Annotated in this window: 140 protein-coding genes and 1 pseudogene (1 of these 141 only partly in view); 116 read left to right on the top strand and 25 right to left on the bottom strand. The window is 70.5% G+C overall.

Translation table 11 applies throughout. The features are described 5' to 3' along the window. The 12 genes from ACZ5C2_RS05980 to ACZ5C2_RS05925 all read left to right on the top strand — a co-directional run. Positions 1–1281, top strand: partial view of a transketolase gene (locus ACZ5C2_RS05980; protein ID WP_468787045.1) — the 3' portion only. 567 nt of this gene lie to the left of the window's left edge; 1281 of the gene's 1848 nt are visible here — the last part of the coding sequence; its start codon lies off the left edge, out of view; its stop codon occupies positions 1279–1281. Continuing rightward, positions 1278–2240: a non-homologous end-joining DNA ligase gene (gene ligD / locus ACZ5C2_RS05975; protein WP_468787043.1), complete on the top strand. Its 963-nt coding sequence runs from the start codon at positions 1278–1280 to the stop codon at positions 2238–2240. The genes ACZ5C2_RS05980 and ligD overlap by 4 nt, the downstream gene beginning before the upstream one ends. Before the next feature lie 108 nt (positions 2241–2348). Next, entirely contained in the window at positions 2349–2720 is a 372-nt protein-coding gene (locus ACZ5C2_RS05970; protein WP_468787041.1) for a gas vesicle protein GvpO, read from the top strand. Between the two features lie 43 nt (positions 2721–2763). Further along, positions 2764–3198 carry a gas vesicle structural protein GvpA gene (locus ACZ5C2_RS05965; RefSeq protein ID WP_468787039.1) on the top strand — a complete coding sequence of 145 codons (435 nt, stop codon included), beginning with the start codon at positions 2764–2766 and terminating at the stop codon, positions 3196–3198. Then, positions 3195–3968, top strand: coding sequence for a GvpL/GvpF family gas vesicle protein (locus ACZ5C2_RS05960; RefSeq protein ID WP_468787037.1), 774 nt, complete (start codon positions 3195–3197; stop codon positions 3966–3968). The genes ACZ5C2_RS05965 and ACZ5C2_RS05960 overlap by 4 nt, the downstream gene beginning before the upstream one ends. Positions 3969–3972: 4 nt before the next feature. Beyond that, a complete protein-coding gene (locus ACZ5C2_RS05955) occupies positions 3973–4239 on the top strand; it encodes a gas vesicle protein GvpG (RefSeq protein WP_468787035.1) in 267 nt (88 codons plus the stop codon). Next, on the top strand, positions 4236–4832 hold the full coding sequence (locus ACZ5C2_RS05950) for a DNA primase (protein WP_468787033.1): 597 nt from the start codon (positions 4236–4238) through the stop codon (positions 4830–4832). The genes ACZ5C2_RS05955 and ACZ5C2_RS05950 overlap by 4 nt, the downstream gene beginning before the upstream one ends. Further along, positions 4829–6115 (top strand): SRPBCC family protein, encoded by a 1287-nt coding sequence (locus ACZ5C2_RS05945; RefSeq protein ID WP_468787031.1) that lies wholly within the window; start codon positions 4829–4831, stop codon positions 6113–6115. Before ACZ5C2_RS05950 ends, ACZ5C2_RS05945 begins: the two co-directional genes overlap by 4 nt. Next, positions 6112–6453, top strand: a complete 342-nt coding sequence (locus ACZ5C2_RS05940; protein WP_468787029.1) for a gas vesicle protein — start codon at positions 6112–6114, stop codon at positions 6451–6453. Before ACZ5C2_RS05945 ends, ACZ5C2_RS05940 begins: the two co-directional genes overlap by 4 nt. Then, complete coding sequence (locus ACZ5C2_RS05935; RefSeq protein ID WP_468787027.1) at positions 6450–7229, top strand: GvpL/GvpF family gas vesicle protein; 780 nt, start codon at positions 6450–6452, stop codon at positions 7227–7229. Before ACZ5C2_RS05940 ends, ACZ5C2_RS05935 begins: the two co-directional genes overlap by 4 nt. After that, positions 7226–7414, top strand: coding sequence for a gas vesicle protein (locus ACZ5C2_RS05930; protein ID WP_190163863.1), 189 nt, complete (start codon positions 7226–7228; stop codon positions 7412–7414). The genes ACZ5C2_RS05935 and ACZ5C2_RS05930 overlap by 4 nt, the downstream gene beginning before the upstream one ends. After that, positions 7411–7734: a gas vesicle protein K gene (locus tag ACZ5C2_RS05925; protein WP_468787024.1), complete on the top strand. Its 324-nt coding sequence runs from the start codon at positions 7411–7413 to the stop codon at positions 7732–7734. Before ACZ5C2_RS05930 ends, ACZ5C2_RS05925 begins: the two co-directional genes overlap by 4 nt. A gap of 81 nt (positions 7735–7815) precedes the next feature. On the opposite strand, the gene ACZ5C2_RS05920 is transcribed toward ACZ5C2_RS05925, so the two are convergent. After that, complete coding sequence (locus ACZ5C2_RS05920; RefSeq protein WP_073931265.1) at positions 7816–7986, bottom strand: hydrophobic protein; 171 nt, start codon at positions 7984–7986, stop codon at positions 7816–7818. A gap of 43 nt (positions 7987–8029) precedes the next feature. Then, positions 8030–8851: a methyltransferase domain-containing protein gene (locus ACZ5C2_RS05915; RefSeq protein ID WP_468787022.1), complete on the bottom strand. Its 822-nt coding sequence runs from the start codon at positions 8849–8851 to the stop codon at positions 8030–8032. Between the two features lie 145 nt (positions 8852–8996). On the opposite strand from ACZ5C2_RS05915, the gene ACZ5C2_RS05910 reads away from it, so the two are divergent. Then, positions 8997–10616 carry an ABC-F family ATP-binding cassette domain-containing protein gene (locus tag ACZ5C2_RS05910; protein ID WP_468787020.1) on the top strand — a complete coding sequence of 540 codons (1620 nt, stop codon included), beginning with the start codon at positions 8997–8999 and terminating at the stop codon, positions 10614–10616. A 225-nt stretch (positions 10617–10841) separates the two neighbouring features. On the opposite strand, the gene ACZ5C2_RS05905 is transcribed toward ACZ5C2_RS05910, so the two are convergent. After that, entirely contained in the window at positions 10842–11951 is a 1110-nt protein-coding gene (locus ACZ5C2_RS05905) for a baeRF2 domain-containing protein (RefSeq protein WP_468787018.1), read from the bottom strand. A 61-nt stretch (positions 11952–12012) separates the two neighbouring features. Between ACZ5C2_RS05905 and ACZ5C2_RS05900 the strand changes: the two genes are divergently transcribed. Continuing rightward, positions 12013–12297 (top strand): DUF6158 family protein, encoded by a 285-nt coding sequence (locus tag ACZ5C2_RS05900; RefSeq protein ID WP_468787016.1) that lies wholly within the window; start codon positions 12013–12015, stop codon positions 12295–12297. Between the two features lie 111 nt (positions 12298–12408). Here ACZ5C2_RS05900 and ACZ5C2_RS05895 read toward each other — a convergent pair whose 3' ends face one another. The 3 genes from ACZ5C2_RS05895 to ACZ5C2_RS05885 all read right to left on the bottom strand — a co-directional run bounded on the left by ACZ5C2_RS05895 (position 12409) and on the right by ACZ5C2_RS05885 (position 13903). Then, entirely contained in the window at positions 12409–12951 is a 543-nt protein-coding gene (locus tag ACZ5C2_RS05895; protein ID WP_468787014.1) for a type 1 glutamine amidotransferase domain-containing protein, read from the bottom strand. Positions 12952–12959: 8 nt separating this feature from the next. Beyond that, on the bottom strand, positions 12960–13418 hold the full coding sequence (locus tag ACZ5C2_RS05890) for a CBS domain-containing protein (protein WP_468787012.1): 459 nt from the start codon (positions 13416–13418) through the stop codon (positions 12960–12962). A 92-nt stretch (positions 13419–13510) separates the two neighbouring features. Further along, positions 13511–13903 (bottom strand): DUF2795 domain-containing protein, encoded by a 393-nt coding sequence (locus ACZ5C2_RS05885; RefSeq protein WP_468787010.1) that lies wholly within the window; start codon positions 13901–13903, stop codon positions 13511–13513. A 158-nt stretch (positions 13904–14061) separates the two neighbouring features. On the opposite strand from ACZ5C2_RS05885, the gene ACZ5C2_RS05880 reads away from it, so the two are divergent. The 5 genes from ACZ5C2_RS05880 to ACZ5C2_RS05860 all read left to right on the top strand — a co-directional run bounded on the left by ACZ5C2_RS05880 (position 14062) and on the right by ACZ5C2_RS05860 (position 18473). After that, a complete protein-coding gene (locus ACZ5C2_RS05880; RefSeq protein ID WP_468787008.1) occupies positions 14062–14202 on the top strand; it encodes a hypothetical protein in 141 nt (46 codons plus the stop codon). A gap of 146 nt (positions 14203–14348) precedes the next feature. Then, a complete protein-coding gene (locus ACZ5C2_RS05875; RefSeq protein WP_468787006.1) occupies positions 14349–15149 on the top strand; it encodes an RNA polymerase sigma factor SigF in 801 nt (266 codons plus the stop codon). A gap of 136 nt (positions 15150–15285) precedes the next feature. Continuing rightward, the gene (locus ACZ5C2_RS05870) at positions 15286–15981 is read left to right on the top strand and encodes a hypothetical protein (RefSeq protein WP_468787004.1); all 696 of its coding nucleotides are present in this window, start codon (positions 15286–15288) and stop codon (positions 15979–15981) included. 162 nt (positions 15982–16143) lie between these two features. Next, complete coding sequence (locus ACZ5C2_RS05865; protein ID WP_468787002.1) at positions 16144–17391, top strand: aminotransferase class I/II-fold pyridoxal phosphate-dependent enzyme; 1248 nt, start codon at positions 16144–16146, stop codon at positions 17389–17391. Then, on the top strand, positions 17388–18473 hold the full coding sequence (locus ACZ5C2_RS05860; RefSeq protein ID WP_468787000.1) for an MBL fold metallo-hydrolase: 1086 nt from the start codon (positions 17388–17390) through the stop codon (positions 18471–18473). Before ACZ5C2_RS05865 ends, ACZ5C2_RS05860 begins: the two co-directional genes overlap by 4 nt. A 45-nt stretch (positions 18474–18518) precedes the next feature. Here the strand turns inward: ACZ5C2_RS05860 and ACZ5C2_RS05855 are convergent, their stop codons facing one another. Both ACZ5C2_RS05855 and ACZ5C2_RS05850 read right to left on the bottom strand, forming a co-directional pair. Continuing rightward, a complete protein-coding gene (locus ACZ5C2_RS05855; RefSeq protein WP_468787670.1) occupies positions 18519–19142 on the bottom strand; it encodes a DedA family protein in 624 nt (207 codons plus the stop codon). Between the two features lie 47 nt (positions 19143–19189). Then, entirely contained in the window at positions 19190–19963 is a 774-nt protein-coding gene (locus ACZ5C2_RS05850; RefSeq protein ID WP_468786998.1) for an MBL fold metallo-hydrolase, read from the bottom strand. An 84-nt stretch (positions 19964–20047) separates the two neighbouring features. On the opposite strand from ACZ5C2_RS05850, the gene ACZ5C2_RS05845 reads away from it, so the two are divergent. The 8 genes from ACZ5C2_RS05845 (at position 20048) to dnaK (ending at position 29493) form a co-directional block, all read left to right on the top strand. Beyond that, positions 20048–20449, top strand: coding sequence for a hypothetical protein (locus ACZ5C2_RS05845; protein WP_468786996.1), 402 nt, complete (start codon positions 20048–20050; stop codon positions 20447–20449). A gap of 150 nt (positions 20450–20599) precedes the next feature. Continuing rightward, a complete protein-coding gene (locus ACZ5C2_RS05840; protein WP_468787668.1) occupies positions 20600–22621 on the top strand; it encodes a phage holin family protein in 2022 nt (673 codons plus the stop codon). 42 nt (positions 22622–22663) lie between these two features. Continuing rightward, entirely contained in the window at positions 22664–23167 is a 504-nt protein-coding gene (locus ACZ5C2_RS05835) for a hypothetical protein (RefSeq protein WP_468786994.1), read from the top strand. A gap of 140 nt (positions 23168–23307) precedes the next feature. Then, a complete protein-coding gene (locus ACZ5C2_RS05830; protein ID WP_468786992.1) occupies positions 23308–24369 on the top strand; it encodes an ATP-binding protein in 1062 nt (353 codons plus the stop codon). After that, a complete protein-coding gene (locus ACZ5C2_RS05825) occupies positions 24366–26183 on the top strand; it encodes a vWA domain-containing protein (RefSeq protein WP_468786990.1) in 1818 nt (605 codons plus the stop codon). Before ACZ5C2_RS05830 ends, ACZ5C2_RS05825 begins: the two co-directional genes overlap by 4 nt. Positions 26184–26281: 98 nt before the next feature. Beyond that, positions 26282–26710: an OsmC family protein gene (locus ACZ5C2_RS05820; protein WP_468786988.1), complete on the top strand. Its 429-nt coding sequence runs from the start codon at positions 26282–26284 to the stop codon at positions 26708–26710. A gap of 78 nt (positions 26711–26788) precedes the next feature. Then, positions 26789–27532: a glycerophosphodiester phosphodiesterase family protein gene (locus ACZ5C2_RS05815; RefSeq protein ID WP_468786986.1), complete on the top strand. Its 744-nt coding sequence runs from the start codon at positions 26789–26791 to the stop codon at positions 27530–27532. Between the two features lie 86 nt (positions 27533–27618). Beyond that, a complete protein-coding gene (gene dnaK / locus ACZ5C2_RS05810) occupies positions 27619–29493 on the top strand; it encodes a molecular chaperone DnaK (protein ID WP_468786984.1) in 1875 nt (624 codons plus the stop codon). A gap of 19 nt (positions 29494–29512) precedes the next feature. Here the strand turns inward: dnaK and ACZ5C2_RS05805 are convergent, their stop codons facing one another. After that, positions 29513–30376, bottom strand: coding sequence for a helix-turn-helix domain-containing protein (locus ACZ5C2_RS05805; protein WP_468786982.1), 864 nt, complete (start codon positions 30374–30376; stop codon positions 29513–29515). Positions 30377–30610: 234 nt separating this feature from the next. Between ACZ5C2_RS05805 and ACZ5C2_RS05800 the strand changes: the two genes are divergently transcribed. Next, on the top strand, positions 30611–31036 hold the full coding sequence (locus tag ACZ5C2_RS05800; RefSeq protein ID WP_468786980.1) for a hypothetical protein: 426 nt from the start codon (positions 30611–30613) through the stop codon (positions 31034–31036). Here the strand turns inward: ACZ5C2_RS05800 and ACZ5C2_RS05795 are convergent. After that, positions 31018–31842: a helix-turn-helix domain-containing protein gene (locus ACZ5C2_RS05795; RefSeq protein WP_468786978.1), complete on the bottom strand. Its 825-nt coding sequence runs from the start codon at positions 31840–31842 to the stop codon at positions 31018–31020. The genes ACZ5C2_RS05800 and ACZ5C2_RS05795 overlap by 19 nt on opposite strands. 133 nt (positions 31843–31975) lie before the next feature. On the opposite strand from ACZ5C2_RS05795, the gene ACZ5C2_RS05790 reads away from it, so the two are divergent. From ACZ5C2_RS05790 to ACZ5C2_RS05780, 3 genes are read left to right on the top strand one after another with little or no spacing between them, the layout of a single operon-like run. Next, on the top strand, positions 31976–32281 hold the full coding sequence (locus tag ACZ5C2_RS05790) for a 4a-hydroxytetrahydrobiopterin dehydratase (RefSeq protein WP_468786976.1): 306 nt from the start codon (positions 31976–31978) through the stop codon (positions 32279–32281). Positions 32282–32286: 5 nt separating this feature from the next. Next, complete coding sequence (locus ACZ5C2_RS05785; RefSeq protein WP_468786974.1) at positions 32287–33060, top strand: class I SAM-dependent methyltransferase; 774 nt, start codon at positions 32287–32289, stop codon at positions 33058–33060. Positions 33061–33098: 38 nt separating this feature from the next. Next, a complete protein-coding gene (locus ACZ5C2_RS05780) occupies positions 33099–34970 on the top strand; it encodes a rhamnogalacturonan lyase (RefSeq protein ID WP_468786972.1) in 1872 nt (623 codons plus the stop codon). A 30-nt stretch (positions 34971–35000) separates the two neighbouring features. Here ACZ5C2_RS05780 and ACZ5C2_RS05775 read toward each other — a convergent pair whose 3' ends face one another. The 3 genes from ACZ5C2_RS05775 to ACZ5C2_RS05765 form a co-directional block, all read right to left on the bottom strand. Continuing rightward, complete coding sequence (locus ACZ5C2_RS05775) at positions 35001–36404, bottom strand: tyrosine-type recombinase/integrase (RefSeq protein WP_468786970.1); 1404 nt, start codon at positions 36402–36404, stop codon at positions 35001–35003. A gap of 23 nt (positions 36405–36427) precedes the next feature. Beyond that, positions 36428–36880: a hypothetical protein gene (locus tag ACZ5C2_RS05770; protein ID WP_468786968.1), complete on the bottom strand. Its 453-nt coding sequence runs from the start codon at positions 36878–36880 to the stop codon at positions 36428–36430. Between the two features lie 140 nt (positions 36881–37020). Then, complete coding sequence (locus tag ACZ5C2_RS05765; RefSeq protein WP_468786966.1) at positions 37021–37458, bottom strand: hypothetical protein; 438 nt, start codon at positions 37456–37458, stop codon at positions 37021–37023. A 243-nt stretch (positions 37459–37701) separates the two neighbouring features. Here ACZ5C2_RS05765 and ACZ5C2_RS05760 point away from each other — a divergent pair, with 243 nt between their 5' ends. The 19 genes from ACZ5C2_RS05760 to ACZ5C2_RS05670 all read left to right on the top strand — a co-directional run bounded on the left by ACZ5C2_RS05760 (position 37702) and on the right by ACZ5C2_RS05670 (position 45886). After that, on the top strand, positions 37702–37992 hold the full coding sequence (locus ACZ5C2_RS05760; protein ID WP_468786964.1) for a hypothetical protein: 291 nt from the start codon (positions 37702–37704) through the stop codon (positions 37990–37992). Positions 37993–37994: 2 nt separating this feature from the next. Then, on the top strand, positions 37995–38279 hold the full coding sequence (locus tag ACZ5C2_RS05755) for a hypothetical protein (protein WP_468786962.1): 285 nt from the start codon (positions 37995–37997) through the stop codon (positions 38277–38279). An 84-nt stretch (positions 38280–38363) separates the two neighbouring features. After that, positions 38364–38639 carry a hypothetical protein gene (locus ACZ5C2_RS05750; protein ID WP_468786960.1) on the top strand — a complete coding sequence of 92 codons (276 nt, stop codon included), beginning with the start codon at positions 38364–38366 and terminating at the stop codon, positions 38637–38639. Continuing rightward, the gene (locus ACZ5C2_RS05745; protein ID WP_468786958.1) at positions 38636–39361 is read left to right on the top strand and encodes a hypothetical protein; all 726 of its coding nucleotides are present in this window, start codon (positions 38636–38638) and stop codon (positions 39359–39361) included. The genes ACZ5C2_RS05750 and ACZ5C2_RS05745 overlap by 4 nt, the downstream gene beginning before the upstream one ends. Then, on the top strand, positions 39358–39630 hold the full coding sequence (locus ACZ5C2_RS05740) for a hypothetical protein (protein WP_468786956.1): 273 nt from the start codon (positions 39358–39360) through the stop codon (positions 39628–39630). Before ACZ5C2_RS05745 ends, ACZ5C2_RS05740 begins: the two co-directional genes overlap by 4 nt. A 142-nt stretch (positions 39631–39772) precedes the next feature. Beyond that, entirely contained in the window at positions 39773–40201 is a 429-nt protein-coding gene (locus tag ACZ5C2_RS05735; protein WP_468786954.1) for a hypothetical protein, read from the top strand. After that, positions 40201–40377 carry a hypothetical protein gene (locus tag ACZ5C2_RS05730; protein ID WP_468786952.1) on the top strand — a complete coding sequence of 59 codons (177 nt, stop codon included), beginning with the start codon at positions 40201–40203 and terminating at the stop codon, positions 40375–40377. Before ACZ5C2_RS05735 ends, ACZ5C2_RS05730 begins: the two co-directional genes overlap by 1 nt. After that, a complete protein-coding gene (locus ACZ5C2_RS05725) occupies positions 40374–40640 on the top strand; it encodes a phiSA1p31-related protein (RefSeq protein WP_468786950.1) in 267 nt (88 codons plus the stop codon). The genes ACZ5C2_RS05730 and ACZ5C2_RS05725 overlap by 4 nt, the downstream gene beginning before the upstream one ends. After that, the gene (locus tag ACZ5C2_RS05720) at positions 40637–40786 is read left to right on the top strand and encodes a hypothetical protein (protein ID WP_468786948.1); all 150 of its coding nucleotides are present in this window, start codon (positions 40637–40639) and stop codon (positions 40784–40786) included. The genes ACZ5C2_RS05725 and ACZ5C2_RS05720 overlap by 4 nt, the downstream gene beginning before the upstream one ends. After that, complete coding sequence (locus tag ACZ5C2_RS05715) at positions 40779–40949, top strand: hypothetical protein (protein ID WP_468786946.1); 171 nt, start codon at positions 40779–40781, stop codon at positions 40947–40949. Before ACZ5C2_RS05720 ends, ACZ5C2_RS05715 begins: the two co-directional genes overlap by 8 nt. Before the next feature lie 103 nt (positions 40950–41052). Further along, a complete protein-coding gene (locus tag ACZ5C2_RS05710; RefSeq protein WP_468786944.1) occupies positions 41053–41550 on the top strand; it encodes a hypothetical protein in 498 nt (165 codons plus the stop codon). Between the two features lie 110 nt (positions 41551–41660). Beyond that, positions 41661–41966 carry a hypothetical protein gene (locus ACZ5C2_RS05705; RefSeq protein WP_468786942.1) on the top strand — a complete coding sequence of 102 codons (306 nt, stop codon included), beginning with the start codon at positions 41661–41663 and terminating at the stop codon, positions 41964–41966. Between the two features lie 66 nt (positions 41967–42032). Then, positions 42033–42281 carry a hypothetical protein gene (locus ACZ5C2_RS05700; protein ID WP_468786940.1) on the top strand — a complete coding sequence of 83 codons (249 nt, stop codon included), beginning with the start codon at positions 42033–42035 and terminating at the stop codon, positions 42279–42281. Then, a complete protein-coding gene (locus tag ACZ5C2_RS05695) occupies positions 42278–43210 on the top strand; it encodes a YqaJ viral recombinase family nuclease (protein ID WP_468786938.1) in 933 nt (310 codons plus the stop codon). Before ACZ5C2_RS05700 ends, ACZ5C2_RS05695 begins: the two co-directional genes overlap by 4 nt. Beyond that, positions 43207–43989 (top strand): recombinase RecT, encoded by a 783-nt coding sequence (locus tag ACZ5C2_RS05690; RefSeq protein WP_468786936.1) that lies wholly within the window; start codon positions 43207–43209, stop codon positions 43987–43989. Before ACZ5C2_RS05695 ends, ACZ5C2_RS05690 begins: the two co-directional genes overlap by 4 nt. 65 nt (positions 43990–44054) lie before the next feature. Further along, positions 44055–44441 (top strand): hypothetical protein, encoded by a 387-nt coding sequence (locus ACZ5C2_RS05685; protein WP_468786935.1) that lies wholly within the window; start codon positions 44055–44057, stop codon positions 44439–44441. Further along, positions 44441–44716 carry a hypothetical protein gene (locus ACZ5C2_RS05680; protein ID WP_468786933.1) on the top strand — a complete coding sequence of 92 codons (276 nt, stop codon included), beginning with the start codon at positions 44441–44443 and terminating at the stop codon, positions 44714–44716. Before ACZ5C2_RS05685 ends, ACZ5C2_RS05680 begins: the two co-directional genes overlap by 1 nt. 106 nt (positions 44717–44822) lie before the next feature. Then, the gene (locus ACZ5C2_RS05675) at positions 44823–44999 is read left to right on the top strand and encodes a hypothetical protein (RefSeq protein WP_468786931.1); all 177 of its coding nucleotides are present in this window, start codon (positions 44823–44825) and stop codon (positions 44997–44999) included. Further along, positions 44999–45886, top strand: a complete 888-nt coding sequence (locus ACZ5C2_RS05670) for a hypothetical protein (RefSeq protein ID WP_468786929.1) — start codon at positions 44999–45001, stop codon at positions 45884–45886. Before ACZ5C2_RS05675 ends, ACZ5C2_RS05670 begins: the two co-directional genes overlap by 1 nt. Positions 45887–45951: 65 nt before the next feature. On the opposite strand, the gene ACZ5C2_RS05665 is transcribed toward ACZ5C2_RS05670, so the two are convergent. Further along, on the bottom strand, positions 45952–46176 hold the full coding sequence (locus ACZ5C2_RS05665) for a hypothetical protein (protein ID WP_468786927.1): 225 nt from the start codon (positions 46174–46176) through the stop codon (positions 45952–45954). A 212-nt stretch (positions 46177–46388) separates the two neighbouring features. Here ACZ5C2_RS05665 and ACZ5C2_RS05660 point away from each other — a divergent pair, with 212 nt between their 5' ends. From ACZ5C2_RS05660 to ACZ5C2_RS05595, 14 genes are all read left to right on the top strand, one after another. Continuing rightward, entirely contained in the window at positions 46389–47426 is a 1038-nt protein-coding gene (locus ACZ5C2_RS05660; protein WP_468786925.1) for a hypothetical protein, read from the top strand. A gap of 12 nt (positions 47427–47438) precedes the next feature. Then, positions 47439–48794 carry a replicative DNA helicase gene (locus tag ACZ5C2_RS05655; protein ID WP_468786923.1) on the top strand — a complete coding sequence of 452 codons (1356 nt, stop codon included), beginning with the start codon at positions 47439–47441 and terminating at the stop codon, positions 48792–48794. Further along, positions 48791–49078: a hypothetical protein gene (locus ACZ5C2_RS05650; RefSeq protein WP_468786921.1), complete on the top strand. Its 288-nt coding sequence runs from the start codon at positions 48791–48793 to the stop codon at positions 49076–49078. Before ACZ5C2_RS05655 ends, ACZ5C2_RS05650 begins: the two co-directional genes overlap by 4 nt. Then, a complete protein-coding gene (locus ACZ5C2_RS05645; protein ID WP_468786919.1) occupies positions 49078–50808 on the top strand; it encodes a DNA cytosine methyltransferase in 1731 nt (576 codons plus the stop codon). Before ACZ5C2_RS05650 ends, ACZ5C2_RS05645 begins: the two co-directional genes overlap by 1 nt. Beyond that, positions 50805–50996 carry a hypothetical protein gene (locus ACZ5C2_RS05640; protein ID WP_468786917.1) on the top strand — a complete coding sequence of 64 codons (192 nt, stop codon included), beginning with the start codon at positions 50805–50807 and terminating at the stop codon, positions 50994–50996. Before ACZ5C2_RS05645 ends, ACZ5C2_RS05640 begins: the two co-directional genes overlap by 4 nt. Before the next feature lie 103 nt (positions 50997–51099). Next, on the top strand, positions 51100–51474 hold the full coding sequence (locus tag ACZ5C2_RS05635; protein WP_468786915.1) for a hypothetical protein: 375 nt from the start codon (positions 51100–51102) through the stop codon (positions 51472–51474). A 73-nt stretch (positions 51475–51547) separates the two neighbouring features. After that, positions 51548–51940, top strand: coding sequence for a hypothetical protein (locus ACZ5C2_RS05630; RefSeq protein ID WP_468786913.1), 393 nt, complete (start codon positions 51548–51550; stop codon positions 51938–51940). Positions 51941–51992: 52 nt separating this feature from the next. Then, positions 51993–53231 carry a hypothetical protein gene (locus ACZ5C2_RS05625; protein ID WP_468786911.1) on the top strand — a complete coding sequence of 413 codons (1239 nt, stop codon included), beginning with the start codon at positions 51993–51995 and terminating at the stop codon, positions 53229–53231. Beyond that, positions 53228–53404, top strand: a complete 177-nt coding sequence (locus ACZ5C2_RS05620) for a hypothetical protein (protein WP_468786909.1) — start codon at positions 53228–53230, stop codon at positions 53402–53404. The genes ACZ5C2_RS05625 and ACZ5C2_RS05620 overlap by 4 nt, the downstream gene beginning before the upstream one ends. Positions 53405–53702: 298 nt before the next feature. After that, a complete protein-coding gene (locus ACZ5C2_RS05615; RefSeq protein ID WP_468786907.1) occupies positions 53703–54044 on the top strand; it encodes a hypothetical protein in 342 nt (113 codons plus the stop codon). Then, entirely contained in the window at positions 54041–54169 is a 129-nt protein-coding gene (locus tag ACZ5C2_RS05610; protein ID WP_468786905.1) for a hypothetical protein, read from the top strand. Before ACZ5C2_RS05615 ends, ACZ5C2_RS05610 begins: the two co-directional genes overlap by 4 nt. Then, entirely contained in the window at positions 54166–54432 is a 267-nt protein-coding gene (locus ACZ5C2_RS05605) for a hypothetical protein (protein WP_468786903.1), read from the top strand. The genes ACZ5C2_RS05610 and ACZ5C2_RS05605 overlap by 4 nt, the downstream gene beginning before the upstream one ends. Before the next feature lie 30 nt (positions 54433–54462). Beyond that, positions 54463–55071: a hypothetical protein gene (locus ACZ5C2_RS05600; RefSeq protein WP_468786901.1), complete on the top strand. Its 609-nt coding sequence runs from the start codon at positions 54463–54465 to the stop codon at positions 55069–55071. Further along, positions 55068–55301: a hypothetical protein gene (locus tag ACZ5C2_RS05595; protein WP_468786899.1), complete on the top strand. Its 234-nt coding sequence runs from the start codon at positions 55068–55070 to the stop codon at positions 55299–55301. The genes ACZ5C2_RS05600 and ACZ5C2_RS05595 overlap by 4 nt, the downstream gene beginning before the upstream one ends. A 48-nt stretch (positions 55302–55349) precedes the next feature. On the opposite strand, the gene ACZ5C2_RS05590 is transcribed toward ACZ5C2_RS05595, so the two are convergent. From ACZ5C2_RS05590 to ACZ5C2_RS05575, 4 genes are all read right to left on the bottom strand, one after another. Continuing rightward, positions 55350–55622 (bottom strand): hypothetical protein, encoded by a 273-nt coding sequence (locus ACZ5C2_RS05590; RefSeq protein WP_468786897.1) that lies wholly within the window; start codon positions 55620–55622, stop codon positions 55350–55352. A 228-nt stretch (positions 55623–55850) separates the two neighbouring features. Beyond that, complete coding sequence (locus ACZ5C2_RS05585) at positions 55851–56261, bottom strand: NUDIX hydrolase (protein WP_468786895.1); 411 nt, start codon at positions 56259–56261, stop codon at positions 55851–55853. Further along, positions 56258–56842 carry an NUDIX hydrolase gene (locus ACZ5C2_RS05580; protein ID WP_468786893.1) on the bottom strand — a complete coding sequence of 195 codons (585 nt, stop codon included), beginning with the start codon at positions 56840–56842 and terminating at the stop codon, positions 56258–56260. Before ACZ5C2_RS05580 ends, ACZ5C2_RS05585 begins: the two co-directional genes overlap by 4 nt. A gap of 127 nt (positions 56843–56969) precedes the next feature. Next, positions 56970–57311: a hypothetical protein gene (locus ACZ5C2_RS05575; protein WP_468786891.1), complete on the bottom strand. Its 342-nt coding sequence runs from the start codon at positions 57309–57311 to the stop codon at positions 56970–56972. A gap of 209 nt (positions 57312–57520) precedes the next feature. Here ACZ5C2_RS05575 and ACZ5C2_RS05570 point away from each other — a divergent pair, with 209 nt between their 5' ends. The 47 genes from ACZ5C2_RS05570 to ACZ5C2_RS05340 all read left to right on the top strand — a co-directional run bounded on the left by ACZ5C2_RS05570 (position 57521) and on the right by ACZ5C2_RS05340 (position 92701). Then, the gene (locus ACZ5C2_RS05570) at positions 57521–58123 is read left to right on the top strand and encodes a hypothetical protein (protein ID WP_468786889.1); all 603 of its coding nucleotides are present in this window, start codon (positions 57521–57523) and stop codon (positions 58121–58123) included. Next, positions 58123–58338 carry a hypothetical protein gene (locus tag ACZ5C2_RS05565; RefSeq protein ID WP_468786887.1) on the top strand — a complete coding sequence of 72 codons (216 nt, stop codon included), beginning with the start codon at positions 58123–58125 and terminating at the stop codon, positions 58336–58338. The genes ACZ5C2_RS05570 and ACZ5C2_RS05565 overlap by 1 nt, the downstream gene beginning before the upstream one ends. Then, complete coding sequence (locus ACZ5C2_RS05560; RefSeq protein WP_468786885.1) at positions 58335–58559, top strand: hypothetical protein; 225 nt, start codon at positions 58335–58337, stop codon at positions 58557–58559. The genes ACZ5C2_RS05565 and ACZ5C2_RS05560 overlap by 4 nt, the downstream gene beginning before the upstream one ends. Beyond that, a complete protein-coding gene (locus ACZ5C2_RS05555; RefSeq protein ID WP_468786883.1) occupies positions 58556–58678 on the top strand; it encodes a hypothetical protein in 123 nt (40 codons plus the stop codon). Before ACZ5C2_RS05560 ends, ACZ5C2_RS05555 begins: the two co-directional genes overlap by 4 nt. A gap of 97 nt (positions 58679–58775) precedes the next feature. Beyond that, entirely contained in the window at positions 58776–59015 is a 240-nt protein-coding gene (locus ACZ5C2_RS05550) for a hypothetical protein (RefSeq protein ID WP_468786881.1), read from the top strand. Further along, positions 59015–59200 (top strand): hypothetical protein, encoded by a 186-nt coding sequence (locus ACZ5C2_RS05545; RefSeq protein WP_468786879.1) that lies wholly within the window; start codon positions 59015–59017, stop codon positions 59198–59200. The genes ACZ5C2_RS05550 and ACZ5C2_RS05545 overlap by 1 nt, the downstream gene beginning before the upstream one ends. Then, complete coding sequence (locus ACZ5C2_RS05540) at positions 59197–59373, top strand: hypothetical protein (RefSeq protein WP_468786877.1); 177 nt, start codon at positions 59197–59199, stop codon at positions 59371–59373. Before ACZ5C2_RS05545 ends, ACZ5C2_RS05540 begins: the two co-directional genes overlap by 4 nt. 96 nt (positions 59374–59469) lie before the next feature. After that, entirely contained in the window at positions 59470–59640 is a 171-nt protein-coding gene (locus tag ACZ5C2_RS05535; RefSeq protein ID WP_468786875.1) for a hypothetical protein, read from the top strand. Between the two features lie 98 nt (positions 59641–59738). Then, positions 59739–59945, top strand: coding sequence for a hypothetical protein (locus ACZ5C2_RS05530; protein WP_468786873.1), 207 nt, complete (start codon positions 59739–59741; stop codon positions 59943–59945). 23 nt (positions 59946–59968) lie between these two features. Further along, positions 59969–61111 (top strand): hypothetical protein, encoded by a 1143-nt coding sequence (locus ACZ5C2_RS05525; protein WP_468786871.1) that lies wholly within the window; start codon positions 59969–59971, stop codon positions 61109–61111. An 18-nt stretch (positions 61112–61129) separates the two neighbouring features. Beyond that, positions 61130–63244: an FtsK/SpoIIIE domain-containing protein gene (locus tag ACZ5C2_RS05520; RefSeq protein WP_468786869.1), complete on the top strand. Its 2115-nt coding sequence runs from the start codon at positions 61130–61132 to the stop codon at positions 63242–63244. A gap of 209 nt (positions 63245–63453) precedes the next feature. Then, on the top strand, positions 63454–64071 hold the full coding sequence (locus ACZ5C2_RS05515; RefSeq protein ID WP_468786867.1) for a DnaJ-like cysteine-rich domain-containing protein: 618 nt from the start codon (positions 63454–63456) through the stop codon (positions 64069–64071). A 13-nt stretch (positions 64072–64084) separates the two neighbouring features. Beyond that, complete coding sequence (locus ACZ5C2_RS05510; protein WP_468786865.1) at positions 64085–64531, top strand: hypothetical protein; 447 nt, start codon at positions 64085–64087, stop codon at positions 64529–64531. 11 nt (positions 64532–64542) lie between these two features. Further along, on the top strand, positions 64543–64788 hold the full coding sequence (locus ACZ5C2_RS05505; RefSeq protein WP_468786863.1) for a hypothetical protein: 246 nt from the start codon (positions 64543–64545) through the stop codon (positions 64786–64788). A 130-nt stretch (positions 64789–64918) separates the two neighbouring features. Next, positions 64919–65161, top strand: a complete 243-nt coding sequence (locus tag ACZ5C2_RS05500; protein ID WP_468786861.1) for a hypothetical protein — start codon at positions 64919–64921, stop codon at positions 65159–65161. Between the two features lie 152 nt (positions 65162–65313). Beyond that, on the top strand, positions 65314–65691 hold the full coding sequence (locus ACZ5C2_RS05495) for a hypothetical protein (RefSeq protein ID WP_468786859.1): 378 nt from the start codon (positions 65314–65316) through the stop codon (positions 65689–65691). A 145-nt stretch (positions 65692–65836) separates the two neighbouring features. Further along, on the top strand, positions 65837–66199 hold the full coding sequence (locus ACZ5C2_RS05490; protein ID WP_468786857.1) for an HNH endonuclease: 363 nt from the start codon (positions 65837–65839) through the stop codon (positions 66197–66199). A gap of 114 nt (positions 66200–66313) precedes the next feature. Continuing rightward, on the top strand, positions 66314–66769 hold the full coding sequence (locus tag ACZ5C2_RS05485; protein ID WP_468786855.1) for a phage terminase small subunit P27 family: 456 nt from the start codon (positions 66314–66316) through the stop codon (positions 66767–66769). Next, a complete protein-coding gene (locus tag ACZ5C2_RS05480) occupies positions 66738–68474 on the top strand; it encodes a terminase large subunit (RefSeq protein ID WP_468786853.1) in 1737 nt (578 codons plus the stop codon). The genes ACZ5C2_RS05485 and ACZ5C2_RS05480 overlap by 32 nt, the downstream gene beginning before the upstream one ends. Before the next feature lie 46 nt (positions 68475–68520). Further along, positions 68521–68709, top strand: a complete 189-nt coding sequence (locus ACZ5C2_RS05475; protein ID WP_468786851.1) for a hypothetical protein — start codon at positions 68521–68523, stop codon at positions 68707–68709. Position 68710: 1 nt separating this feature from the next. Beyond that, on the top strand, positions 68711–70663 hold the full coding sequence (locus tag ACZ5C2_RS05470) for a phage portal protein (protein ID WP_468786849.1): 1953 nt from the start codon (positions 68711–68713) through the stop codon (positions 70661–70663). Between the two features lie 98 nt (positions 70664–70761). After that, positions 70762–71409, top strand: coding sequence for an HNH endonuclease signature motif containing protein (locus ACZ5C2_RS05465; protein WP_468786847.1), 648 nt, complete (start codon positions 70762–70764; stop codon positions 71407–71409). A gap of 16 nt (positions 71410–71425) precedes the next feature. Further along, positions 71426–72352: an HK97 family phage prohead protease gene (locus ACZ5C2_RS05460; protein ID WP_468786845.1), complete on the top strand. Its 927-nt coding sequence runs from the start codon at positions 71426–71428 to the stop codon at positions 72350–72352. A gap of 7 nt (positions 72353–72359) precedes the next feature. Beyond that, positions 72360–73700 (top strand): phage major capsid protein, encoded by a 1341-nt coding sequence (locus ACZ5C2_RS05455; RefSeq protein WP_468786843.1) that lies wholly within the window; start codon positions 72360–72362, stop codon positions 73698–73700. Between the two features lie 116 nt (positions 73701–73816). Next, a complete protein-coding gene (locus tag ACZ5C2_RS05450) occupies positions 73817–74038 on the top strand; it encodes a hypothetical protein (protein ID WP_468786841.1) in 222 nt (73 codons plus the stop codon). Beyond that, positions 74031–74576, top strand: coding sequence for a mobile element protein (locus tag ACZ5C2_RS05445; protein ID WP_468786839.1), 546 nt, complete (start codon positions 74031–74033; stop codon positions 74574–74576). Before ACZ5C2_RS05450 ends, ACZ5C2_RS05445 begins: the two co-directional genes overlap by 8 nt. After that, positions 74576–74914: a hypothetical protein gene (locus tag ACZ5C2_RS05440; protein ID WP_468786837.1), complete on the top strand. Its 339-nt coding sequence runs from the start codon at positions 74576–74578 to the stop codon at positions 74912–74914. The genes ACZ5C2_RS05445 and ACZ5C2_RS05440 overlap by 1 nt, the downstream gene beginning before the upstream one ends. Before the next feature lie 9 nt (positions 74915–74923). Then, positions 74924–75205: a hypothetical protein gene (locus ACZ5C2_RS05435; protein ID WP_468786835.1), complete on the top strand. Its 282-nt coding sequence runs from the start codon at positions 74924–74926 to the stop codon at positions 75203–75205. Next, on the top strand, positions 75193–75627 hold the full coding sequence (locus ACZ5C2_RS05430; RefSeq protein ID WP_468786833.1) for a hypothetical protein: 435 nt from the start codon (positions 75193–75195) through the stop codon (positions 75625–75627). Before ACZ5C2_RS05435 ends, ACZ5C2_RS05430 begins: the two co-directional genes overlap by 13 nt. A gap of 54 nt (positions 75628–75681) precedes the next feature. Beyond that, entirely contained in the window at positions 75682–76452 is a 771-nt protein-coding gene (locus ACZ5C2_RS05425) for an Ig-like domain-containing protein (protein ID WP_468786831.1), read from the top strand. 70 nt (positions 76453–76522) lie between these two features. After that, positions 76523–76873, top strand: a complete 351-nt coding sequence (locus ACZ5C2_RS05420; RefSeq protein WP_468786830.1) for a hypothetical protein — start codon at positions 76523–76525, stop codon at positions 76871–76873. Continuing rightward, positions 76870–77220, top strand: a complete 351-nt coding sequence (locus tag ACZ5C2_RS05415) for a hypothetical protein (protein WP_468786828.1) — start codon at positions 76870–76872, stop codon at positions 77218–77220. Before ACZ5C2_RS05420 ends, ACZ5C2_RS05415 begins: the two co-directional genes overlap by 4 nt. A gap of 443 nt (positions 77221–77663) precedes the next feature. After that, positions 77664–81101: a phage tail tape measure protein gene (locus ACZ5C2_RS05410; RefSeq protein ID WP_468786826.1), complete on the top strand. Its 3438-nt coding sequence runs from the start codon at positions 77664–77666 to the stop codon at positions 81099–81101. Between the two features lie 14 nt (positions 81102–81115). After that, a complete protein-coding gene (locus ACZ5C2_RS05405; protein WP_468786824.1) occupies positions 81116–81997 on the top strand; it encodes a hypothetical protein in 882 nt (293 codons plus the stop codon). Beyond that, positions 81994–83151 (top strand): phage tail protein, encoded by a 1158-nt coding sequence (locus ACZ5C2_RS05400; protein ID WP_468786822.1) that lies wholly within the window; start codon positions 81994–81996, stop codon positions 83149–83151. Before ACZ5C2_RS05405 ends, ACZ5C2_RS05400 begins: the two co-directional genes overlap by 4 nt. Then, positions 83151–84086 carry a hypothetical protein gene (locus tag ACZ5C2_RS05395; RefSeq protein WP_468786820.1) on the top strand — a complete coding sequence of 312 codons (936 nt, stop codon included), beginning with the start codon at positions 83151–83153 and terminating at the stop codon, positions 84084–84086. The genes ACZ5C2_RS05400 and ACZ5C2_RS05395 overlap by 1 nt, the downstream gene beginning before the upstream one ends. A gap of 10 nt (positions 84087–84096) precedes the next feature. Continuing rightward, on the top strand, positions 84097–84708 hold the full coding sequence (locus ACZ5C2_RS05390; protein WP_468786818.1) for a hypothetical protein: 612 nt from the start codon (positions 84097–84099) through the stop codon (positions 84706–84708). Then, the gene (locus tag ACZ5C2_RS05385; protein ID WP_468786816.1) at positions 84708–86816 is read left to right on the top strand and encodes a right-handed parallel beta-helix repeat-containing protein; all 2109 of its coding nucleotides are present in this window, start codon (positions 84708–84710) and stop codon (positions 86814–86816) included. Before ACZ5C2_RS05390 ends, ACZ5C2_RS05385 begins: the two co-directional genes overlap by 1 nt. A 60-nt stretch (positions 86817–86876) precedes the next feature. Next, entirely contained in the window at positions 86877–87731 is an 855-nt protein-coding gene (locus tag ACZ5C2_RS05380; RefSeq protein ID WP_468786814.1) for a peptidoglycan recognition protein family protein, read from the top strand. Continuing rightward, positions 87728–88282, top strand: a complete 555-nt coding sequence (locus ACZ5C2_RS05375; protein WP_468786812.1) for a 3'-5' exoribonuclease domain-containing protein — start codon at positions 87728–87730, stop codon at positions 88280–88282. The genes ACZ5C2_RS05380 and ACZ5C2_RS05375 overlap by 4 nt, the downstream gene beginning before the upstream one ends. Beyond that, a complete protein-coding gene (locus tag ACZ5C2_RS05370) occupies positions 88279–88650 on the top strand; it encodes a hypothetical protein (RefSeq protein ID WP_468786810.1) in 372 nt (123 codons plus the stop codon). Before ACZ5C2_RS05375 ends, ACZ5C2_RS05370 begins: the two co-directional genes overlap by 4 nt. Then, the gene (locus ACZ5C2_RS05365; protein ID WP_468786808.1) at positions 88651–89091 is read left to right on the top strand and encodes a hypothetical protein; all 441 of its coding nucleotides are present in this window, start codon (positions 88651–88653) and stop codon (positions 89089–89091) included. After that, entirely contained in the window at positions 89088–89450 is a 363-nt protein-coding gene (locus ACZ5C2_RS05360) for a hypothetical protein (RefSeq protein ID WP_468786806.1), read from the top strand. The genes ACZ5C2_RS05365 and ACZ5C2_RS05360 overlap by 4 nt, the downstream gene beginning before the upstream one ends. Before the next feature lie 3 nt (positions 89451–89453). Next, positions 89454–89612 (top strand): hypothetical protein, encoded by a 159-nt coding sequence (locus tag ACZ5C2_RS05355; protein WP_468786804.1) that lies wholly within the window; start codon positions 89454–89456, stop codon positions 89610–89612. Between the two features lie 239 nt (positions 89613–89851). Next, positions 89852–90808 carry a 3'-5' exonuclease gene (locus ACZ5C2_RS05350; protein ID WP_468786802.1) on the top strand — a complete coding sequence of 319 codons (957 nt, stop codon included), beginning with the start codon at positions 89852–89854 and terminating at the stop codon, positions 90806–90808. A gap of 424 nt (positions 90809–91232) precedes the next feature. Further along, positions 91233–91805, top strand: a complete 573-nt coding sequence (locus ACZ5C2_RS05345; protein ID WP_468786800.1) for a recombinase family protein — start codon at positions 91233–91235, stop codon at positions 91803–91805. A 2-nt stretch (positions 91806–91807) separates the two neighbouring features. After that, positions 91808–92701, top strand: coding sequence for a hypothetical protein (locus ACZ5C2_RS05340; RefSeq protein ID WP_468786798.1), 894 nt, complete (start codon positions 91808–91810; stop codon positions 92699–92701). 413 nt (positions 92702–93114) lie between these two features. Here the strand turns inward: ACZ5C2_RS05340 and ACZ5C2_RS05335 are convergent, their stop codons facing one another. Beyond that, positions 93115–93330, bottom strand: a complete 216-nt coding sequence (locus ACZ5C2_RS05335) for a hypothetical protein (RefSeq protein ID WP_468786796.1) — start codon at positions 93328–93330, stop codon at positions 93115–93117. Positions 93331–93389: 59 nt separating this feature from the next. Between ACZ5C2_RS05335 and ACZ5C2_RS05330 the strand changes: the two genes are divergently transcribed. Continuing rightward, positions 93390–93584 carry a hypothetical protein gene (locus ACZ5C2_RS05330; protein ID WP_468786794.1) on the top strand — a complete coding sequence of 65 codons (195 nt, stop codon included), beginning with the start codon at positions 93390–93392 and terminating at the stop codon, positions 93582–93584. Between the two features lie 20 nt (positions 93585–93604). Continuing rightward, the gene (locus ACZ5C2_RS05325) at positions 93605–93748 is read left to right on the top strand and encodes a hypothetical protein (protein ID WP_468786792.1); all 144 of its coding nucleotides are present in this window, start codon (positions 93605–93607) and stop codon (positions 93746–93748) included. Positions 93749–93830: 82 nt separating this feature from the next. Here ACZ5C2_RS05325 and ACZ5C2_RS05320 read toward each other — a convergent pair whose 3' ends face one another. Beyond that, on the bottom strand, positions 93831–94010 hold the full coding sequence (locus ACZ5C2_RS05320) for a hypothetical protein (protein ID WP_468786790.1): 180 nt from the start codon (positions 94008–94010) through the stop codon (positions 93831–93833). A 33-nt stretch (positions 94011–94043) separates the two neighbouring features. Then, entirely contained in the window at positions 94044–94289 is a 246-nt protein-coding gene (locus ACZ5C2_RS05315) for a winged helix-turn-helix domain-containing protein (RefSeq protein ID WP_468786788.1), read from the bottom strand. Positions 94290–95025: 736 nt separating this feature from the next. Between ACZ5C2_RS05315 and ACZ5C2_RS05310 the strand changes: the two genes are divergently transcribed. Together ACZ5C2_RS05310 and ACZ5C2_RS05305 are read left to right on the top strand one after the other, a co-directional pair. Then, positions 95026–95247, top strand: a complete 222-nt coding sequence (locus ACZ5C2_RS05310; RefSeq protein ID WP_468786786.1) for a hypothetical protein — start codon at positions 95026–95028, stop codon at positions 95245–95247. Between the two features lie 191 nt (positions 95248–95438). Beyond that, positions 95439–95546: pseudogene (locus tag ACZ5C2_RS05305) on the top strand (rhamnogalacturonan lyase family protein); the annotation flags it as partial. Position 95547: 1 nt separating this feature from the next. Here the strand turns inward: ACZ5C2_RS05305 and ACZ5C2_RS05300 are convergent. From ACZ5C2_RS05300 to ACZ5C2_RS05285, 4 genes are all read right to left on the bottom strand, one after another. Further along, positions 95548–95916, bottom strand: a complete 369-nt coding sequence (locus ACZ5C2_RS05300; protein WP_468786784.1) for a hypothetical protein — start codon at positions 95914–95916, stop codon at positions 95548–95550. Positions 95917–95963: 47 nt separating this feature from the next. Next, entirely contained in the window at positions 95964–96689 is a 726-nt protein-coding gene (locus ACZ5C2_RS05295; RefSeq protein WP_468786782.1) for a Type 1 glutamine amidotransferase-like domain-containing protein, read from the bottom strand. A 195-nt stretch (positions 96690–96884) separates the two neighbouring features. After that, positions 96885–99530, bottom strand: coding sequence for a cellulose binding domain-containing protein (locus tag ACZ5C2_RS05290; protein ID WP_468786780.1), 2646 nt, complete (start codon positions 99528–99530; stop codon positions 96885–96887). A gap of 142 nt (positions 99531–99672) precedes the next feature. Continuing rightward, entirely contained in the window at positions 99673–102588 is a 2916-nt protein-coding gene (locus ACZ5C2_RS05285) for a glycoside hydrolase family 48 protein (RefSeq protein WP_468786778.1), read from the bottom strand. Between the two features lie 493 nt (positions 102589–103081). On the opposite strand from ACZ5C2_RS05285, the gene ACZ5C2_RS05280 reads away from it, so the two are divergent. Next, positions 103082–104803 carry a glycoside hydrolase family 6 protein gene (locus tag ACZ5C2_RS05280; RefSeq protein ID WP_468786776.1) on the top strand — a complete coding sequence of 574 codons (1722 nt, stop codon included), beginning with the start codon at positions 103082–103084 and terminating at the stop codon, positions 104801–104803. Positions 104804–104962 lie beyond the last annotated feature (159 nt).

Raw genomic sequence — 104962 nt, 5'->3', positions numbered from 1 at the left:
GACCTCGACGCCTACGCCCGCCGCTTCCAGGCCTTCGGTTGGCACACCATCGAGGTCGACGGCCACGACGTGGACGCCGTCGACCGCGCCTACGGCGAGGCGCTCTCCACCAGGGGCCGGCCCACCGCGGTCATCGCCCGCACCCTCAAGGGCAAGGGCGTCGCGTCGGTGCAGGACCGCGAGGGCCTGCACGGCAAGCCGCTGCCGGAGGCCCAGGACGCCGTCGCCGAGCTCGGCGGCCCGCGCGACCTGCGCATCCGGGTGCGACAGCCGGCCACGGACGGAGCACCGCCCGACCGGAAGCACGGACGGCCCGCCCTGCCCCGCTGGGACAAGGGCGAGGAGGTGGCCACCCGCAACGCGTTCGGTGAGGCGCTGGCCGCCCTGGGCGCCGCCCGCGGCGACATCGTCGCCCTCGACGGAGAGGTCGGCGACTCCACCCGCGCGGAGTTCTTCGCCAAGGAGCACCCGGAGCGCTACATCGAGTGCTACATCGCCGAGCAGCAGATGGTCGCGGCGGCGGTGGGCATCGCGGCGCGCGGATGGACGCCGTACGCCTCCACCTTCGCGGCGTTCCTCACCCGCGCCCACGACTTCATCCGCATGGCGTCGGTCAGCGGCTCCGGCATCAACCTCGTCGGCTCGCACGCCGGCGTCGCCATCGGCCAGGACGGCCCCAGCCAGATGGGCCTGGAGGACCTGGCGATGATGCGCGCCGTGCACGGCTCGACCGTGCTGTACCCGTGCGACGCCAACCAGACCGCACGGCTGGTCGCCGGCATGGCCGGCCTCGACGGCATCCGCTACCTGCGCACTTCGCGCGGTGAGAGCCCGGTGATCTACGGACCCGACGAGGAGTTCCCCGTCGGTGGCAGCAAGGTGCTGCGCTCCTCCGGCCGCGACCGGCTCACCCTGGTCGCGGCGGGCGTCACCGTGCCCGAGGCGCTGGCCGCCGCCCAGGCCCTGGAGGGGGAGGGCATCGCCGTACGGGTGATCGACCTGTACTCGGTGAAGCCGGTCGACCGGGACTCCCTGGGCACGGCCGCCGAGGAGACCGGCTGTCTGATGACCGTCGAGGACCACCACCCCGAAGGAGGGCTCGGGGACGCGGTCGCGGAGGCCTTCGGCGACGGGCGCCCCGTACCGCGGCTGGTGCGGCTGGCCGTGCGGAACATGCCGGGCTCGGCCGCCCCGGAGGAGCAGTTGCACGCCGCCGGCATCGACGCCGAGTCGATCGCCGCGGCCGGCCGGCTGCTGGTGGGGGAGGCGATCGTGTCGTGAACGACGGCGAGGCGCGCACCGTGCGGGCCGGCCGCCACTCGGTGGAGATCCACCGGCCCGGCAAGGTGCTCTTCCCCGGCGGCGGGAACGCCCGGGAGTACACCAAGGGCGACCTCGCCGACTACCACCGGGCCGTCGCCCCGTACATGCTGCCGCACCTACGGGGCCGCCCGCTGATGCTGGAACGGCGCCCTGACGGCATCGACGGACCGACGTTCATGCAGAAGAACACCCCGGAAAGCTACCCGGACTGGATCACCCGCGCCGAGGTCCCCAAGGAGGGCGGCACCGTTACGCACACGGTGTGCGACAACACCGCCACCCTCCTCCACCTCGTCGACCAGGCGAGCATCACCCTGCACCGCTGGCTGTCGCGCATCGACCTCCCCCACTCCCGGCTTCGCTCGAGCGGGTGGACCCCCATGGACCGCCCGGACCGGCTGGTCTTCGACCTCGATCCTTCGGGCGACGACTTCGAGGCGGTGCGGGAGGCGGCGCGGCTGCTGAGTGAGCTGCTGGACGAGCTCGACCTGCCCGCCGCGCTGATGACCACCGGGTCCCGGGGTCTGCATGTGATCGTGCCGCTGACCGGCAACCACGACTTCGACGACGTACGCGCCTTCGCCCGCGACGTCGCCGACACCCTCGCCGACGCCCACCCCGACAAGCTCACCACCGCCGCCCGCAAGAAGGACCGCGGCGACCGGCTCTATCTCGACGTGCAGCGCAACGCCTACGCGCAGACCGCGGTCGCCCCCTATACCGTCCGAGCCCTGCCCGGCGCACCCGTCGCCGTGCCCGTCTCCTGGGACGAGCTGGACGATCCGGAGCTGCACGCGCGCCGCTGGACCGTCGCCGACGCCGTCGAACAGGCGCGCACCGACCCGTGGGCCGGCCTGCTGCGCCGGGGGCGCTCCCTGGGGCCGGCGCGCCGCCGCCTCGCTGGGCTGCGGGGCTGAGCATCGCGGGACCCGCGCCGACCGGGTGCGACACCCGGCCGTGGCGATCGGGTGAGCGCGCGGAGGTTTGGCGAACACACTTGCGGCCACACGGAGGGGGAGGTGGCCATGTCGAACACGAAGAACACCGAAGAGTCACAGGGTTCACGGGAACCCCGGAGCTCACAGCAGTCCCGCGAACAGACCAATGACAACAGAACCACCAAACGGCCGAGCCCGATGGAGGTGCTGCGCCAGGCGCGCGGCCAGCTCGCGGAGCTCACCGGTATGGAAGCCGAGTCCGTGTCGTCCTTCGAGCAGACGGAGGAGGGCTGGGCACTGGAGGTCGAGGTCCTCGAGCTCGAGCGGGTGCCCGACACGATGAGCCTGATGGCGAGTTACCAGGTGGAGCTGGACCCGGACGGGCAGCTCACCGGTTACCGGCGGGTCCGCCGCTACGAGCGGGGACGCGCCGACGCGCGCGGGCCCGGCGGCCGATAGGTCGCCCGACGGACACATCCACAGACAAGGAGGAACAGCCAGTATGACAGTAGTACCGGCACAGCAGACCGGCGGTGGGGGCGGCAGCAGCGGCCTCTACGACGTGCTTGAGCTTGTTCTGGACAGGGGGCTCGTCATCGACGCATTCGTGCGCGTGTCCCTGGTCGGCATCGAAATTCTCAAGATCGACGTGCGAGTCGTCGTCGCCAGCGTCGACACCTATCTCCGTTTCGCCGAGGCGTGCAACCGCCTCGACCTCGAGGCCGGGCCCCGCAAGAGCCCGGGTCTGCCCGAGATCGTCGGCGAAGTCACCGAGTCCGGTGCCCGCGGCAAGTCCAAGGGCGCCCTCTCCGGTGCTGCCGAAACCATCTCCGACGCCTTCAAGCAGTCCCGTGAGGACGGCTCCGACCGCGAGACCGAGTCCCGCCCGCGGGCCCGCAAGACCACCGCCGCCCGGCGGAAGGAGGAGCAGGAGTGAGCACCTACGTCTACGGCATCACGGCGGTGTCGCACCCATCACTGCCCGAGGGCATGGGCGGTGTCGGCGAACCGTCGCGCCCGGTGCGCATCCTGCGGGAGGGCGAGCTGGCGGCCGTCGTCAGCGACGCCCCCGAAGGGCTGCGTCCCAAGCGCAGGGAGCTGCTCGCCCACCAGAACGTGCTCAGCGAGATCGGCGCGGCCGGCTGTGTGCTGCCCATGCGGTTCGGCAGCGTCGCCCCGGACGACGACGCCGTCACCGGCGTCCTCGCCGAGCGCGCCGAGCACTACCGGGAGCGGCTGCGCGCGCTGGACGACCGGGTCGAGTACAACGTCAAGGCCAACCACGTCGAGGACGCCGTACTCCACCACGTGATGGCAGGCAACCCGGAGATCCGTGCCCTGGCGGAGGCCAACCGTCAGTCAGGCGGCGGCAGTTACGAGGACAAGATCCGTCTCGGCGAAATGGTCGCCGCGGCGGTCAAGGCCAAGGAGTCCGAGGACGGCACCGCCCTGGAGCACGCGCTGGAAGGGGCTGCCGACGCCGTGAGCGTGGGTCCCGAGTCCACGGGCTGGCTCGCCAACGTCTCCTACCTGGTGAAGCGGGAGACGGCGGAAAACTTCCTGGCCGCGGTGGAGCAGGTCCGCACGGACATGCCCCACCTCGAGGTCCGTCTGAACGGTCCGCTCCCCCCGTACAGCTTCGTCGAGCCCGGACCCGCCGAGCCGGCGGGCACGGCGGCCGGTGGGGCGGACGCTGGAGCGGGGTGACGTCATGGGCCTGATCTCGGAGGTGCTGCTGCTGCCGTTCGCGCCGGTACGCGCCGGCGGCTGGGCCATCCGGCAGGTGGTGCAGGAGGCGGAACGCATCTATTACGACCCTGCGGCGATCCGCGCCGAGCTGGCCCGCCTGGAGGAACTGTTGGAGACCGGAGAGCTCACCGAGGAGGAGTTCGACCGGCAGGAGGACGAACTCCTCGACCGGTTGGAGACCGCGACGCGCACAGGCGCGGGCACAGGCGACGGGACGGCACGACAATGAATCGAATGGGACTGGGCCTCGCGATCGGGGCCGGATATCTCCTCGGACGGACCAAGAAGCTCAAGATGGCGGTCGCCGTCGGCGGCCTGGTGGCGGGCAAGAAGCTGAACCTCAGCCCGCGCATGGTCGGCGAGCTGGTGTCCCAGCAGCTGCGCGACAACCCGCAGTTCAAGGAGCTCGGCGACCAGCTGCGGGGCGATCTGCAGGGTGTCGGCAAGGCAGCCTCCGGCGCGCTGGTCGAGCGGCAGCTCGGCTCGCTCGCCGACCGGCTGCACGGCCGTACCGCCGAGATGCGCGCCCAGCTGAACGGATCCGGTCCGCAGGAGCAGGAGCAGGAGCAGGAGCAGGAGCAGGAGCAGGACGCGGCGGACGAGGGGCCGGACGAGGACCTCGACGAAGCGCCGGAGGAGGACGGCGAGGAGGAGCCGGCCCCCGAGCGGACGGCCAAGAAGGCCGCCGCCAAGAAGACCGCGCCGGCGAAGAAGGCCGCGGCCAAGAAGACGGCTCCCGCGAAGAAGTCAGCCGCGAGGAAGACCGCGGCCGCTTCCCGCGGGACCCGCCCCCGCACGTCGAAGGGAGGCGGTGAGCGATGACCGAGACCCTGGGATCGGCCACCTCCGCCGCGCGTGACGGGGCGAAAGGGGCATCGAAGAACCCCCTCGCCGACGTCACCCACAGCGAGGCCGCCGACCGGCTCAAGGCCGAAGTGCAGGACTACCTCGCGGCCCAGGCCACCCGCATGCTGAGCGGCCTCGGGAACAAGCTCGGGGAGACCACCAACAAGCTCACCGACATCGCCGAGGGCAACAGCCCCGGCTTCGCCAAGCTCGCCGTCGACGGCGGCCGCAAGATCGCCGAGGGCAAGGGTCCGCTGCGCAGCGCCATCGAACTCGGCGCCTCACGGGCGAAGGACAACGTGATGGACAAGCTCAAGGGCCTGGGCGGAGGCAAGGGCAAGCGCAAGCGCTCGTCCGGCAACAAGCCCACCGTCATCATGGAGCACATCGACGTCGGGGTGCCGCTGCGCACGGCCTACGATCAGTGGACCCAGTACCAGGACTTCAGCACCTTCGCCAAGGGCGTCAAGAGTGCCAACAAGGGCGACGACACCACGTCGGACTGGCAGGCGAAGATCTGGTGGTCGAACCGCAGCTGGAAGGCGAAGACCACCGAGCAGGTCCCCGACGACCGCATCGCCTGGTCCTCGGAGGGCGCCAAGGGCACGACGAAGGGTGTCGTCTCCTTCCACCGCCTCGCCGACAACCTCACCCGGGTCCTGCTGGTCATCGAGTACTACCCGTCGGGCTTCTTCGAGAAGACGGGCAACATCTGGCGCGCCCAGGGCCGCCGTGCCCGGCTCGACCTGAAGAACTTCTCCCGGTTCATCACCCTCAAGGGCGAGGCCGAGGACAGCTGGCGGGGCGAGATCCGCGACGGCGAGGTCGTCCGCAGCCACGAGGACGCGCTGGCCGAGGAGGAGGAAGCGGAGTCCAAGGACGCGGACGCCGAGGAATCGGACGCCGAGGAATCGGACGCCGAGGACGCCGAGGACACCGAGGACGCCGAGGACGCGGAATCCCGCGAGCCCGGGGAGGACGAGGCCCCTGCCGACGAGTACGACGAGGACGAGGACGAGGAGGACGGGGAGGACGAGGAGAGCGCGTACGAGGACGAACCCGGCACGGAAGCCGAAGCCGAGGAGGAGTACGAGCCGGAGTCCGCGGACGAGGTGGAACCGGGGGAGGACGAGGCTCCCGCCGACGAGTACGAGGAGGACGAGTACCCGGAGGAGGACGAGGACCAGGACGGCACCGGGGCCGATGAGACCGAGTCCGAGCCCGTGGACGAGCGCGACGAGAGCCGGAGCCGCCGATGACCACCCCCAGCCGGCTCCCCGATCCGTACGGCCAGGGCAGCAGCGCCAATCTCGCCGACATCCTGGAAAGGGTGCTGGACAAGGGCGTCGTGATCGCGGGTGACATCCGCATCAACCTGCTCGACATCGAGCTGCTCACCATCAAGCTGCGCCTGGTCGTCGCCTCCGTCGACAAGGCGAAGGAGATGGGGATCGACTGGTGGGAGTCCGACCCGGCGCTGTCCTCGCGTGCCCGCCGTGACGAGCTGACGAGGGAGAACGCCGAGCTGCGGGAGCGGCTGGCCCGGCTGGAGGAACTGGAACTGGAGCCCCGTCGCGCACAGGAGGAGAGCCCGTGACCGGACTGCGGTACGTCTACGCGGTCTGCCGCCCCTTCGGCACGCCGCTCCAGGCACAGCTGACGGGAGTCGGCGGAGATCCGCCCCGCCTGCTGCCCCACGGCGACCTGGTGGCGGTCGTCAGCCATGTACCCGAGGGAGACTTCGCCGAGGAGCCGCTGCGGGCGCATCTGGAGGACCTCGACTGGCTGACCGGGGTCGCCCGCGCCCATCAGGGCGTGATCGACGCGCTCACCACCGTCACGACCCCGCTGCCGCTGCGGCTCGGCACCGTGTTCCGCGACGACAGCGGCGTACGGACGATGCTGGAGGCACGGGAGGACAGCTTCCGGCGCACCCTCGACCGGCTGGAGGGCCGGGTCGAGTGGGGAGTCAAGGTGTTCATCGAGGCGGACCGGGCGCAGGAGGCGCCCGCCGCGCCGGCACCGAAGCCCGCGTCCGGCCGGGACTACCTGCGGCAGCGCCGCATGCAGACGAAATCGCAGGACGACCTGTGGCAGCAGGCCGAAGCCTTCGCGACCCAGCTGCATCAGACCCTTTCCGGGAGTGCCGAGGACTCCCGGCTGCACGCACCGCAGAACCCCACACTCTCCGGCGCCTCCGGCCGCAATGTGCTCAATGCCGCGTATCTCGTGCCGCGCGCGAGTTCCGAGGAATTCGTGGAGCGGGTGGACCGGACGAAGGACGGGGCTCCCGGAATACGCGTGGAACTCACCGGCCCCTGGGCGGCCTATTCGTTCGCCGGTGAGGAATCGAACGGGAAGGAGGGTTCGTGACCGTCGTCGAACGCCGCGAAATAGCCCTGGTGGACCTGCTCGACCGGCTCCTGGCAGGCGGAGTCGTCATCACGGGCGACATCACCCTGCGCATCGCGGACGTCGACCTGGTCCGTATCGACCTCAACGCGCTCATCAGTTCGGTGAACGCACAGGTCCCGTCCCCCTTCGAGGAGTCGCTGTGACGGCCGCCCCCGACCGCGACCGGCAGGCCGAGCCGCACGGCAGCCGGCGCAAGCGGCTCGATCTGGAGCCGGACACGGTCGAACGCGATCTGATCAAACTGGTGCTCACCGTCGTGGAACTGCTGCGTCAGCTCATGGAACGCCAGGCGCTGCGCCGGTTCGACGAGGGAGATCTGAGCGAAGAGCAGGAGGAGCGGGTCGGGCTGACCCTCATGCTGCTCGAGGACCGCATGGCCGAGCTGCGGGACCGGTACGGGCTGCGGCCCGAGGACCTGAATCTGGACCTCGGGCCGCTCGGGCCGCTGCTTCCCCGGGACTGAGTCACGCCTGGGACCGAGTCACGCCGCGACCAAAAGGAATTCCCCGGGACAGCGTCCCGGGGAATTCCTTTGTCCGTCACCTCACCACCGGTACCAGCGGCCCCTGCCCCCGCCTGCCGATGTGCTGCGCATGAAGAATCCCAGCAGCCACACGATGAGGACCGCCAGGGCAATCCACCAGAGGACCTTTACCGCGAATCCGGCGCCGAAAAGGATCAGCGCCAGAAGCAGAACGAGCAGAATGGGAACCAATGTCATCAACCTCCTGACACTCTGATTGCCCGGAAATCGCTGTTCAGGCTTCCTTGCGGCAGAGAATCTCACCGTGCAGCACGCCGAACCAGCCGTCCTCGCGCGCGCCCCACTCCCGCCACGCCGTGGACACCTCCCGCAACCGCTCGCGGGTGGCGTGGCCCCCCTCGATGGCGCGCCCGGCGTAGGCCGACGCCACCGTGCGGTCCGCCCACAGCCCGCTCCACCACGACCGCTCCCCGGGAGTCGAGAAGGTCCAGGTGCCCGAGGTCGCCGTGACGTCGGTGAACCCCGCGGCCAGAGCCCAGGACTTCAGTCGCCGTCCGGCGTCCGGTTCGCCCCCGTTCGCCCGGGCCACCCGACGGTACAGGTCCAGCCAGTCGTCCAGGCCCGGCGACAGGGGATACCAGGTCATCGCGGCGTAGTCCGCGTCCCGCACGGCGACGAAGCCCCCCGGCCTGGTCACCCGTCGCATTTCGCGCAGCGCCCGGACAGGATCGCCCACGTGCTGAAGCACCTGGTGGGCGTGCACCACACAGAAGGTGTCGTCCGGGAAGTCCAGCGCGTGCGCGTCCCCCGCCGCGAAGCCGACGTTCGTCAGTCCCCGCTCGTCCGCCACCGCCCGGGCCCGCTCCAGGATCCCCGGTTCCCGGTCGAGACCGGTGACGTGTCCGTCGGGAACGAGCGCCGCCAGGTCGGCTGTGATGGTTCCTGGTCCGCACCCGATGTCCAGGATCCGCATGTGCGGCGTCAGGGATCCCAGAAGGTACGCCGCCGAGTTCGCCGCGGTCCGCCACGTGTGTGACCGCAGTACCGACTCGTGGTGCCCATGGGTGTAGACGGCGGTCTCCCGCGCTTCCGGCATGCCGAACCCACCCCTTCCACTCTCGTAGGAGGGCGCTCACGCTACGCGCATCGGCCGCATGATGAGACCTGCGTATCGCATGATGGGCACGGGTTCGTCGTAAACGGTTTGCCACCTGCGCCGACGAGCCCGCACAATCCCCACCATGGGCCACCTGGAAGCAGCGCATCTGGAGTACTACCTCCCCGACGGGAGGGCCCTGCTGGGCGATGTGTCCTTCCGGGTGGGGGAGGGCGCGGTGATGGCCCTGGTGGGCCCCAACGGCGCGGGCAAGACGACCCTGCTCCGGCTCCTCGCCGGTGAGCTGAAGCCGCACGGCGGATCCGTCACCGCCACCGGCGGACTCGGCGTCATGCGCCAGTTCGTCGGCTCCGTACGGGACGAAACGACCGTACGCGACCTGCTCGTCTCCGTCGCCACGCCCAGGATCCGGGAAGCGGCCCGCGCTGTCGACAAGGCCGAGCACGCCATGATGACGGTCGACGACGAGGCCGCCCAGCTGGCCTACGCCCAGGCCCTCGCCGACTGGGCCGAGGCCCGCGGCTACGAGGCGGAGACGCTGTGGGACATGTGCACCACGGCCGCGCTCGGCATCCCGTACGAGAAGGCGCAGTGGCGTCAGGTGCGCACCCTCTCCGGAGGCGAGCAGAAGCGCCTGGTCCTCGAGGCGCTGCTGCGCGGCACCGATCAGGTGCTGCTGCTCGACGAGCCCGACAACTACCTCGACGTACCCGGAAAACGCTGGCTGGAGGAACGGCTCGGGGAGACCCGCAAGACCGTCCTGTTCGTCTCCCACGACCGTGAACTCCTCTCCCGGGCCGCCCAGCGCATCGTCTCCCTCGAGCCGGGCCCCGCCGGCGCCGACACCTGGGTGCACGGCGGTGGCTTCGCCACCTACCACGACGCGCGCCGTGAACGCTTCGCACGCTTCGAGGAGTTGCGCAGGCGCTGGGACGAGAAGCACGCCCAGCTCAGGAAGCTCGTGCTGAACCTGCGCCAGGCCGCCGCCAACAGCCCGGACATGGCCTCCCGCTACCAGGCCGCCCAGACCAGACTGCGCAAGTTCGAGGAGGCCGGCCCTCCGCCCGAGCCGCCGCGCGAACAGAACATCACGATGCGCCTCAAGGGAGGCCGTACGGGAGTGCGCGCGGTCACCTGCGAGCGGCTGGAACTCACCGGCCTGATGAAGCCGTTCGACCTGGAGGTGTTCTACGGCGAGCGGGTCGCCGTGCTCGGCTCCAACGGCTCCGGAAAGTCGCACTTCCTGCGTCTGCTCGCCGGGGAGGAGGTGGCCCACACCGGCGGGTGGCGCCTGGGTGCCCGCGTCGTCCCCGGACACTTCGCGCAGACTCACGCCCACCCCGAACTCCAGGGCCGCACGCTCCTGGACATCCTGTGGAAGGAACACGCCCAGGACCGGGGAGCCGCCATGTCCCGGCTGCGCCGTTACGAGCTGACCGGCCAGGCCGAGCAGACCTTCGAGCGGCTCTCCGGCGGCCAGCAGGCCCGATTCCAGATCCTTCTGCTGGAGCTCCAGGGTGTGACGGCCCTGCTGCTCGACGAGCCGACGGACAACCTCGACCTGGAGTCCGCCGAGGCGCTGCAGGAGGGCCTGGAGGCGTTCGAGGGCACGGTCCTCGCGGTCACCCACGACCGCTGGTTCGCCCGATCCTTCGACCGCTACCTGGTCTTCGGCAGCGACGGCCGCGTCCGCGAAACCCCGGCCCCGGTCTGGGACGAACGCCGGGTGGACCGAGTCCGCTGAGGCCTCCGCGGACGAGCCCTCGATGGGCGCGGGGAACTGCGCGAACGGGGGTCCGGGGGCAGAGCCCCCGAGGACGGGACGGAAAGGGGCGGCGGGGGCGGAAGCCCGGCCGTCGCCCGCGCAGCCACCACCCACCGAAGGGAAGACAACGGGCAGGGCGGCGTCCCCAGCCCCGCGTCCGGAAGCGCCCGGCCGCCGGACGCGGCCGGGCTCCGCCTCACCGCCTCACTTCCAGCGGAGCAACGCCCCCAGCCCGCCGACCGGCGCGTCCTCGCTCGGGCCCGCCGCGGTGACCGTCAGCGCGGGCGCGTCCGTCGCGACCGCCGACCGGATCAGCGCGTCGTCCGCCCGTGCCGACCAGGAGTTCTGCTCACCGAGGACCTTCAGGTCCGTACGCCGCACGGCCAACTGGTCGGCGTCCTCACCGATCCACACCTCCCGGTGCGCGTCCGGCCCGTCGGGCCGGATCAACAGTTCGTCGATCCGGTGCTCGCGCGCGGCCTCGACCAGCGCGGGCACGCCCTCCACGGCGCCCGCGCGGCCCTCGTCGTCGGGACTGCGGGCGGCGAGGAACCGGTCCAGCTCGGCGGCGGCACGGCCGTGGACGTGCTCCGCGCGGATCCGCTCGACGTCGTCGTCCAGCAGCCTGCTGCCCGCGCCGTGCGAGGCCTCGGCCACCAGACCGTGCAGCCGCTGCGGCAGCCGCTCGCGCACGGTGCGCCGCTCACGGTCGTCACCGACCAGGATCAGCAGATCGGCACCCGTCTCCTCCTGGCAGACCGCGAGGGCGTCGGCGATCTCCGCGGCGTTGTGCTCCCAGGTGTTCTCCACCCGCAGCTGGAAATGCCGCTCCGACCAGTCCACCGAGGCCGTCCGGTGCAGCGGCCACTGACGCCCGGTGACGCCGCCGGCGTCGTCCCGGCCCAGGGCGCTGCGCAGCTCGAAGTCCGCGCCCCTGCGATCCACGTACGCGACCACACACACGGGATCCTCACCGGCCAGCTCCAGCAGCGGTGCCACCCGCGGCAGCGGCGCCCACTCGGCCCAGTCGCGCTGCGGGGACCGGGCCAGCGGCGGATCGAGGACCACCTCGCCGCCCCGGGCGAACAGGGCGCGGCCCTGCGGTCGGCCCGAGTGCCGCAGCCCTTCGACCGCACGCCGCACCGCCTGACAGGTCGCCTCGTCCGCGCCCTGGCCGGCCAGCTCCCGCGCCATCGCCTGGGCCGTCAGCTGCCGCTCATGGGGGGTGTTCTCCGTGTGCCGGGAGGTGTCGACGTATACGGAGGCCCAGGGGCCGGGACGTTCGTAGAGTGGATACAGGAATGCGAGTTCCATGGCTCCCTCCCGGTTGCCGTTCGGGGTAGTGCTTGTGCGGCCGGGCGGGTACCCGGACCTCATGAACGCACACGAGCGGGGCACCACGATGACCGGAGTCGAGCCGGGCCGCCTGGGCGACCAGCAGCTCATGAAGGAGCTGGAGACCATCCACCGCACGCGTCACGACACACTGCTGTACGGGTCCAACGACGCGCTGCGCACCCACAACGACCGGATGGCGCAACTGGAGGGCGAGTATCTGCGCCGCAATCCGCGCCGTCCGGTGGCCGCGGGCCGCACCCGCGAGGGGGCCCGCGAGCGGGGCGCCGCGGACACGACGACGCCCACGACTCCAGCGACCTGACCGCCCGGCACGACCTGACCCGCCCGGCCGCCCCGGGCATGCGACCTGCCCCGGGCATGCGACCGGGGCCCGCGCGTACGCGAGCCCCGATGCCGTGCTCCGCGCGGGACGTCAGGCCGCCTCGGCCCCGAACACCTCCAGATACGTCTCGCAGAACGCCTTCAGATCGTCCGGCTTGCGACTGGTGACCAGCTTGTTCGGCCCGTGGTCGCAGATCTTCACCTGCTCGTCGACCCAGGTCCCGCCGGCGTTGCGGATGTCCGTCCGCAGACTGGGCCAGCTCGTCAGCTCACGGCCCCGGACCGCATCGGCCTCCACAAGGGCCCAGGGGGCGTGACAGATCGCGGCGACCGGCCGGCCCTGTTCGAAGAAGTCCCGCACGAACGAGACGGCCTTCGCGTCCATGCGCAGGAAGTCCGGGTTGGCCACCCCGCCCGGCAGCACCAGCCCGCCGAAGGAGTCCGCCGACGTCTCACCGACGACCTCCTGCACGGGGAAGGTGTCCGCCTTGTCGAGATGGTCGAACGCCTGGATCCTTCCCGGCCGCGTCGACACGAGCACGGCTTCGTGACCGGCGTCCACGGCCGCCTGCCACGGTTCGGTCAGCTCCACCTGCTCGACGCCCTCGGGTGCGGTCAGAAATGCGATGCGCATGATGGTTCCTACGTCCCTTCGTCAGCTTTCGGCGGCTGTCGCACGCCGCTCTCGTCCGGATCCGCGCGGCTGATGCCGGCCAGTACCGATCCGGGGTCCCGTGCCTCGGCCAGGTCACCGAGACTCACCACTCCGACGGGCAGACCGTCCTCGACGACGGGCACCCGGCGCACGGAGTGTGCCCGCATCAGGGCGACGGCAGAGGACACCGGATCGTCCGGGGCCAGCGTCAGCGGGTCCGGTGTGCACACCGCCCCGACGCTCACACCCAGGGGATCCGTACCCTCGGCGACCGCCCGTACGGTGATGTCGCGGTCGGTGAGCACTCCGACGACCACCTGCCCGTCGGCCACCACCACGTCGCCGATGTTCTGCGCGCGCATCAGCCGCGCCGCCTCGACGATCGAGGCGTCCGGGCGTACGGCGACCACGCCCGGAGTCATCACGTCCCTGACGAACTCGGCCATGGCCGATGCCCTCCCTCCGGTCCCGCCCGCCGGGGCACCGTGCCCGGCCGCCCCCGCAGGACGGACCGGCCACGGCGCTCCGGACGGGCCGGTCACGCGGTCTGCGTCTCGCGGGTCCGGGTCAGTGCCTCGGCCAACTCCTGGACGCTGGCGTAGCGGGCCTTGCGCGGCAGCCGCTCCAGCGCCTCGATGAGCGCGTCGGGCGCGTGCCGCCGGTCCAGCGCGCGCATCAGCTCGCGCGGACCCGCGGGGAACGCCCCGCGGCCCAGGATCCTGGCCAGTTCCAGCCGCACCGACTCCAGTGATGTCGGGCCGCGGCCCGGTGTCACCGGGCCGTACGCGACCTCGGGGTCGTCGTCGGCGAACGGCTCCGGGTCGTTCCACTCCTCGGTGCGGGTGGGGTGCCCGGACCTCAGCAGACCCTGCAGTTCGTGCTTCATCTCGTCGTCACGGTGGACGCTGAGCCGGTCACTGCCTCGCTGCATGTCTCCCTCCAGATCCTTCGGGGGTGCGCACCGCGTACCCGGGGAGCGCAGGCCGACACGGGGTTCGGGCGGTGGATCGTCACGGCCCGGGTTTGGCCCCCGGGCGGCGGGAGACCCGGAGGACACGCCCCCCACGAGCCTCCTGGAAAGGCCCGGTCATGGCGGTGCTCGCCCTGCTCATCCCTTCCTTCATGCTCGGTGTGATCCTGATGCTGGGCCGGTACGAGGATCTCCTGCTGCCGCCCGCGCAGCCACCGGAGGAAACAGCGGAATCGCAACTGGGAAGTTTGGGTCCCTGAAACGGGGGCAAAGGCACGTGAAGTGCTTCGGACAGGAGGCACGTCCGTGGACGCGGCCAGGCGCCGCTCCGGGCGCACCTGTCCCCCCGGCCGGTGCGCCCCCACGGTGACGTCCCCGAGCACCTCTGAGGGAGTTGCGACGCACCATGCCGACACCAGCGACCCCGACGCGCCACCCGCACGACGACGCCCCCGACACCGCTGCCGCCTTCCGCAGGCTCGCCGCACTGCCCGCCGGCGCGGAGCGTGACGCGCTCCGCGCCGAGATCGTCGAGGCGTGGCTTCCCATGGCAGACCGTCTCGCCGGACGGTTCCGCAGCCGCGGCGAGAACTTCGACGACCTGCGCCAGGTCGCCGCGCTGGGACTGGTCAAGGCCGTCGACCGGTACGACCCCGAGCTCGGCAACGCCTTCGAGAGCTACGCCGTGCCGACCGTCACCGGCGAGATCAAGCGGCACTTCCGCGACCACATGTGGACCCTGCACGTACCGCGCCGGGTCCAGGACCTGCGCAACCGCGTCCGCGGCGCCTCCCAGGACCTCTCCCAGACCATCCCCGGACGCCCGCCGACCGTCGCCGAGATCGCCGAGTACGCCAGTCTGAGCGAAGAGGATGTCCGCACCGGTCAGGAGGCGCTGGAGAGCTTCAGCGCGCTGTCCCTCGACGCCGCGCTGCCCGGCAGCGACGACGGCTACTCGCTGGGCGACGCCCTCGGCGCGCCCGACCCGGCGCTCGACACCGTGGTCGACCGCGAGGCCGTCAAGGAAGGGCTGGCCGCACTCCCGGAGCGGGAGCGGGCCATCCTCTACATGCGCTTCTTCGACGACATGACCCAGAGTGGCATCGCCGAGGAGCTGGGCATCTCGCAGATGCACGTCTCCCGCCTGATCAGCCGCTGCTGCGGCCGGGTACGGGAGCAGGTCATGAGCGACGCCGGCGAGGACTGACGCGCCCGTCACCCGCTCGGGTGTGCCGGGTCCCGCCAATGGTGTCCGGCCGCGCGCGGTGTGGCGGCGGGCGGGCTGTGATGGCGGTGGGGCAACCGATCGCCGTGCCCCGCCGTCGCTCGAAGGAGCCCGCACCATGCGCCGCACCGCCCGTGCCCTGTCCCTCGCCGCTGTCACCGGTACCGTCCTCGGCGCGCTCGCACCGGCCGCGTTCGCGGGGACGGTCACGGCCGGCGGGCCGTCGTGGAGCACCGCATCCGCCTCGCCCTGCCCGGAACCCGAGGAGCACGGCTGGGAGGGGTCCGCGTCCAGGAGCACCCCACCGGACGTCGCCCGGCCGGAGGGCTTCGAACCGGGAACCCCCGCCCCGGAGGGCCTTGAACCGGAGACTCTCGGACAGGAGGCGCTCGAGGACGAGGCCCTCGAGCCGGAGGCGGTCGCCCCGGTGGGCACCGCCCTGGACGAACTTGTTCCGGACGCCGTTCCCGAGGGCGGCGCCCAGATCCCCGCCCCCGCGGGCACCGGCGCGGCCGAATCGAAGGCCAAGGAGCCGTGGGCCGGGGATCTGAAGCCCACCGCGTCGAAAACCGTCGAACCGAAGCCGGTGGAGCCCGAGCCGGTGGAACCCAAGCCGGTGGGGCCGAGGCCCACCGGATCCGCTCACTCTCCGTGCCCCTCCGCACCCGCGCACCAGGGCGTTCACGCGGGCGGAGGCGGTGCCTTCACCGACTCCGTGCCCGCCCTCGCCGCAGGCGGCCTGCTGATCGCGGGCGCGTTCGGCGCCGCCGCCCACCGCCTGTACCGGGACCGGACCGCGGGGACGGACGTCTGACAACCGTCGCCCTTCCCCGCCGCCTCCGCCCATGCCGTGAGCCGCGCGACCGGACCGGCACTCATGTCCCGCCGCTCGCTGGGTACTGGCTGGCCGAGGGCGGCACGAGCGGACCCCGGGGCACGGCGCCCCGGGGGTACCAGGGACTGCGCGGAGGTAGGGATGCGGCGGACGTATCCGGAAGGCCACGGCCCCGTACGCTTCGGGCCGCCGGACCCCGAGGACGGGTTTCCCGTCCTGCCCGAGCTGTCCGCCGTACTGGCCGCGGCGGCCTCCCGGGCCGGCGCCGAGCCGGTCGGCGGCGGCCCCGCCCTGCTGGACGCCGCATGCGGCTACGGTGACCGGCGCGGACTGCCCGCCGCTCCCGACCGGGTCGCCGTCGCTCCCGGCGCTCCCGCTCTGCTGGTGGCGCTGACCGCCGCCATCGGCGGCGACGTCCTGGTGCCCAGACCCTGCGCCGCCTGGTGGGCCCCCTACGCCCGGCTGCTGGGCAGACCCGCCTTCTCCGTGCCGACCCCCGCCGAGAGCGGGGGCGTCCCCGACCCGTACGCCCTGCTGGAGACCGTCCGCCGGCTTCGAGCCGAGGGCGGTGACCCGCGCCTGCTCGTGCTCTCCGTCGCCGACGACCCCACCGCCACCGTCGCGCCGCCCGAACTGCTGCACGAGACCCTCGAGGCCGCCGTCGCCGAAGGGCTGCATCTGGTCAGCGACGAGACCTGGCGCGACACCCTGCACGACCCGCACGGCACCGTGCTGCTCAGCCCCGCCGAGATGCTGCCCGAGCGGGTGACCGTCGTCACCGACCTGGTCGGCGCCCTGCTCCCGCCCGGCTGGCCCGCCGCCGTCGCCCGCTTCCCGGCCGGCGAGGAGGGAAACGCCCTGCACGCACGTGTACTCGACGTGCTCACCGCGCTCGACGCGCGGGTCGCCGCGCCCCTGGCCGCCGCGGCGGTGTACGCGCTGTCCGAGCCCGAACCCGTCACCACGCGCGTCGCCGACTCCGTACGCCTGCACGCGCGCCTTGCCGCCGCCGCGCACCGTGCCGTGGTCACCGCCGGCGCCGTGTCCCGGCCCCCGGGCTGCGGCCGCCACCTTTATGTCGACCTCACACCGCTGGCGCCCGCGCTCACGGCGCACGGCGTGGGCGACGCCCAGGAACTGGAGGACTTCCTCACCGTCCGGCTCGGCATGCCCGCGCCGGGCGGTCACCGCTTCGGCGACGAGCTCGAAGCACCGCGCGTACGGCTGTCCACCGTGTCCCTGCTGGGTGCCACCGCCGAACTGCGCGCGGCATGCCTGCGCTCGCCCGAGCCCTTGCAACTGCCGCAGGTGCGCGGCGCGTTGGCCCATCTGACATCGGTCTTCGACGATCTCCGTGACGACGCTCGGCGATGGGAGTCTCCTCGATGACGCAGCGGCCCGAGTTGGCCAGGACAACGACCACGACCACAGCCCCCGGCGGGACCGCACCGGAATCCGACGACCTGGGAGCCGGCCCCCCGTCCTCCTCCGCGCGTCCATACCCGCCCCTGGCCGAACCCCGCCCGCTCGCCGAACACCGGGTGTGGCCGCGCTCCTTCCACGACCGGCTGACGGCCCCGCTGCCCGGCCTCAAGGCCTTCGCCCGCTTCGCCCGAGAGGGCGCCGTGCGCCCGACTCCGGACGGCCTCGCCGACATCCCCCGACTGCCCTGCGCACCCGGCCCGCTGCCCCGCGTGGACGCCCGCACGGTCGCCGTCACCTGGGCGGGCCACGCCAGTTGGGTCCTGCGGATCGGAGGGCTCACCGTACTCACCGACCCGGTCTGGTCCCGCCGAATCCTCGGCACCCCGGCCCGGGTCACCCCCGTCGGCGTCGCCTGGGAGGCGCTGCCGTGCGTGGACGCGGTCGTCATCAGCCACAACCACTACGACCACCTGGACGCCCCCACCCTGCGCCGGCTCCCGCGCCACACCCCGGTGTTCGTGCCGGCCGGGCTCGCCCGCTGGTTCCACCGCCGCAGGTTCACCCGGGTCACCGAGCTCGACTGGTGGGAGGCTGCCGAACTGGGCGGAGTCCGCTTCGACTTCGTACCGGCCCACCACTGGTCCAAGCGCACTCTCGCCGACACCTGCCGCTCCCTGTGGGGCGGCTGGGTGCTCACCGACCGCGAAGGCCACCGCGTCCACTTCGCCGGCGACACCGGCTACGGGCACTGGTTCTCCCGGATCGGCCGCCGCTACCCCGGCATCGACCTCACCCTGCTGCCCATCGGCGCCTACGACCCCCGCTGGTGGCTGGCCGACGTCCACTGCGACCCGGAGGAGGCCGTCCGCGCAGCCCAGGACCTCGGGGCGCGCCGTATGGCACCCATGCACTGGGGCACGTTCATCCTCTCCGCGGAACCGGTCCTGGAGCCACTCGTCCGCGTCCGCGCCGCCTGGGACAGGTCCGGCCTGCCGCGCGAGAACCTGTGGGACCTGCCGGTGGGCGCCTCCCGGGTTCTGGAGTGACCGTGCCGCGCCCTCTCGCCGCTCCGCGCGGCTCCCGGACGGACGTCAGTCCGATGCCGGCCGCCACATCCGCCGCCACAGGCCCGGGGCCGTGCTGATCAGCACGGTCAGCACGATCGCCGCGAGCACGCCCTGCCACGGCTCCCTGAACAGCGAACCGCCCAGGATGCCGATGAGCTGGTACGTCGCAGCCCAGGCCACGCAGGCCGGCAGGTTGCCGCGGACGAAGCGGCGCATCGGCCACGTGGCGAGCAGACAGGCCAGCATCACCGGCAGCCGCCCGGCCGGCATCAGCCGCGACAGCACCAGCACGGCCACCTCGTGGTCGGCGAGCTTCTGCTGCGCCTGCTTCAGCCGGTCCTCCGGGGCGCGCAGGCGGATCGCCTCCAGCCAGCGCGACCCGTTCTTCGACCTCATGCCGCGCCGCCCCAGCCAGTACAGCGCCACGTCCCCGAGAAACGCCGCCAGCGACGCCGTGACGAGCAGCAGCGCCATCGAGAACGGCGCCGTCCGGTGAAAGGCGACCACGGCCGCCGAACTCACCAGCGCGCCCGTCGGCACCACCGGCACCAGCGCCCCGATCAGCACCAGCAGGAACAGCGAGGGATAACCGACCGCCTGCTGGGTGGAATCGGGCGCCACCACCGGGAGGGCCGCCAGCGTGGCCACCGACGGCGGGGACGCACCGGCCGCCTGGCCCAGGGCGGCGGGAAGGATCACCGTGCGGCCTTCAGGCGCACGCTCTCCCCGTGCCCGAGCCGGTGGACGCTCACCCCGGGGGCGTGCCGGGCCGCGAGCCGCTCGAATTCCTGGCCCGGCGCGTGGAACTCGTACGGGCGCACGGCGTCCATGCCGATCGGCCAGTACGTGCCGTAGTGCACCGGCACGGCACTGGGCGCACCCAGCCGGGCCAGTGCCTCCGCCGCCCGCCCCGCGTCCAGATGCCCGTCGCCGAGGTAGGGTCCCCAGCCGCCCACCGGCAGCAGCGCCACGTCGACCGGCCCCACCTCCTTGGTCATCCCCTCGAACAGTCCGGTGTCCCCGGCGAAGTACGTCCGTGCCTCGCCCTCCAGGACATAGCCGAGGGCGGGGGAGCGGTGCGGTCCGACCGGCAGCCGCCGCCCGTCGTGCCGCGCGGGCACGGCCCGTACCACCAGCCGGCCGACCGTGGTCACATCGCCGGGCGCCACCTCGCTCACGCCGAGATGCGTGAGCCGGCGCAGCCCCGGCACCGCGCGTAGTGCGCCCCGGGGCACGAGCAGGCGGGTGCCCGGGGCGAGCCGGGCCAGCGACGGCAGGTGCAGATGGTCGGCGTGCAGATGGGAGACCAGGACCACGTCCGCGTGCCGGGCCTCGGCGGGCGGCACCGCGCCGCGTCGGCGCCGCAGATGTGCGAGCCGGCGGGCGAACAGGGGGTCGGTGAGCACACGGGTGTGCGAGTCCTCGACCGTGCAGGTGGCGTGACCCCACCACGTGACCTCCACCGGCACCTCTTCGCCTCCTTCGCGCGACTCCCCCGAAGCGTACGTGCAGGAGTAGGGTCGGCGGCGAAAACCGGAGGTGAGGGGGACGCCATGGGACCGGTGCGGGTGACGGCGATCGCGAGTCTGACGCCGTTGGAGGAACTGGACGCCGATCCCTTCCTGGTGGACTCCCGCAGCCAGCACGCCATGTGCGCCCGCTGGGCCGCCGAGCAGGGCCACGTGGTGGCCCGGGAACTGCTCGTACGGGGACTGCGGACCGACCACTGCCTGCTGTGGGAAGGGGTGCTGCCCGGCGCCGACCTGTTCGTGGCGCCCAGCCTGCGGGTACTGGAACGTGCGTTGTCCTCCGTGGAGGAGTTCGCCGCCGAGTGCGCGCGACGCGGGGTGCGCGTGGAGACCGTGGGGGGCGTGGAGCCGTCGTACGACGCCGCGATGAAGGCGCGGGTGCACCGCAGGCTGTCGATGCCGACCGCCGGCTACGACGGCCGCTGAGCCGCCGGCGGCCCGCGACCGGGGACGAAATGCTTGCTCCAGCCGTTGTGACAGGGTGAAAGGGCCGGACCGGCCGGGACGTGAGGTGTACGGGGCGTGGGTGGCGGGCGTTGGCGACGGGTCGCCAGTCAGATCGGGCGCAGTGTCACGGTGTGGGCGGTCTCCACACTCACGATGCTGCTGCTCGCCGGAATCCTGCCGGACTTCCGGCTGCGCTCGGCCGACGGCGACAGTGCCACCGACATAGCGGTCACCGCCGCCCTCGGCGCCGGCGCCTTCGGCCTGCTGTCCGCCCTCGTCTGGCCGCTGCTGGTGCGGCTGCTGCTACTCGTACCGGCGTTCGTCCTCGGGCTGCTGGTGTTCTTCCTCAACGGCGCGCTGCTGTGGCTGGCCCTGTACGTCAACCCCGTCGAACGGGGCGCCGCCGCCCCGGAGACGGCGGTCGTGGTCGCCGCCGTCATGTCCGCCGTCGCCTCGGCCACGGGCGCCGCCCTCGCCGTACGCGACGACGACGCCTACCGCCGCCGCCTCTACCGTCTCGCCGACCGCAGACGGGGGTCCGCCCCGCCCTGCCCCGCCACCCCCGGCACCGTCTTCCTGCAACTCGACGGCGTCGGCCACGACGTGCTCCTCGACGCCGTCGACAAGGGGCTGATGCCCACCGTCGCCCGCTGGCTCGGCACCGGCAACGGCGGCGACCAGCCCTCCCACCGCCTCACCCGCTGGCGCACCGACTGGTCGAGTCAGACCGGCGCCAGCCAGCTCGGCATCCTGCACGGCAGCAACCACGACGTCCCCGCCTTCCGCTGGTACGAGAAGGCCCGCCGCGAGGTCATGGTCTGCAACCGGCCCACCAGCGCCGCCGAACTCCAGGCCCGTGCCATCGAGTACTCCGGCCACGCCGGACTGCTCGCCACCGACGGCGCCAGCCGCGGCAACCTGTTCGGCGGCGGCGCCGACGAACAGGCCCTGGTGCTGTCCATCGCCACCCGCCGTCGCGGCCCCGCGGCCCGCTCCCGCGCGGGCTACTTCGCGTACTTCTCCGACCCGGCCAACGCCGTGCGCACCGCCCTGTCCTTCATCGCGGAGGTGGGCCGGGAGATCGGCCAGTCCACCCGGGCCCGGCTGCGGGAGCAGCGCCCGCGCGTCTCGCGCGGCGGGCTCTACCCGTTCGTACGGGCCTTCGCGACCGTCGTCCAACGGGACGTCGTGGTCGCTGCCGTGACCGGCGACCTGCTGGCCGGCCGCACCGCCGTCTACGCCGACCTGGTGGCCTACGACGAGGTCGCCCACCACTCCGGACCCACGAGCCGGGACACCGAGAAGGTCCTCCAGCGCCTCGACCGCGCCCTCGCCCTGATCGAGAGCGTCGCCGAGCACGCACCCCGCCCGTACCACGTCGTCGTCCTCTCCGACCACGGGCAGAGCCCGGGCGAGACCTTCCGCTCGCGCTACGGCCTCACCCTCAGCGACCTGGTACGGGCCGGCTGCGGACTGCCCGTCCCGCGCCGCGCCCGGCGCACCCACAGCGGGGCCGAGGCCCGCGCGGCGGTCCGGGCGGCGCTGCGCCGGCCCGTCGAGGAGGGCGCCGAGCACTACCGCCCCTCCCGAGGCTCCGAGCCGGTCGTGCTCGCCTCCGGCAACCTGGGCCTGGTCTCCTTCCCGGATGTGCCGCACCGGATGACCAAGGAGGAGATCGACGCCCGCCACCCCGCGCTGCTGCCGACCCTCGCCAACCACCCCGGCATCGGCTTCCTGCTCGTCCGCAGCGAACGCCACGGAGGGGTCGTGCTCGGCGCGTACGGCGCGGAGATCCCGCTGGACGAGCTGGACGGCAATCCCGGACCCCTGGAGGCCTTCGGCCCCGGCGCCGCCGACGTCGTGCGCCGCACCCACACCTTCCCGCACACCGCCGACATCATGGTCAACTCCTTCCACGACCCCGCCGACGGCGAGGTGCTCGCCTTCGAGGAGCAGATCGGTTCCCACGGCGGCCTCGGCGGTGCCCAGTCCCGCCCCTTCCTGCTGTCCCCGCTCGCCCTGTCCCCGCCCGTCACCGAGGGCGTGGTGCTCGCCGGTGCCGAGCAGGTCCACCAGGTACTGCGCCGCTGGCTGACGGAAGCGGACGACGCGGAGCTGCCGGCGGCCCGGGACCAGGAGCGCGCGGCCTGAAAGGCCGTTGACCCGCCCGCCGGCGCCGCGGACGATGGCGCCATGAACCGGGCCGCCGTGTACACACTGGACGAGCTGCGGAAGCTGGACCGGGCGGTGCGCACGGACGTCCTGTGCGTCCTGGACACCGTCGTCCGGGACCTCCCCGCCCACTGGAGCCGTCGCAGGGGAGTCCCCCGGCTCATGGTGCACCTCGACGGCCGGGGCGGCGCCCGGACGGAGCGGACCCCGTGGGGGCCGGCCGAGCACGGGTATCTCGACGAGTTCCACCGCTGGGTCCGCGGCGTCCCGGCGGCCAGGGCCCGGGAGCACGGCTGCGCCGCCCTGGTGTACGGCGACCGCATCCACGCGAGAATCAACCGGATCGGCCCCTTCGGGTCGGCCCGGTTCACCCCGGACACGCGCGCGCACGTCTGCGTGGCACACCGGGATCTGCCACTGGCGCCCGGCTTCTCGTTCACCTTCGACATCGAGGGCAGGCTCTCCCCGCGGCTGGTGTTCCACGACTGGGTGTCCGACGCCCTCGACCGTGCCCGGCGGGGTTGACGCGGCGGAAAACGCCTTGCCCGGTCTCCGCGGAGCACAGTTCACTGGGTCCGGCGCCCGCCCAGATCCGCGTACCACGGTCCGGCGCCGTCCGATCGTCTCCCCCTTCCGGCCTTCCCCCGACCTCCAGGAGCCTTTGCGTGCAGGCAGCCGTGACCGTCACCCCCGCCCGCGTCCCGGAGCTGCTGCTCGGTCTGGCGACCGTGCGTCCCGTGTTCCTCTGGGGTGCGCCCGGCATCGGAAAGTCCTCCCTGGTCAGGGAGTTCGCCGAGAGCCTGGGCCTGGAGTGCGTGAGCCTGCTGGGCACCCAGCTCGCCCCCGAGGACCTGATCGGCGTCCCGCAGATCCGCGACGGCCGCTCGGTGTTCTGCCCGCCGGAGGCGATCGCCCGTGACGAGCCCTACTGCCTGTTCCTGGACGAGCTCAACGCGGCCACCCCGGACGTGCAGAAGGCGTTCTACTCGCTGATCCTGGACCGCCGTATCGGCGCCTACGAGCTGCCCAAGGGCTCCATCGTCATCGGCGCCGGCAACCGCGCCACCGACAATGCGCTCGCCCGCCCCATCGCCTCCGCGCTCGTCAACCGCCTCACCCACGTCCATCTCGAGGTGTCCGCCAGGGACTGGCTGGTCTGGGCGGCCGGCAACGGCATCCACCCGTGGATCACCGACCACCTCACCGACCGCCCGGACCACCTGTGGTCCAAGCCCCCGAAGACCGAGGAGCCGTTCTCCACGCCCCGGTCCTGGCACATGCTCTCCGACGCGCTGCACTCCTTCGGCCGCGACCTCGGCGAGGACACCCTGAAGGTCCTCGCCCACGGCACGCTCACCCCCGCGCACGCCACCGCCTTCTGCGGCTACGTCAAGATCGTGCGCAGCCGCTTCGGGATCGACGCCGTCATCAAGGGCGAGGCCCGCTGGCCGCACCGCGTCGAGGACCGTGACCTGCTCTACTACCTCGCCGAGTCGTTCCGCGGACGCCTCGTCAAGGAACTCCCGGCGTCCAAGGAGCACATGTCGGCGAACGGCCGGCAGACCGCGTACCGCGCCAAGTCGCTGCTCGTGCAGCTCGCCGAGATCTCCGTCGAGGTCGCCCAGACCGTCATCGCCTCCGACGACGACGGCAACCCGGTCCTGCCGGCCTGGTTCCTCGTCGAGGCGGCCCGCGACATGCCCCGGCTGGTGGAGGCGCGCCGGTGAGCCGCGCCCACGCGAAGGGGCCGAAGAACGCGAAGGGGCCGAAGAAGCGGGACCTCGCGCAGGAGGCGTTCGACGCGGGACTGCGGCTGGTGCGGGCCAACCCCGCGCTGGCCGCCGTCGACTTCGACGTCTGCCGCCGGGAGGACTGCGAGCTCGCGCCCCGCGACGGGCTGGTGCGCGTGGACTCCGAGGCCGTCCTGCACGCCCATCCGGACCGCATGGCCGATCCGGATGCCTGGGCGTGGGCCCTCGCGCACGCCGTCCTCCATCTCGGCTTCGGTCACGTCCCGGCCGCCAAGGGCACGCGCGAGCAGCCCGACCACTGCGAACTCGCCGCCCGCTGTGTGGTCGTCAACCGCTTCCTGCTCGGCTTCCCCGTCGGCAGGACGCCCGACCGGCTGCCCGCCGCCTACCCCGACGGTGACGAGGACCGGCTCGCCGCGCGCTGGCGACGGGACGGCGTCCCGGCCGTGTACGAGCGCTGCGGCACGGCGGGCGGCGAGGCGGACCTGTTCCTCCAGGAGTGGTACGGCTATTACGGGCAGCCGCCGGACCACCAGCTGGCGTTCGCCACCGCGCTCACCCGCACCGTGTCCGCCGCGATGGACATGGCGGGCGGCCGCCGCGACAGCCTGGACGGCAAGCCGGTGCCACGACGTCCCTGGGAGCGGGCGCTCGGCTGGTTCGTCTCCTCCTACCCCCTGCTCGGCGGAATCGCAGCCGGTATCACCCTCATCGCCGACGCCGAACTGGCCCGCGCCCACGGCATCTCCGTCGCCGCCGTCGACGCCGCGGCCGGAGAGATCTACGTCAACCCGCTGCGGCGGCTGGAGGACGAGGAATGGCGGTTCGTCCTCGCCCACGAGATGCTCCACGCCGCCCTGCGGCACGGCGACCGCTGTGGCGGACGCGACCCGTACCTGTTCAACGTCGCCTGCGACTACGTCATCAACGGCTGGCTGCGGGAGATGCGGGTCGGCACCATGCCCGAGGGGCTGCTGTACGACAAGGAACTCGCGGGCCTGTCCGCGGAGGAGGTCTACGACCGGATCGCCGTCGACCTCAGACGCATGCGCCGGCAGGCCACGCTGCGCGGCAAGGGGCTCGGCGACATCCTCGGCGGCCCTCTCCACCCGCCCCGCGACTACGTCGACCTCGACGGCTTCTACCGCCGCGGCCTCGCCCAGGGCCTGGACCTGCACGACCGGCAGGAGCGCGGTTTCCTGCCCGCCGGCCTGGTCCAGGAGATCCGCGCGCTCAGCCATCCGCCGCTGCCCTGGGACGCCCGGCTGGCCCGCTGGTTCGACGAGTTCGTGCCGCGCCCCGATCCCCTCCGGTCGTACGCGCGTCCCTCCCGGCGCCAGGCGTCCACCCCCGACATCCCCCGCGCGGGGCGCTACTTCCCGCCCGAGGAGATCGCCCGCTGCACCTTCGGCGTGGTCCTGGACACCTCCGGCTCCATGGACCGGGTCCTGCTCGGCAAGGCGCTCGGCGCCATCGCCTCCTACGCCGAGGCCCGCGACGTACCGGCCGCCCGCGTGGTGTTCTGCGACGCGGCGCCGCACGACGCGGGCTACGTACCGGTCACCGAGATCGCCGGGCGGGTGCGGGTGCACGGCCGGGGCGGCACCGTACTCCAGCCCGGTGTCGACTTCCTCCAGCGGGCCGACGACTTCCCGCCCACCGCGCCGGTCCTGGTCATCACCGACGGCTGGTGCGACGTCCTGCGGGTCCGCCGCGAGCACGCGTATCTGATCCCGCAGGGCGCGCGGCTGCCGTTCACCCCGAGAGGGCCCGTCTTCCGGGTGAGTTGAGCCGTGATGTGATCGGATGGGGGAGGGTCCCGGGTCATCCGGGCACCCGGACCGAGCACCGCCGGACACACGGCCGGACATTTTCGAAAGGATGCGTCATGGCAGCCACGCGCTCCGCACACACCGTTTGGGAAGGCAGTCTCTTCAAGGGCAGCGGGGTCGTCGCCTTCGACTCCTCCGGCGCCATCGCCGAGCAGCCGGTCACCTGGGCGTCGCGTGCCGAGGAGGCGAACGGGAAGACCAGCCCGGAGGAGCTGATCGCCGCCGCGCACTCCAGCTGCTTCTCCATGGCCCTGTCCAACGGCCTCGACAAGGCCGGCAACCCGCCGACCCGTCTGACCACCTCCGCCGACGTGACCTTCGTGCCCGGTGAGGGCATCACCGGCATCCACCTCACCGTCGAGGGCACGGTGCCCGGACTGGACGAGGCCGGTTTCGTCGCCGCGGCCGAGGACGCCAAGGTGAACTGCCCGGTCAGCCAGGCACTGAAGGGCACGAACATCACCCTGACGGCGAAGCTCGCCTGACCCGTCCGCCGCGACGGGCCGCCGCGGGCCGTTCCCCCGGGGCGGCCTGCGGCACCTCCCCTCCGGGAGCCGGCCATCATGACGTCACGCCCCGCCGTCTCCGCCCACCAGGGCGGCTCCGAGCGCGCCGCCCCCGCCACCCGGGAGGCGTACGAGGACGCGCTCGCGTCCGGCGCGGAATACGTCGAGTTCGACGTCCGGCGCACGGCGGACGGTGTCTTCGTCGTCCACCACGACCCCCGTGCACGACACACCGGACCACTGCTCTCGACCCTCACCCACGCCGAACTGAACGAGTGCGCCGGATACCCCGTTCCCGTCGTGGACGAGGTCATGGAACTGGTCGCAGGGAAGCTCGTCGGCCACCTGGACCTGAAGGAGACCGGCCACGAGCGGGAGCTGATCGACCGCGCGGTCGCCCTGCTCGGCGAGGACGGTTTCGTCGCCACCACCCTCGAGGACCGCTCCGTCGCCGCCATCACCGCCGCCCACCCCCGCGTCCGTACCGTGCTGTCCCTCGGCCGGAACGGCGCGGGCCTCGGCCGGCGCCGACTGGTGGCGACCCGGATCAGTGAGCTGCTCCCGATGCGCCGGGTCCGCGCCTGCGGCGCCCACGGGGTCGCGGTGGACCAGCGTCTGGCCCGCGCCACCGTGCTGCGCGAGGCCGCGCGTAACAGACTGTTCACCATGGTGTGGACCGTCAACGAGGACGCGGCGTTGCGCGGCTTCCTCGGCGACGCGCGCGTGGACGTGCTGGTCACGGACCGTCCTCGCCGCGCCGTGGAACTGCGCGGGCAGACGGACGCCCGCGCGCCTCGCTGACAACCACCCGTTCAAACCATTGACAACAGGGCACTCAAGTTTTGTGCTGGAAGTCCGGAGAGGTGCCCTGGCGGAAGGGGACAGCGATGGGACGTGCCGTAGGAATCGACCTGGGAACCACGAACTCGGTGGTGGCCGTGCTGGAGGGCGGTGAGCCCACCGTCATCGCCAACGCGGAGGGCGCGCGCACCACGCCTTCCGTCGTGGCCTTCGCCAAGAACGGCGAGGTGCTGGTCGGCGAGGTCGCCAAGCGGCAGGCCGTGACGAACGTCGACCGCACCGCCCGCTCGGTCAAGCGGTACATGGGTGACGCCCAGTGGCGTTTCCCCGGCCAGGGCTCGATCGACGGCACCCGCTACCAGGCGCAGGAACTGTCCGCGCGCGTGCTGCAGAAACTGCGCCGGGACGCCGAGTCGTACCTCGGCGAGGAGGTCACCGACGCGGTCATCACCGTACCGGCGTACTTCGACGACACCCAGCGGCAGGCCACCAAGGAAGCCGGGGAGATCGCCGGACTCAAGGTGCTGAGGATCATCAACGAGCCCACGGCGGCGGCCCTGGCGTACGGCCTGGACAAGGAGAACGAACAGACCGTCCTCGTCTTCGACCTGGGCGGCGGCACCTTCGACGTGTCGCTGCTCGACATGGGTGATGGCGTCATCGAGGTGAAGGCCACCAACGGCGACACCCACCTCGGCGGCGACGACTGGGACCAGCGTGTCGTCGAGTACCTCGCCAAACGCTTCAAGGGGCAGTACGGCGTCGACCTGGCGCAGGACAAGATGGCCGTGCAGCGGCTGCGGGAGGCCGCCGAGAAGGCGAAGATCGAACTGTCCTCGTCCACGGAGACCACCATCAACCTGCCCTACATCACCGCCTCCGCCGAAGGACCCCTGCACCTCGACGAGAAGCTCACCCGCGCCCAGTTCCAGGAGCTCACCGAGGACCTGCTGGACCGCTGCAAGAAGCCCTTCCACCAGGCCGTCAAGGACGCCGGTGTGCAGCTCTCCGCGATCGACCACGTCATTCTGGTCGGCGGTTCCACCCGGATGCCCGCCGTCACCGACCTCGTCCGCGAACTCACCGGCAAGGAGCCGCACAAGGGCGTCAACCCCGACGAGGTCGTGGCCCTCGGCGCCGCCCTCCAGGCAGGCGTCCTGCGCGGCGACGTCAAGGACGTGCTGCTCCTCGACGTCACCCCGCTGTCCCTGGGCATCGAGACCAAGGGCGGCATCATGACCAAGCTGATCGAGCGCAACACCACGATCCCCACCCGGCGTTCGGAGATCTTCACCACCGCCACCGACAACCAGCCCTCGGTCGGCATCCAGGTCTACCAGGGCGAACGCGAGATCGCCGCGTACAACAAGAAGCTCGGCGTCTTCGACCTCACCGGCCTGCCGCCCGCCCCGCGCGGTGTCCCGCAGATCGAGGTGGCGTTCGACATCGACGCCAACGGCATCATGCACGTCTCCGCCAAGGACCTCGCCACCGGCCGCGAGCAGAAGATGACCGTCACCGGCGGCTCGGCACTGCCCAAGGACGACATCGACCGCATGATGCGCGACGCCGAGAACTACGCGGAGGAGGACCGCAAACGCCGCGAGAGCGCGGAGACCCGCAACCAGGCCGAACAACTCGTCTACCAGACCGAGAGGTTCCTGCAGGAGAACAGTGACAAGGTGCCGGGCGACACCAGGTCCGAGGTCGAGGCCGCCGTCACGGAACTGAAGCAGCTGCTGGGGAGTGAGGCCACCGACACGGCTGGGCTGCGCGCCGGTGTGGAGAAGCTCGCCTCGGTCAGCCAGAAGATGGGCCAGGCGATGTACGCGCAGACCTCGGCACCTCCCACCGAGGGCACCGAACAGAACACCTCACCGCAGGAGGACGACGGCGTCGTCGACGCGGAGATCGTCGACGACGACAGGGACACCGGCGGGCGCCGGGACGGCGCGGCCTGACCCGGGCGCCGCCCCCGTCTCAGTAGTGCTCCCGGCACTCCCGCAGCAGCTTCTCGGTGCGCTGGGCCGACGCCGCCCGCGCCGTCATGTGGTCCAGGACCTCCAGATGCACCGCGACCTCCTTGCGGGAGTCCAGGTACAGGGCACCCGTCAGGTACTCGGTGAACACCATGTCCGGCAGCTCCGGCTCGGCGAAGCGGAACAGCGAGAACGGCGCGTACGTCCCCGGGTGCGGCCCGTCCGCGAACTCGGCGATCTGGAGCGTGACCCGGTCCCGCTCGGAGTACTCGAGCAGCTTGTCGAGCTGGTCGCGCATCACCCGGCCGTCGACGCTCACCGGACGCCGCAGCACCGTCTCCTCCATCAGCACCCACAGGTGCGGCGGGTCCGGTCGCTCCAGCAGGCGCTGGCGCTCCATGCGCAGCGACACATGCCGCTCGACGGCCTCCCGTCCCGCGTTGCCGATCGTCCCGGCCTCCAGGACGGCACGCGCGTAGTCCTCCGTCTGCAGCAGCCCCGGCACGAAGTGCGGCTCGTAGGAGCGGATGATCCGGGCGGCGCCCTCCAGGCTCACATACAGACTGAACCACTCGGGCAGCACATCGTGGTACCGCTGCCACCAGCCCGGCCGGTTCGCCTCCTCGGCGAGCTCCACGAAGACGTCGAACTCGCTGTCGGGCACCCCGTACGCGGTCAGCAGCAGCTGGACATAGGGAATCTTCAGTGCCACCTCGGCGGTTTCCATCCGCCGCACGGTCGCCGGCGCCACCCGCAGGATCCGGGCCGCCTCCTCCCGTGAGAGGCCGGCGGCCTCACGAAGTTCACACAGCCGCCTTCCCAGGACCACCTGGCCCACGGTCGGTGCGGCCCGCCGCTCACTCACGCCACGCCTCCCCAACGCGTCCGGGCACGCGCTCAGTCTGTCATGTTCCTCCGACACTCTCACGGGCCACGGGGAACCGCCTTGTTTCGCTGCTCCCCGGGCCCATTACCCGGTGGGTAATCGACCCCGCCGCGCCCTCACGGGATCGTGGACGCACCGGGTCCCGGGCCGGCGCACTCCGGCCCGGGACCCGGCACCGGCCACCGCACCGTTCCCTCAGGAGGGTGATTCATCATGTCCGCGACCCAGCTCGCCGCGCTCGCCCGGACCGTGGAGCCGCAGCTGATGCTGCGCCGCTTCCTTGCTCTCGACGCCGTGGTGACCGCCGCCAACGCGCTCGCCTACCTCGCCCTCTCGGGCCCGCTCGGACGCTTCCTCGGGGTCGGTCCTGGCCTGCTCCTGTGGCTCGGGGCGTTGCTCGCCGGGTACGCGGCCGGTGTGGGCCTGCTGGCCGCCCGGCCGCATCCGCCGACGGCCGGCGTACGCGTCGTCGTCGAGGCCAATCTCGCCTGGACGGCGACGAGTCTCGCCGCACTCGCGCTGTGGCTGACCCCCACCACGGCGGGCGCCGTGTGGACGGTCCTCCAGGCGCTCACCGTGGCGGGCTTCGCCGTGCTGCAGCACATGGCCCTGAAAGCACGTCAGCCCAGTCGGGACTGAAGGTACTTGGCCGTCGCCGGGTCCGCCGGGAGCAGCGTCTCCACGGCCAGCTCGGCGACGGTCACATCCATCGGCGTGTTGAAGGTCGAGATGGACGACACGAAGGACAGCCTCCGCCCTTCGTGCTCGATGACCATCGGCAGCGCGAAGTACGCCACCGGCTCCCGCGGTTCCTCCGGGTGCTGCCCGTCGGTGTCCGGCACCGGGTAGGCGGCGACCTCCTCGTACAGCGCCCGCAGCGGCTCGGAACGGCGCAGCGCGATGTGCCGCCTCATCTGCTCCAGCAGATGTCCGCGCCACTCCCGCAGGTTCAGGATCCGCGGCGCCAGCCCTTGGGGGTGCAGGGTGAGACGCACCGCGTTCAGCGGCGGCGTCAGCAGCGACTCCGGTACCCCGTCGAACAGCATCATGACCCCGCGGTTGGCCGCCACGACGTCGTACATCGCGTCCACGACCAGCGCCGGATACGGCTCGAAGCCGCCGATCAGCCGCTCGATGCCGTCCCGCAGCGCGTCCAGCGCCGGGTCGTCCAGCGGGGTGTGCGGGAACCGGGGGGCGTAACCGGCTGCCAGCAGCAACGCGTTGCGCTCCCGCATCGGGACGTCCAGCCGCTCGGCCAGCCGCAGCACCATCTCCTCGCTGGGCCGGGAGCGGCCGGTCTCGACGAAGCTGATGTGCCGGGCGGAGGAGTCGGCGCGCAGGGCCAGCTCCAGCTGGCTGACCCCCCGCTGCTCCCGCCAGGCACGCAGCAGCGGGCCCACGCCGTCTTCGGCGGCGGAGGCGGTTCGGGACGGGACAGTGGTCATGTCAGGACCGTAGTCGAGATGCGGCCGTACCGGGGAGCCGTGCGCCGGTGACCAGGGCCTACGGGGCTTTCCTGTGGCAGCCTGGGAGTCCGGCACGAGACCCTCGGCCCGAACCCGGAGAAGGAGCGCGGCCATGCCCGTCGAACCGCTGTCGCAGAAGGAGATCGAGGACCGGCTGGCCGGACTGCCGGGCTGGTCGCTCGACGGGGACCGCCTCACCCGCTCCTACCGTCTCGGCTCGCACTTCGCGGCGACGGCGATGGTCGTCCACATCGCGCAGGTGCAGGAGGAACTCGACCACCACTCCGACCTCACCCTCGGTTACAACACCGTGTCCCTGTCCGTGCACACCCACAGCGCGGGCGGTGCCGTGACCGCCAAGGACCTCGATCTCGCCCGCAGGGTGGAGGACCTGGCGTCCGGACACGGTGCACACTGAGGCGCGTGCTGGACTACGACCGGGAAGCGGAACGGTACGACGCCCTGCGCGGCGGTGAGCCCCGGGCGGCGGCCGCCGCCGACGCCGTGCTGAGCCTCGTACCCGGCGGTGCGCGGGACCTGCTGGACGTGGCCTGCGGCACCGGCATCGTGACCCGGCGGTACCCCGCCGCCCGCGCCGGTCTGCGGGTAATGGGTGTCGACCTCGCCTCGTCGATGACCCGGACGGCGGCATCCCGGCTGCCGGGTGCCGTGGTCCGCGCGGACAGCCGCCGGCTGCCGTTCGGCGACGCCCGGTTCGACGCCGTCGTCAGCGTGTGGCTGCTGCACCTCATGTCCGGCCCGGAGGACGTACGGACGGTGGTCGGAGAGTGCGCCCGCGTCCTGCGGCCGGGCGGGGTCTATGTCACCACCGTCCGCAAGGGCCCCTCCCACAACGTCGGCAGCGACATCGACGCGGTCCTGGCCGCCCGCCCGCCCAGCCCGGCGCCCGACGCCCCCGCCGATGTCGGGGCCTGCGCCGCCCGGCACGGACTGCTCCCTTCCGGCCGGGCCCGCTTCACCGGTCACGGTCAGGGCCGCAGTCCTCGCCGCACCATCGCCGACCTGCGTCGCGGCTGGTTCGTCACACTGCCTCCCGGTGACCCGATCGCGGAGGAGTTCGCCGCCCGCCTGGCAGAACTCCCCGACCAGGACCGTCCTCGCCCCGACCCCGTGTTCCACCTCCGGGCGTACCGCAAGCCGATACCCGGCAACCTGGACGGCACCGGCGACGACTGAGGGACAAAACCCATCCGTCCCCCCAGGAGGTCCGTCCCGTGACCCACCCCCACAGGCACCGCAGACGCCGCGTCCTGCTTCCCACGGCACTCGCCGTGGCCGCGCTGGCCGGCGCCGGCCTGACCGCGCTGCCGCCGTCGTCCGCCGAGGCCGCCACCGCCCGCCAGGTCGAGAACCTGGACCGCGGTGTGGTGAGCGTCCACACCGGCAGCGGCAACCTGGTCAGCTGGCGCTGGCTCGGCACCGACCCCGACGGCATCGCCTTCAACGTCTACCGGGCCGGCACCAAGGTCAACGCCGCCCCCGTCACCGGCACCACCACGTACTTCCACCCCGGCGCGCCCTCCCACGCCGACTACACGGTCCGCGCGGTGGTGAACGGCACCGAGCAGGGCGACTCGGTCCATGCGATCCAGTTCCGCGCCGGCTACAAGGACGTACCGCTGAGCCCTCCGTCCGGCGGCACCACCCCCGACGGGGTGGCCTACACCTACGAGGCCAACGACGCCTCCGTCGGCGACCTCGACGGCGACGGCTCCCTCGACATCGTCCTCAAGTGGCAGCCCACCAACGCCAAGGACAACTCCCAGTCGGGATACACCGGCAACACGATCGTCGACGGCATCAGGCTCGACGGCACCCGCCTCTGGCGCGTCGACCTGGGCCGCAACATCCGCTCCGGCGCCCACTACACACAGTTCCAGGTGTACGACTACGACGGCGACGGCGAGGCGGAGGTCGCCATGAAGACCGCCGACGGTACGAAGGACGGCACCGGCGCGGTCGTCGGCAGTTCCTCCGCCGACCACCGCAACTCCGGCGGGTACGTGCTCTCCGGTCCCGAGTACCTCACGATGTTCAACGGCCGGACCGGCAGGGCGATGGGCACCGTCGACTACGTCCCGGCCCGCGGAAACGTCTCCTCCTGGGGCGACTCCTACGGCAACCGCGTCGACCGCTTCCTCGCCGGCACCGCCTACCTCGACGGCGCCCGCCCCTCCCTCGTCATGGCCCGCGGCTACTACACCCGCACCGTCATCGCGGCCTGGGACTGGCGGAACGGCGCCTTCACCCGCCGATGGACCTTCGACACCAACTCCTCCACCAACAGCGGCAGGGGCTACGACGGTCAGGGCTCCCACAGCCTCTCCGTCGGGGACGTCGACCACGACGGCCGGGACGAGATCGTCTACGGCTCGATGGCCGTCGACGACAACGGCAACGGCCTGTGGACGACGAGGACCGGGCACGGCGACGCCCAGCACCTGGGAGACCTCGACCCGTCGGCCTCCGGGCTGGAGTACTACAAGGTCTCCGAGTCCACGGGCCAGCCCGCCGCCCTGTACATCAACCCCGCGAACGGAGCCGTCCGCTGGAAGCTCGGCGCCTGCTGCGACAACGGCCGCGGGGTGGCGGGGGACATCTGGTCGGGCAACTCCGGCCCCGAGATGTGGTCCTCGTCCGACGGCGGCATCCGTGACGAGGGCGGCGGCGCCAAGGGCCGCAAGCCCTCATCCGCCAACTTCCTGTCCTGGTGGGACGGCGACCCGGTCCGCGAACTCCTCGACGGCACCCGCATCGACAAGTACGGCACCTCCTCCGACACCCGCCTGCTGACCGGCTCGGGTGTGGCATCGAACAACGGCACCAAGTCCACCCCGGTCCTCTCCGGGGACATCCTGGGTGACTGGCGCGAGGAGGTCATCTGGCGCACCGTCGACAACAGGAACCTGCGCATCTACTCCACCCCCCACGACACCGACCGCCGCATCACCACCCTCCTCCACGACACCCTCTACCGCACCTCCCTGTCGTGGCAGAACACCGCCTACAACCAGCCCCCGCACACCGGCTTCTTCATAGGCGCCGACATGCCGACCCCGCCCAGGCCGGCGGTCTTCGCCCCCTGACGCTCTGACCAGCAGGAACAGCATTCCCCGTCAGGAAGGATGGCGACCGTCCGCCATGCGCGTGCGGTCGCCGCTCTCGCGATCGTTTTCCCTGGGGAGGATCTGGGGAGATCCACTTTCATTGCGCTCCCCGGGGGAGTCCTCGGCCTCGATCAGCTCACCGGACATGAACCGTCCGATCGCTTCCCGGCCCCGGGTCCCGGACTTCGGCATGAAGTGCACGTAAGTCCTCAGCGTGAACGCCGGATCGCTGTGCCCCAGCCAGGAGGCCAACTGGGTAATCGTCTCACCCTCGGCCAGCACGACGCTAGCAAACGTGTGCCGCAGCACGTGGAAGCCGAACTCCCGCGGCATCTCCCACGCCTGCCTGCGCCACGGCTCCTTCCCCTTCTTCGGCTGCACCACGGTCACCTCGGCCGGCGGGATGAGCCCTGCATCAGCGAGCGCCGGCTTCCAGTGCGTGTCGTTGAACGTGTCCTTGTTGATGGCCCCGCCCTTGAGGCCGTTGATGAACTGCGTGGTGACGAGCAGACGCACCGTCCGCTTGGGCCGGTCCTCCCAGGCGAGACTAGGACGGGCCGGATCAACCCACGGCAGCGTCACTTCCACCGTCGGGAACCGGGTCGCGTACTCCTTGACGGCCTCCGCCAGTTCCGGTGCGCACGGGGCCACCCGCTCCTTGTTACCCTTCGGCGGCCCGAACCCGAACTTGCCGTTCACCTTCATGATCTGCCGCACCACGTGGATGTCCTCGCCGTCCACATCGTCGGGGGAGAAGCCGAGCGCCTCCCCCTGCCGCAGGCCCGCCCCCACGGCCAGGTCGACAAGGATCCGGTACCGGTCCGGCACCGCGAGCCGCACCGCCCGGACGGTCTGCTGCTCCCACGCCAACGCCTTCGACTTGGGCAGCCGTGGCGCATGCAGGTCACCGTCCCGGAACGGGTTGACGGGGATCCGCTTGGCCTTGTAGGCAGCCTGCAGAATCGTGGAGAAGTGCGCCCAGGTGACGACGAGCGTGCCGACGTCGATGTGCTGCTCGGCACGCGTCTGCCAGACGCGGATCTCCTCATACCCGATCCGGTTCAACGGCAGCGCACCGACGTGCGGGAGGATGTGGTTGAACACCTTCGACCGCACGGCCGCCTTGGTGGACGGCGGGTAGCGGGTGGTGGGCCACCAGTGGTTGCGCACGTAGTCGTCGAGGGTGACCGAGCCGTCCCGCGGGTCGTAGAAGTCTCCCCGCGCGCTGTCGGTCTGCGCTTTGGCCAGCCAGTCCTTCGCCGCCGCCAGCTGCTTGTCGGGGAAGGAGCGGGAGCGCACGCCCGGAATGCCGGTGACCTTGTAACGCTTTCCCTGCCCGTACCGCTCGGTGCGGATGGTGCGCTTGCCGTCGGGGCCCTTCTTGTACCAGCGGTCTTCGATGTAGCCGGCCATGTGTTACTCCCCGAGGGATCGCGTCAAGCAGCAAGGTACCCCGGAGTGTCCATGGTGACGATCTCCCCGGCGTACAGCTGGAACCACTGCCCGGCATGGAGGAGCTGCCGCACGCCCGGGTTCATGGCAGCCGCGAACATCTCGGTGTCCAGGCCGGGATCGATGTGGACCTTGACGAGGCCTCTGTCCTCGAGGACCGCGGCCGTGTCGGGCGGCTGGCACCGGAGACGCTCGAGGATGAAGTGGACGCTGAGCGGAGCGTCCGGCGTGTAACGGCTGACGATCTCGCCTCGCCACAGCTGGAACCAGTGCGCCTCCGCCAGGAGCTCCTCAAACTCGATGTTCAGCTGCCGCACGACGTCCTCGAGGGGCGCGTTCTTGTCGAGCTCGACCCGGAGACTGCCGCGGTCCTCATCTATCCAGGCGAGCCGCCCGGGGGCGAGATCCTCGACGGCTTCATAAGTGACACACAGCATGCAGCCTCCCCGCGTTGCCAACGGTGCACGTCTAGCCAGAGCGGCCGGAAGTGCACGGTTGGTGCAGGATACGTCTACAGGGAGTGTCCAACAATCAGTTGACGAAAAGTCGACAAGAGCGTGCGGCAGGAGGCTGGCGTCTACTCGTCGACCTCGCGGCGCGCCTGCTCCTCCGCCTCGATCATGCGACGCCAGCGGCGCTTGTCACCGGGCGTCTTGCCTGCCAGGTGGGCGACGATGATGCGCACATCCTCGTCGTAGCCGGCGAGTTCGGTTGCCTCGAACTGGAGCCACTGCTTGGCCGCGGCTTCCTGGACACGCCGGTAGGGCTTGTTCAGTGCGGCCGCCATGGCGCGCATCTGCAGGGGGTCGGGCGGGCTGGCCGGCGGGTTCTTCACGAGCTTCTGGAAGTACTGCCAGGAGATGGCCTCGCCGGTCACCGGGTCGATGGCGCGCTCGCCGAGGCGGCGCAGGGAGATGCCGGTGTCGAGGACGTCCTGGACGAGTTGGGAGAGCGCGCCCAGGGGGGGCGCGGGCGCCTCGGACCCGGCGTCGGGGGTGAAGGCCGGCGCTGCCATGTCCTCTTCCTTTCGCGTCACTCTGTCACCGACTGTCTCTTAGGGGTGTCCTGGGGGCCTGCAAAATAGCAGGCCAGTCTGTACAACCATTGCGGTCCGGAGACGGATCGTCTACAGATCCATGCTATCCCGCCAAGATCTTTGCCGATAGCCGACGCACAAGCGACCCAATTCGTAGACAGCGTGACTCCGGCATGGTTACATGGGAGCCAGTCAAGGCCACTCCGCACCACTGGAGATCCGTTGAGTCGTGCAAGCCGCCGCTGGACCCTGAAGGACCCCGAGAAGCTCAGGTGGGCCATGAAAAACCCGGGCCGCATCACCCCTTACAGCCTGGACTCCCTGGCGGAAGCAAGCGGGCGCGGCAAGGGCCTGATAGAGAAGCTCGCCAACGGCAGCCAGAAGACCGCCGACTACGACGACGCCACCGCCATATCGGAGGCTCTCGGCTTCCTCACCCCGGTCCTTTTCGCGCCCCCAACGACCCCGAAACAGGCCGGAATGACCACAGACATGAATCGACAGAAGGAGTAGCAGTGCCCCGCACCCCCACGTTCAATCAGCCGCCCCCGCCCGGCCACGTCTGGGCCGACGAAGCCTCCCGCCTCAGCGGCCGGTCCATCGAACAGCTCTACAAGGACCGCCAGAAGCAGAAGCGCACCGGCAGCAGCAACGGCCCGCGGTCCGTCGACATCGGACGCAAGGCCGCCTGGCGCATCACCGACATCGAAGCCTGGCTCTCCGGCCAGCGGGGCCCCGCCCCGACCTCGCAGCAGCTCCACGACAGCCGCGTCCCCGAGCCGGCCCGCGCCGCCGCCTGAGCGGGCATGAGGCCGCCCCCGCAGCCACGGGAACGGCCTCGACGCTCCACCCCTACCGAACTCTCGAAACGAAAGGGGCTTCACGTGAAGCCATCATCCCAGACTCCCGCCGAGCGGAAGTCGCCGCAAGAACTCGCGATCGAACTGCTGACGACCAGCCAGCTCATGACGCACGGCGTGGCCGACGCTCGCCGCCTACTGGACGCGCTCCGCGACGAGGCGCTCGGCGAGGCGATCAGGGCCGCACGCGCCGAGTACCTGACCGACGCGACAGGTGACGAGACCGACGACGCCTACAACCGGGGCGTCTCCGACGCCATCGCCGCCATCGGCGCGCTCACCGAGGGCGGTGCCCGATGAGCGACTACGCCGAGATCGCCGCGCACGTCGCCCGTGACGTGAAGGACGGCAAGCTGGTCGAGCTCCGCGAGGACGGCCTGTACCGGCACGTCGAGTTCAAGGCCCTGCAGGGCTGGTCGCGGATCATCCTGGTGACCTGGCCGTACAACCTGCTGGTGGCCGGCTCACACGGCTCGTTCCACTTCGAGCGGTTCGGCCCGGACACCGAGGACATGTTCAACTGGCTGCGCGGCATCCGCGTCGAGCCGGACCGTTGGGCGTCGAAGCTGGTCAACGGCGCCGACAGCGTCCGCGAGTACGACCAGGAACGTCTGGTCGCGCAGGTCAAGGAAGAGGTTGCCGAGGCCGTCAAGGACGGCGCCCCGCGCGGCCTGCGGGCTGCGGTCCGTGAGCAGATCCTGGAGAGCGACCGGCTGCACTCGCGGGACTGGGCCATGCAGATGGTCTACGACTTCGAGCACGGCGTGACCTATCGAGCCGAGTGCTCGTGCGGGGCGGCGAAGGATCACGAGTCCCGCCACGACGCAACGATGTGGGGCATCTACAACGGCCACACTCTCCCCGGACATGAGGCCAAGACGCGGGAGATGGGCGGGTTCGCCTTCTCCGACGTCGGCGACTGGAACCTCGACAAGCTGGACTATCACTTCGCCTACCAGTGCCACGCCGCCTCGTGGGCCATCGGCCAGTACGACGCCGCCCGGAAGCAGGTGTCGGCATGAGCGACGACCTGACCCCGTTCGACCGCATCACCTCCCACCTCCCGCAGCTGTCCGCGTTCCAGACGCTGTGGAACGAGGCGGAGGAACTCCTCACCGTCGCGCACCCGGAGGGTTTCGAGGTCGAGGAGATCGGCCGGATCGCCTTCGACTGCCTTCCCGAAGAGGAGAAGCCGGCCGCGCTGGACGCCCTCTTCTACTGCTGGTGGGCCGCGCTCGAGGCCGACCGTGAAGCCCGCGCCCGCTACCAGGCCATGGGAGGCGCGCTGTGAGCGACCGCGTCACGACCGCCGAGCAGCGCAGGAAGTCGCTGGCGCCGACGGATCTGCGGGTTGGTCTGAACCCGACGGGCCGCCCGCGCCGCTCGTCCGCATCCAGCCGCAGGAAGCACGCACGCCGCCAGGGAGCCGCCGCATGAACGCCGACCGCCTGACACCCCAGCGCGAAGCCGAGATCGCCACGCGCGCGGGCTACCTGTACGAGTACGTCAGCCAGCACAACGAAGACTGGGACGAACTCGCTGGAGAGGACGTGCCCGCGCTCCTCGCCGAGCTGGCCGCGGTCCGCGCCGAACGCGACCAGGCGCAGGCGAGGGCGGCCGAGCTGGAGGGCCAGCCCGCCGACACGTACCCGCCCGCGATGCCGTGGGCCAAGCTCTTCGACCGCGAAGACCTTGCCGATTTTCTCGTCGAACTCGGGCAAGCGGCAGTCGGCTGCGACGACGTGACGGAGGCGTTGGGCGAGGTCGAGTCGGTGTGCGGCACCTGGAGGCTGATCGGTGAGGCGCAGCACGCGCACAACACCGCACCCGGCCCGGGCGCCGTCGACGGGGCGGTGGCGTGATGGCGTCCCCGACCTTGCCCGCCGACGTGATTGAGGACGCCCTGGCCCGCCTCGACGAGGACGCCCGCCGCGAGCACGGCAACGACCAGACCACCTGGGCGCCCGGCGCATGGCGCGAGCACCTCCTCGACCTCGACGCCGCCCGCCTCGACCCCGGATGGGTGATCACCACATGAGCGCTTTCGAGCACGACGGCGTCACCTTCGACCTGACCGTCACCTACACCGACGTGACCGGCGTCGAGTGGCAGTGGTCCGGCAGCTACAACGAAGCCGGCGAACCGCTCATGGGATCCCCGGACCGCGGCAGCGTCATCCTCCAGCCCGTACTCGTGTCCCTGCCGGACCTGTACGCCTGGCACGGGCCGCTCATCCCCACCCCCCGCAAGGCGACCGCCGCCCTCTACCGGCGAGTCCTCCTGTCGGTGGTGACCCGATGACGCCCACCGAACCCGCGGCCGACCACGCGCCGGACCCCGCCCGCCGGCCCGTACCCCGCTGGATCACCCACCCCGACCTCATCGCCTCCATCGAGGCCGGACTCATCGACATCGACGACGCATTCATGGGAGACCGCAATGCCTGAGCCCATCCGGATCGACATGGCCAGCGAGGACAACGGACTCGGCGAGGCCCTGATGGAAGCCCTGCTCACGGGCCGCCCGATCGTCATGTTCGAGAGCGGGCGCCCTGAGCTCGGGGAGGTCGGCTTCGGCATGGAGGTCGAAGGGCTGGCGGAGGAGTCGTGATCTACATCGCGCCGCTCCTCGGCGCCGGAACCGTCTTCCTGCTCCTCTTCGGCGAACTCATCGCCAACCGCATCACCGAACGCCTCGACAACCAGGAGGACTAGTGAGCCTCGCCGACCTGCTGCCCGTCCGCCTCGGCCGCCTCGACCGGCCCGCCCGCAAGCACCGGGCCATCGACGAAGTCGACCGCCTCCGTCAGCTCCTCGACGGCGCCCACAAGCTCATCCGCGGCCTGCAACTGCAGATCGCCGAGCGGGACACGGTCATCGAACAGACCGCAGGTCGGCAAGCCGAGGCCGAGGAGATCGTCGTCACGCAGCTCGCCAACCTCGACGACCTGCACGCCGAGAACGACGAACTCCGCGCCGAACTCCACCGCTACCGCGCCCGCTTCGGCCCCCAGCTCGCCGCCGAAGCCAACGCCAACGCGATCACCGTGCCCCCGATGGTGCGCGACACCAGCGCCATCGAGGACCAGGCCACCGGCCCCATCCCGGTCATGGCCCTCCGCGCAGCCGCCGACGCCGGACTCCTCGGCCCCGTCACCGACCCCGGCCGGACCGGACCCGACGACGACACCCAGCCCATCCCGACCACCTGAACTGCCGCCCGCGCCGGATGACACCGGCCGGCCGGGCGGCGCCCAAGAAGAACCCCCGAGCGCAGCTATCGCCCGGGGATCCGACACCAGCCTCCCACGGAGAACACGACATGGGCCTTGACCACACCGTCGGCGTCGCCTACGGCTTCGAGATCCCTGACACCGACCTGGACGCCCTCACCGCCGCCACCGCCGGGCTGCCCGTCGGTTACGACACCCTCGGCGACCGCGACAAGACGTTCCTCGTCACCGCCTACACCCCCGTCAGCAAGAACACGGCCGCCCGACTCACGCCCGAGTCCATGGCCGCCGCCATCCCGGCCGGCTTCAACGAGGCACTCCACACGGCCGCAGTCCGGCTCGGCTACCCAGACCATGAGCCGCCCGCCTGGCTGATCCTGCACGACTACAGCTGACCCACAACCCCACAGCCGGTGGTCGGGGCGCTGGCCCACCCATCAGCACACCCGGAAGCAGGAGACATGACCACTGAAACCACCACAATCCCCGCCAACGTCGCCGCGCACGTCCTCTGGTCCGAAGGCCTCGGCGGCTACCCGGCAGGCAGCTTCACCACCAAGCTCCTCGACGCCTGGGCGTCCGCCGACAACGTGAACGCCGCCCGCCTCGCCGCTGGCTGGCCCGAGTACGCCGCCGCCTTCGCCCTGATGCAGCAGCCCGGCGGCGTCACCCAGCTCCGCGCCATCGCCAACCGGCAGGTGACCGCATGACCACTGCAACCACCGTCCCGGACGGCATCCTCATCGGGCACCTCACCCCGGGCACCGCCGCGTGGGAAGAGGCCCGCGCCGGACTCACCATCACCGCCACCGAGATCGCCGCCGTCGTCGGCCTCTCCCCTTGGATGTCCCGCTTCACCCTCTGGCACAAGAAGGCCGGCCTGCCCACCGCCCCGTTCGAGATGAACCCGGCGATCGAGTGGGGCAACCGGCTCGAGGACGCCGTCGCCTCCAAGTGGCAGGACGAACACCCCGGATACCTCGCCGCCCCGGCCGGCACGTGGCGGCACCGCGACCGCGCCTGGCAGCGCGCCACCCCCGACCGGCTCGTCTACCCGCAGCCCGCCAGCGAGTTCGACGTACCCGAGCAGGCCGCCGGACTCCTCGAGGTGAAGACGTCCCCGTTCGGCGACGACTGGGGACCGTCCGACTCGGAAGAGATCCCCATCTACTACCGGTGCCAGATCCAGTGGCAGCTCGACGCGCTCGGCCTCGACGTCTGCCACGTCGCGCTCCTCGTCTCCGGCCACGACTACCGCGAATACACCGTCGCCTACGACGAGAACGACGCCCGCATCCTGCGCGACGCGGCCGAGCGGTTCCTCGACGACGTCCGCCAGGGCAACCGGCCGCCCATCGACGGCGCGACCGACACCTACCAGACGATCCGCGTCCAGCCGGACGGGCTCGAGGACCGCGACGTCGAGATCCCCGCCGAGCTCGTCGCCCGCTGGGACAAGGCCTACGCGGACGTCGCCGCCGCATCCGCCGACCTCACCCAGATCCGCGGCGAAGTCCTCGACCTCATCGGCAACGCCAAACGCGCCATCTGCGGCGACCGCCGCATCGCCTACCGCACCGTCCGCGACGGCCACACCTACAGCCTCAACCCCTACACCAGCAGCAAGGACGCAGCATGAGCCAGATCGGCAACGCCATCGCCACCCGGGACAACGGCCCCGAAGCCATCGTCCGCCAGCACAAGGACGACCTCACCCTCGTCCTCCCCTCCCACGTCAAGGGAGAGACGTGGATGCGCCTCGCCTACGGCGCCCTCCGCTCCAACAAGAACCTCCTGCAGGCCGCCACCCGCAACCCCGGCAGCCTCATGAACGCCCTCCAGGAATGCGCCCGCCTCGGCCACGAACCCGGGACAGAGAGTTTTTACCTGGTCCCGTTCGGCAACGAAGTGCAGGGCATCGAGGGCTACCGCGGAGTCGTCGAACGCATCTACCGGGCCGGCGCCGTCAAGGCCGTCAAGGCCGAAGTCGTCCACCAGAACGACCACTTCGAGTACAGCCCCGACATGGACCGACCCGTGCACAAGCCGGACTACTTCGGCGACCGCGGCCCCATCGTCGGCGCCTACGCCTACGGCGTCTTCCAGGACGGCTCCACGTCCAAGGTCGTCGTCATCAACCGCGCCTACATCGACAAGGTCCGCAAGGAGTCCAAGGGCAGCAACAGCCCCACCAGCCCGTGGGTGAAGTGGGAAGACCAGATGGTCCTCAAGACCGTCGCCAAGCGCCTGGAGCCGTGGGTGCCCTCGTCCACCGAGTGGCGCAAGGAACAGCTCCGGGCAGCCGCCGAGGTCCAGGCCGAGCAGGCCGGACCCACCGCCATCACCGCGCCCGCACCGGCGCCCCAGACCCCCGACGACTACGACGAGGGCCCCATCGAGGGCGAGCTCGTCGACTAGCCCGCACACGCCGAAGCCGGCCCGCGGGCAGTGCGGGCCGGCCCCTCACCCGACAAGGACATCACATGCAGCTGACTCCCGCCGAGGCGAAGGCCCGCGCCGCCCGGATCCTCGCCGCCCTGCAGCCCACCGTCACCCAGTGGACCACCGCCGTCCTCGACCAGGCCGTCCTCCACCTCGCCGACACTGGCCGCCCGTTCGGCATGAACGACATACGCCTGATCGCCCCGGAAGACGAGTGCCGCAAGGCCGGCCTGTACTTCGCCGCCCTCACAGGCCACGACGCCCTCCACCCCAACGAGCCCCAGCTCCTCCGCAAGGTCGGCGAAGAGCCGTCCATCAACCCCAAGGCCCACGGCAAGAAGGTCAACGTCTACCTGCTGACCCGCGCCGGACGGAAGTACATCCAGGACCGGCAGACCGCCCGCCAGCAGCAGCGGAGGGCCGCCTGATGCCGATCAAGACACACACCTGCATCACCGTCGCCTGCGACGCCTGCGAGCAGCCCCTCGAAGCGTTCGAGGACGAAGGCGTCATCCACTTCGCCAACTTGACCGAGGCCCGCAACCTGGCCCGGCACTACCGGTGGAACGCACTGTCCGGCGGCGAGTTCCTCTGCCCCGAGCGCGACCCGGAGCACCAGGCGTTCCTTGACGCCCTCATGCCGCCCGAACCCGCCACCCAGGTGACCGGCCAGCTCGGACTCGACGGAAGCGGGGCATCGTGACCGCCGCCCCCGCCGCCCTGTTCCTCGCCTGCCTCGGCCTCACGATCGGCCTCGCCGCCGTCGTCTTCGCGCTTATCACCCGGCCCGCACGCCGAGGAGACGGGTCGTGATCGCCGAAGCCATCCAGGCCGTCGAAGCCGTCATCTGGGGCGCCGTCATCTCCTTCGGCATCCTCGCCGCCGGCGCCGCCTACCTCACCGTCGCCCTCGGCTACTGGACCGCAACCCTCGCCCTCCGAGCCACCCGCACCATCACCAACCACCACACCCGGAAGGAGAAGTGATGGCCCGCACCGCCATCCCCGCCGAAGCCTTCGAACACGGCGACCCGCGCCGCTACCGCCGCGGCTGCCGCTGCACCACCTGCAAAACCGGCATGACCGCCGCCGTCCGCCGGCAGCGCTACCTCCGCACCACCGGACGCGGCACCAGAGTCAGCCCCCAGCGAGCCGCCCACCACATCGAACTCCTCCGCAGCCACGGCATGTCCGACAAAGACATCCAGGCCGAATCCGGGGTCTGCCAGAACGTCTTCTACCGCATCACCATGCAGCGCGGCGAAATCCACCGGGCCTCCGAGGCCCGCATCCTCGCCGTCAAGCCGCGCCACGTCGACGCATCCCGCTCCGGCGTGCACATCCCCGGACGCGGCACCATCCTCCGCCTCCGCGCCCTCGCCGCCGACGGCTGGTCCGCCGCCCAGCTCGCCGAACGCTGCGGAAAACACAAGCAGTTCATCGTCCACCTGCAGAACAGCAACCCCGACACCACCGTCGTCCGCAGCTGGGTCGCCGGCTACGTCACCGCCCTGTCCGACCAACTCGCCGGACAGCAGCCCGAAGACCACGGCGCCGCCGCCCACATCGCCGAACGCATCCGCAAGACCGCCGCCCGCAAGGGCTGGGCCGGCACCGCCTACTGGGACCCCGACGACTACGACAACCCCGACTTCACGCCCGCGATCAGGGACAACGTGAACGTGCATCAACTCGGTGCCCTCCGCCGCGCCGAGATCGCCCACCTCCTCGCGTTCAACCTCTCCCACGGCGAGATCGCCGCACGGCTCGGCATGAACGAGGCCTACGTCCGCGACCTCGCCCGCGAGATCACCAGCGGAGTCCGCCGCATCCGCACGACCAGCCAGCAAGCCGCACACCAGACCGCGGCCTGACCCGCACGACAAAGGCCCCGCCACACGGCGGGGCCCCGGAGGAACCGAGAGGGGGAGGGATGCGATCAGTCGGAGTCGGCCGGCTTGGACCGCTTGATGCGCACCACGCGCTTCTTCGGCTTGGGCGGCTCGAGGCCCTTTGCCTTGCAGTAGGCGCGGACGCGCGAGTGGACATGGCGACGGAGCTCGTCGGTGCGCGTGGTGCCTTCCTCCGCGCACAGCTGGCCGTAGAGCTCCCACATCTCGTCGTCGATGCGGATCATCCGGCCGGGCGTCCCTCTCGTCGTCATGCCGACAGCGTAGCTGACCGTGCACTGCCTACACACCCCGGCGGGCGGAATCACTCCACTAAGCGTGTTACTCCTGTATTGCATGTGCCTACACACCCCGTTATAGACTGGCACCACGCCAATCGGCCGGAGAAGGGTCGGTTCGAGCCTCCATGAGGGCTGTCCCAAACCAGTCATGACCAGCAAAGACACCCCTCCGAAGGAAGAGACAAATGGGCTACGAGTTGCGCCGCTGGCTTGAGGACCGGCTGCCGCAAGAGATCTCGTCCGGCGAGCGCGTCGTCGCCCTGGCCATCGCTGACCTCGCTTGGGACGACAGCCGGATCGCCTACGGACGGAAGTTCATGCAGAAGCTGCTCTGGAAGACCGGCTTCGAGAACGAGGCCCAGATCGGCAAGGTGCTCGGCAAGCTCGCCGCCCGCGGTATCGAGCTGCGCGTCCCGATCAGCGGCGCGGACGGCAAGCCCTTGAAGAACAAGCGCGGGCAGCTCGTCTACGCCCACCGCGGGCACCAGCGCACCTTCCGGATCCCGTTCCAGTCCGAGTTCCCGGGACGGCCGGCGCCCTACTGGGACGACCAGGACGAGCAGTCCCCCGACCGAGACCCGCACGCCTGGTTCGACGGAGAAAGGTCCCCCGACCGGGAGACCTTTGAAGCCGAAAGGTCACCCGCTAGGGAGACCTTTAAGGGGGATAGGTCACCCGCTAGGGAGGGCTATAGGGCAGAAAGGTCACCCGCTAGGGAGTCAATGGTCACCCAGGCGGGGGACCCTATCCCCCTAACCACACCTACCTTCCCTCCTACCGTGACCCCCCGCGGCTCCGACTCGGCCGGGAAGGCAGGCAGCGAGAAGGACGATCCGGCCCTCACCGCCGCCGTCGACTTCCTCATGAACCTGCCCGCACCGTGGTCCCTCGGCCGCGTCTCCGCCAAAGGCATGGCGCCCCTGCTGCTCGAAGCCATCGCCGAGCAGGGATGGCGGCTCGACGCCGACCTCGTCGCCAAGCTCACCGAGAACCCGAACGGCGTCCACCGCCCCATGTCGGTGCTCCGCATCCGGATCAGCGACCTGCCCAAGGCTCCGCAGCGGCCCGCGAGCAAGCCCGGCTCCAGCCTGCCGCCCTGGTGCGGCCAGTGCGGAGACGGCAACCCCGCCGCCGAGTTCAACGCCAAGTTCCGCCTCGAGGCTGGCTCCAAGAAGCCGTGCCCCGACTGCCACCCCGCCCACCGGACCGCCGACGCGGCCTGACCAAGGACACTTGTGACCGACTACTACGACGACCAGACCAGCTTCGAGCGGGTCCCGCCCAGCGACATCGACGCCGAGCGGGCCGTCCTCGGCAGCATGATGCTTTCCCGGACCGCCGTCCTCGACGTCGTCGAGGTCATCGACGGCGTGAAGTACCCGTTCTACAAGCCCGCCCACGAGCGGATCTTCGACACCCTCCTCGCCCTGTTCGCCAACGGCCAGCCCCTCGACCCGATCACCGTCACCAGCCAGCTCACACAGCAGGGGGACATCGAACGGGTCGGCGGCCACGCCTACATCCACCACCTCATCAGCTGCGTCCCCACCGCCGCCCACGCCGCGCACTACGCCGAAGTCCTGCGCGGCAAGGCCCTGCTGCGGTCCGTCATCGAGACCGGCACCGAGCTGGTGCAGATGGGCTACGGAGCCCAGGCCGACCACGACACCGCCGCCGGCATCGTCGACTCCGCCGCCTCGAAGCTGCAGGAACTCACCGCCGCAGCGAAGGGCGGCACCGACTCCCGGGAGTGGCTCCTCGACCGCGTGGTGGACGCCGTCCTCGACGAGTACGACAACCCGCGCGACGACGTCCTCCCGCTCCCTTGGGCCGACCTCCAGTCCGTCGCCCCGATGGAGCCCGGAGACCTCGTCGTGATCGCCGGGCGCCCCGCCATGGGCAAGAGCCTCGTCCTGCTCGGCATCGGACGGCACGTCGCCATCAAGAACCGCCGCGGCGTCCTCATCGCCTCGATGGAGATGTCCCACGTGCAGATGGGGCAGCGCCTCGTCGCCGCCGAAGCGCACGTCCCGCTGCACGCGCTGCGAGCCCGCACCCTCGACCGCCAGCAGTACTCCGCCGTCCGCACGGCCCGCGAGCGGATCCGCCGCGCCCCGCTCCGCATCGACGACACCCCCGCAGTGCCCGTCTCCAAGTGGCGCCGCCGCCTGAGGCAGATGCAGGCGAACGACGAACTCCCCGCCGCTCTGATCGTCGACTACCTGCAGATCGCCAAGGCGGAGGCGAAGGCGCAGAACCGAGTCATCGAAGTCGACTCGATCGCCGTCGGCCTCAAGGCGCTTGCCCAGGAATTCAAGATCGTCGTCATTGCGGCGGCCCAGCTCAACCGCGTCAGCGAACACCGCACCGACAAGACGCCCACCCTGTCGGACCTTCGCGAGTCCGGCGGCATCGAGAACAACGCCAACATCGTGATCCTGCTGCACCGCGAGGACTACTACGACCGCGAGTCGCCCCGCGCCGGCGAGTTCGACTTCATCGTCGCGAAGAACCGCATGGGCCATAACGCGATCGTCACCGCCGCCTGGCAGGGCCACTACGCCCAAGTCGTCGACATGGAGGCAGCGTGAGCACCGACTTCCCGCCCTACTCCGACAGCTGCGAGGAGTGCCTCGCCCGCACCCGCACCGTGGTCCGGCCCGCCATGGCTCTCCCGGACGGGGACGGCGGACTGATAGCCGCCTACCGCTGCCCGGCCTGCGGCCACACCTGGACGTGCGCGTGGGGCGTCCAGGCCGGACCACAGCCCCCGACCCCGCCCGTCGACCCCGTCGGGCTCGAGGACCTCGTCGCCCAGCTCCGCATCCGACTCGCCACCCAGCCCCGCCGACCCCAGGAAGGAACCGCAGCCTGATGGCCCGCGCATCCAGCCAGAAGCCCCGCACCGCCACCCACCGGCCGGCCACCCGGCGCCGCCGCTTCCGCCACGACGACCTCGTCGCCGTCGACCTGTTCTCCGGGTTCGGCGGGCTGACCCGCGGCATCGAGATGGCCGGGTTCACCACGATCATGGCGGCGAACCACAACAGCTACAAGGTCGAGGTCCACGAGGCGAACCACCCGGACGCCGAGCACTGGATCGCCGACCTGGTCGACCCCGACGCGGCCGACTACCACTCCGCCCGCGACCTCCCCGCGGCCGACCTTCTCGTCGCCGGCGTCAGCTGCGTCAACCACTCGCAGGCCAACACGCTCAAGGCGTACCTGACGGGCGGGACCCTGTTCGAGCTGGACGACCCCGACTACGAGGCGCGCGTCACCAAGTCCGAGCGGGACCGGGCGACCGCGAACTGCGTCCTGCACTACGCGCAGACGCACCGGCCGCGGATGATCCTCGTGGAGTGCACGACCGAGTTGCAGTCGTGGGGCCCGCTCCTGCCCGGCAGTAAGAAGGTGGGCGACGGTTCGACGTACCGGTGGTGGCTGAAGCAGTTCGATCTGCTCGGCTACAACCACACGGTGCTGTTCCTGAACTCCCAGTTCTTCGGCGTGCCGCAGTCACGGAACCGCGGCTACTGGGTGTTCGTGCACAAGTCCCTGCCGATGCCGGACCTGGACCACCGGCCGGTGTCGCGCTGCCACCGCTGTGACAAGGACGTCGAAGCGGTGTGGACGTGGCGGACCGGGATCCCGCCGACCGGGAAGGTCGCCTACGGCGAGCAGTACGAGTACCGCTGCCCGTCGTGCCGTACCGCGGTCGTTCCGCCCATGACGCCATCGATCGCCGCCCTGGACCTCAGTGACCTCGGCACGCGCATCGGCGACCGGCCGGTCAAGACGTTCAGCGACGGCCACCGCGGGCCGTTCGCCGCATCGACGACGGCCCGGATCGAACGATGCCGCCGCAAGTTCGCCGACTTCCCGGCGATCCTCATGCCGGCGAAGGGCGTGCACGGCTCGGAACGCCTGCTGCTTCAGCCGCTGGCGACGCAGACCAGCCAGCAGGAGGCCGCGATCCTGTCGACCGGTGTGGCCCCGCAGGGTCTGTGGGACGAGGCGGCGCTTGCGCTGGCGATCGACAACTACCAGGGCGCGGCACGCGGGGCTGGTGAACCTCTTCCCACCCAGGTCGGTTCCGAGACGCTCGCCGTGGTCTCCTCCGGCGTCATCCCGTACCGGAAGCACACTGTGCCCGCGGTGCACGCGGAGCCCATGTCGACGTTCACGTCGGACCAGATTCCCGGGCTGCTGACCGCGGCCGGCTGGTTCAAGCAGAACGGCTCCACGGGAACCGAGACCGCGGCTCACCCGGTGACCGATCCGCTGGGAACGATCACCGCTCGGGACACGACGGCGCTGGTCACGGCCGACTGGGGGCCTGCGTTGTCGGAGCTGCCGTTCGAGGAGTGCTTTTACCGCATGATGGCGGCTCACGAGATCGGCCGTGGTTGCGGCTTCGACGTCGACTTCAACGACTACCGCGGCACCTTCAAGGTCTGGGGCACCGCGCGCAACCAGGTGGACGGCTTCGGGAACGCCGTTTCCCCTCAGGTCGGTGCGTGGATCGGTGCCCGGCTGCGGGCCATCGTTCACAGCCCGCAGGACTCCGGCACGACGACCGCCGACCTGGAGGCCGCCGCGTGACTGCCGACGCCTACCTGGTGATCCTCTGCGACGGCGACGACTGCCCGGCGCCCGAGGGGCATTGGCCGGTCCGGTTCGAGCCGCACACGCACCGCGAGCTCCGCCGGCTGCTGAAGGCCCACCGCGGCTGGCGGCGTACCCGCGACGGCCGCGACCTCTGCCCCAACCACGCGAACGGCGCCGCCTGATGCCCCGCCGCCCACCGCGCGCCCCCGCCTGCACCCTGCCCGGCCACACGCCCAGCCCACGCCACCGCACCCGCGGACAGCGATCGACCGAAGGAGACACCCGATGAGCGAGCAGACCACCACCTACCGGATCGAGTTCGGGAAGGTCGGCGAGACCTCCCCGGTACCGCCGATCACGCTCGAGCACACCGACCCGAACCAGTTCGCCCGCGCGGTCGCCGCCCACGCCATCCCGCACCTGCGGCCCGTGCTCACGGAGATGGGCCGCCCGGAGCTCGCCGACTGCTTCTTCCGCCGCGACCCGAAGGACCCCACCTACGGGGACTTCCTGTGGATCGACCTGGTCGGCAACAAGGGCGCGCAGTTCTGCCCCGCCCGGATCACTGCCGTCGCTGACGAGGAGACGCACGTCGTCGCCGACGACAGCGACGACCCGGAGCACGTGGACGACTGCCCCGGATGCGTGCCCGCCCCGTGAACGCCAACGGCCCGGCCGCGCTTGCACCGCGGCCGGACCTGCCCCGCACCCTACCCACACCCCTGGAGCAGACATGACCACACCCGCCGACGAACTCGCCGCCGCTGAGTTCCTGTACGAGCTGTGGGACGCCAACTGGGACGACGGCCCCCTCGGCAACTACCAGGTACTCCGGCACCCGATCACGAAGAAGACCCCCCGGCGGATCTACTTCACGTACTCCACCGGGGGCCACCGGTCCGGCTACGTCGACCGCCAGAAGATCGAGGCCGACGGCGAGATCTACCACGGCTACACCATGCGGCGCCTCTACCTGACGCCCCCAGAGATCCCCAGCCGTCCCGCCCGGCCCTCGCTCGCCGAGCTGCGCCAGGCCATGGCCGACGCCCACCCCGACCGTGGCGGCACCAACGAAGCGTTCATCGCCGCCCGCCAGCGCTACGAGCACGTCCGAGCCTCTGCCTGACCTGACCCGCCCGGCCGCCCCACCACGGGGCGGCCCCCACCAGGAGAACCCCATGACCAACGAGACCGCCCGCGCACTCCTCCACCGACACGACCTGCCCGAGGACATCATCGACGGCGCCCTCTGCCTCCACGCCCAGGAACTGGCCCGGCAGATCCGAGAGGAGACCGCACGGTTGAAGGCGGACGGCGTGCTGGAGCTGGACAAGTTCAGGCCCTGTCGTGACGCTGCTGACCAGATCGACCCGACGCGGACGCCCGCTGCTGCGCCTGCTGTTGTGGAGCCGCCCGCCGACCAGACCACCGACGGCGTGCGTGACCAGCTGCTCCACGCGATCGACTTCAACTACGCGGCCAGCCTCGGCTACGCCAGCCCGGAGGAGCTGCTGGCCGCCTACGACACCAGCCGGACGCCGTCCGCCGGCCAGACCACCCCGTCCCGCCGTGCCGGACTCCGCGCCGAGCTCGTGACAGCCCTCGGCAGGATCAAGACCGTGCCGCCCGTGGCACACCGTCAGGAGCAGGCCGACCACGTCCTGGCGGTCCTGTACCGGGAGTGGCCGTGGCTGCGCGCCGAAGCCGAAGACGCGACGCCGTCCGCCGACCAGACCGCCGCTCGCGACCGCATCGCCGCGGCTGCCCTCGCCGCTGTCGAGGCCGCGCTGGGCGACACGCTGGTGCCCGCCGCTCGCGAGGAGGCGCTGGCAGGGATCACGGCGGTGCTGCCCGAGCCCACCGACCGGGCCGCCGTCCGAGCTGCCGCTCTCCGTGAAGCCGCCGACCGGTACGCCCTGCTGACGGACCAGAACGAGGCCTACGACCGCGAGCAAGGCGAGCTGAACGAGACCGCTCGCCTCCAGCACGGCACGGTCCGCGACGTGGTTGCCGGGCTGCGCCGCATGGCCGACGAGACGGCAACCACCCAGACGCAGCCCCGCCGCGGGGACGCGTTCGAGCAGTGGCTGAAGGAACGCCGCGACGAATGGGCGCCCGACGGCTGCCAGCCCTGGCAGATCCTCGACCAGGCGCTGGAGGAGTACCGGTTCCACGCCGAGACCGGCACCCCGCTCGGAGAGCACGTCTGCGAGGGGCAAGCGGTCGGGGACGGCGAGTGCCTGGAGCAGCCCGCCGCCGGGGCGCGGCAGGACGAGCCGCCCCGGCCGTCCCTGCGGGACCAGCACCGGGCCGCATGGCACGCCCTCAGCCCCGCCGAGCAGGCCGCCCGGATCGCCGAACTCGACGCGATCGACGAGCCCGCCGCCGGGGCGCGGCAGGACGGGGCCACGTCGTGACCCGCCGGCCGCTGCACTGGATCCCCGACGATGGCAGCGCGGCGATCCTCACCGCCTACGCCCGCCGCCGCGAACCCCTGCGCTCCGTCCTTCGCCGGGCGCTGCGGCTCCTCGCCCAAGCCGACGGGATCCTCGACCCCCGCGGACGTGTCCGGGGCGGGGGCCAGCCGTGAGGGGGCCATCGTCGAGCCCGCGCGGCGAACGCGCCGGAACCTCCGGCGCCCGCTGGGAGACGCGTCTCGAGTGGACCGGCGAGCGGCTCGTCGATGACGACGCCGAGATGCCCCGCGCGAACCGTGCCGCCCGCCGTGCGGCGAAACGGCAGAAGCCCGTCAAGCCACAGCAGGGCCGAGAAGGGGCCTGTACGCCTCTCTCGCGGCCGAACTCCCCGCAGCGAACCCGTTCCCGCCCAGAGCCGCAGACGGGCTCTCAGAGCCTCAACGCCGCCGAGTCCACCCACCGGAGCCTCGAATGACCCACCGTCGCAGCATCAACGAGATCACTAGCGGCCAACTCGACGCCCTCTACGCCGAGGTCGACCGCCTCACCGCGGAACTTGCCGACTACGACCGGCGTGCCCGGCAGCTCGAGGACCTCCTCGGTGTCGCGAATCAGACGTCGAACCGGTCGGAGGCCGAACGCGCCCGCGCCGTCCACCGCGCCGAGCAGCTCGAGGCCGCCATCACCCGTGCCCGCCACGTCGCCGCGCTCATCGAAGCCGGCGCCCCCTGGACCGCCAGCCACCAGGACACCGCCCGCCGTATCCGCGCAGCCCTCGAGGTCCCCGCCCACAACGCCGGGGACCGCCCGTGACTGCCTCCCCGTGGCTGCTGCTCGCCGCCGCCTACGCCCTCGCCCTCACCGCCTGGCCCTGCCTCGCCCTCCACGACCGGCGCGCCAGAGCCCGGCGTGCCGCAGCGCGGAAGGAGACGCCGTGACCGCCGAGCAGCTGACTCTCCTCGACGTGCCCGCCGTCGACCCCGAGCCCGAAGCGCGCACCTACTGGGAGAACCGCGGGCCGAGCCGGTGGGAGCCCGTCACCGTCCGCACCCGCTACGCGCGCCCCGGCCCGCCGCCCGACGTGCCGTTCCCGCACCTCACCCTCGGGGCGACCGCACCCCGGAACGTCCTCGTCGAACGCGCCGACGGCACAGCCGAGGTCCGGCCCGTCTGCCTCCTGCGCACCAAGAAGCCCCGCTAGCCAGCACCGCCCTGCACCAAGGAGCCCGCCATGCTCGACGACGCCAACAAGTCCCAGCCCTGCGCCGTGTGCGACAAGCCGTCCAGCGACCGCGTCCACCGCGGCTGCCGGGAACGCATCGACGTCAACCTGCGCGAACTCCCGCAGATGTACCGGCAGCTCGGCCAGGCGCTCATGCCCGGCCGGCGCGGAGGCGACGGCAGGTCCGCCACCCGCACCGCCCCCCTGCCCTGCAGCCTCGACACCCTCGACCTCCTCGCACGCGGCGGAATCGAAGGCGTCGTCGGCGGCTGGGCCCGCGACCTGTGCGAACGCGAGCAGTGGGACATCCCCCAGTTCGGCACCATCAGCGCCACCGTCGACTGGGCGTGCGGCATCCTCGGCCTCAACCTCGCCATGATCTGCGACGAACACCCCGCCATCCGAGAGATGGCCGACGAACTCCGCCAGGTCGTCGGCCAGGCCCAGCGCATCATCACCGGCGAGAAGCCGCCCCGCCGCATAGGCGTCGCCTGCCCGTGCGGCCACACCCTGCGCGTCACCCTCGACACCGCCGGCGTCCGCTGCCCCGCCTGCTCGGCACAATACGGGCACAGCGAAGCACTCCGGCTACCGCTCGCCGAACGGCGGGCGGCATGAGCGAACACGGACCCTTCCAGCACGCCACCAGCCTGATACCCATCGCCACCGGCGCCGACGGGCACGCCTACATCGGAGTCGACGCCGCCGTCGCCCTCCTCCGGGCCATCGCCAACAGCTGCCGCAACCTCGCCGACGACCCCGACTGCGGCGACCTCCGCAGCGCAGCCGCCGCCATCGACCGCGAAGCAGACAACCTCGACTGCCGGGCCATCGAACACACCACATGACGAAGCCCCCTGCCCGAACAGACTCGGAGCAGGGGGCTTCACGCATGCTCAGGTGTGCGTTACCTCGAGCGGCGCCGGCACCGGCGGAGCGTCCAGACCGAGGCCCTCCGCCAGGAGCATACGCGCCGCCGTGTCCCGCTCGAACTCCGACCGGCCGACCGGCATCGACAGCACCCGGCTGCCATCCCGGCGCTCGACGAAGGCGCCGAAGTAGGCCGGGTCGGTGATCGGGGAGTCCATCAGCTCGACTCCGTGCTCAGCGAGCAGTTGGGGGAGCGGGCTTTCCAGTAAGTTGTTTCGAGACCTCTGCGCTACGCTCATGACAGACCTTCTCTCTGGCGAGGGATGGGTTACAGATCGGCGAGGTGATGACTCGCTGGTCGAATCGGCCGGGCGGGTGATGACCGCCCGGCCGTTCGCTTGCAAAGACGCTGCCACAGTCAGGCGACTGCGAGAGCCTGGGGGTTGCAAGTCCTTGCGTCCCCTCCGGTGTTCTCCCAGGTTGGGGCAGGGGTGAGCGAGATAGAACACTTCATGAAGTGAGCGACGTCACATTTCAGCGCGGATCGTGTCGTCCAGGTACTCCTGCACCGGCCCGAACAGCCCGTAGGGCACGTACTCCTTGATCTCCGAGTGGGCGACCCAGGCGACCGCGTCGAGCTCCTCCTCGTCCGCGACCCGGGCCTCGCCCTGGAGCGGCTCGCAGGCGGTGTACGACATGAGCCGGCCGGTCTTCGGGTGGACGCGCTCCCCGAGCAGCTTCACCGCGGCGACGACGAGCCCGGTCTCCTCGACCGTCTCCCGAACGGCTGCCTCCTCGGCGGCCTCCCCCTCCTCGATCTGACCGGCCGGGAATTGCCAGAGAAGCTCCCCCTCGCCCACCCGGCGGCGGACCATCAACACACGGCCCCCGGAGACGATGATGGCGGCGGAGATGCCGGGCTTGGTGGTGGTCGTCATACGGTCGCCTCCAGAGCGGTCAGGATGGGCGGGAAGATCTGGCCTGCGGGGATGAAGCGGGTCAGGCTCGCGCGCGGCACGAACGCCACGTCCACGTTCTCGAGCGGGTCCAGGTTGGCGGCCTCCCCGGCGAGGTGGTCGGCCAGGTAGTACGTCGCCAGAACCCCAGTCGCCGGGTGGACGCGTTCGCCGAGCTGCTTCCGGATCGTGCAGTGCACCCCGGTCTCGCCGTGGGTTTCCTGCACGGCCACGGTCGACGGGTCGGAGCCCGGCTTGACCATGCCCGCCGGGAACTGCCAGCGCAGCTCGCCATCCCCGCGCCGGCACACCAGCAGCACATCCTCCCCGCGCAGCACCACGGCGATCGCCACCCGCAGCGCTTGGGCTTCCATGCGCGGGGCCGGGGGGCGCAGCAGGAGCGCGAACCTTCGCTGCACTGCCTCACCCGCCTGTTCGTATGCCGTGTCGAGGATCTGCTGAGCCTCGGTCCGGTGGACCATGCCGGGCGAGCTGTGCCACCGGCTGACGGTGCGGGGTGAGATCCCGAGGCGCTCGGCGAACGCCTCGTTCGTCATCCGCATGGCCTCCTGTAGGAGGCACGCCGTCCGGCCTGTCCATGTACCGATGTCCACTGTGAGGCTCCCGTGCTCGCTGCGCTCGGGTCTGGCGTGCCCGTGGCGACCTGGTGTCACCTCGGTGTCTACCTAGCTACTGATCTGGCGTCTTGGTGTCGCTGCCGTGTCCTTCTTCCGCGCCCGCGCGAGGTGTCGACTCGACGGCATGCTCACTCTTTCGTCTCTTCGAACTCCGCCTCGTGGCGAGGGCTTCTGCCCAAGCGTGGCTCCGCCCGAACAGTTGGCCCACCTCGGACCAGGTGCGTCCGGGCTTGAGTTCCTGGATCGCAGCCTGCTGGATCGCGTACAGGGCGCGATCACTTGTCGTCAGACGATCGCGTGCTTCGCGGGCGGCCAGCCCGCGTTGGACGGGATCTGTGATGGCTGCGACTTGGGCGATTTTCGCCTCCTGGGACTCCGTGAACGCGTCTGTCATGGACTCAGCGTAGAAGTCAACACGCCAGTTCTCAAGACGGTGTTGACAGTCGCTCAGATTCGTTTCAGTATGGTGTTGAAGCCGAGGGTGCTCCACCGCCCAGAGCCTCACGCGCCGCTCCACCGGTGCACACAAACGAAGACGGCCCCAGCTCAGGGACTCCACTCCCTGGCCAGGGCCTAACCACCAGGTTCTGCGAAGGAGACCCTGTGGCTACCGAGATCGTACAGGCGCCCAAGAGCGTCGATCACACGGGCGACACCGCCCCGCTGCCGCCGGCCGCCGTCGACGCGATGCGCCGTCTGGAGGCGGCACTGACCGTCCCGGACGCCGCGACCGTCGAGAAGGTCCGGGCCGCGCTCGGCTACCCCGCCGGCTGGAAGCCCCGCCCGCACCTCGGCGAGACCGCCACCCACCTGACCGTGTGGTCGCAGGTGGAGCTCAACGACTTGTTCGAGCAGGTCGGCGGCATCGCCACCACCCGGACGGTCGAGCGCACCGCCTCCGACGGCACCACCTGGACCGCCACCGAGATCACCCTCACCGTGCACGTGCCCGACGTCGGCCCCGTCGACGTCGTCACGGACATCGAGGACGACCCCGAGCACGGCTACCGCACCGACGTGCCCGTCGTGATGCTGGCCCGCTACCGGGCGGCCTCCGTCCGGGCGGGGCAGCTCGCCGCCCTCGCCGAGGCCGACGGCATGTCGGACCTGGACGCGGACTCCCTGGCCCACGCCGAGGACCTCGTCGCCGGCGCCCGCGCCACCCTCGCCGCCGCCGGCCGCCTCGACCTCATCGGCGGTGCGTGATGGCCGCCTACGACCCGCTGCACAACCCGGACCGGAAACCCGCCGGGCCGTACAACCTCGACGTCGAGATCGCCGTCACCCACCGCCTCCTCAACGAGACGGCCGGCCTGAACATCCACTCCAACGACGACATGCTGACGGCCGCCGCCGCCCTCAACGCTCGGCTGCGGACGCTGCTCGCCGCGATCGAGGCCGAGCGGGGTGAGACCCGGTGACCGGCGAGCGGGAGCGGCTGCAGCTGCTGCAGGCGAAGGCCCAGGAGATCGTGGCCGGTCTGCCCGCGTGGGACGGCGAAGCGCCGGCGGTGCTGGTGACGGTCGTCGACCCGGTGACCCGGCAGCGGCTCGGCCACTGGTTCGTACCGGCCGCCGCGGCACCCCAGCCCCAGCCCCGTCCGGGCTCCCGGCACCTGCGGCTCGTCGGGGAGGCGTCGTGAGCCTCGCCGCACAGGGCGCCGCGGCGAAGGCCCTCGCCGCGCAGGCCCGCCAGAGGACCGAAGCCGCGAAGCAGGCCGCCGCCGCTGCCGAAGCCGCACGCCGCGCCCGACAGCGCTAACCCCCAGTACCGCCGCGGGTGGCGGACGTTACGGCTCCCCTCCGGCCCGCCACCCGCGGCTCTCCACCCCAACCCACTGCACTCGAAAGGCACCGCTATGTCTCCGTTCCTGTTCTCCGCCGACCACGCCCACTCCGACCTGGGCGTTCGGTTCCGCACGTCGGTCACCGTCGCCGAGGTGCTGACCATGTCGATCAGCGAGGTGTTCGAGGAGTACGCCGAGGCCCGAAAGTCCGGTGACCTGGCGCGTATGGCGGCCGTCCGCGAGTACGCGGCGCTCCTCGACGCCGGCCTGGCCGACGAGCTGGCCGGCTTCGACTACCCGGCCGCCGCCTGATGGCCGTCGTCCTGGAGTCGCACTTCCACTGCCCCGACTGTGGGCCGCTCATCTACGGCGTCACCCGCGCCCTGTGCGGCCAGCCCATCCCTGCCCCGGTCGTCGTCGACGGGCCCGTCCGCGAACGCAAGTGCCCGCCCTGCAAGAGCAGTCTCCGCGCCCACAAGAAGGGGCACCGCCGATGAAGATCCGCCGCCGTCAGGAGCCGACCGGCTACCGGCCCACCGAGGCCGAAGTGGCCGACGCCGCCGCGAAGCTCACCGCGGGCAGCCAGGACGCCGCCTACGACCTGGCCGCCCACTCCGGCGACCGGCAGCAGGAGACCGCGATGCGGATCCTCAGCCACTGCGTCGAGTAGCCGCCCCCAGCCCCGGCCACGCCGCGACGGTGCCCGATCGAATCGGACCCGGGGCACTGCACCACCCACCCGATCACCCAATCGAGAGGACGTCCGATGGCGAAGTTCAAGCTCACCGCGACCAGCCGAACCGGCCAGAAGGTCAACCCGCTCGGCGGGTCCAGCGACTCGGTCACGGTCTACAGCCAGGCCGACCTCGACCGGCGCCTGAAGGCCGCGAAGGCCGACCCGCGTGACCTCGACGTCAAGGTCGAGCGCCTCAGCTGACCCCCCAGTCCCGGACCCGGCGTGACGCTGCCGGATCGACTCCGGCCCGGGGCACCAACCACCGCCACCGACCACCCCAGACCCCGAGAGAGGTCCCCGTGAACCGCATCGCCCGCTGGCTCCTCCTGGTCGCCTTCCTGATCGTCGTCGGCCTGTGGCCGGCCGCCCTCGCCCCCGTCGACCTCGCCGCCGCCGGCGCGGCCGCGGTCCTCGCCGCGATCCCCGGCCCCGTGCTCCTGGCCCTCGCCGCCATCGGCTGGCTCAAGCACAAGCCCACCCCCGCCACCAAGACCGCCCGCGCCTGACCCCCGAAAGGACCCGAACCCTCATGGACTGGAACGAGCAGCGCCGCCTGGACAAGGCCGCCGCCGCCGACCAGAAGCGCAAGGACGCCGACGCCGCCGCCGAACGCGCCCTGAAGCTGCGCGCCGCCGAGGACGAGCGCCGCCGCAGCAACCGGCAGGCCGACAAGGCCGAAGCGCGCGCCGAGATGGTCCAGAAGCGCCGCGAGAAGCGGGAACGCCGTCGCGAGCGCATGCAGGCGTGGACGAAGAACACCACCCCGGCAGTCGTCTACCGGCGCGGCACCCTCGCCCTGGTCATCGCGTCCGCGCTGGCGTCCCTGCCCGCGCAGATCATGCACTTCGTCGGCATCTCCTGGATGCTGCTGCCCCTTCCGTTCGCGCTCGAGGGCGCGGCCTGGGTGATGGCCGCCGGCGTCGCCTACGCCGACGAGAAGCGGCTCCCGGTCTGGGTGCGGTGGCTGCTGCGCGGACTGTGTCTCACCGCCGCCGGATACGCCGCCTCCATCAACTACAGCTACGGCGCCCACATCGACCAGGCCGTCGGCTACGGCCTCGCCGCAGTCACCCTCCTCGGCCCGCTGTTCTTCGAAGTCCGCCAGTGGGTCAGCACGCTCACGGTCGATGCCGGCGAGAAGAAGCGCCGTGCGGAGGAGAAGGCCCGCGCCAAGCACGAGAAGCGCCGGCGGTCGCACCACAAGGACGTCGTCCAGCTCGCGGAGCGGCTGGTGTCTGCCGCCCCGTTCGGGACCCTCGAACTCGAGGACGCCTTCGTCGCCGCGTGGGAGATCTTCTACGGCACCGCGACGCCCGGCATGACCCCCGCCATGCACGCCCAGCAGCTCGCCTCACGGCAGGCCCTCGCCGCCGCGATGGACGAAGCGAACGGGGCGCCGATAAGCACTCGCGGGCGTCTCCTCCAGATGCTCCACCCGGCGCCCTCAGTGCTCATCTCGCAGTCTGGATCATCGCAGGTCGCGTCCGATCTACCCCCCTCCCCTGAGAAGCCCCAGAAGGCGGCTCAGAAAGGCGGCCGTAAGGCGCCTCCGCCGCACCGCCGCAGCAAAGGCGACAGCGTCCCGTTCAGCTCCGTCGCCAAGGTCGAAGCCGCCCTCGAGCGAGGCGGCACCCCCCGCCGCATCCATGCCGTCAACGGCCACCACCACTGACCCCGCGAAGGACACCCCGTGAGTATCGAGACGACCCCCAGCAGCACACCCGACCCGGAGTGGGAGCAGATCACCGCCACGCTCACGAAGGAGCGCGAGCCGGCCCGCGTCTACGAGTTCGAGAAGCGCCCGCGCCCCGCGTGGATGATGTCCGGCGAGCAGCTCCGCCAGTGGGCGGTCTACGCCCGGGACAACGCGGTCGACGCGGTCCGCTACCACGCCGCCCACTCGCCCTACTACCTCGGCTGGTCGGTGCGCGGCTACCGGAGGCTGTGCCTGAAGTGGTGGCAGGCCCGGCACGACGACTACCGGCAGCAGATCGCCACCGCTCAGCAGATGATCCGCGAGGCGAAGGACCTGCCCCGCGGCAAGGACCGGGCCGCCGCCGAGTCCGCGGCCCGGGCACTGCTGAACGTCCGCCGGGCCGAGTTCAAGGCGCACAAGAAGCGGCACTGGATCCGCACCGGCATCAGCGGCCTGATCGCCGTCGGCGGCGGCACGCTCGCCGCCGCAGCCGGCGGGCTGTGGGTGCAGATCCTCATGGCACTCGCCGTCATCCTCACCGGCGCCTGGTTCGGCCGGCCCGAAGAGCCGGCCGTCGCCCCCGTCCAGGCACCCACCCGCACCAGCCACCTGGGCGAGGACACCATGCGGCGCGTCCTCGTCGAAGCCGGCGCCGTCCCCGAGAAGCGCGGCGCCGAGATCCGCGGCGTCGGCATCCCCCACACCGAAGGCCCCGGCATCGCCTACGAAGTCGACCTCCCGTCTGGGATCCCCGCCGCTGTCGCGGTGGCCAGGAAGCAGCAGATCGCGTCCGCGCTCGCCGTCCACCAGGACTGGCTCGACCTCGAAGTCGGCGACATCGAGTCCCGGCTGAAGGTATGGGTGGCCAGCAGCGACCCCTTCGCCATCGTGCGACGCTCCCCGCTCCTCGACCACGAGGGGCCGATCAACACCTTCCGCGACGGCATCAGGGTGGCGTTCGGCAAGCGTGGCGAGCCCATCACCCTGTGGATCCGCGACAGCAGTCTCATCGTGGGCGGCGCCACCCGCCGCGGTAAGGGCATGCTGCTGGCGAACATCCTCATCGGCGTCGCCAAGGACCCGTGGGTCAACGTGCGCATCTTCGACGGCAAGGGCACCGCCGAGCACAACGCCTACGCGCGGATCATGGGCACGTTCACCAAGCGCAACGCCCAGCGCCTGGCCCTGGCCACCCGCGCGATCGTCGAAGAGCTCGCCCGCCGCTCCGACCTCCTCGACGAGCATGGCTACGAGAAGATCGACGACGACAACTACGAGGAGTGCATGCGCCTCCTCGGCGGGCGTGAGGTCTTCATCGTCGACGAGCTCGCCACCTACACCCCCAAGGGCACCAGCCCCTACGCCGACGAGATCACCGAGAACCTGTCACAGATCGCCGCCGTCGGCGCCGCCCTCGGCATCACCCTGATCAGCCTCACCCAGGTCCCCGAGGTCGACGTCGTCCGCGGCCGGCTCCGGCAGAACCACACCTCCCGCGCGGCGATGAACACCGAGTCGGGGACCGCGTCGAACACCATCCTCGGCGACGGCATGACGGGACAGGGCCACGATGCTTCGAAGATCCCGCTGACCCAGCCGGGCCGGGCCTGGCTCTCCACCCCCGAGACCGGCGTCATCCAGGTCCGCTCCTACCTGGTCAAGCCCGACGACAAACGGCGCGCGGCAGACGAGGCCTACGAGATCCGCAAGGCCGCCGGGCGGCTCCCCGGCCAGTGGAAGGACCCGATCGAGGAGTACCTGCTCGCCGAGACGGGCGTGTCGTCCGCGGCCGGCGGTGAAGGCGGCAAGGGGCGCATCGGTTCGGCCCCGGCCGTTCTGACCCTGCTGGACCACCTGATCGACGCCGCCGAGTCCACCGGCCGGGGGGAAGCCACCCGGGCCGAGGTGTTCGCCCACCTCGCGACCGTCGACGACCGGTACGGCTACCGCGTCGACGAGACCGACACGCAGTACAGCGCGCGGGCCGGGAAGCTGCTCGCCGCGGCGCTGACAGCCGAGGGCCTCGACATCAAGGCCGTGAAGGTCTCGACCGCCGACGACAAAGAGGCTCGCGGCTTCCGCCTCGCCGACCTCAACGCCGCCCGATAGATCCTGTTTGCACCCTGCCCGGACCCTGCCCGACCCGGTAACAGCGCAGGTCACAGCGCTGACGACCCTGCCCCGACCCTGCCCCGTCGGGGCAGGGTCCACCACCCCGACTCCAGCGCCAGACAGGGTCCAGGCAGGGTCCCACCTGCGGAAACGTCACCCCCGGACATGGTCCAGGCAGGGTCCACACCACCAGAGAGGAGGACCGAATGCTCACCCTGAAGATTCAGCAGATGACGATCGACGGCGCCCCATACACGTGCCCCGAGTGCCTGTCCGTGGCGTTCACCCTCGACGGCAACAGCTTCATCGACGCCATGCCCGTCCGCGCCAACTGCTGGCAGTCCCACAGCTGGGAAGCGATCCCGATCACCGTCGGAGACCTGAAGCGCATCAAGGCCGCATCGACAGGCCGCCAGCGCCCCGACGACGCCGACCTCTTCGAGATCACCATCGGGGGCGCGGTCCTCGCCGGAGAGCTGTACCCGGAGGTCACCCCCGAGGACGTGAAGGCCGTCGCCCGCGTCTACTGGCGGAAGCTGATCAAGCCCGCCCTGCGGAAGCAGAAGCGGCGGGCCGTCCGCGCCGTCACCCAGCCCGTCAAGCAGGCCGCCCGCAACACCGTCGCCGCCGCGAAGGCCGGGGCGCTCGAGACCGCCTGGACCGCCCAAGCCGGCGGCTACCAACCCGACCCCGACCACACCCCCGAACCCATCAACCCGTGCCCCGCCTGCAGCGGCAAAGGCCGGCACCGCATCGACACCCGTCTGCACGACACCACCAGCGTCCGCTGCTCCGTATGCCACGGCACCGGCGAAATCGACTAGGAGACCCACCGACATGACCGAGCCCGTCATCCCGCTCAGCGAGGAGGTGGCAGAGAAGGAAGCCGCCCGGCTCATCGCCGCCGCCTACCAGCCCACTGCCTACCGCGACGACAGCCCGCTCCCGCAGTACGGCACCACCCCGCCCGTTGCGCAGCCCGGCCGGCCGCCGATGAGCAGCAAGGCCGTCGACGACACCGCCCGGATGATCGGCGCCAGCGTCCTCATCGCCACTTCGGGCGGAGCCACCACCGCGGTCCTGTGGGCTTCCGGGTACGCCAACCCGGCCGTCGTCGCTGTCGTCTTCGGTGCACCCACCGCCCTCGTGCTCGCGATCTCGCGACTGCTGCGCAGCGCGAAGCCGGAGCCGGAGGTGCACCAGCACTTCCACGGGCCCGTCACCCACCAGACCACCCACAGCCGCACCAACGGCGTGTGGGCCCGCACCAACAACCAGAAGTGAAGGAGACCAACATGGAACCGACCATCTACGGCATGGAGATCGACCCGGGCATGGAGATCGGGGACGGCATCCCCGACTGCTGCTATGGGTCGATGGAGAAGAAGAGGCAGGAGGCTTGCATCTGCTGCCGCCCCGGCGACACCGACGGAGCAGGGACGGGCGCCCACGCCGAGTACGCGTGCGACGACTGCGGAACGGTCGTCGAAGTCGACGGACTCGGCCTCGTCTTCGACATCCGGGAGAAGGCCACGGCCTGAGCGTGGGTCTTGCTTGACCTGGCGATCACCGCTATGTCACAGTGCCCTCATCCGGATACTCGTGTGTCCGCAGCTACTTAGAGCCCCCAGCTTCCGGCCGGGGGCTTTCTGCATGCTCGGGGGAGGCGCCATGGACCCGGCCGATCTGTACCCGGACGATCTCGTCTACGAGCATGAGGCCGTCGCCGAGACCGGCGTCCCCGGGCCGGTGATCCGGCAGTGGGCGCGGCGCGGGAAGATCCAACGCTTCCAGGGCAACGGGCAGCTCACCGGCCAGGGGCACGAGTACAAGACGATGTACGCCCTGCCCGAGATCAAGGAGCGGGCCCGCGCCTACCGGCCCACCCCGCAGCGGCGCCCCAAGGCCGCCTGAGACCGGGGCGGTCCGGTCGCCGTCCCGTAGTCCCGCCGTCCGTGCCTGTCCCCGGACGGCGAGGCCCCAACGCTGCAACGGATCAGCCACGCCCCTGACATCGCGGACCACTTCGGCCACCATGGCCCGAACCGCGACGACAGGAGCAAGGCGTGTTCGGGAAGAAGACCGACGAAGAGAAAGCCGCAGCGAAGCGGCAGCGTCAGATCACCGCATCAGCCGCAGCAGCAGGCCTCACCGTCATGGGCGGCCAGTTCCGTGCACCCAACCAGGACCCCGTACCTGTGGAAGGCGCACACATCACCATCGAGCGGGGCGAGGAAGCCGGCAAGCGCGTCACCGCCACCCGCGTGCTCCTCACCGGACTGTTCGCCCTGGCGTTGAAGAAGGACATGAACCAGCTGTTCATCACCATCGAGAACGGCGGCCACGTCATGCTGTGCCCCGTCCAGGCGAAGAAGGAAGGCGCAGCGCGCATCCTCGCCACCATGGTCAACGGCGAAGCTACGGGGGTGGGCAAGGGGGAGTAGGCCCCCCGGCATAGCCCGCCCCCCTCCCCGGGATATCCCCCAGGGTGAGGACCCCGGCCCCGGTCGACTTCACCCTCGGACCGGGGCCGGCCCACAACCTGGGGAGGTGGCCATGCCGACCGCACCACCAACCCGATGCGGTGCCATGAACTGCCACGAGTTCGCCACCAACCGCGGCCGATGCGGCGAGCACCAGCCCAAGTCGTGGGCCAACAGGGTGCGCAAGCAGGACCGCTACGGCATCAGTTCCGGCACATGGCGCAGCATCAAACGGCAGGTCGCACGACGGGACAACGGCTGCTGCTACGTCTGCGGACGCGAGCCTGAAGAGGGCGAGACGTTCGACCTCGACCACAAGACGCCTATCAGCGAGGGTGGCTCGGCGAGGGACATGGACAACCTCGGCGTCATCTGCCCGGAAGACCACGCGCTGAAGTCGAAGGCCGAAGCGGCGCGAGCCAACCGCGAACGCACCCTGCGACGCCGATTGAACATCACGGATCTCTGATCCCCTTCCCGGGAGGGGAAGGGGGGTCAAAATCTCTGACGTGATCTTCTGGGGGCCCGCCGCGGTCAGTGAAGGAGACGCCTGCACAGAATCGGGCATAGGGGGTATGTGATCATGGGCCGTACTGCTCAGCCTGCTGCCCTCAAGCTGATCAAGGGGCGTGGGGACGGCAAGGACACTGCGGGCCGGCCGGTCAATCAGGGTCCGGCGTTCAAGCGGGTGCCGCCGAATCCGCCGTCGTGGCTGTCGCGGGAGGCTGCGGCTGAGTGGAAGCGTGTGGTCCCTGGCCTGTCCCGGCTGGACTTGCTGAAGCCCGAGGACCGGGCGGCGCTGGCTGCGTACTGCGAGGCGTGGGCGACGTTCGTGCAGGCGACCAGGGTTGTGCAGCAGGAGGGGCTGACGATCGATGCGAAGCAGGGGACTTTGCCTCACCCGGCGGTCGGTATCGCCCGTGCGGCCGGCCGTGAGCTTCGGTCGTGGGCGGGGCACTTCGGTCTGACGCCTTCGACGGAGCAGGCCCTGGCGAGGGGGGCCGACGATGGCGGCGAGGACGACAACCCGTTCGGCTGAGCTGCCCGACGCCGACGAGCTGGAGCGGCTGAAGCTGTCGCCCGAGGTTGCCTGGTATCTGCAGGACCGTGGGATCCCGTTGCCGGACTGCCCGCCGCTGATTCAGACGCCGTCACCGGGCGAGGCGCCGGGCGCGGTGTTCGACCCGGACCGGGTGGACCGGGTGATCAAGGCGTTCAGTCTGCTGCGGCATACGCAGGGGCAGTGGTCTGGACAGCCGTTGCGGCCGGACCCGTGGCAGGTGGCGTACATTCTGGCGCCGGTGTTCGGCTGGGTGCGCTGGGACGATGACGCGGACTCGTTTGTGCGGGTCGTGCGTGAGTTGTACGTGGATGTGCCCCGCAAGAACGGCAAGTCGACTCTGGCGGGCGGCCTGGCGATCTACATGACGTGCGCGGACGGTGAGGGCGGCGCGCAGGTCATCACGGCGGCGACGACGAAGGAGCAGGCGGGTTTCGTCTTTGAGCCGGTGAAGAAGCTGGCGGAGGCTGCTCCGGCGTTGAAGCGGCACGTGAAGCCGCTGAAGCACGTCATCCTGCATCCGAAGTCCGGTTCGTACTTCAAGCCGATCTCGTCGGTGGCGGGTGCCCAGCATGGAGCGAACATCCACTGCGCAATCGTGGACGAACTTCATGAGCATCGGACGCCCGAGCTGGTGGAGACCATCGAGACGGGGACCGGCTCGCGCCGTCAGCCGCTGGTGGTCATCATCACGACGGCGGACTCAGGGAAGCGTGAGAGTGTCTACGACCGGAAGCGGCAGCGGATTGAGAAGCTGGCCCGTCGGGTGTTCGAGGCGCCGAGCGTGTACGGCGTGGTGTGGGCGGCGGAGCGGGACGATGATCCGCACGTCGAGGCGACGTGGCGGAAGGCGAACCCCGGTTACGGGGTTTCGCCGACCCGCTCGTACTTGCAGGCGAAGTCGGATGAGGCGAAGCAGAGCCCCGCCGACCTGGCGAAGTTCCTTCGGCTGCATCTGGGCCGGCGGACGAAGCAGGAGACGAAGTTCCTGACGCTGGAGTCGTGGAACCGTAACGCGGGCATGGTCGACGAGGCCAAGCTGATGGGCCGCGAGGCGTATGGCGGCCTGGACTTGGCGGCGACGTCCGACCTGCTGGCGCTGTGCTGGTTGTTCCCCGACGAGGGCGGCGGCTATGACGCCCTGTGGCGGCTGTGGACGCCGGAGGACAACGTCGAGGTGCTGGACCAGCGCACGGCCGGTGCTGCGTCGGTGTGGGTGCGTGAGGGCCTGCTGGTGGCGACGCCGGGGAACGTCGCGGACTACGACTACATTCAGTTGCAGATCGAGCGGGATCTGGATGCCTTCGACGTGCGGGCGTTGGGCTACGACCCGTGGTCTGCGGTGCCTTTGACGAACAAGCTGGCCGAGTCGAATGCTCCGATGGTGAAGGTCCGTCAGGGCTTTGTGACGATGTCGCCTCCGTTGAAGGAGCTGCAGCGTCTGCTGTTGAAGGGCACGCCTGAGAGGCCGATGTTCCGGCATGGCGGCAATGCCGCGGTGACGTGGATGGTCGACAACCTGGCTGCGGCGATGGACCCGGCCGGGAACGTGAAGCCGGACAAGGCCCGCAGCGCGGAGAAGATCGACGCCGTGTCTGCGGCGGTGACTGCCCTGTCTGAGGCGATGGCCCGCGAGGTGCCGGTGAAGTCGGCTTACGAGGACGGCGGCCTGGAGGTCGTGTGAGGGGGTGGCCGTGGTGTGGGGCTGGTTTCCGTGGCGCAGGACCGTGGTGCGCAGGCGTGTGGTGGTGAACCTGGCGGACAAGGCGTTCGCGGGGGTGCTGTGGGCGAAGCGGGGCCCGCTGCTGGTGCTGCGGGATGTGACGCTGATGCAGCATGGCGCGGCGGATACGCCGATGGACGGCGAGGTCATCGTCGAGCGGGCCCGGGTGGAGTTCATTCAGGCGACGGGAGGCTGACGTGGCGTTCGTCGTCTCTCAGGGCCAGCTGTCGGCGGTGTCGGTGGCGCCGCTGGCTGCTCCGGCCGCTTACGTGCGGCTGGCGGATGGGATCTTCCACGAGTACGCGCACCTGTATCGGGTTCAGCCGCAGATCCGCACGGTCGTGTCGTTCCTGGCCCGGAACATTGCCCAGCTGGGGCTGCATGCGTTCCGGCGGGTGTCGGACACGGACCGGGAGCGGCTGACGGATCACCCGCTGCCGCGGATTCTGGCGGCGCCTGGAGCTCAGCTGACCCGCTACCGGCTGATCGAGCGCCTGGTGTCCGATATCGCGATCTATGACACGGCGTTCTGGGTGAAGGTCCGCGTCGATGGTGGCGCCGTGATCGGGGTGATTCCGATTCCGCCGTCGCGGATGACGATCGAGGGCGACAACTGGCTGCAGCCGGAGATGTTCAAGGTCCATGGGGCGAAGGGCGATCTGGAGCTCACGCCGGATCAGGTGGTGCATTTCCACGGCTATGACCCGGTGGATTTGCGGCACGGCTCGTCCCCGATCGACGCGCTGCGGTCGCTGCTGGCGGAGGAGTTCGAGGCGAATCGGGCCCGTGAGCAGATGTGGCGTAACGGTGGCCGGCTGTCGGGTGTGCTGAAGCGGCCGGCGGATGCGCCGCAGTGGGCGCCGGAGGCCCGGAGCCGGTTCAAGGAGGGCTGGCGCTCGTACACGCAGGGCGGGGGGACGCCGATCCTCGAGGACGGCATGGAGTACGAGCAGCTGGCGATCGATCCGGCGAAGGCCCAGTACATCGAGGCCCGCAAGCTGACCCGCGAGGAGGTCGCGGCGGCGTACCACATCCCGCTGCCCATGGTCGGGATCCTCGACAACGCGACGTTCTCCAACATCAAGGAGCAGCATCAGCAGCTGTACCAGGACACGCTGGGCCCGTGGCTGCAGATGATCCAGGAGGAGATCGGCCTGCAGCTGATCCCGGATCTGCCGGACAGCCAGGACGTGTACGTCGAGTTCAACCTGCAGGAGAAGCTGCGCGGTTCCTTCGAGGAGCAGGCGCAGCAGTTGCAGACGGCGGTCGGCGCCCCGTGGCTGACGCGGAACGAGGCCCGGGCGCGGATGAACCTGCCGCAGATCGACGGCGGCAGCGATCTGATCACTCCGATGAATGTGCTGGTGGGCGGTCAGGCGTCGCCGACGGATTCGGCGCCGGAGGTTGCGGCTCTCCCAAAAGCGCGGGGCCGCCTGGTGTTGATGAAGGCGGCGGGAGCGGGCAGGCCGGACGGTCTCGGGGACTTCGACGAGGAGCTTGAGGCGTTCACGGCCGCACTGGAGCGGTGGACGGGTCGGCAGTCGGCTCGTCTGCTGTCCCGGGCGGGTGTGAAGGCGGACGGCGTGCCGGATCTGCTGGCGTGGTGGGACGAGGGTGTCGAGGACCGGCTGGCGGAGCTGCAGTCTCTGCTGGCCGAGCACGGCTACCGCATTGCCCAGCTGGCGGCGTGGGGCGTGCTGGATTCGTTCAATCCGGAGGCGGCGGGCTGGGATCCGGAGGTCATGCTGCCGTGGCTGTTGGCGGCGGCGGAGACGCACGCCGCGCAGCATGAGCAGGCCGGCCGGGATGCTGTTGAGGCTGTGCAGGAGGATCCGGGCGACGACTGGCGGGCCGGGCTGGAGCATGCGGCCGGGCTGTGGTCGGTGGCCGCGCAGGTGCGTGCGTCGACGGCGGCGACGGAGGCTCGCGGTTTCGGCTCGCATGATGCGGCCGGGGCGTCCGGGGTGACGAGGAAGATCTGGCGGACGGGCGGGACGAATCCCAGGCCGTCGCATCGGGCACAGGACGGCGAGGCGGTTTCGCTGGACGACGTCTTCTCGAACGGCCTCCGGTGGCCCGGCGACGGCAAGGGCGAGGCCAAGGAAACCGCGAACTGCAAGTGCCGTCTCGACTATTCGACCGAGGAATGACAGCAGCTGCCGGTAGAATTGACGCGACAATGACATAAGGCGGCCCGGCGGTGCGCTATCACCCCGGGCCTGGCCGACACCTGGTGAGAGGTGCCGACATGGGTGAGTCTACCCACACCAAGGCATGCCCGAAATGCGGGCAGAGCAAGACGCGAGCCGACTTCCACAAGGACAAGCGCCGCAAAGACGGCCTTGCCTCCTGGTGCAAGGAGTGCGCCAAGGCGAATGCGAAACGCTGGCGCGACGCAAACGTGGAAGCGATCGAAGAGCGGCGACGTGGGAAGTACACAGAGAACCCGGAGCCGGTCAAACGTCGATCGCGCGACTGGGCGAAGCGGAACCGTAGCGCAGCTCTCGCAGCGAAGCGCGCCTACTACGAGGCGAACCGTGAGCGAATCAAGCAAGCGGTCCGCGCCCGGGTAGCTGCGGACCCAGAGAAGTACGCGGCCATTGTTAGGACGGCCAAGGCTAAGAAGCCTGACCACTACCGGGCTCTGGGTGCGAAGAACACGTCAAGGCGTCGAGCTCGCGAGGCAGCCGCCCCGACGGTGCCGTTTACGGCGCAACAACTGCTGCAGCGCGTGGCCTACTTCGGCAGTCGCTGCTGGATCTGCGGCGGGCTTCAGCAGGCCGTCGACCACGTCAAGCCGATCCATGCAGGCGGTCCGCACATGTTGGCGAATCTGCGCCCCATCTGTACCCCATGCAACAGCCGAAAGGCCGGTAGGTGGCCTTACCTAACTTAGATGAGGAGGGGCTGGGGTGAAGACCAAAGAGTTCGACGCCCATGTCAAGGCCACCGAGAATGACGGTCTCGCTGAAGGCCAGTTCGAGGCTCTGGTCAGCGTCATCGGAAACGTTGACGGTGTCGGCGACAAGGTGATGCCGGGAGCTTTCACGGAGAACCTTGCCGAGTGGGAGAAGAGCGGCGCGCCCATTCCGGTGGTGTGGAGTCACCAGCATAGTGACCCTTTCGCCCACATCGGCCACGTCGTCAAGGCGGAGGAGCGCCCCGACGGTCTTTGGGTCCGCGGAGAGCTGGACCTCGAGAACCCCACCGCAGCTCAGGTGTACAAGCTTCTGAAGGGCCGCCGGATCACCGGCATGTCGTTTGCATACGATGTGCTCGATGGTGCACCGGTCGAGGCTGACGGCGAGAAGTTCTATGAGCTGAGGAAGCTGGCCGTCCACGAGGTTGGGCCGACAATCATCGGTGCGAATCGCGAGGCTCAGCTGTCCGCCGTCAAGGCTCGCCAACTCGCCGAGGCAGCCAAGGCGGGACGTGTCCTGTCGCAGAAGAACTACGAGATGCTCTCTGACGCGCACAAGGCCATCGGAGAGGTACTCAAGACGGCGTCGCCGAGTGACGACGCAGCGAAGTCTTCCGAGCTGACGAGTTCGGAGAAGCCAGGCCAGCCGGGGCCAGCGGAGGCCAGCGGGGCAACCCCGTCCGCCAAGTCCGTCCGTCCCGAGCCCGCCGCGCTCACAGCAGATGAGGTCCGAGGGATCGCCACGTCTGTTGTCGAAGAAGTACTCAGTTCCCTCAAGTCAACGATTGCCGACGAGAAGGCCAGGCCCGGGAGCCGCGAAGTACCCCACGAGGGTGCCGCCATGCCCAGCCCCGCCTCGCTCCGTCAGCTCGCCGACCTTCAGGCCCTCGAGGCCGAGGTCTCCACGCTCACGGGATGAGGACCCCATGCCTGTCAAGACTGACGAGCTCCTGGACGAGCTCACGCACCACCTGAAGGAAGCTCGGGAGATCGCGGCGAAGGCCGAGGCCGAGGACCGGGACTTCACCGACGAGGAGCGCACGCGCCTCAACGAGCACATGGCCAAGGCCAAGGACGCCAAGGGCGGCCTGGAGAAGGCGAAGGCGTCCGCCACCATGCGGCAGGCGCTGGCTGACCTCGGCGACGGTGTCGAGCTGAACGAGAAGGCCGGCGAGCGCCGGACCGCGTCCGGCCTGATCGTTCCGCCCGACGCGGGCAGCCTCGGCGAGTCGTTCGTGAAGTCGGACGCCTACGCCGGGCTGATGGCGTCCGCGCCGCGGGGCGGGTTCGGGGCCAAGGCGCGCGTCCAGTCGATGCCCGCCAGCTACAAGACCCTGGTGACGGGCGCCTCCGACACGTCCGGCGGTGCTTTCGTCACCAACGAGATGCGCGGCCTGCAGGTCGGGCTGGACCTGTTCCAGCGCCCGCTGCGGCTGCGCGACGTCGTCGCGAACGGCACCACGGGCAGCGACACGATCGAGTACGTGCGCGTCACGTCGACGACGAACAACGCCGCCCCGGTGGCGGAGGCCACCTCGTCGGCTGGACCGTCGGCGAACACCACGACCGGCGCGCTGGAGACGGTGGCGGGTGGCGGCTACAAGCCCGAGTCGGGGCTGGCCGTCGCGAAGGTGACCACCCCGGTGCGGACGATCGCGCACTGGATCCCGATCACCAAGCGGGCACTGTCGGATGCGGCGCAGATCCGCACCCTCATCGACTCCTTCCTCCGCTACGGCCTGGAGGAGGAGCTCGAGGACCAGATGATCGCCGGTGACGGCACCGGCGAGAACTTCGAGGGCCTGGCCAACGTGTCCGGCGTCCAGACGCAGGCGTGGGACGCGACCGGCACTGGCGAGGACATGCAGCGCCTGCGCACCCTGCGCAAGGCCAAGACGAAGGTCTTCACGGTCGGGCGGAGCAACCCGAACGCCTACCTGCTGCACCCCTCGGACGTCGAGTCGATCGACCTGTCCGTGAACGGCAACGCCGACTTCTACTTCGGCGGCCCGGGCTCGGCCGGCACGGCGACGGCCCTGTGGGGCCTGCCGGTCATCCAGACCGAGGCGGTCCCGGCGGGCACCGGCTACGTGGGCGACTTCCGCAAGGCGATGCTGTGGGACCGCGAGCAGGCGTCCATCACCGTCACTGACTCGCACGCGGACTTCTTCGTGCGGAACCTGGTGGCGATCCTCGCGGAGATGCGTGCCGCGTTCGGTGTCATCCAGCCCAGCGCGTTCGTCGAGATCGACCTGACCTCGGCGTGACCCTGATCAACTCACGGAGTGTGCGAGGGCGGTGCCCGGTGTGCGGCGGCGAGCATGCCGCATGCGGCCCGCCCTCGGCCTCCGTGCCCTTCGACCAGCGAATGGAGGTGGCCGCTGTGGGCGAGCCGCTGAAGGAGTACGAGGTCACGCTGCCGGGTGGCAGGAAGACCACGATGAAGCTGAACGATGCCGACGCCGAACGCTACGGCGTCCTCGAGGGCGGCTCCGGCGAGCAGCAGGAGCCGGCCGGTGAGGCGCCCGCCGAGGAGACCGCGGTGAAGTCCCGCCCGGCGACCCGCAACAAGGCCCGCACCGCGTCCGACAAGGGCGATGGCTGAGCCTCTGGCCGACCCGGCAGAGCTCGCCGTGTCCCTCGATGTGCCGGCGGACGACCCGAAGCTGCTGTGGGCGCTGAATGCCGCCTCAAGGCGGTTCCGCGGTGCGGTACGGCATCCGGTGTCCGCGGTCGCAGCGGACACCATCGTGCTGGACGGCAACGGGCGGGAGTCGGTGCTGCTGCCGACGGCGCCGGTGACGGCAGTCAGCTCGCTGACGCTCGACGGCAGCCTGCTGGTGGACGGCACAGACTTCGAGTGGTCGGCGGACGGGTTCCTGCGCCGCCTGGGCGGACTCTGGCCGGACCGGCTGCGCTGCATCGGGGTCGTCTACGACCACGGTTTCATTCCGGTGCCGGAGGACGTTGCCGAGGTGGTCATCGACCAGGCGCGTGCCCTGTTCCGGATCGAGCCCGGGGTGGCGTCGATGACGGTGGGGGCGCAGTCGGTGGCGTTCGGCACGCAGACGGCGATCGGTGTGACCGCTCAGTGGACTGCTGCTGTCGAGCGCTACCGCCTCAACAGGGGTGACCGGCCGTGATGTTCCACCAGAGTGCGGTCCGGGTCCGGGCCGGAACGAAGACCGACCGGGGGGGCAACACCGTCCCGGACTGGTCGAATCCTGACCGGCTCACCGTGACCGGTCTGAATGTCCAGCCGACCAGCCAGTCGGAGAATGTCGACGAGCAGCGCACCGCGGCGATCACCGGCTACCGGGTGCAGTCCAGTGAGGGCACGGCGCCGGACATCAGGGCGACGGACCGGATCGAGTGGGCCGGTCAGACCTTCGAGGTGGACGGTGAAGTCGCTGTGTGGCCGCGCCTGTTCTCGGACGCGGTGCATCACATCGAGTTCGTGATGGTCCGCGCCACCGGATAGGAGGCGGGGATGCTGGAACGCTTCGAGCTGGACACGGCGGGCGTGCGGGAGATTCTGCGCGGCCCGGACGTCCGGGAACTGATCGACGGTCTGGCCGACGAGGTCGCCGGGAACGTTCGCGCCTTGGTGCCGTCCGGTACGCCGGTCGAGGTGCGCGGGTACACCACGGACCGAGGAGCGGCCACGATTGTCGTCGCGGACGCCCGGGCGATGGCCTGGCAGGCCCGGGACGGCATCCTCACTCGCGCGGCCGGCTCGTCCGGCCTCGAGGTGAGGGCGTGGCAGCGGTGAAGCCGCTGGTCGTCTTCGGGGACGTTCAGGCCGCGGGTGCTGGAGTGCTGCGAACGGCTCTGGCCGGGCGGCCGGAGCCGTTCGCAGCCGATGTCACGGTCGGAACCCGGGTGCCCACGATCCGCTCCCCGGAGGATTCAGGGCTGCCGTTCGTGCTGGTCCGCAAGGACTCCGACCTGCCGCATCCGAGCATGGCGAACGCCCGGTGCACGCTGCGCTGCACCGTGTGGCATCAGGACGCGGACCAGGCGCACGATCTGGCGATGCTCTGCCAGGGGCTGTGGCTGGTGCACTCCGGTCCGATCATTCGCGGCTTCCGTCCCGGCACGGGCCCGCTACCTGCGACAGATGACGACTCCGGCGTCGATCTGGCGACGTTCACGGCGATTGCCAACGTGAAACCCCAGCCTCTTACGGCGTGACCTGCTGGGCCGAACCGCGACGACTACCCCTGTACTTGAGATGAGGAGGACGCCGTGGCCGGCGACCCGCTGAAGGCAAATCTGTGGACGGACGCGGACGTCTACATCTCCACCAATCTGTCCGCGACCCTGCCCGCCGACGCGAGCACTCCGTTCGGGCCGGACTGGGACCTCGTCGGCCTCCTGGACGGCGACGAGGGCTTCCCCGAGTCCCGCGACGAGGACACCGACGACAAGTTCGCCTGGGGCGGCATCCTCGTCCGCACCAGCCGCAACCACTTCAAGCTGACCAAGTCGTTCACCGCGCTGGAGGACAACGAGACCACCTACGGCCTGCTGTGGCCGGGCTCGTCCGCCACCCAGATCGTCGTTCCGCGTCCGGCGAAGGTTCTGGTCGCGTTCGAGACCCGCGAGGGCGACAAGGTCCGCCGTCTGATCTCCGCGAACTACGCCGAGGTCTCCCTGGACGGGGACCACGGCGAGAACGAGGCCGACCTCGAGTCGATGACGTTCGCCGCCACCATCTACCCGACCGGTGGCGGTGTGCTGTTCAACCGGCAGGCAACGCCGGTGCTGTCCAGCCTGTCGGTGGATCCGGCCACTCTGTCCGTCGCCGATGGGGCGATCGGTGCGCTCACCGCGACCGCCACCTACGACGACGCCACCACGGCGGACGTCACCGGGGAAGCATCGTGGGTGTCGTCCGACCCGGCCACCGCAACTGTGTCCAACGGGTTCGTCACCGGCGTGGCACCGGGGTCGGCCACGGTGACAGCCACCTACCAGGGCCAGACGGATACCTGCGCGGTGACCGTCACGGTCTGACCATGCCACCGGGGCGTGGCCCTTCGTCGCGGTTCGGCCGCGCCCCGGTGTTCGACTGGAAGGAACCGCGATGAACATCAAGTACTCGGACGCCGACATCGCCGCGAAGGCTGTACAGCTCGGCCTCATCGAGGACGGCGACGACCTGCCCCGGCATCTGCGAGGCAAGGTCGTGGCCGCACTGCTGCAGGAGCAGACAACGGACGCGACCAGGCCGGCGGCACAGCCGCAGATGGCACGGGAGGTCGTCGTCCAGCCGGGCGGCGTGATCCTCGTCGACGGCGAGCCGTTCCCGTGGCTGGTCGCTCAAGCGCCGATGGAGATCGGCCTCAACCCTGACGGCATCAGCACCGTGCGCTTCACCCTCATGGCCGCAGCCGTCCAGATCATCAAGCCTGAACCGCGAGAGGAACCGCGATGACCACCCGAACCGCGACGAACAAGCGCGCCGACAGCCAGCCGTTCGACTTCAACCTGGACGCCGTGCAGGCCGAAGTGGAACTCACTCCGTGGCGCGTCCACTGGGCGGGTCGCCGCTTCGAGTTTGCGCATATGGAGGCGCTCGATGTGTGGGGGCTGATGGAGGCTGCTGAGGGCGGCGAGGTCAGTGCCACGATCGGCATCTTCAAGGCGGCGCTCAGCGAGGAGGACTGGATCGAGTTCCGCAAGGTCAGGCTTCCGCAGTACAAGCTGAAGGCCCTGTTCGACGCCTACCGCAAGCACTGTGGTGTGGGCGAGGGGGAATCCGAGGCCTCGTCCGACTCCTGAGGGAGCACGGCGAGGCTGTCCAGGCAGATCTGCGCGAGCACTACGGCATCCGCCTGTCGGACCTGTTCCGCCGGGACGGGCAGGGCCGGCGACTGCTGACATGGCGCGAGCTCGGCGGGTACATCCGGCAGCTCCCGCACGACGCCCGCACCCGGGTCGCGCTCGGCGACGAGGACAGCATCTGGGGCCTGCAGGAGCACCTCACCGCGGTCGTCATCGACGAGCTGCGGACAGCGAACTGGCAGCGCGGCAACGAGGGCACCCCCAAGGGCAAGCAGAAGCCGCCACCGAAGCCGTTCCCCCGCCCCGGGGTGGGCGGCAAAGCCAAGCGCGCGGACCGGTCGAGCCCGGAGCGGCAGGAAGCACGGCAGCGGGCCCTGCGGCGCGCAGCTGAACGGAAACGGGCCCTGGCCGCTGGAGAGATCACCTGACGGGAGGTGCTCATGCCTTCCGTCGGATATGCGACGATTCAGATCATCCCCAGTGTCCGGGGTATCTCGGACGAGATCCGCCGCCAGTTGACCGGTCCGGCAGGGGACGCGGGCGGGGCGGCGGGCCAGGAGTCCGGCTCGCGGTTCGCGGACAAGTGGAAGGCCGGCCTGGCTGTGGCCGGTGCTGCCGCGGGGGCGATCCTGGCGGCGGCGACGGTTTCAGCGGTGGAGAAGGAGAGGATCGGCGACCGGCTGTCCGCGCAGCTCGGCCTGTCCGGGAAGGGCGCCAAGCAGGCCGGGAAGGTCGCCGGTGACCTGTACTCCCGCGCAGTGGTCGACTCGTTCGAGGACGGGGCCGCCACGGTGCGCGCCGTCATGTCCTCCGGCCTGATCCCTGAGGGCGCCACCACCAAGGCCATCGAGGGCATCACCACGAAGGTCGCCGACCTGGCGTCGACCTTCGACCAGGATCTGACCGGGACGGCGAACGCCGCCGCGCAGATGATCCGCACAGGACTCGCCAAGGACGGGACACAGGCGCTTGACCTGCTCACAGTCGGCTTCCAGGGGTCGGCGGACAAGGCCGGCGACTTCCTCGACACGATCAACGAATACGGCGTCCAGTTCCAGAAGGCCGGCCTGGACGGACAGACCGCGATCGGCCTGCTCAACCAGGCCATCGCCGCCGGTGCCCGGGACTCCGACCTCGCGGCTGACGCCATCAAGGAGTTCTCCATCCGCGCGGTGGACGGCTCGAAGACATCCGCCGACGGCTTCAAGATGCTGGGCCTCAACGCGGACGACATGGCGGGGAAGTTCGCCAAGGGCGGCTCCACCGCTAACGGCGTCCTCGACCTGACCCTCGACAAACTGCGCGGGATCAAAGACCCGGTCAAGCAGAGCCAGGCCGCGGTCGCCCTGTTCGGGACGCAGGCCGAGGATTTGGGATCGGCTCTGTTCGCGATGGACCCGTCGGCTGCTGCCGACGGGCTGGGCAAGGTCGGCGGTGCGGCAAAGCGTGTCGGGGACACGATCCGCAGCAACACGGCGACCGAACTGAAGGTGCTGCAACGGCAGCTGATGAGCGTCGTCGGCTCGGTCGTGACGTCGGTTGTCCTGCCTGCCCTGCGCGGCCTGAACGATGCCGTGAAGTGGGTGGGTGACGCGGCGGCGGCGACGGGCCGCTGGTTCCAGAAGTGGGGGGCCTGGCTGATCCCTGCTGCTCTCCTCGTCGGCGGACTGACCATCGCCCTGAACGCTCAGGCTATCGCCACCGGTCTGGTCACGGCGGTCTTCGCCGTCTACCGGGGTGCGATCCTGGCCGGCACGGCTGTGACGCAGGGGTTCGCCGCCGCACAGGCCCTGCTCAACTCGGTGATGGCGCTGAACCCGATCACGCTCATCGTGATCGCGCTGGTGGCGCTGGGTGCGGCTCTGTTCGTGGCGTGGAAGAAGTCGGAGACGTTCCGGCAGATCGTGACGGGCGCTTGGGAGGGCATCAAGACGGCGGCCCTGTACGTGTGGAACAACGTCCTCAAGCCTGCGTTCGAGGGCATCAAGACGGCCTTGTCTGCTGTCGGTGCAGCGTTCCAGTGGCTGTGGACGACCGTCATCCAGCCGGTGTTCGGGTTCATCAACACGGCGGCGCGCATTCTTCTGACGGTCCTCACGATCGTCGTGTTCGGCCCGATCTATCTCGCGGTGAAGCTGCTGGGTGCGGTGTTCTCCTGGCTGTGGGCGACTGCCATCAAGCCGGTGTTCGGGTGGATATCCGCCGGGGCGCAGCTGCTCTGGGCTGGAGTGCAACTGATCTTCGGATACTTCAAGGCGGGACTGCGTGCCCTGGGTGCTGTCTTCACGTGGCTGTGGAACAACGCCGCCAAGCCCGTATTCGGGTGGATCCGGCAGGGTGCCGGGCTGCTGTGGTCGGGCGTGAAGGTCATCTTCGGCTACTTCACGGCCGGCCTGAAGACCGTGGGCGGCTGGTTCAAGTGGCTGTACGACAACGGCGTGAAGCCTGCGTTCAACGGCATCAAGTCGACCATCTCCACGGTGTACTCGGTTGGCATCAAGCCCGTCTTCGACAAGCTGAAGGCCGCGACGGGGAAGGTCGCCGACGCCTTCGTGGTCGCCAAGGACGGCATCAAGAAGGCGTGGGACAAGGTCAAGGGCATCGCGAAGACGCCCGTCGCGTTCATCATCGACACCGTCTACAACGGCGGCATCGTCAAGGTATGGAACGCCGTCGCCTCCAAGTTCGGCGCCCCCACCCTCAGCAAAATCAAGGGGTTCGCCACTGGTGGCGTGCTGCCCGGCTACACCCCGGGCCGCGATGTGCACATGGCTGCCCTGTCCGGCGGCGAGGCCGTCATGCGCCCGGAGTGGACCCGGGCGGTCGGTCCCGGCTACGTCCACACGATGAACGCCGCCGCTCGCTCGGGCGGGGTGAGCGCGATCCGCCGCATGGTCAGCGGCGGCATGCCGGCCTTCGCGGACGGCGGCATCTTCGGCTGGGTGAAGGGCGCCGCGAGTAAGGGCGTCGACCTGGTCAAGGGCGGTTTCGACTGGCTGAAGGACGGCATCAAGGCCAGTGCGGTGGCGGGCATGAACCGGATCGTGAAGCCGCTGATCGACAAGATCGCAGGATCGGCCTCCGTGTACCGGGACATGATCTCAGGCGTCCCGAAGCGGATGATCAAGGCGATCGTGTCGTTCTCCGGCGAGGCCGACAAGAAGATGGAGGCTCTCGGCATCGGGGGAGGCAGCTTCAAGAGCGCGTTGTCCTTCGCACGGGCCCAGTCCGGGAAGCCGTACATCTGGGGCGGCGTCGGCCCGACGGGCTACGACTGCTCCGGCTTCATGAGCGCCATCGAGAACGTGATCCGTGGCATGCGGCCCTACTCCCGCAGGTGGGCGACGATGGCGTTCTCCGGCGCGCAGGCCCCTTCGGGCTGGGCCAGGAACAGGAAGTCGCCGTTCACGGTCGGCATCACCAACGCGGGCGTCGGCCACACCGCAGGCACGCTGAACGGCGTCAACGTTGAGTCCAGGGGCGGGGACGGTGTTGTGGTGGGCAAGCGTGCCCGCGGCTACAAGTCGTCGCTGTTCACCGACTGGTACGGACTCAAGTACGACTCCGGCGGCTGGCTGAAGCCGGGGCAGACCGGCGTCAACCATCTCGGTGAGCCGGAGGCTGTTCTCACACCATCGCAGTCGACGGCGTTCGTGCGGATGGCTGCTGCCGCGGCGCAGTTGGCCGCTCAGCCTGCTGTCGCCCGGGAAACCACGGCCGCACCGTCCGGCATCGGCCTGCAGCCAGGCGACCGGCTTCGGCTGGTGGTCGACGGCCAGGAGTTCTCCGCCTACGTCGACACCCGCGCCGACGGGCGAGTGGCCGCCGGGTTCGGTGCGGTACGCCGCAGTATCCGCACCGGATTCAAGCAGGGGTAAGGAGAGGCACCAGGATGCCGATGATCGTGGACCCGTCCGCGCCGCACGTCACTCCGCCCACGGTGGTGACCAGCCCGGACGGATGGCTGTCTGCTGTGGTCGATGCCCCGTGGGCGGGCGTGCTGCTCGGCTACAACGCCGACACCCCGCCCGCCCTGGCCGACGTTGCCGACGTCAGGAAGGTGCGGATCGTCCGGCAGGACCCTGGCGCCGCGACGCCGGTCCCTGTCCGGTCGGCGGACGCGGCATGGGCCATCGAGGGAGTCGGGGCGGCCTACGACCATGAGGCGCCGCTCGGCGTCGCCGTCGTCTACACCGCCACCCCCGTCTACGCCGACGGCAGCGAGGGCCCGTCCTCGTCGCTCGCGGTCACCGTCCCGGAGCCGACGCCGACTGCCGACGTGTGGATCAAGTCCCTCGATGAGCCCGGCCTGTCCGCGCGGGTCACCGTCGTGTCCTGGCCCGAGCTGCAGTGGGCGTCCCGGATCGACAGCGCAGACATTGCCGGATCGCCCTACCAGGCCACCAGCCAGGACGTGTACGCGTCCGCGGGATCCGCTATCACCGTGGATGCCGAGGGCGACCAGATCGAGACCCTGCGGACTCTGCTGACGACACCGGGCGTGCGGCTGATCCAGACCCGCACCGCCAACCGGCGCCCGGACCAGTTCGTTCTGTTCGCCAGTCCCGCCGAGGCCGTGGACGCCGGCCCGGATGGGGCTCGCACGTTCTCTGCGGCTGTGCAGCAGGTGCAGCGTCCCGACACGACCGGGCAGCCGCTGCGGATCCCGGGCTGGTCTTACGACACGCTCGCCGCGAGCTACGGCAGCTACGACGCTGTCGCCGCGACGTTCTCCTCCTACCTGCAGCTCGCGACGAACGGCCGCCTGGGATGATGCCGATCGCGCCCGAGGTGCTGGCCGCGCTGGGCCAGGCAGTCGGCCGCCCCTACTACGCGGAGTGGTCCAACGACGGCGGCACCACGTGGACGCCGTGCCGTCTCGTCGCAGGGTCGGCGACCGTCACCGCGGACCGCTCCTCGGAAACCCGCTACAGCGCACAGGCTCAGCTGGCCGACGTCGGTGAAGGCCGCGGCGGCATCAACGCCATCACGACCAATGTCCGCTTGTGGCAGGGCATACAACTGCTGCGCCGGGACCCCGTCTGGTTCCCTGCGGGCCGCTACGCGGTGAGCCGCACCACCGCAACCCTGCACGGCGTCAGCGTCGAACTCAACGGCCTCGAGGACGACCTGCGCGAGGCGGCCTTCCCGGTGGCCCGCACAGTCGGGCCGGGCACGGCACGCGTGCTGGTGGAGCAACTCGTATCCGAGGCGCTGCCCGGAGTACCGGTCTCCTGGCGGTCCGGTGTCGACCCGGACACGGTCATCCCGCGGATCGTCGCCTCCGAGGACCGTTGGGCTGTCCTCTCCTCCGGCACTGATTCCACCGGATCATCCACCGGTATCGCCACCGCACTCGCGGGGGAAATCTGGGCGGATGCCCGCGGCGTCATCACCATCGGCCCTGTACCGACGCTGAGCGATCCCGTGGTGTGGTCCGTCGGGCGAGGCATTGGTGGCGCCCTGGTGAAACCGCAGACGGAGACCACCCGTGACGGGCTGGCCAACGTGTGGGCCGTCACGGGTGACGGCGGCGACGGCAGCCCAGCCGCCGGGCCGGCGTTCGCCTGGGACGACGACCCCAACTCGCTCACCTACGCGGGACCCGACCCTGTGGGCGATCCCCTCGCTCCGCAGCGCCTGGGCCTGAACGGTGTGCGGGTCCGCGTGCAGCGCTACTCGTCGTCGGTCATCACCAGCGCCGGGCAGGCCGCCCAGGTCGCCATGGCGAAACTCGCCGACTCCCTCGGCGTGCAGGCCAGCCTGGCTCTGACCAGCGTCTGCAACCCGGCCCTGGAACCCGGGGACGTCGTCTCCGTCGAGGTCGAGGAAGGGGCGTGGCAGCGGCACATCCTCGACTCGCTGTCCTACACGCTCGGCGCGGCCTCCATGTCCTGCAAGACCCGCACGACCTCGAGGAGGCTGTGATGGCGACCGCATGGGACGGAGAAGCCGCCCAGCTCGCCCAGGTCGTCAGTGCGGCAGGGGAAGGCGGCGACGTCGCCTCCATGGAGGTCGCCGACGTCACCGAGTCCGGCCGCGTCAACCTCCAGCTAGGGGACGGCTCGCTGCTCCTCGAGGTCGCCTGCCCCGACTCCTACCGGGACCGCAAGGCCGGCGACTGGGTCGCGGTGCGCATGTCGTCGGTGCCGGTTGTGCTGTGGCGGCTCGGTGACGACCCGGCCACCAGCGGATCCGACTCACTGCAGACCGCCGCGGAACAGGCGGCGCAGGACGTGCAGGTGGTGCGGGCGGCGACCTACGGCACCGGCGTTCCATCGGGCAGCGGATGGATGCAGGTCACCACTACCTACGTCCGCAGGGTCGACGACCGGATCGAGCAGTATTTCCAGGTGGCCAGCGTCACCGATCCGTCGCCGGACGCGCCGTCTGCCCCTTCGCCCAAGCCAGTCACCATCTCCCCGAACTCGTCGGGTTCGTGGCGCAACGGCCGCCCGGACGACTACGTCGACTATCCGATGCAGGGCGACTGGACCGGCGGCGGCAACCGCAGGGGCGGCTGGTTCTACGGCACGAAGATCGCGGATGCGTGTGCTGGGCGGACGGTGGCGAAGATGACCGTCGCGTTCACGCGCCGCAGCGGATCCGGCGTCAATAGCAAACGGCCGCTTCACCTGTACCTGCACGACTACACGTCACCCCCCTCGGGACAGCTCAGTCTCGGCGACGGACCGGAGGATCTGCTGCGGCTGTCCGTCGGCGCCAAGGGCACCGCGACCCTCCCCACCTCCTGGCGCACCGCTCTCGCCTCCGGATCCGCCCGCGGCCTCGCCATCTACGCCTCCGGCCGCGGCGACTACATGGCCGTGTCGGACGGGCGGATCACGATCACGTTCTCCTGAAAGGAGCCCCGTGGCTGACATCGGCTATGCCAAACTGCCCGTCCCCGGCGGCGGCGACGCACCCACCACCCCCGGCGACCTCGCCGCTCTCGCCCAGGCCATCGACCCGCACCTGGTGCAGCATGTGGCGGACAAAGCCGAACGCGACGCCACCTACGCCAACGCACCCCTGCACACCGTCGTCGGTGCCGCCGACGGCACCTTCTGGAAGAAGACGTCCTCGAGCTCCAACACGTGGGTCACCCTGTGGGAGCCGCTGCCCGCATGGCGGCCCATCGCACTCGCCTCCGGCATCGGAGTGTCGGGTGACACCCCGCCGAGCATCCGCCTCATCGGCGAATGCGTATACCTGATCGGCACCCTCGACAAGACCGACGGCACCAACTTCACCGGCGACGGACTGGTCATCGCCACTGTGCCCAGCGACTGCATTCCCAGCCGACGCCGCCGCTACATCGGCGTCGCGTCGGTGGCCGGCGACACCACTGACGCCGCCGTCCGGATCGAGATCAGCGGCACCACCGACGCGACACCGGGACAGGTCATCGTCTGGTATCAGGCGCCCGGCGGTTCGCCCTGGTTCGACCTGTCCGGCAGCTACTGGAAGGACGGCCCCGCCTAATGGCCCTGTACACATTCGGCGGTAACCCGTCCTCGGTACTGACCACCATGACCGGCGACGTCGTACCCGACTACCCAGTCACAGTCCGCGTCGCCGGAACCGGCGCCCTGGTGACCGCCCTGTTCGAGGAGGACGGCGCCACACCGATCGCGCAACTGCGCAGCAACCCCACCTCCAGCGACACCCCCGGCGCCATCCGCGTCTTCAAGGCGCAGGACGTGCCCGCCATCGAGTACGAGTACAACGGCCCCAACGGAGTGGTGCGCTGGTACGAGGCCGCCCGCGAGCTGGCTTCCCAGGCGAGTGAGCTCGCCCAGGACGCACTTCCCCGCAGCGGCGGCACCATGACCGGCACCCTCCAGCATGAGGCGACGGCCGCGTCCGCTGTCGACGAGGCCAGCAGCGTCACCGGAGACCTCCACGACCGGTACCGCAGGACCGCCGACGGCACGATGTCGTGGGGGCCCGGCACCGCCCCACGCGATGTCTCCCTGGCCCGCACCGACGCGAACACCCTGACCCTGACCGGGAACCTCGTCGTGACCGGGCAGGGCGGATCCTCGATCCGTGCCTACACACCGCAGGACCACGGGGCGAAGGGCGACGGCACCACCAACGACGCCCCCGCAATCCAGCTGGCACTGAACGCGGCACGCACCGCGGGTGGCGGCTGGGTGATCGTCCCCCCGGGCGTCTATCGGCTTGCCACACTGCCTCTGCGGATCTACAAGAACACGCGGCTGACGCTCCTGCCCGGTGCCGTATTCGTGCGCGCGGTCGCAGGAACGATGCTGCTCAACGGCGACGCCGCTCAGGAGTTCGGCGGCTACACCGGCCACGGCAACATCCTCATCGAGGGCGGCCGGTGGGAGATGCAGGCCACTGCCAGCGGGCTGACCGCATCGGCCATGTGCATCAGCCTCGGCCACGCCCGCGACATCATCGTGCGGAACGTCGACGTGCGGGACGTGCCCGGCTATCACGCCATCGAGGGCAACGCGGTGAAGAACCTCCTGATCGAGGGCTGCTCATTCCGCGGGTTCGTCGACCCGGGCGGCCGCTCGACGAGCGAGGCCATCCAGTTCGACCTCGCCGCCGGCAGCGGGTATTTCGGCGGCTTCGGGCCGTATGACTTCATCCCGGTGGAGGACGTCGTCGTCCGCGACTGCTACATCGGCGCCTCGGGCACGACGGGCACCACTGCCTGGCCGCGCGGCGTCGGCTCCCACAGCTCGATCATCGGCCGCTGGCACAAGCGCATCAAGGTGACCGGCTGCACCTTCGAAGGGCTGCTGCGCGAGGGCGTGCGCACCTACGCCTGGGAAGACACCGTCGTGTCGGGCTGCACCTTCATAGCGTGCGCGACCGGCGTGCAGTCGAGGACGGTCGACACGGCACGGACCGCCGACACGGTCGACACGGGCGGCGTGCAGACCAGCGCATCACAGGCACAGTCCGGGCTCGTCATCACCGGCAACACCTTCCGTGACATCACCGGCGCGAACGAGGAAGGCGCGATCTACGTCCAGGGTGAGGCGACCGGGAAGTGCCGCAACACCACGATCAGCGGAAACGTGATCGAGGGCGTAAGCAACGGCAAGAGCGGCATCCGGCTCGAGCACGCCCAGCGCGCCTCCGTCACCGGCAATGCGATCGAGGGCGTGACCGGCACAGCGGTCTCACAGTCCACCGTCGAAGACACGGTCATCACCGGCAACGAGATCAACGACATCACCCTGTCCGGGATCTCCGCGAACACCGGCACGAACGTGCTGATCGCCGACAACCTGCTGCGCACTCTCGGAGTGAACGGCATCCACATCGTCGGCGGCATCAACACGAAGATCAATGACAACTTCATCCGCGGCGCCGGCCGCGATAGCAGCGGCTACGGCATCCGGGTCACCACGTCCTCGGTGAAGACGACGATCACCGGCAACACGTACCTCAAGCACGGCTCGGGCAACGAGGCCATCAACGCCCTGTCCATCACGGCCGGGAACACCCTCGTGCGCAGGTGGGGCAACGACTGGATCGGGCAGGGCAACCCCACCGACGTGGTCGACTCCTCCACCCCGAACCTCAGCCCCTACGACACGGGCGCATAGCCCGCACCAATCCAGTCCCGCCCCCGCCATGCCGGGGGCTTCCGCATGAAAGGGGGAGCCGTGGCCCTGAAGCTCGTCTCCCGATCCCGGTGGGGGGCCCGCGCCTACCGCACCCCCAACGGCGCCACGCTGTACAGCGGCAGCCGCCGCGGGGTGAAGCTCCACTACCTCGGCACCCCGTACAGCGACCGCACCCACGACAAGTGCGACGACTACGTCCGCCAGCTGCAAGCCCAGCACATGGACGGTAACGGCTGGTCGGACATCGGCTACAGCTTCGCCGTCTGCACCCACGGCTACGTGTACGAGGGACGTGGCCTGCGCCGCCGCAACAGCGCGAACGGCAACACCACGCTGAACAACCAGGACTACGCGGTGCTGCTGATGGTCGGCTCCTCCGGACTGACCCGGCCGACCGACGCGCAGCTGCACGGCGCCCGCGACGCCATCGAGTACTGCCGCAAGGAGGGCCCGGCCGGCACGTGGCTCGGCGGGCACCGCGACGGCTACGCCACTGCCTGCCCTGGCGACGCCGTTTACGCGTGGGTCAAGGGCGGGGCCTCGCGCCCCACCAGCATCGAGGAGGAAGACATGGCCATCAGCGACGCCGACGCACGGAAGGTCGCCCGCATGGTGTGGGAGCTGGATGGCTTCTTCGCCGTGCCGTGGGGGACGAAGGAGAACCCGGAGTGGGCCCCCGAGAGCGTCCTCCGTCACGCCACCGAGGTCGCCCGGGAAAGCCGCGGCCGCATCAAGGAGTTGCAGGCCACCGTCGGTGCCCTGTCCGGCGTCGTCTCCCAGCTCGCTGAGGGCGGCGGGCTGGACGCGGCCGAGATCCAGGCTGCCGCCGAAGCCGGGGCGCGCGCCGCACTCGAGCGGCTCGGCGAAACCCTCACCGAAACGGACGCCGCGTGACCGTCATCGACTACGACCTCGAATTCCTCGAGGATGGCCGCACCATCGAGCCGATCTCCATCGGCATGGTGTGCGACGACGGCCGCGAGTACTACGCGGTGAACCGCGACATGCCTGTGCGGAAGATCCGCAAGCACAAGTGGCTGATGGAGAACGTCGTCCCGGGGCTGCCCAAGGGACACGGCGACCAGCGCATCCACATGCCGAAGCGTTGGCTCTTCCACTACGCCGACCACAGGGTGAAGCACCGGACGACCATCGCTGCTGAGGTTGCCGAGTTCATTCGCGCGGCCGGGCCGGACGTCCAACTCTGGGCGAACTACGGCGCCTACGACCACGTCTGCCTTGCCCAGCTCTGGGGCCGCATGATCGACCTTCCCGAGGGCGTCCCCATGTTCACCCACGACATCCAGCAGGAGCGATCCCGTCTCGGCTTCGCCTGGGACGAACTTCCGCAGCAGGCGTCCGGAGAGCACCACGCTCTCGCAGATGCCCGCCACAACCAGACCGTGCGGCGCTGGCTCGCCGAACAGGAAGCGAGAACCTCATGAAGATCTTCGGTCGCGAGCCGGTGACGATCCTTGCGTTCATCGCGGTCGCCCTCAAGCTCAGCTCCGCCTACGGCCTGGACATGTCCGCCGAACTGCAGGCCGCCGTTATGGTGTTCCTCTCCTGCATCGTCGCCGTCGCCGAGGCATTCATCCTCAAGACCGGCGCCGCGTTCGCCGCGCTCGTCAACGTGGGCCACGCTGCCATCGCCCTCTACCTGGCGTTCGGTCTGAACATGAGCGCCGAGCAGCAGGCCAACTGGATGCTCGCCATTGAGGGTCTCGTCGCTCTGTTCATCGTCCGTCCCCAGGTGACGGCTCCGATCGCGGCCATGCGCCTCGAACAGTCGAGCGTCGTCAAGGCGGCCTAGATGCCGTGCCGTGCGGCCCGGCGGCTGTACAAGGCGTTGGGCCGCCGCGGCGCCTTCCTCGCGATCCTCGGCACCGGCAAAACCTGCTGGGGCGTCAGCTTCCTCGTCGACCCGCCCAATGACCAAGGGCTCCAGCTCCTCACCAACATCTGCTCGCTACGGCACTGGTCCTGGCTGTGGATCGTGTGCGGCATCGTCACCTTCGGCTCCGCGTTCCTGCGGATCGGCCGCGACCGGCTAGGGTTCCTCGCCGCGTTCATACCCCCCACCGTGTGGGCCACCGCCTACACCGTCGCCGTCGTATCCGGCGACTACTCCCGCGGCGGTTTCGTCGCAGTCTGGTACCTGACGAGTCACGTCGGGGTGATTCTGTGGGCGAGCGCGGTGCCCGAATACTCGGTCCCCCCACCCGCGCGCGTCCGGAGAGGCAAGGCCGCATGAACGTGGGCGAGTGGGCGGCAATCATCGGGGCCGCCGGCAGTGTCCTCGGAGGGGGCGGGCTGTTCGTCGCCCGCGCCACCGTCCGGGCGGCACAGGCCACAGCGCGCGCGGATGAAGCGGTCGCGACCATACAGGCGGCACCGCAGGCCCGCGCGCACGAGCTCGCTGTCCTCCAGGCGACGGTGCACCGGGTCGACGAGGAGAACGGCAACCTGCGCGGACGCATGTCCCGCTTGGAGCAGGTAGTCAGGGCGTTCGCGTGGACGACGGACCGGTGGGCCCGTCAGATGCACCGTGCGGGGATCGAGCCGGAACCCGCCCATCCTCTGGTGGATGAGTACAACCGAACTGGAGTGTGACCCATGCCGGAAGCACGCGAGCGCCGGCCGCGCCGCGACGACACGGCCGCCGACATCGGCACCCTCGTCCGCCTCGGCCGCGAAGACCCCCCGCCCGTGCCCCGGCCCGCGATACGGCCGTTCCTCGAGCCGGACTGGCCACCCGAGGACGAACCCGCCTGAACGACAGCGCCCCACTCTCCCGCTACGGCGGGGGAGTGGGGCGCTTCGTCGTGTCCTGAGAGGTGAGCACCTGGCGAGTCTTTGCCAAGCCGTTACCCGGCGCTCGGAGGCCGCTAGATACCTGCACGCGCACGCGTCCCTATAGGGGTAACTAGGCATATCTTGAGGGGTATTGCGAGCAATCCGAGCGTCAGGGCAGCATCAGGGATGCCGCCCGCTACTCACGCCATGGAGCTGCCGTGACCGCCACCTACCAGGACTTGCCCGTCTACAGCACCGGCAGCACACCCGCCGGCCTCATGACCCGCGCCCAACTCCAAGGCGCCGGGCGACGGCTCCGCCCCGGGCAAAAGAACCAGCCGCAGGCGTGGCTGTACTGCATGCCCCGCCACCACCACGCCCCGCTCTACACGCTCGAGCAGACCAGCCCGCAGCCTCAGTCCAGCCCGGCCCAACTCGCCGCGCTCGCCGCCGGACGCGCGGTCTGGTGGAAGCAGCACGCCTGCCCCCACTGCGACAGCATCCACAAGGGCTGGTGCGACCAGGAGATGGCTGCAATGTTCCGCGCGGACCACGACGCCGCGTCGAAGTGGGCACGGCAGGTACTCGACGACCCCGCCACGGTCGTGCTCGACACGGAGACCACCGGCCTCCACGACGGGTCGCGCATCGTCGACATTGCCGTCCTCCGCGTCGACGGCACGGTGCTCCTCGACAGCCTCGTCAACCCGCAGGTGTCGATGCCGGCCGAAGCGACCCGCATCCACGGCATCACCGACGTCGCAGTGTCAACGGCCCCCACATTCAGCGACCTGCTCGTGTCTCTCTCCACGGCACTACACGGCCGGAAGGCCATCATCTACAACCGGGACTTCGACAAACGCCGCCTCGCCATAGAACTCCACCACCACTACAGCGCCCGCTACGTGAACCTGGAGAAGCCGCGCAACGGGCGCCGACGCATCCACCCCGCCGCACGAGCCTGGCTCGCCGCCCAGACGTGGGAGGACTGCGCGATGGTCGCCTACGCCGAGTGGTGCGGTGACTGGACGTGGGACTACGAAGCGCGCGACGACGAGCCGCTGTACCGGCAAGGCGACTACCGGTGGCAGAAGCTCCCCGGCGCCGGCCACCGCGCAGCCGACGACTGCCGAGCCGTCATCGAGGTGCTCAAGGAGATGGCGGGTAGCGCGTAACGTGCCCGGAAGCGTGCCCGGTTGTCCGGACCGACTCTCGATAACATGCCGTATCGCGGGCCCCGCTCCCCCTCGGAAGCGGGGCCTACGTCATGCCTCGGTCAGTGGGATGTGCAGAAGCAGAAGCAGCCCTCGCAGAAGTAGCAGCTCGGAGCCCCGTAGCAGCGGCGGCATCGATCCGTCTGCAAGCAGTTCACTGGCTCGGTGTGCCTCTTGACCTCCCCGTCGTTCGTCTCGTTGTAGTCCTGTCGGCAGGAGGTGCATGTCGTCATGGGCGGGAGTGTGGCAGGTGCCGGGGCTGTGTCCACAAACGACCGACTGTCGACGAGGCGACCCTGAACTCCGTTTTCCCAGCGCGAGAGTGACGGATACTCGTGTCCTCAACTATGTCGCGCAAAGGGTTCGAAATTGCTACGCTAGGTCCATGAGAATCGGATACGGCCGCGTCTCCACACGCGACCAGAACCCAGACGCGCAGGAGGACGCACTCACCGCCGCCAAGTGCGACCGCATCTTCGTCGACAAGGCCTCCGGGAAGCTCGCCTCCCGTCCCGAACTCGACAAGGCCCTCATCGCCGCCCGCGAAGGCGACGAGTTCGTCATCACCAAGCTCGACCGGCTCGGCCGCTCCCTGAAGAACCTCATCGAGCTGTCCGACCGGCTGCGCGAGCAGAAGGTCAACCTCGTCGTCATCGACCAGGGCATCGACACCAGCACCCCGGCCGGCCGCATGTTCTTCCAGATCCTCGGCGCCATCGCAGAGTTCGAGCACGCGATGATCGTGGAACGCACGCGCGACGGTCTCGAAGCTGCGCGGGCCCGCGGGCGCAAGGGCGGACGCAAGCAGGCCCTCAAGCCGCGGCAGGTCCAACTCGCGCAGGAGATGTACGACGAGCTCGGCGACGACGGCAAGCGCAAGCACACCGTGCAGGACATCGCCGACGAGCTTGGCGTCGCCCGCACCACCATCTACCGGTACCTGGAAAGGGAGAAGTGACTATGGGGCGTGAAGTACGACGAGTGCCGCTCGACTTCGACTGGCCGCTCAACAAGATCTGGGAGGGGTTCCTGAGCCCCGACAAGTTCGACGAGACACCCTGCCCCGACTGCAAGAACGGCTACTCGCCGCAGGCCCAGAACCTGTACGACCTCTGGTACGGCAAGCTGCCGTTCGACCCGACCAGCACCGGGTCGACACCGTGGAGGCACGACAGCCCGGCAGTTCGCGCCTTCGCCGAGCGCAACCAGTCCAACGCCCCCGACTTCTACGGCACGGGCGAGGCAGCGACCGTCCGTGAGGCGCAACGGCTGGCCGACCTGTTCAACGGCAGTTGGTCGCACCACCTCTCGCAGGACGACGTCGACGCACTCGTTGCCGGCGGACGGCTCTACGACTTCACCCACGTCGTTGTCCCCGGCAAGGGCTGGCAGCCCAAGAACCCTCCCGTCACGCCGACGGCCGCCGAGGTCAACGAGTGGTCACTGCGCGGCATGGGGCACGACGGCATCAACGCTCACGTGGTGATCGAAGCCCGATGCGAGCGCGAAGGCGTCGAGACCCGGTGCCCGACCTGCAAGGGCCACGGGAGCATCGAGAAGTACGAGGGGCAGCGCGCCGAAGCCGAGGCGTGGGAACCGACCGACCCGCCGAACGGCTACGGCTGGCAGCTGTGGGAGACCGTGTCCGAAGGCTCTCCGGTCAGCCCTGTGTTTGCCACGGCTGACGAACTGGCCGGGTGGATGTCCGATCCGTCGCGCGGCGATCGTTGGGTGCCGGGCGACGTGGCCCGCAAGTTCATCGACGACGGGTGGGCCCCGACCGGGGTCATCACGCCGGGGCGCGGCTACTCGTCCGGTGTCGAGGCTGTCGGATGGAGCGACGACGAAGACTGAGCCGACAGCAGTACGGCTCCCCGCCCAGGGAAAGTGGGCGGGGAGCCGCTGCGTCAGCATAAAGGTGCGGCCACCGTGCACCCCGAAGGGCCCCACCGAAGTGGTTGCGAACACGGTGGCCGCCCGGACACGGTACGCGGAAGCCGTCCGTCCTGTCAGCCTCCGTGCCACACTGGCCGCGGGCCCGTCTCGCACCCCCGTCGAGGCGGGCCGTCTGGCATCCTGGGTGCGGGGCCGTTCGCTGCTCTGGCGCAGCGGCTGGTGGGGAGCCCTACGCGGCGTAAGTCCTATCCCGAGGCGTTGAGACTCCGAACGGCCCCACCTGTCGCGCCGTCCGCGGTGCCCAGTGGCGACAGCCTGGCGTGGTCGCCGAACCCCGAGCGCCCGTTCCCCCAGAGCGGGCGCTCGCGCTGTCAGTGCGCCCAGTCGTCGGGCCCGCCGCCCCGCCACTCGATCAGCGTGCTGCGGACGACGTCCATCTCGTCGAAGTTCTGCAGCCCGGCCTCCTGCATGAACGCGGCGACGTCCTGCACCGAGTAGGCGCGGCCGGCGATCTGCCCGTCGATACGGACACGCCGACCCCCCTCCTCGTCGGGCGGGTACACAACGACGGGGCGATCAGCAGCCATGACGCCATGGTGGAGGGCCCGGCGGGCGGACGCGCGGCAGGAGGGGCCATGCTGGGGACGTGCACCCCGACCGCTACCACGTCACCCTCACCCTCGACGGCCGGCCGACGCTGCACGGCTGGTGGGGGAGCGAGGCCGTGGCCCGCACGCAGTTCGCGAGTCTTGTCGGCCAGTACGGGCAGCCCGGCGCACGCGTCACCCTCGCTGATGAGGAGACCGGCGAGACGTTGACGGAGTGGCCCGAGGAGCCGTGATCGTCTGGCAGGGTGTGCGCATGAGCGTCCGCCCGTACCCGTCCCGCGACCGCGCCCTGCGGCAGATCCTCCGCCGCCGCGTCCCGCAGCCCGCCCACGCGCCGCAGCCCGGCACCTACGTCCTGTCGACGCGACGCCCCGACACTGTCAGCGAGCCGTCGTAGGCTGGTTCGACTATCAGCCCATGCTGGCGCAGTGCTGACACCGCCCCCGCCCGTACAGCACCGGAACGGGGGCGGACTGCTGTCAGGCCGCGGTCGTCACCTCGGCGCGCACGGCCGCCGCATACTCCCGCAGCAACTCCTCGTACTCGACCCGCTCCACATCCGACAGCCGCCGCCGCGTCCGCTCCAACAGGGCGCGGATCTCCGCATTCACGACGGCAGACGGCCGCGCAGGACCCTGCGACAGGGAGACGGGAGACATGCCCGAATCGTATCCGCGCCCTCTGACAGGCGCCTACGACTTCGGCGGCTGCGGCAGCTCGGTGACGAACGTGCCGATGCCCGGCTGCATCTCCGCCAGGCCGGCCGCCCGCAGCTCCTTCAGGACGCGCTTCGCGGTCACCTGACTGATGCCGAACTCGTCGCACACCGCCATCGCCGAGGGGAGCCTGCTCGCGGGCGGGTAGGTGCCGTCGAGGACGCGCTCCGACATCACGGCATACACCTGCCGCCACCTCGGAATCTCCGGCTCCCACCTCATGATCCCGGACGCTAGGCGGACCCACCCGAACACGCGAGATCAGACGGCCCATACGACCTATACCGCCTATCCCGCAGCGGTACCCTGCAATTGCAGGACCCCCGCGACCGCCGTCAACGGCCCGGGGGCATGGCCGACGAACTGGAGCCGTCAGCGTGGACGAGCCTAAGGACCCCGCACCCGTACCCGGAAGACGGCCTCCCGTCGCCGCCGGCATCCGCCTCAGCCCTGTACAGGAAGCGTGGGGTGCCTACGTCGAGCATTCGCTGCACCTGTGCCCCGCCTGTCGGCGCGTCGACGGCAGTCCTTGCGAGGCTGCTGAGCTCCTGTACGGGGCTTTCCAGGAGCTCGCCAATGCGGGCATGGACAGGATGCGGGAATCCTAAAGCCCAGGCCAAAGCCTCAACGGCCGGTCACAGAAACACACCGGGTGCGCACAATCCGCACAGATAGATGCGCCGGACACCCTTTCTTTGCTGATCAACTTGTTGTTGACTCGACTTCTATAAGTGCAGTCAGGAAGCGGCTCCGCTCGTGGAGCGAGCACCATCTAACCCCCCACCCCCGCAGCCCTGTGGTGGCATATGCCGCAGGGCTCTAGGTAGTGTCCGTGAATCGAACGCACGTTCACCTGAAAGGGTGAATCAAAGGTCAGAAGTGCATCCGGGTGCGCAACCGGGGCACCAGGGCGCTGCCACCCCTCACGCTTACAGCCGGTCGACTCAAGGAGCGCCCGATGGAGAGACTGCAGATCCTCGCCCGCTATGACTGGGCAGACGGCGTCTGCTTCCGGCATCCCAGCAGGGGGGAGGTGCCGACGGCGGCGGTCGCTCTGATCCTCCTTCCCGGCAACGGTGGCCACGAGGTGCGCGCCTGCGTCGACTGCAGCCTCGCGCTGGAGGACATGAAGCGCGAGTCGGGTAGTCGCTCGGCGGGCAACTGCCAGCCCGCCGAATAGCCCTCTCCGCGCAGCTCGGAGCCGTCACAGGAGGTCTGGCGTTGGGGAGAATCTGGGGAGCGGGACCGCGCGGGGAGTGTTCGGGGAGAGTCAAGAAGGCCACTCGCCACCACCCCGCACCATTCACGGCCACTAGAAACCACCAGATCAGAGGCCGGAAGCGTCTTCGCTCGATCTCGCCCCCAGGTGGCACCTCCCTGTCGTGGCAGAACACCGCCTACAACCAGCCCCCGCACACCGGCTTCTTCATAGGCGCCGACATGCCGACCCCGCCCAGGCCGGCGGTCTTCGCCCCCTGAGCTACGCGCAGCTCTCGGAGACCCGCACCACATCGAAGACCACCGGGTACTCGGTCATCTGCTGGTGAGGCCCCGGCCGGGAGTCGCAGATCTTCCACTCGGCAGGGTCGTCCACCGGACGGCCCTGCCCGCTCGCGTCCTCGAAGACCATGTCGAGCTCGGCACCCATCTGCTCGTGCGCACGCCCGGCGTTGCCACCGAGCACATCGGGCATGCTCGCCGTGACCGGTGTGGAGTCGGCCGGGGGAGCGGTGCCGACGGTGCTGGGCGCGGCGACCGCCGGGCCGTCGCCCGGCACGGGTTCCGTGCCGCAGGCGGTGGCCGTGGCCAGGAGGGCGGCGACGAGCACGGGTCTCAGCAGCTTGGTCATGGGCATGCCCTTCTTGGTGGGACGACAGTCTGGAACTGTACTTCCGGTCACCGTCCGAGCGGACGGCACCCCAGGGCCCGCTCGGCCGCGTCACCACCCCGGTCCGCCACCACCCGGTACAGCCGGGCTCCGGGGGCCCGCGTCACGGCCTCGTCGAGCCGCCCGTCCGTGAACAGCGCCCCCACTCCGTCCTCCACGGCCCATCCGCCGGGCAGCATGCCGCCCGCCACGGCCCTCCGGTACGAGTCCCTGCGGCCGGGTTCGCTGTCGTAGTGCGGACACACCGACCCGGGCAACAGTCCCAGCCCGTCCGTCAGATACGTCAACCGGCCGAACGAGTCGGTGTGCGACCCCTCGGCCCAGCAGTTGGCCCCGGCGCTGATCCCGCACAGCAGCGTCCCGCGCTCGTATGCCTCCCGCATCAGACGGTCCACGCCGTGCACGCGCCAGACGGCCAGCAGATTGGCGGTGTTGCCGCCCCCCACGTACACGACGTCCTGGGCCAGCAGGCAGTCCCGCAGCGCCTCGTCGTCGAACTCCCGCCGGAACAGGGGCAGCACGGACGGCTCACAAGCCCGTGCCCCGAACGCGTCGAGGAACTTCTCGACATACGCGGGGGCGTCCCCACTGGCCGTCGGCACGAAGCACACCTTGGGCCGGCGCCCACGGGCATGACCGAGCAGCCAGTCGTCCAGCAGCCCGTCTTCGTCGGTGGAAAAACCTCCGCCGAGGAGGGCCAGGCGCCGTGCGGGTACGCCGACGTCCCGGGTCATCGCCCGACCATTCCCGGATCGGAAGGAGGCCACGGGCATGTGGACGTACGGTTCGCCAGTGTGCGCAGCACTTCACGGGCGACGCTGGACCTGCCCGAACTCGACGTGTCGTTCGGCAGGATGATCCGTCCGGACACCCGGTGCTCCCTCGCTGTCGCCGGTGGAGTGGAGGGATCATTCTCCACCGGCGGATCCTCAGCGCACCACGCAGGGCCGGCCACCCAGCTCGAAGGAGGTGGGCACCGCGTTCGCCGTCGAGCGGGTCGCCGTGAAGCCGAACGCGGCCGACGCGCCCGCGGCCACCGCGCCGTTCCAGTCGGTATTGCGTACGGTCACCGCCGAACCCGACTGGGAATGGGACGCGTTCCAGAGCTGGGAGATCCTCTGACCGTCCGGGAAGGACCAGGTGAGGGACCAGCCGTTCCAGGGGGCCGGGCCCGTGTTGGTGAGCCGGACGTCGGCCTGGAAGCCATCGGACCACTGATTGGTGATCCCGTACGTCACCTCGCACGTGCCGGACGGGTCCGGGTCGGGACCGGGGGCCGTGTCGGACGTGTCGCCGTAGATCACGCCGCGGCCGTTGGTCGCCACGTACACACGGCCGAAGACCCGCGGGTCACCGGTGATCGCCGCGCCGGTCCAGCCCCACTGGTGGGCGTCGTCGTTGACGCGGGTCCAGGTCGTGCCCCGGTCCGTGGAGCGGAAGATGCCGCGCACGCCGTCGATCTCCGCGCTGGTGAACAGGGTCGGGTACGAGGCGCCCGGTGCCGCCTTGCCGAAGCCGACGGTGTCGGCCTCGTCGACACCCGGCAGCTTCGTGAACGTCGCTCCCGAGTCCGTGGAGTGCCACAGGCCGTACGGTCCGTCGTTCGCGCCGCCCGCCAGCCAGACATCGCCCTTCGCCCCCGGGAGCGCCTTGAAGCGCACGCTGTCGCCGCTCGGCAGTCCCGTCGCGGACGAGGCCTCGAAGGTCGCGCCGCCGTCCGTACTGATGTAGAACGTGCCGGACTTGAAGCCGTAGAAGGTGGACGGGTCCTCGCGGTCGGATTCGACGACCGCGCCCGCCGGGATGCCGCTCGACGCCGACCAGGACGTGCCGAACCCGGTCGCGTGGTGCACGCCGGCGCCCTGCGGACTCCACACGAAGCGGCTGCCGTCGGCCGCCGCCGCGACCGTGCCGCCGCCGCTCACGCCGGAAGGGTCCGTCCCGGCGAACCAGTTGGCGCCGTTGTCCGTGGAGAACGCGATGTGCGGGCCCGAGTCCAGGTTGCCGGACCGGACCACGATGTCCGGGTTCGACTCGGCGAAGTCCAGACTGGTCGTCGACGTGAAGTTCGGCTGGGTGAACATCATCGGCGGCACGGTGGTGAGGTCCGTGTGCCGGAAGCCACCGATGTCACCGAGGGCGCTGATCAGCGGCGCGCCCGACGGGGGAGAGACGAGGTCGTTGACGGCCGTCTCCTCCAGGCCCCGCACCATCGGCCTGATGGTGAACGACGTGTCGTCGTCCCAGTTCGTCAGGTTCTCCGTGCCGTAGATCGTCGCCCCCGTCCCGTACATCATCCGGTCCGGGTCGAACGGGTCGATCTCCAGCGCCTCCGTCATCCAGCCCAGCTTCGGCGTCCGTTCCGGCGGGGACGGGTTCGCGCCCCAGGTCAGCCAGGGTGAGGACGAGACGTCCATCGTGTAGCGGTTCTCGCGGTCCGGGTACGCCGTGTAGCTCCACGCCTGCGTCCATGTGCCGCCCCTGTCCGTCGAGCGGAAGATCTGGGTGTCCGGCCACCAGGAGCTGTACGCCGTCGCCATCACCGTGCCCGGGTTCTGCCGGTCCACGGTCAGACCGCTGAAGCCGTAGTAGGTGTCGGCCTCCGCCACCGGGCTGATGTCCGTCCAGACGCCGGTCGCCGTCGCGTACCGGTACAGACGGCCCTTGCCCCCGTCGTACGGGCCGCCCGTATCGCTGTACGCGAGGTAGAGGAAGCCGTTCTCCGCGTCCAGCACGCCCTTGTGTGCCAGGTAGCCGGTGGGCTGCCCGGCGATCCGCTGCCAGGTCGCGCCCGCGTCCGTCGACCGGTACACGGCGTTCTCCTTGTCGGCGACCCCGACGTAGACCGTCTTCGTCGCGCTGCCCGCACGGCCCGTCGACTCGTCGAAGGTGACCCAGACGATGCCCTGGTTGTCGGACGCGTACCCGGACGTGTCGCCCGGATCCTGCGCGTAGTTCCCGGGGTTGGGAAAGGCGGTCACCTCCGCCCAGGTGGCACCCGCGTCGGTCGACCGCCAGAGCCCGTGGCCGCTGGGCGCGCCCAGGTACAGCACGTCGTTGTCGTGGGGGTCGACGGCGAGGCGTTCGCCCATGCCCCGCCCCGGCATGTTGCCGCCCAGCTTGAACGGCAGATCCGCCTTCTGCCAGCTCGCGCCCCGGTCGGCGGAGCGCAGCACCGCGCCGTTGCCCGGGTCCCAGTCGTTGGTGTACGTGCCGACCGCCGCGTACACCCGGTCGGGGTCGACCGGATCGGACGCCAGGCTCACCACGCCCGTGTGCCCCCAGTGGTCCCAGCCGACCGAGTCGAGCAGCGGGGTCCAGGTCTTGCTCGACTGCTGCCAGCGGTAGGCGCCGCCGATGTCGGTGCGGGCGTATGCCAGGTCCTTCTCGGCGCGGTTGAAGACGATGCCGGGCACAAAGCCGCCGCCGTCGATGCGCGCGTTCTTCCAGGTGTAGGTGTCGGCGGCGAGGCGGGTGGCCGGCTCCGGGGCGCCGGCGGCCAGGGCGGGCGGGCCGCCCGCGAGCAGACCGGCCGCCAGCGCGAGCACGACGGTGAGGATACGGGTTCTTCGCACGGTGCGTTCCTTCCTCATGGGGGAGGGGAGGGGGAGGGAGCGTGCGAGGACCGGGCGGCCCTCCGTGCGCGAGAGGGCCGCCCGGCCGGTTGGTGGCCCCGGCGTCAGGTGCCGGGACCGGTACGCGAAGCGCCGGCGGGGGCTATTCGAGGAGCTCCGCGTACGAGCCCATGGCCAGGGCGATGTCGGCCTGGGCCCAGAACCGGTGGTACGTGAACGTGGGCGCGGCGCCGCCCTCGAGGTAACTCTCGATCTTCGACCAGGCCGGGTCGTCCTGGTAGAAGGACCGGATCGAGGCGAAGGTCGACGACGAGTCGATCGTGTCGCCGTTCGGCATGGTGCCGCTCCAGCCGCTGGGGACGTACACCGGGTCGTCGAAGCGGTTGTAGTCGGCGCGGGTCTCCGGGACGGCGATGCCGAGTGCGTCCTGGTTGTTCTCCCACATGCCGTCCAGCAGCGCCTTCGCCGTGGACGCCGCCTCGGTGTCACCGGAGCGGTCGGCGTAGTACGTCAGTGTCTTGGCGTAGGCCGCCGCCACACCGACGTCGTTGGTGTAGTCCGCGACCGTGACGTGCAGGTCGCCGTTGTCGCCCGGGGACGAGGAGTTCCAGGTGTCGGGCTGCCCCGACCACTGGAGCGTCGACGGCATCAGGAACGAGCCGTCCGGGTTGACCGTGGTCTCCGACAGCGCCCAGTCGACCCACTTGTCGAGGACGACCTTGGCGTCGGCGTCACCCGTCTGCTGGTAGTACTCGGCGACCCGCTCCATGGACCACGCCTGGAAGCCGAACCACTGGTTGGACGGCGGGTCGTGGTACACCGGCTTCTCGTCGTAGTGCATGCCGTAGAACGTCGGCGTCCCGGCCGGCGGTGCCGCGTACCGGCCGCCCCAGCTGTTGGTCGCGCCGCCCGCGATGGCACCCTCGTCGGACTGCAGCCAGCGGTAGAACTCCAGCTGCCGGTCGAGGGACTTGCCCCAGTCCGCGGCGCCCGTCGACGACTTCGGCTTCAGGTCCGGGTAGGAGCTGAGCGCGTACGCGGCGAGGGGGTTCTGGTAGCCGCCGTGCGCGTGGCTGGATCCGATGCGCCAGGCCCAGCCCGCCGAGGCGTCGGTGGCGCCGCCCCAGGCGTAGTACCAGGACATCAGGTAGTGCGAGGCGTCCTTGCCGGTGCCGGCCGGGCAGGAGGTGCTGGTGCAGTTGCCGACCTTCTTGAAGTACTTGTCATACATGGAGTAGCGCAGGTAGTCGCCCATCTTCGCCGCCTTGGCGACGGTGTCGGCGATCTCCCCGTCCTTGCCCTGCTCCCCGGCCCACAGGTCCGCCCAGTACGCGGCCTGCACGGCACGCGCGTCGGCGTCCGGGGCGTTGGTGAACTTCCACTGCTTGGCGTACGAGGCGTCCTTGGTGAACAGGTCCAGGTAGCCGTTGGGCCCGCCGTACTCGAAGGCGTCACAGGTCGGCTGCGGAACCGTCTCCCACACCGACTCCTGCGCGCCGCGCTGGAAGGTGTTGATGTACGACGGTCCGGTCGCGGTCGGGCCGGCCTCGCACTCGCCGGGCTCGTTGCCGTAGCCGTAGACGTTGTCGACGTCCTGCAGCCAGTGCATGCCGTAGACGTCGTCCGTGCCGTACGCGCTCTTCAGCTCGGCGGCGATCGGGTCGGAGCCGACGGAGACATTGGAGTCGAGCTGTGACGGGTACTCGTTCGGCGTGTCGTGCTCGGGCGCGTAGGTCGCCGGCTTCGAGGGGTCGTAGAAGGAGCTGGTCGCCTGGTCGGCGTGGGTGGGGATCATGTATTGCTCCATGATGTCCCAGGCCTCGTTGAACCTCGACCAGTCACCGGTCACCTTGCCGTACATCGCCTGGAGCCACAGCAGGTAGCTGTACGCCTCCGAAGTCGTCTCGTGACCGTGGTCCGGCGCCTCGACGATCAGCGTCTCGACCGAGTGGTACGGGATGCCCTCGGGAGAGAAGTAGCCGTTGGCCGGGTCGGTGATCTTCCCGTACAGCTCCAGGAAGCGCGCGTCGTACGTCTTCGCCGCGCCCAGCTGGGTCACCGTGACCGCCGCCTTGGCGTGGCCGGGTGCCGAGGACTCGAAGACGGCCGAGCCGCTGCCGGAGTCGTCGGCGGCGATCGTCACGCTCTGCGCGGTGTTCCAGTTGGAGGGCGTGAAGGTGAGCGAGTCGCCGGCGGACACCGACAGGCCCGAGTTGCCGCTCGCCCGCGACGTCGTGACGGTCACGTTCGCGCTCGGCTGCTTGGACAGCTTCACCTCGAAGGAGTCCGACTCACCTTGCTGGATGCCCAGTTGGGACGGGGTGGCGACCACGGCCGGGCCCGAGGCGACCGTGATGCCCACCGGGGTCGAGCTCGCGGAGGCACCCATGCTGTCGTACGCCTTCGCCACCAACGAATGACTGCCCACGCTCAAGCCGGCGACCGACAGGGTGAAGGGAGCGCTGGTGTCGGTGCCCAGCAGCTCGGTGTCGTCGTAGAACTCCACCTCGGTGATCGTCGCCTCGTCGGCCGCCGCGGCGGTGGCCGCGAGCGGGACCGTCTCGCCCTGCGTGTAGACGGCGCCGGCCTCCGGGCTGGTCAGCACGGTGATCGGCGGCTGATGGGCGCCGGCGCAGGTGGTGCCGTTGACCGCGAAGGACGTGGGAGCGGTGTTGCTGCCGCTGTAGGTGAACTGGCCGCCGGTCGTGACGGCGGCGCCGGCGGCGATCCGGGCGTTGTACCCGGCGTCCTTCACGGTCACGGTCGCACCGGACTGCGACCAGGTGCCGTTCCAGCCGTTCACCAGCTTCTGGTTGCCCGAGTAGTCGTACGTCAGGGTCCAGCCGTCGATGGCGTCCGTACCGCGGTTGGTGACGGTGAGCTCCGCGGTGAATCCGGAGCCCCAGTCGTTCGCCCTGTAGTCGACGCTGCACTGCACAGCGGCCGCCTGAGCGGGAGTCGAGCCGGTCGAGAGCATCGTCAGCGGCAGCGCCAGAGCCGCCGCGGCGGCCGTCAGCAGCCGCCGTAAGCCGTTGCGTCTTCTGGGTGGGGGATGCATGGTGCTGGTTCCTCCTGCGACTCGGTGAAGTCAAGCCTTGAACCAGTGGGAGCGCTCCCATAGTGAGGACGGGGTGGTGAACGGTCAAGCCTTGTGGAGAATCGAAAAGATTCGACGATCCGAGTGGGGTGAAAGTCAGTAGTTCCTCTGTTCTTCGCCGTCACTTGGCGCTAACTTCAAGAGCACCAGTGGGAGCGGTTCCATCAGTCGACGCGTTCGTCACGACGCGTCCGAGCTGCAAGGAGTCGCTCATGCGCCACCCCCCGCGTTCAGTACTTTTAGCCACCCCCGTGCCTGTGTGGAGCACCTGACGCGGGGCCGCTCGTTCCCGTGGGATCCACCCGCCGTCCGTGCTGCCCGAAACTCCCGGCCGGCATCGGCAGGCCTGTCCCGACCAGGTCTGAACGGCACTCCCACCCCGTAAGGCACCAGGCCGCGCGATCGTCTGCGCGCGCCCAGAAGGACAGCCCCCTACGGATAGGAAACCCGCACCATGAGTCGCACCAGAACCGCGCTCCTCGCCGCCACGGCGCTGGTCGCAGGCGCCGCCGGAACGGCGATGGCCGCCGTCCCCGGCGATGTCGGCGCGGCCGCCGTCCCCTGCACCGTGGACTACCAGGTGCAGAACCAGTGGGACACCGGCTTCACCGCCTCCGTGACGGTCACCAACAACGGCGCCGCCAAGTCGTCGTGGGCGGTGAACTGGTCCTACGCCGGCAACCAGAGGGTCACCAGCGGCTGGAACGCCAAGGTCACCCAGTCCGGCGCGAACGTCACCGCCGCCAACGAGTCCTACAACGGCACGCTCGCCACCGGCAGTTCGGCCACCTTCGGCTTCCAGGGCACCTACAGCGGCAGCAACGCGGTCCCCGCCACCTTCACCCTGGACGGTGTGACCTGCAACGTCGACTCCGGTGGCCCGACCGATCCGCCGGACCCGACCGATCCGCCGGCCGAGGGCGAGCGGGTCGACAACCCCTACGACGGCGCCCAGGTGTACGTGAACCCCGAGTGGTCCGCGAACGCCGCCGCCGAGCCGGGGGGCGACCGCATCGCCGACGAGCCCACCGGTGTCTGGATGGATCGCATCGCGGCCATCAACGGCGCCAACGGCAAAATGAGCCTGCGTGAGCACCTCGACGAGGCGCTGACCCAGAAGGGTTCCGGCGAACTGGTCTTCCAGGTCGTCATCTACAACCTGCCCGGCCGTGACTGTGCCGCCCTCGCCTCCAACGGCGAGCTCGGCCCGACGGAGATCGACCGCTACAAGACCGAGTACATCGACCCGATCGCGGAGATCCTCTCCGACCCGAAGTACGCCGACCTGCGGATCGTCACCACGGTCGAGATCGACTCCCTGCCCAACCTGGTCACCAACGTCAGTCCGCGGGCCACCGCCACGGAGAACTGCGACGTCATGAAGGCCAACGGCAACTACGTGAAGGGCGTCGGCTACGCCCTGAACAAGCTCGGCGACGCCCCCAACGTCTACAACTACGTGGATGCCGGCCACCACGGCTGGCTGGGCTGGGACGACAACTTCGGCCCCTCGGCGGAGCTGTTCCGGCAGGCCGCGAACGCCGAGGGCGCGACCGTCGCGGATGTGCACGGCTTCATCGCCAACACGGCCAACTACAGCGCCCTGAAGGAGGAGAACTTCTCCATCAACGACAACGTGGCCGGCAAGTCGGTGCGCGAGTCGACCTGGGTCAGCTGGAACCGCTACGTCGACGAGCTGTCGTACGCCCAGGCGCTGCGCGAGGAACTGGTCTCCCTCGGCTTCGACTCCGGTATCGGCATGCTGATCGACACCTCCCGCAACGGCTGGGGCGGTACGGACCGGCCCACCGGTCCCGGCGCCACCACCAGCGTGGACACCTACGTCGACGGTGGCCGCTACGACCGTCGCTTCAACACCGGCAACTGGTGCAACCAGTCGGGTGCGGGACTCGGCGAGCGGCCCCAGGCCTCCCCGGAGGCGGGGATCGACGCCTACGTGTGGATGAAGCCCCCGGGCGAGTCCGACGGGTCGAGCGAGGCCATCGACAACGACGAGGGCAAGGGCTTCGACCGGATGTGCGACCCGACATACGAAGGCAACCCGCGCAACAACGACAACATGTCGGGGGCGCTGCCCAACGCCCCCATCTCCGGGCACTGGTTCTCCGCCCAGTTCCAGGAGCTCATGAAGAACGCCTACCCGCCGCTGTCGTGACGGGCTGAGCACCGGTCCGGGGGGGGGGGGGGGGGGGGGGGGGGGGGCGCGGGGGGGGGGGGGGGGCCCCCCCCCCCCCCCCCCCCGTTCTGCTTCAAGCCCTTCCAGGACAGCAAGGTTGGGGGGGAGGGGAGGGAAACGGGGTGGTGGGTCTGAGGG

The sequence above is a fragment of the Streptomyces sp. NPDC031365 genome, from assembly GCF_055569765.1.
Note: the sequence above shows the minus strand (reverse complement) of the source record. Positions and strands in the feature narration are given on the sequence as shown.

What these genes read in the sequence shown, in the direction of transcription:
- ACZ5C2_RS05970 (WP_468787041.1), top strand. Translation starts at nt 2,349, where the DNA reads ATGTCGAACACGAAGAACACCGAAGAGTCACAGGGTTCACGGGAACCC.
- ACZ5C2_RS05965 (WP_468787039.1), top strand. Translation starts at nt 2,764, where the DNA reads ATGACAGTAGTACCGGCACAGCAGACCGGCGGTGGGGGCGGCAGCAGC.
- ACZ5C2_RS05955 (WP_468787035.1), top strand. Translation starts at nt 3,973, where the DNA reads ATGGGCCTGATCTCGGAGGTGCTGCTGCTGCCGTTCGCGCCGGTACGC.
- ACZ5C2_RS05950 (WP_468787033.1), top strand. Translation starts at nt 4,236, where the DNA reads ATGAATCGAATGGGACTGGGCCTCGCGATCGGGGCCGGATATCTCCTC.
- ACZ5C2_RS05945 (WP_468787031.1), top strand. Translation starts at nt 4,829, where the DNA reads ATGACCGAGACCCTGGGATCGGCCACCTCCGCCGCGCGTGACGGGGCG.
- ACZ5C2_RS05940 (WP_468787029.1), top strand. Translation starts at nt 6,112, where the DNA reads ATGACCACCCCCAGCCGGCTCCCCGATCCGTACGGCCAGGGCAGCAGC.
- ACZ5C2_RS05915 (WP_468787022.1), bottom strand. Translation starts at nt 8,851, where the DNA reads ATGCCGGAAGCGCGGGAGACCGCCGTCTACACCCATGGGCACCACGAG.
- ACZ5C2_RS05910 (WP_468787020.1), top strand. Translation starts at nt 8,997, where the DNA reads ATGGGCCACCTGGAAGCAGCGCATCTGGAGTACTACCTCCCCGACGGG.
- ACZ5C2_RS05905 (WP_468787018.1), bottom strand. Translation starts at nt 11,951, where the DNA reads ATGGAACTCGCATTCCTGTATCCACTCTACGAACGTCCCGGCCCCTGG.
- ACZ5C2_RS05900 (WP_468787016.1), top strand. Translation starts at nt 12,013, where the DNA reads ATGAACGCACACGAGCGGGGCACCACGATGACCGGAGTCGAGCCGGGC.
- ACZ5C2_RS05895 (WP_468787014.1), bottom strand. Translation starts at nt 12,951, where the DNA reads ATGCGCATCGCATTTCTGACCGCACCCGAGGGCGTCGAGCAGGTGGAG.
- ACZ5C2_RS05890 (WP_468787012.1), bottom strand. Translation starts at nt 13,418, where the DNA reads ATGGCCGAGTTCGTCAGGGACGTGATGACTCCGGGCGTGGTCGCCGTA.
- ACZ5C2_RS05885 (WP_468787010.1), bottom strand. Translation starts at nt 13,903, where the DNA reads ATGCAGCGAGGCAGTGACCGGCTCAGCGTCCACCGTGACGACGAGATG.
- ACZ5C2_RS05880 (WP_468787008.1), top strand. Translation starts at nt 14,062, where the DNA reads ATGGCGGTGCTCGCCCTGCTCATCCCTTCCTTCATGCTCGGTGTGATC.
- ACZ5C2_RS05875 (WP_468787006.1), top strand. Translation starts at nt 14,349, where the DNA reads ATGCCGACACCAGCGACCCCGACGCGCCACCCGCACGACGACGCCCCC.
- ACZ5C2_RS05870 (WP_468787004.1), top strand. Translation starts at nt 15,286, where the DNA reads ATGCGCCGCACCGCCCGTGCCCTGTCCCTCGCCGCTGTCACCGGTACC.
- ACZ5C2_RS05865 (WP_468787002.1), top strand. Translation starts at nt 16,144, where the DNA reads ATGCGGCGGACGTATCCGGAAGGCCACGGCCCCGTACGCTTCGGGCCG.
- ACZ5C2_RS05860 (WP_468787000.1), top strand. Translation starts at nt 17,388, where the DNA reads ATGACGCAGCGGCCCGAGTTGGCCAGGACAACGACCACGACCACAGCC.
- ACZ5C2_RS05845 (WP_468786996.1), top strand. Translation starts at nt 20,048, where the DNA reads ATGGGACCGGTGCGGGTGACGGCGATCGCGAGTCTGACGCCGTTGGAG.
- ACZ5C2_RS05835 (WP_468786994.1), top strand. Translation starts at nt 22,664, where the DNA reads ATGAACCGGGCCGCCGTGTACACACTGGACGAGCTGCGGAAGCTGGAC.
- ACZ5C2_RS05820 (WP_468786988.1), top strand. Translation starts at nt 26,282, where the DNA reads ATGGCAGCCACGCGCTCCGCACACACCGTTTGGGAAGGCAGTCTCTTC.
- ACZ5C2_RS05815 (WP_468786986.1), top strand. Translation starts at nt 26,789, where the DNA reads ATGACGTCACGCCCCGCCGTCTCCGCCCACCAGGGCGGCTCCGAGCGC.
- dnaK (WP_468786984.1), top strand. Translation starts at nt 27,619, where the DNA reads ATGGGACGTGCCGTAGGAATCGACCTGGGAACCACGAACTCGGTGGTG.
- ACZ5C2_RS05800 (WP_468786980.1), top strand. Translation starts at nt 30,611, where the DNA reads ATGTCCGCGACCCAGCTCGCCGCGCTCGCCCGGACCGTGGAGCCGCAG.
- ACZ5C2_RS05795 (WP_468786978.1), bottom strand. Translation starts at nt 31,842, where the DNA reads ATGACCACTGTCCCGTCCCGAACCGCCTCCGCCGCCGAAGACGGCGTG.
- ACZ5C2_RS05790 (WP_468786976.1), top strand. Translation starts at nt 31,976, where the DNA reads ATGCCCGTCGAACCGCTGTCGCAGAAGGAGATCGAGGACCGGCTGGCC.
- ACZ5C2_RS05775 (WP_468786970.1), bottom strand. Translation starts at nt 36,404, where the DNA reads ATGGCCGGCTACATCGAAGACCGCTGGTACAAGAAGGGCCCCGACGGC.
- ACZ5C2_RS05770 (WP_468786968.1), bottom strand. Translation starts at nt 36,880, where the DNA reads ATGCTGTGTGTCACTTATGAAGCCGTCGAGGATCTCGCCCCCGGGCGG.
- ACZ5C2_RS05765 (WP_468786966.1), bottom strand. Translation starts at nt 37,458, where the DNA reads ATGGCAGCGCCGGCCTTCACCCCCGACGCCGGGTCCGAGGCGCCCGCG.
- ACZ5C2_RS05745 (WP_468786958.1), top strand. Translation starts at nt 38,636, where the DNA reads ATGAGCGACTACGCCGAGATCGCCGCGCACGTCGCCCGTGACGTGAAG.
- ACZ5C2_RS05740 (WP_468786956.1), top strand. Translation starts at nt 39,358, where the DNA reads ATGAGCGACGACCTGACCCCGTTCGACCGCATCACCTCCCACCTCCCG.
- ACZ5C2_RS05735 (WP_468786954.1), top strand. Translation starts at nt 39,773, where the DNA reads ATGAACGCCGACCGCCTGACACCCCAGCGCGAAGCCGAGATCGCCACG.
- ACZ5C2_RS05730 (WP_468786952.1), top strand. Translation starts at nt 40,201, where the DNA reads ATGGCGTCCCCGACCTTGCCCGCCGACGTGATTGAGGACGCCCTGGCC.
- ACZ5C2_RS05725 (WP_468786950.1), top strand. Translation starts at nt 40,374, where the DNA reads ATGAGCGCTTTCGAGCACGACGGCGTCACCTTCGACCTGACCGTCACC.
- ACZ5C2_RS05720 (WP_468786948.1), top strand. Translation starts at nt 40,637, where the DNA reads ATGACGCCCACCGAACCCGCGGCCGACCACGCGCCGGACCCCGCCCGC.
- ACZ5C2_RS05715 (WP_468786946.1), top strand. Translation starts at nt 40,779, where the DNA reads ATGCCTGAGCCCATCCGGATCGACATGGCCAGCGAGGACAACGGACTC.
- ACZ5C2_RS05705 (WP_468786942.1), top strand. Translation starts at nt 41,661, where the DNA reads ATGGGCCTTGACCACACCGTCGGCGTCGCCTACGGCTTCGAGATCCCT.
- ACZ5C2_RS05700 (WP_468786940.1), top strand. Translation starts at nt 42,033, where the DNA reads ATGACCACTGAAACCACCACAATCCCCGCCAACGTCGCCGCGCACGTC.
- ACZ5C2_RS05695 (WP_468786938.1), top strand. Translation starts at nt 42,278, where the DNA reads ATGACCACTGCAACCACCGTCCCGGACGGCATCCTCATCGGGCACCTC.
- ACZ5C2_RS05690 (WP_468786936.1), top strand. Translation starts at nt 43,207, where the DNA reads ATGAGCCAGATCGGCAACGCCATCGCCACCCGGGACAACGGCCCCGAA.
- ACZ5C2_RS05685 (WP_468786935.1), top strand. Translation starts at nt 44,055, where the DNA reads ATGCAGCTGACTCCCGCCGAGGCGAAGGCCCGCGCCGCCCGGATCCTC.
- ACZ5C2_RS05680 (WP_468786933.1), top strand. Translation starts at nt 44,441, where the DNA reads ATGCCGATCAAGACACACACCTGCATCACCGTCGCCTGCGACGCCTGC.
- ACZ5C2_RS05670 (WP_468786929.1), top strand. Translation starts at nt 44,999, where the DNA reads ATGGCCCGCACCGCCATCCCCGCCGAAGCCTTCGAACACGGCGACCCG.
- ACZ5C2_RS05665 (WP_468786927.1), bottom strand. Translation starts at nt 46,176, where the DNA reads ATGACGACGAGAGGGACGCCCGGCCGGATGATCCGCATCGACGACGAG.
- ACZ5C2_RS05660 (WP_468786925.1), top strand. Translation starts at nt 46,389, where the DNA reads ATGGGCTACGAGTTGCGCCGCTGGCTTGAGGACCGGCTGCCGCAAGAG.
- ACZ5C2_RS05645 (WP_468786919.1), top strand. Translation starts at nt 49,078, where the DNA reads ATGGCCCGCGCATCCAGCCAGAAGCCCCGCACCGCCACCCACCGGCCG.
- ACZ5C2_RS05635 (WP_468786915.1), top strand. Translation starts at nt 51,100, where the DNA reads ATGAGCGAGCAGACCACCACCTACCGGATCGAGTTCGGGAAGGTCGGC.
- ACZ5C2_RS05630 (WP_468786913.1), top strand. Translation starts at nt 51,548, where the DNA reads ATGACCACACCCGCCGACGAACTCGCCGCCGCTGAGTTCCTGTACGAG.
- ACZ5C2_RS05625 (WP_468786911.1), top strand. Translation starts at nt 51,993, where the DNA reads ATGACCAACGAGACCGCCCGCGCACTCCTCCACCGACACGACCTGCCC.
- ACZ5C2_RS05615 (WP_468786907.1), top strand. Translation starts at nt 53,703, where the DNA reads ATGACCCACCGTCGCAGCATCAACGAGATCACTAGCGGCCAACTCGAC.
- ACZ5C2_RS05600 (WP_468786901.1), top strand. Translation starts at nt 54,463, where the DNA reads ATGCTCGACGACGCCAACAAGTCCCAGCCCTGCGCCGTGTGCGACAAG.
- ACZ5C2_RS05595 (WP_468786899.1), top strand. Translation starts at nt 55,068, where the DNA reads ATGAGCGAACACGGACCCTTCCAGCACGCCACCAGCCTGATACCCATC.
- ACZ5C2_RS05590 (WP_468786897.1), bottom strand. Translation starts at nt 55,622, where the DNA reads ATGAGCGTAGCGCAGAGGTCTCGAAACAACTTACTGGAAAGCCCGCTC.
- ACZ5C2_RS05585 (WP_468786895.1), bottom strand. Translation starts at nt 56,261, where the DNA reads ATGACGACCACCACCAAGCCCGGCATCTCCGCCGCCATCATCGTCTCC.
- ACZ5C2_RS05580 (WP_468786893.1), bottom strand. Translation starts at nt 56,842, where the DNA reads ATGCGGATGACGAACGAGGCGTTCGCCGAGCGCCTCGGGATCTCACCC.
- ACZ5C2_RS05575 (WP_468786891.1), bottom strand. Translation starts at nt 57,311, where the DNA reads ATGACAGACGCGTTCACGGAGTCCCAGGAGGCGAAAATCGCCCAAGTC.
- ACZ5C2_RS05565 (WP_468786887.1), top strand. Translation starts at nt 58,123, where the DNA reads ATGGCCGCCTACGACCCGCTGCACAACCCGGACCGGAAACCCGCCGGG.
- ACZ5C2_RS05550 (WP_468786881.1), top strand. Translation starts at nt 58,776, where the DNA reads ATGTCTCCGTTCCTGTTCTCCGCCGACCACGCCCACTCCGACCTGGGC.
- ACZ5C2_RS05545 (WP_468786879.1), top strand. Translation starts at nt 59,015, where the DNA reads ATGGCCGTCGTCCTGGAGTCGCACTTCCACTGCCCCGACTGTGGGCCG.
- ACZ5C2_RS05540 (WP_468786877.1), top strand. Translation starts at nt 59,197, where the DNA reads ATGAAGATCCGCCGCCGTCAGGAGCCGACCGGCTACCGGCCCACCGAG.
- ACZ5C2_RS05535 (WP_468786875.1), top strand. Translation starts at nt 59,470, where the DNA reads ATGGCGAAGTTCAAGCTCACCGCGACCAGCCGAACCGGCCAGAAGGTC.
- ACZ5C2_RS05525 (WP_468786871.1), top strand. Translation starts at nt 59,969, where the DNA reads ATGGACTGGAACGAGCAGCGCCGCCTGGACAAGGCCGCCGCCGCCGAC.
- ACZ5C2_RS05515 (WP_468786867.1), top strand. Translation starts at nt 63,454, where the DNA reads ATGCTCACCCTGAAGATTCAGCAGATGACGATCGACGGCGCCCCATAC.
- ACZ5C2_RS05510 (WP_468786865.1), top strand. Translation starts at nt 64,085, where the DNA reads ATGACCGAGCCCGTCATCCCGCTCAGCGAGGAGGTGGCAGAGAAGGAA.
- ACZ5C2_RS05505 (WP_468786863.1), top strand. Translation starts at nt 64,543, where the DNA reads ATGGAACCGACCATCTACGGCATGGAGATCGACCCGGGCATGGAGATC.
- ACZ5C2_RS05500 (WP_468786861.1), top strand. Translation starts at nt 64,919, where the DNA reads ATGGACCCGGCCGATCTGTACCCGGACGATCTCGTCTACGAGCATGAG.
- ACZ5C2_RS05490 (WP_468786857.1), top strand. Translation starts at nt 65,837, where the DNA reads ATGAACTGCCACGAGTTCGCCACCAACCGCGGCCGATGCGGCGAGCAC.
- ACZ5C2_RS05485 (WP_468786855.1), top strand. Translation starts at nt 66,314, where the DNA reads ATGGGCCGTACTGCTCAGCCTGCTGCCCTCAAGCTGATCAAGGGGCGT.
- ACZ5C2_RS05480 (WP_468786853.1), top strand. Translation starts at nt 66,738, where the DNA reads ATGGCGGCGAGGACGACAACCCGTTCGGCTGAGCTGCCCGACGCCGAC.
- ACZ5C2_RS05465 (WP_468786847.1), top strand. Translation starts at nt 70,762, where the DNA reads ATGGGTGAGTCTACCCACACCAAGGCATGCCCGAAATGCGGGCAGAGC.
- ACZ5C2_RS05455 (WP_468786843.1), top strand. Translation starts at nt 72,360, where the DNA reads ATGCCTGTCAAGACTGACGAGCTCCTGGACGAGCTCACGCACCACCTG.
- ACZ5C2_RS05445 (WP_468786839.1), top strand. Translation starts at nt 74,031, where the DNA reads ATGGCTGAGCCTCTGGCCGACCCGGCAGAGCTCGCCGTGTCCCTCGAT.
- ACZ5C2_RS05440 (WP_468786837.1), top strand. Translation starts at nt 74,576, where the DNA reads ATGTTCCACCAGAGTGCGGTCCGGGTCCGGGCCGGAACGAAGACCGAC.
- ACZ5C2_RS05435 (WP_468786835.1), top strand. Translation starts at nt 74,924, where the DNA reads ATGCTGGAACGCTTCGAGCTGGACACGGCGGGCGTGCGGGAGATTCTG.
- ACZ5C2_RS05420 (WP_468786830.1), top strand. Translation starts at nt 76,523, where the DNA reads ATGAACATCAAGTACTCGGACGCCGACATCGCCGCGAAGGCTGTACAG.
- ACZ5C2_RS05415 (WP_468786828.1), top strand. Translation starts at nt 76,870, where the DNA reads ATGACCACCCGAACCGCGACGAACAAGCGCGCCGACAGCCAGCCGTTC.
- ACZ5C2_RS05410 (WP_468786826.1), top strand. Translation starts at nt 77,664, where the DNA reads ATGCCTTCCGTCGGATATGCGACGATTCAGATCATCCCCAGTGTCCGG.
- ACZ5C2_RS05405 (WP_468786824.1), top strand. Translation starts at nt 81,116, where the DNA reads ATGCCGATGATCGTGGACCCGTCCGCGCCGCACGTCACTCCGCCCACG.
- ACZ5C2_RS05400 (WP_468786822.1), top strand. Translation starts at nt 81,994, where the DNA reads ATGATGCCGATCGCGCCCGAGGTGCTGGCCGCGCTGGGCCAGGCAGTC.
- ACZ5C2_RS05395 (WP_468786820.1), top strand. Translation starts at nt 83,151, where the DNA reads ATGGCGACCGCATGGGACGGAGAAGCCGCCCAGCTCGCCCAGGTCGTC.
- ACZ5C2_RS05385 (WP_468786816.1), top strand. Translation starts at nt 84,708, where the DNA reads ATGGCCCTGTACACATTCGGCGGTAACCCGTCCTCGGTACTGACCACC.
- ACZ5C2_RS05370 (WP_468786810.1), top strand. Translation starts at nt 88,279, where the DNA reads ATGAAGATCTTCGGTCGCGAGCCGGTGACGATCCTTGCGTTCATCGCG.
- ACZ5C2_RS05365 (WP_468786808.1), top strand. Translation starts at nt 88,651, where the DNA reads ATGCCGTGCCGTGCGGCCCGGCGGCTGTACAAGGCGTTGGGCCGCCGC.
- ACZ5C2_RS05360 (WP_468786806.1), top strand. Translation starts at nt 89,088, where the DNA reads ATGAACGTGGGCGAGTGGGCGGCAATCATCGGGGCCGCCGGCAGTGTC.
- ACZ5C2_RS05355 (WP_468786804.1), top strand. Translation starts at nt 89,454, where the DNA reads ATGCCGGAAGCACGCGAGCGCCGGCCGCGCCGCGACGACACGGCCGCC.
- ACZ5C2_RS05345 (WP_468786800.1), top strand. Translation starts at nt 91,233, where the DNA reads ATGAGAATCGGATACGGCCGCGTCTCCACACGCGACCAGAACCCAGAC.
- ACZ5C2_RS05340 (WP_468786798.1), top strand. Translation starts at nt 91,808, where the DNA reads ATGGGGCGTGAAGTACGACGAGTGCCGCTCGACTTCGACTGGCCGCTC.
- ACZ5C2_RS05335 (WP_468786796.1), bottom strand. Translation starts at nt 93,330, where the DNA reads ATGGCTGCTGATCGCCCCGTCGTTGTGTACCCGCCCGACGAGGAGGGG.
- ACZ5C2_RS05325 (WP_468786792.1), top strand. Translation starts at nt 93,605, where the DNA reads ATGAGCGTCCGCCCGTACCCGTCCCGCGACCGCGCCCTGCGGCAGATC.
- ACZ5C2_RS05320 (WP_468786790.1), bottom strand. Translation starts at nt 94,010, where the DNA reads ATGTCTCCCGTCTCCCTGTCGCAGGGTCCTGCGCGGCCGTCTGCCGTC.
- ACZ5C2_RS05315 (WP_468786788.1), bottom strand. Translation starts at nt 94,289, where the DNA reads ATGAGGTGGGAGCCGGAGATTCCGAGGTGGCGGCAGGTGTATGCCGTG.
- ACZ5C2_RS05310 (WP_468786786.1), top strand. Translation starts at nt 95,026, where the DNA reads ATGGAGAGACTGCAGATCCTCGCCCGCTATGACTGGGCAGACGGCGTC.
- ACZ5C2_RS05300 (WP_468786784.1), bottom strand. Translation starts at nt 95,916, where the DNA reads ATGACCAAGCTGCTGAGACCCGTGCTCGTCGCCGCCCTCCTGGCCACG.
- ACZ5C2_RS05295 (WP_468786782.1), bottom strand. Translation starts at nt 96,689, where the DNA reads ATGACCCGGGACGTCGGCGTACCCGCACGGCGCCTGGCCCTCCTCGGC.
- ACZ5C2_RS05285 (WP_468786778.1), bottom strand. Translation starts at nt 102,588, where the DNA reads ATGCATCCCCCACCCAGAAGACGCAACGGCTTACGGCGGCTGCTGACG.
- ACZ5C2_RS05280 (WP_468786776.1), top strand. Translation starts at nt 103,082, where the DNA reads ATGAGTCGCACCAGAACCGCGCTCCTCGCCGCCACGGCGCTGGTCGCA.